Here is a 114,996-nt window from a genome sequence, read left to right as displayed (position 1 = left end):
CGCCCTTGCGTTCGCCGTCCTGGTGGCGGCGACCGGGGTCACCGCTGCTCACGCCCAGCCTCCAAAGTTGGGCGAAGCGGCCGCAACCTTGGCTATCACCGAATATGCCGAGACTAACTGCCCAGGCCTCGCCGTGGACCATGCCAAGCTTGCAGCTTATTTCGCCGCCGGCGGATTCACCGCCGATCAACTTAAGAAAGAAGGGAAATACCGGCATGTAAGGGATATCGACCTCCCTGGCGACGTCGCCAACAGGGGAGCCGCCGCAGTTTGCTACGACATTCAGGCATCCTGGTACGTGCCGAGCGATACCCTTCGCCACAAGATTGTTTTCAAACCATAAGTCCACATCTGCTGAGGAGAGATTTCATGAACAAAGCCATAGGCCTTGGCATTGTAGGCGCTCTGGTCGGGGCCGGCGTCGGGTTTCTGACGGAACCACAACCTGCATTGTCGATGCTGGCGACCGCTGACCCCGACGCCACCTATCAGTCAGCCATAGTGAGCCACATTGCAATTTATGCCGTGGTTGGGCTTGTCGCCGGCGCAGTCTTGGGGGCGCTAACGCTCCTGGCTGGGAAAGCCAGATGAGCCTTATCCGAGTGCGCCAGGAGCGGGAGTTGAATGGTTTTGACCCGCGATGAAGCCAGGGCAGCACTTCTGCGCCAGATAGACGGCTTGCCGGACAAGCAAGCCGCTATCGCTCACAAGCTGGTTCCGATCTTTGACGAGATCGAAGCCGCCGCGTCCTACGTGAACGATGTGAACACGCTCATGGCCGCCCTCCAGTTCGTGGAATACATGGCGACTGGTGTGCGGCCGAGGTCAGATACGGTGCAATAGGGTTGCCATGGGTTTCAGGCATGTAGTGGCGTTCAACGCGGTGACTGGCACCTTCCTGCCGACGCAAGCCAGCGCCCAGGAAGAGCCTTCTCAACCTATCCCAAGCCAGCGATTCAAGCTCGGCCAAAGCGACGGCTGCTTTCGCTACATTGGCGACGCCGTCGAGTTTATCGGCCGCTTCAAGGCCGGGAGCTATGTCGGCGTATCGATGATCACCGTCGGCCGGGACGGCTTGCCGACACCGGCCGCCGATGAGGACCGGTCACCGGCAATGGACCTGCCGGAGTGGAAAAGCGCCTCCCCCTATTTCTGGTTCGGCCCGGCGCCCAGCAGCCGTGACTACTCCATCACGTTCTCGCCTCGTGCCGCATGGGGCAGTTCCGCAATCGTCACGATCTGCGGCCGCCAGTCACCGCCGGAAAGCTGACACAGCCTTCCTCCCGTCTCGCTAAAACAAGCGGCAGCTTTGTGACGGCCCTTCCCGTCGCTGTCGAGCGACGCGTGCCCTCAAAATGCGCACTGAGGCGAACAGCGTTTCCCTTGGGTGGCAAAGAACAGCATCCGATACTTTATCGTCTATATAATTGATAGACATAGTAAACAGCGTAAGTAGGAGCCATTACCAAGATTGGAGCGAGACGATGATGTTAGCTGTGGAGAGATTTTCGAGAAGGAGGTTGGGCGCCCTCGTGACCGCTTTGGCGCTCGCTTTGATCGCTTCATCCGCCCCGTTCGGGGCCAAGGCGGGTAGTCCGGACGCGGGTAAGGCTGCCGACCACAATCCCCGACGGCACGGTGCTTCGCATCGGCGATCCCGAGACGCAAAGGGCGCTGGAACTCTCGGGCCTGATCGACCAACTGCCGTTTAAGGTCGAATGGGCCAATATCAGCGGCGGTCCACAGACAATCGAAGCTTTTCGCGCCAAGGCGCTGGACGTCGGATCGGTCGCCGACATTCCGCCCATCCACGCGACCTGGACGGGGCTCAAGGTCAAGATTATTGCCGCGAAGTTCCGCAAGGATCCGGTTGCGCACCCGATTTATCAACTCGGCATTGCCCCGGGCGTCGAGGTCAAAACGCTCGCGGACTTGCGCGGCAAACGGATTGCGTTCAGCCCCGGCCAGGCGCAAGGCGCATTGGTGTTGAGGGTCCTGCAGGCCGCCGGGCTCAAAAAGGAGGATGTCAATCTCATCGAACTGCCCAGCAAAGGCGACGCCTATCCGGTGGCGCTTGCCGGCAAGCAGGTCGATGTCGCGCCGATCTGGGGCGTCCTCATCAAGCACTATCTGCACCAGTATGGTGCTGACGGCGCCACCACCATCCCGCATGGCTTGCGCGACGATCCAGAGCATCTCTATGCGCCACAGGCGGTGCTTGACGATCCGGCCAAGGCTGCCGCTCTCGGCGAATATGTGCGCTACTGGGCACTTGCGACCCGATGGGTGCAGGAACATCCCAAAGAGTGGATCGAGGGCTACTACGTCGCCACCCAGGGCCTCAACGCAGAAGATGGCCAGTATCTCGTCGACGCCGACGGACAGTTCGACATCCCGTCCGACTGGAACGATGTGATCGCGCGCCAGCAGGCGACGATCGATCTGCTGGCCAAAGAACTGAACAGGCCCACGATCAAGGCCGAAGATCTTTTCGACAGGCGCTTCGAAAAGATTGCCACAAATGCGCTGAACGCGTCCTGACCCCGCTTTCAAGACTGGACGAAGCAGATGAACGCATTCTCCAATACCGCTGCCGTTGCCGCCAACATTGGCTATGCATCTGATGAGAGGGCGTTGATCCCGCCCGCCGTAAAGCCCTGCAAGACCAGGACGAGGCGCCGCCTGGCGCTTGGGCGAGCGATCCCGTTTGGCGCGCTGATTGGGCCCGCACTTCTTCTCGTGATCTGGTCCCTTGGCAGTGTCGCTGGCCTGATCGATCCAAGAACGCTGCCGGCGCCTTGGTCGGTTGTCGGCACGGCCATCGATCTCATCGCCGAAGGCAAGCTTCAGGATCATCTGATGACGTCTGCCTGGCGGGCGGCACAGGGCCTGGTGTTCGGAGTCCTGATCGGGACCGTGCTTGCCCTGGTTTCAGGGTTGTCCCGACTTGGCGAGGCGATCATCGACGGCCCGGTTCAGATCAAGCGGGCGATACCGACGCTCGCCCTGATCCCGCTGCTGATGCTGTGGTTCGGCATTGGCGAGGGCATGAAGGTGACGGCCATCGCGTTGGCTGTGCTGATCCCGATCTATATCCAGACCCATAACAGCTTGCGCAGCATCGACAACCGTTATGTCGAACTGGCCCACACCTTGCGGATGGGCTACGGCGAATTCATCCGGCAGGTCATCCTGCCGGGCGCCCTTCCCGGCTTCTTCCTCGGCCTGCGTTTGGCGGTAACCTACGCCTGGCTGTCTCTGGTGGTGGTCGAGCAGGTCAATGCCACCAGCGGCATCGGCTATATGATCGATCTGGCGCGCAACTACGGCCAGACCGACATTATCATCGTCGGCCTCGTCGTCTACGCCTTGCTCGGTCTCGGCTGCGACGGCATCGTTCGGTTCTTCCAGGAAAGGTCGCTGTCATGGCGTCGCACCTTGGCGGATTGAGCGGTGCGCCCGTGGTGCGGGTCGAGAACCTCGTAAGGAGTTTCGGGCCGCGAACCATCCTCGACGGCCTCAGTCTCGACATCGAAAAGGGCGAGTTCGTTGCCCTTCTCGGCCGCAACGGCTCGGGCAAGAGTACATTGTTGCGCGCGCTCGCCGATCTCGATGACAAAGTCTCTGGCTCTGGCCGCCTCGATACGCCCGACAAGAAATCGGTGGTGTTCCAGGATGCCCGACTGCTGCCGTGGAAACGCGTGCTGGAGAATGTGGTTCTTGGCCTCGATCTGCCTGATGCCGCCGCACGCGGGCGGACGGCTCTCGAAGAGGTTGGCTTGAGCGGGCGCGAGACCGCATGGCCGGTCGAGCTCTCTGGTGGCGAGCAGCAGCGCGTGGCATTGGCGCGCTCGCTGGTTCGTGATCCTGACCTGCTGCTGGCGGACGAGCCGTTCGGCGCACTCGACGCGCTGACCCGCCTGCGCATGCACGATCTGCTGCGCCAGCTCTGCGCCCGTCACCAGCCCGCCGTCCTGCTGGTCACTCATGATGTGGACGAAGCCGTGACGCTGGCGGACCGGGTTTTGGTGCTCGACAATGGCGCGATCGCCGCCGACATCGCAATCGATATCCCCAGGCCACGCGATCATGGCCATCGCCGGTTCGGCGAGATCCGCTCCGAACTTCTGCGTCATCTCGGCGTCGAGACGAGGCCCGTGCTGCCCGTCTAAGCGACCGAAGACTTGTCGCTCAGCGTTACCCCCCAGGAGGCCCCACATATGCCCACTGCATCACGACAGTTGAACCTCAACCTTTTCATCTATCCTGGCGGTCATCATGAAGCCGGCTGGCGCTACAAGGATTCCGCCCCTGAGAGAGCGCTGGATATCGCCTATTATCAGGAACTGGCGAAAAAGGCCGAGGCGAGCAAGTTCGACGCGCTGTTCTTTGCCGATGGACCCGCGCTCGCCGACAACATCCGCTACGCAAGTCGCTTCAGGCTGGAGCCGCTGACATGGATTTCGGCGCTCGCGGCCGTGACGAAAAGCATCGGCTTCATCGCGACCGCCTCGACCACCTACAACGAACCCTACAACCTGGCCAGGCTGTTTGCTTCTGTCGATCATCTGAGCGGCGGGCGCGCCGGTTGGAACATCGTCACCACCGGCGATGCGTCGGCAGCGTTGAATTTCGGCTTTGACCGACATCCAACCCACGCCGACCGCTACGAACGCGCCGGTGAGTTCGTCGATGTGGTGACGAAGCTCTGGGACAGCTGGGAGGACGACGCGCTGGTCTCGGACCGGGCGTCCGGCATTTTTGCCGACACCGACAAGATCCACGCAATCAACCACATCGGCAAATATCATCGGGTGAAGGGCCCGCTCACGCTTCCGCGCTCGCCGCAGGGGCGCCCGGTCTACGTCCAGGCCGGTTCTTCGGAAGACGGACGGTCGTTCGCAAGCCGCTATGCCGAGGCGATCTTCACAGCCCATCAGACACTCGGCAACGCGCAGGAATTTTATGCTGACATCAAGGCGCGCGTGAAGTCGGTTGGCCGCAACCCTGACCACGTCAAGGTCCTGCCCGGCATCAGCCCGTTTATCGGTTCAACCGAGGCGGAAGCCCGCGCTCTGCAAGACGAGTTCAACGAGCTGACGCAGCCGGAATATTCGCTTGACCAGCTACGCCGCATCGTCGACGCCGACCTTTCCGACTACAATCTGGACGGGCCATTTCCGCGCGAGCTCATCAGCGTCGAGGGCGAGCGCGGGGCGAGCAGCCGCTTCCACGTCGTACTCGACATCATCGAGCGCGAGAATCCTACCATCCGCCAGTTGCTGCACCGCCTCGCCGGCGCGCGCGGGCACTGGGTCCAGGCCGGGACGCCCGAACAGATCGCCGACAACATTCAGGAATGGTTCGACAATGGTGCCGCGGACGGCTTCAATGTCATGCCGCCCTATCTGCAGGGCGGTTTCGACGTGTTCGCCGATGAGGTGGTGCCGATCTTGCGGCGGCGCGGACTTTTCCGGCACGATTATGATGGGCCAACGCTGAGGGACCATTTCGGTCTGCCGCGCCCTGACAATACGTTCAGCCAACCGCAAAAGGCGAGCGCCTGACCTATTTTCACAGCAGGAAAGAGCGCGTGGCGGGTAAGGCCGATAAATGACCAGCTTTCAAGACCCAATGGACGGAATTTCCCAGGAGGCCTTGGCCGGATTGGTGGCCCAGGCGGTACAACAGGCATTGATGCAGCACGGCGTCTTGCTGGACACAGAAGCGCTGGTTTTCACCGGCATGATCGCCGGGAGCGTTGCCGCCGCCCTTCCCTTCCTGTCACACGCACAGCGGCTTGCGATCGGCTCTTTCGGAGGTGACTTGCCCGCGCTCACCTCCGAGTTCTTCGGCAAGATTGCGAAACGGATCTCCCGCTACGATTCGGTTGCGTCTGATTGCGCCTGTGAAGGCACCGCACCGACAGATGGGATGCCTGTATCCAGACACATTGCCGATCGCGCCTCCGACCTCCAGGCAGTGCTCATCGAAGACTGGGCCGGAGAGGTTGCCGGGTCGACCTATCTGGAGGAGAAATTCCGCATCCCTCGCTCGACGCTGCATCGCTGGAAGCGGCGGGGCGAAGTCGTGGCGCTGCGCAAGGGCGGTCGCAAACACGTCTTCCCGCTCGCCCAGTTCGTCGACGGCAGGCCAGCCATGGGCATAAGGGAGGTGTTGGCGGCGATTAGCAATCCGAGACTGGCCTGGTTTTGGTTGACCCGGCCCTGTACAGAACTCGACGGCCGCATTCCCATCGAAATGCTCCGCGAGGACTTGATCGAGGACGTGGCGCGAATTGTACGCACCCTTTTCCAACCACACGTTCCGGCACCCGCCTCCACGTTTTCAACGGGGGCAAGACGCACCGGCACCGATCGCTCACTGGCCGACGTTGGCGCCATTTTCCAGATACCTTCCGACTTGGCATGTTCCAGAAATGGGCAGAAATAGCATTTTCTTCATTGGTAAATCTGCCCCTCGACAACCAGGGAAACGGATGCCCGAGCAATCCGTCAGCCTGAAGCCAGCCTGACCGGTTGGCTCTTCGGCTGCCGTGCCGAAAGCAGGGCGGCGAACTGGTCCACGGCCTGCTCGGCCCGCGCCAGGACCAGCGGGTCGACAAGCTTGCCGTCGGCAAAATCGCTGTCGCTGCCATAGACCGCGCTCGGCACCGTCAGCGCCGAGTAGAAACCGAACAGCGGGCGGAGCTGGTGCTCGACCACCAGCGCATGGCGCTGGCCGCCGCCCGTCGCGCCGATCAGGACCGGCCGGTCGACGAGCGCCAGCGGATCGATGAGGTCGAACAGATGCTTGAACAGGCCGGCATAGGAGCCGTTGTAGACCGGCGTCGTGACGATCAGCGCGTCGGCCTGTTCGACGGCGGCCACCACATTCAGCGCCTCCGGTGTCAACTCTTTTCGCATGAACGCAGCACCCAGACCACGGCCGGCATCGACGAGATCGAGGAAATTCACCGTGACCGACAATCTTTCGCGCAGCGCCTCGCCCAGATGATGCGCCAGCGTCCGTGATTTCGACGGCCTGTGGGTGTTGCCGGATAACACGACGATGTTCTGGCGCAGGCGTTCGACATGGAAATTCATGGGCTCTCTCATCTGTCCGAAGCGATTGAAATTCGGGCGGGGCCGCCGGCCCCGCCATCTCGTCGGGGGCTGTCAGGCGGCGCGCAGAGGCCGGGCCAGCGGGATCGGGGCGGCCGGCTCCGAACGCGGCACGCGGCCTTCGACCGGGTGGCTCGGATCGTTGAACCCATGCGTCGACGCATGACCGGCGGTAACAAGGCGGTCGACAAAGGCCTCGTCCTCGGCGGTCAGCCTGAAGTCCAGCGCCTTGGCATAGCTGTCCCACTGTTCCTCGGTCCGCGGGCCGGCGATCGCCGCCGTGATCAGCTGGTTGTTGAGCACCCAGGCCAGCGCGAAATCGGCGGCAGAGACACCGCGCGACTTTGCATGCGCCGCGATCTGCCTGGCGATCTCGATCGATTCCGGGCGCCACTCGGTCTCGGCGATGCGCTTGTCGCCACGGCCGGCCCGCGTGTCGGCGGCCGGCGCCTGGTTCGGCTCGTATTTCCCGGTCAGCACGCCGCGCGCCAGCGGGCTGTAGGAGACGACGCCGAGGCCATAATAGGCGGCTGCCGGCAGTTGCTCCGCTTCGGCGGTGCGGTTGACGATGTTGTAGAGGGGCTGGCTGGCCACCGGCCGGTCGATGCCGAGTTCATCGGCCAGATGCGCGACTTCGGCGATGCGCCAGCCACGGAAGTTCGACACGCCGAAATAGCGCAGCTTGCCCTGGCGGATCAGGTCGGCGATCGCCCGCACCGGCTCTTCCAGCGGCGCATCGAGGACCGCGCGGTGGAAATAGAACAGGTCGATATAGTCTGTCCCCAGCCGCCGCAGGCTGTTCTCGACCGTCTGAATCACCCATTTGCGCGAATGGCCGCCGAGATTAGGCCCCTTGTCATGCGAGTTGACGAATTTGGTCGCCACGACCCAGTGATCGCGCGTCGCCTTGATGCCGCGGCCGACGACTTCCTCGGACTTGCCGTTGTGGTAGACGTCGGCGGTGTCGATGAAGTTGATGCCTTGCTCGCGCGCCTTGTCGATGATGCGGTGTGCAACCGTCTCCTCGGTCGGGCCGCCAAACATCATCGTGCCGAGGCTGAGCTGGGAAACCTTCAGGGCGCTGCGGCCGAGATAGCGGTAGTCGGACATTGGTATGCTCCGTTGGACTTTCAGTTGAGGGTTGGTTCGGCGTAGTGGCAGGCGACGTGATGTCCCGGCGCAATCGCCCGGAACGCCGGCTCCTGCGACCGGCAGAGATCAGTCGCCAGCGGGCAGCGCGTGTGGAAGCGGCAGCCGCTTGGGATGTTCTGCGGGCTCGGCAGATCGCCATGGATGGGTGCTGCCTGACGCCGGCGTGCCGGGTCCGGCACCGCATCCATCAGCGCGCGCGTGTAGGGATGCTTTGGCGAGGTCCACAGCGTGGCGTTGTCGGCGCTTTCGACGATGCGGCCGAGATACATGACCAGCACCCGGTCGGCGAAATAGCGGACCACCGACAGGTCGTGCGAGATGAACAGGTAGGACAGGCCAAGCTGCCGCTTCATGTCGACCAAAAGGTTGAGGATCTGCGCCTGGATGGAGAGATCGAGCGCCGACACAGGTTCGTCGCAGACGACCAGTTCCGGATTGAGGATCAGCGCGCGGGCAATGCCGATGCGCTGGCGCTGACCGCCGGAAAATTCATGTGGGTAGCGGCCAAGCGAATCTCTTGGCAAACCGACACGCTCGATGATGTCCTCGACAACCTTGCGCCGCTCGGCCTTGTTGCCGATGCCATGGACTTTCAACGGCGACGTCAAAATATCGCCGATCGTGTGGCGTGGGTTGAGCGACGCGAACGGATCCTGGAAAATCATCTGGATGTTGCGCCGCGCCGCCTTCAGCCGGCGAGCGTCGAGCGCCGTGATGTCGGTGCCGTTGAACTCGATCTTGCCGCCCGTCGGATCGACCAGCCGCATGATGGTCTTGCCGAGTGTCGACTTTCCGCAACCGCTCTCGCCGACGAGACCAACCGTTTCGCCACGCCCGACCTCGAGGGAAACGCCGTCGACGGCGCGCAATGCACCACCCTGGGCATGAAAATGCGTGGAGAGGTCAGAGACCGAGAGCAGCGCCATGCGCAACCTCCGGAATGAAGCTGTAGGGGCAAGCGACCAACCGGTCTTCGCTGACTTCGACGAGATCGGGCACGAAATGGGCGCAGCTGTCGCGCGCCACCGCGCAGCGCGGTCGGAACGGACAGCCCTTCTCGCCGGCGGCAGAGACGATGCTGCCGGGAATCTCCGTCAGCCTGGCGTCGCGGTAATGGAGATTGGTCTTCAGCCGCGGCGACGCCGCCAGCAGGCCGCGCGTATAGGGGTGAAGCGGGGTTCTGAACAACGCGCCAGGCAGCGCCTGCTCGACCTTGCGGCCGGCATACATGACGACGACCTTGTCTGCCCACTGCGCGACGACGCCGAGATCGTGAGTGATAAGCACGACGGCCATCGACAGTTCGCGGCGCAGCGCGTCGAGCAGGTCGAGCACCTGCGCCTGGATGGTCACATCGAGCGCCGTCGTTGGTTCGTCGGCAATCAGCAGGCGCGGCCGGCAGGCAACGGCGATGGCAATCATGACGCGCTGGCGCATGCCGCCGGAAAGCTGGTGCGGATAGTCGTCGATGCGCCGCTGCGGATCGGGAATGCGCACCAGATTGAGAAGCTCGATGGCACGGTTCCGCGCGGCCTGGCCGCGGATGCCTTCGTGCAGCGTCAGCACCTCGGTGATCTGCCGGCCGATGGTCAGCACCGGATTGAGCGAGGTCATCGGCTCCTGGAAGATCATGGCGATCTCGCGTCCGCGCAAATTGCGCATCGCCTTCTGTTCGAGACCGAGCAGGTCCCTGCCGGCGAATTCGATCCTGCCATTGGGGATTTTCGCCGAGCGCGGCAGAAGCTGCATCAGGGCGAGTGCCGTCAGCGACTTGCCGGATCCCGATTCACCGACGATCGCCAGCGTCTCGCCTTCGCCCACCTCGAAGCTCAGCCGGCTGACCGGCTCGGTGGTTGGAAAACGAACCGTCAGATTGTCGACCCTGAGCAAGGCAGCCATCTTTAGCGCTCCTGTGAGAAGCGCGGATTGAGTGCGTCGTTGAGGCCGTCGCCGATCAGGTTCAACGCCAGCACGGTGAAGACGATCGCAAGTCCTGGCAGTGCGGTCAGATACCAGGCGGTGCGGATCAGCTCCCTGCCCGCTCCAATCATCGAGCCCCAGCTGACGACGTTGGGATCGCCGAGGCCCATGAAGGACAGCGCCGATTCCATCAGGATCGCGGTCGCCACCATCACCGACGAGGTCACGATCAAAGGTGGCAGCGCGTTGGGCAGGATTTCGCGAAAGATGATGCGGGCATGGCCATAGCCGAGGCTGCGGGCGGCTATGACGAAATCCTTCTCGCGGATGGCGCGGAATTCGGCGCGTGTCAGCCGCGCCACCGTTGGCCAGGTGATGACGGCAATCGCTACGGTCACGACAAGCGCGGTCGGCTGCGCGATCGCCACCATGACGACCAGAAGCACGAAGCTCGGTATGGTCTGAAAGATCTCGATCAGGCGCACCAGCAGATCGTCGACCCAGCCACCGAAATAACCGGCGGTGGCACCGACAAGGATGCCGAAGCTCAGACCGAGCGCCGTCGCCACCAGGCCGACGAACAGCGAAATCCGCGCGCCGTGCAGAATGCCGGAAAGCACGTCACGGCCCATGGAATCGGTGCCCAGCGGAAAGGCCGGATTCTGGCCCGGCCAGAGGAAAGGCCGCGCTACCATCGACAGCGGATCGGCCGGATAGAGGACGGGCGCCAGCAGTGCGGCCAGCACGACCAGCGACAGGAACACCACGCCAAACATGGCGTTGGGATTGCGCAGGAAAATCTTCAGCGCGCGCCCAGCTGCGGCAACCGGCACCGACGCCGCCGAAGCGGAGCGTGCGTCGGGCGCGTGCAGATTGCTCCAGCTTTTTGCCTCGGGTTCTGGCGGCGCCGCAAGCTCGCGGGCCTCAGCATAGGCGCGGCGGGAGCGGGCGTCGCCGGCGGCGAAATCGGTGGAAGCCATCAGCGTACTCCGATGCGGGGATCGAGCCAGGCGTGCAGAAGGTCAACGGTCGCGTTGGCGATGATGACCAGCAGCGACGACAGCAGAAGGATGCCAAGCAGCACGGTGAAATCGCGGCCCATTACGGCCTCGAAGGCGAGACGCCCGAGGCCTGGCCAGGAATAGACGGTCTCGACAACCACGGCGCCACCGAGCATGCCGCCGACGTGCATGCCGGCCATGGTGGTGATAGGGATCAGCGCGTTGCGCAGAACGTGGCGGATGGTGATGATAGTCGGCGACAGGCCCTTGGCGGCGGCCGTGCGCACATAGTCCTGTGACTGGACTTCCAGCATCGCCGCCCGGGTCAGCCGCGCATAGATTGCCACGTAGAACAGCGCTAGCGACAACGCCGGCAAGATCATGTAGCGCGCCTTGTCCCAGAAGCCGGCAAGGCCAGTCAGGTTGCTGCCGATGGTTCCCGAACCGCCGCTCGGCAGCCAGCCGAGCTTGACCGAGAACAGCACGATCAGCATCAAACCGATCCAGAAGCCCGGGATGGAATAAAACAGCAGCGAAAGCACCGACAGCAGGCGATCCGGCAGCCGACCGGAAAACGCCGCCATCAGCGAACCGAGCACGAGGCCGAGTGCGATCGCAATGCTCAGCGCCACCGCCATCAGCAGCAGCGTACCCGGCAGCCGCTGGCCGATCAGATCGGCGACCGGCATGCCGTAACGCGGCGAAAAGCCGAGGCTGAAATGCGCCAGATTGTAGAGATAGTTGAACAGCTGGACGAGCAGCGGATTGTCGAGGCCAAAGCGTTCGCGCAGCGCCGCCATCGTCTCTACCGTGGCAGAACCGGCCTCGCCGGCCATGACGTCGGCGGCATCGCCGGGCGCGAGCTGCAGCAGAAAGAAGTTCAGGATCACGATGCCCAGCACGGTTGGCACCGCCTGGATCGCGGTGCGTCGAAACGTTCTGCCAATGCGCGTCAGGGTCGACATCGTTTTCGCTATCCCGGCTGTGGCTGACGTTACCGGCTTGCTGTTTCGCGGAGAGCTCCGTGCTTTTTAGTTGACAAGATTTATAGACGTTGTCAAATCTGAATTCAGAAATTTCATCCTGCAAATGGCAATTTTGCAGAATGGAATTTTATTTCATGCTACGAAATTAGCCGTTCGAAGCATGAAATCTTAAGCATGAGGGCGGGTCGGCCAAATCTTTTCGCAAACAGGCCTGCTCTTGGAACGACGGATTTTTCACCCGGCGGCTGACGACCGGCTGATCGGGGCGGGTAGCAAAAAAGGACTAGGCGCGATGTCTCATTTCCTCATTCCGAACCGCCGCAGGTTCCTCGGCATCTCGGCAGCCGCGCTCGGAGCGACCCTATTGCCGGTATCGCGCCGGGCCTACGCCGCCGAGCCGAAGCAGGGCGGTACGGCGACATTTTTGCTGTCGGCCGAGCCACCGGTGCTGACGACCATCGCGCATACGGCGTTCAATTCCGTCTACGTCTCGGCCAAGACCACAGAGGGTCTGCTGACCTACGATTTCGATCTCACGCCGCGCCCGTCGCTGGCAAAACAATGGTCGGTCAGCGATGACGGCCTGCACTACACTTTCAAGCTGCGCGAAGGCGTGAAGTGGCATGACGGCCAGTCATTCACCGCCGCTGATGTCGCCTACTCGATCGCCACGATCAAGGAGGTTCATCCGCGCGGCCGCAACACCTTCCTCAACCTTGTCGACATCCAGACACCGGACCCGCTGACCGTGGCGCTGGTGCTGTCGAAGCCGGCGCCCTACCTGATCACGGCGCTGGCCGCGGCCGAAACGCCGATCGTGCCGCAACACCTTTATGACGGCAGCAAGGCTGCCGAAAACCCGGTCAACACGGCACCCGTCGGCACCGGCCCCTTCGTCTTCAAGGAATGGGTGCGCGGCAGCCACATCGTCTACGAACGCAATCCCGATTATTGGGACGCGCCGCGGCCCTATCTCGACCGGCTGATCGTCCGCTTCATCCCCGACGCCTCCGCGCGCGCTTTGGCGCTGGAGACCGGCGAGATCGATCTGGCGCCGGCAACGCCGATTCCGTACAGCGACTTGCAGCGCTTCGAAACGCTGCCGCATATCGGTTTCGAGAAGCAGGGCTACCAGTATTCCAACGGCATCAGCCGGGTCGAGTTCAACCTGGAAAAACCCTATTTCCAGGATGTTCGCGTCCGCCGCGCTTTCGCCCATGTCATCGACCGCGACATTATCCGCGACACGATCAACTATGGTTATGGCGCAAGCATTCCCGGCCCGATCAACCCCAATCTGAAGAAGTGGTTCGTCGCGGACCTGAAGACCTATCCGGTCGACATTGCCGCCGCCGAGAAACTGCTCGACGAGGCAGGCTTGCCACGCGACGCCGACGGCACCCGGCTCAAGCTTGTCCACGATTATGTGCCGAGCGGTGAGACCTACAAGCGCGGCGCCGACTACATCAAGCAGGCGCTGTCGGCGGTCGGGATCGCGGTCACCGTGCGCAGCCAAGATTTCGCCACCTACACCAAACGCATCTACACCGATCGCGATTTCGACTTCACCTTCAACGGCATGAGCAATCTGTTCGACCCGACGGTCGGCGTGCAGCGCCTCTACTGGTCGAAGAATTTCAAGCCGGGCGTGCCGTTCTCCAACGGTTCGAAATACAGCAATGCCAAGGTCGATGAACTGCTTGAGGCGGCCGCCGTCGAGGTCGACCACGAAAAGCGCTTCGAACAATGGGCCGCGATCCAGCAGATCCTGGTCGAGGACCTGCCCGACATCGGCATCGTCAGCCAGCCGGAAATCACCCTCTACAACAAGCGCGTCGCCGACCACACGGTGGGCGCCGAGGGCAATGCCGGCTCCCTTGCAACAGCCCATATCGTCGCCTGATCCGCCAACCCATGCGCGGTCCTTCGCGCAGGGTTCTTTCCCCTCCCCGAGAGATCCCAAAATGACGCTCGCCCACAAGCCTGGTTCCATCGTCGGCACACCCTTCTTCAAGGCGCCGACCGACTATCCGGACAGCCCGCTGTCGAAAGCGCTTCAGCAGCCGGTGCTGCTCGGGCTCTTCCTGCCGATCCAGGCCGGCGGCTGGACCAACTCGACCCTGCCGCGCTCGACCGACTGGCGCTTCGACTACAATCGCGACCTGACGCTCAAGGCCGAGGAGCTTGGCTTCGACCTCGTCTTCGCGCTCAGCCAATGGCTGCCCAAGGGCGGCTATGGCGGCGTTTTCAACGGCCAGGCGCTGGACAGTTTCGTGTCCGTGGCGGCGATGGCCGCAATCACCAAGAAGATCATGCTGATCTCGACCATGCATGTTCTCTACGGCCCGTGGCATCCGCTGCATCTGGCGAAATTCGGCGCCACGCTCGACCATATCTCCGGCGGCCGCTGGGGCATCAACGTGGTCACCGGCCATCGCGCGGTAGAACACGAGATGTTCGGCTGGAACCGCATCGAGCATGACCGCCGCTATGAACTCGCGGCCGAGTTCGTCGAGGTGCTGCAGCGGCTGTGGCAGGACGACGAGAATTTCTCCTTCTCCGGAGAATCGAGCTGGAAGCTCAATGGCGGCTTTGTCACGCCGAAGCCGAATTACGGCAGGCCGATCCTGGTCAACGCCACCGGTTCCGATGCCGGCATTTCTTTTGCCGGCCGTTACTCCGACATCGTCTTCGTCACCAGCCCGGCCGGCTCCGACATCGCCAGCGCGCTGGAGGCATTGCCGGCGCATACCAAGAAGGTGAAGGACGCAGCCCTCGGTGTCGGCCGCACCGTGCGCACGCTGCTCAATCCGCTGGTCATCAGCCGACCGACGGAAAAAGAAGCCTGGGCGGTCGCCGATGAGATCGTCGCTCATGCCGACAGCCGCACACCGAAAGGCTTCCAGACCTTCAACAGCGACGCCCAGGCCTGGAAAGGCCGCGAAGGCCGCGACGATCCTTACGCCAAGGTCGGCGGCAACATCTATCTCATCGGCACGCCCGAACAGATCGTCGACCAGTTCGTCAAGCTCAAGGACGCCGGCATAGACGGCCTGCAGCTGTCCTTCTTCGACTTCAAGCCCGACCTTGAATTCTTCGGCGAAAACATCCTGCCGCTGATGAAACAGGCCGGCCTGCGCAACGCCTGAGGAGCAACCATGACCACGACCGCGATCTCCGAAATCTGGTACACGCGCTGCCCGGTGCCGACGCCTGTCGGCCTTGCCGCGCAGCTCGGGCTTCTCGACGAAACCTTCCGCAAGGAGGGTATCGAACTGAAGTCGATCATCGATTCACCCAACCGCGATATCCGCCAGAGCCATTTCAACCACACGCTCGACTGGTCGTTCCGCCACGGCGGCAACGTGCCGCCGATCCGCGCGCGCTCCGAAGGGCGCAAGACGCGTCTCGTCGGTATCACCTGGACCGACGAGTTCCAGGCGATCATCACCTTGCCCGGTACCGGCATCAGGACAACGCAGGACCTGAAAGGCCGCCGCTTCGGCATCGCCCGGCGTCCCGAAGGCATTGTCGACTTCATGCGGGCGACGGCGCTGAAGGGACTGGTCTCGGCGCTCTCGCTCGAAGGGCTCAGCCATGCCGAGGTCGAGATCGTGGACATCGCGCTGGCCGACAGCGTGCTCGACAGCCAGGAAGGGCCATCGCTGTTCGGCCTCAAGCGCAAGCAGGCCTATGGCGAGGAGGTAGCCGCCCTGATCCGCGGCGAGGTCGACGCCATCTATGTCAAAGGTACGGCCGGCATCAATGTCGCCAATCTGATCGCCGCCATCCAGGTCGCCGAATTCGGCTTCCACCCCGACCCGAACATCCGCATCAATTCGGGTTCGCCGCGCGTTTTGACCGTCGACAATTTGCTGGCCGAAGAGCGCCCCGATCTGGTCGCGCGACTGATCGAGACGATCCTGCGCGCCAGCGCCTGGGCCGAGGCGCATCCAGACGAGACGCGCCGCTTCGTCGCCCGCGAATCCGGTGCCACCGAAGAACAGGTGCTGGCCGCCAATGGCCCGGATGTCCACAAACACCTCGGCCTCGGACTGCAGCCTGAGCTCGTCGCGGCGGTTTCCCACTACAAGGATTTCCTGCGTGACTGGGGTGTTCTCGCCAGCGATTTCGACGTCGAGGAATGGGTCGATCGCCGGCCGCTCGATCTGGTGAACATCCGCGCCGCCGCCTGAGTGAAAGCCAGCTTCATGACCTCGACGATCCCCGAGTTTCCGCAACTCCTCGACACGGTGGCGAGCCTTGCCGACGACTTCGCGCTGACCGCGGCGCACTACGACGCGACCGGGGAATTCCCCTTCGCCAATTTTGACCGGCTTCACCAGGCCGGGCTGCTTGGTCTCGTCACAGCGCGCGAGCATGGCGGTTTTGGCGGCGGGCTGACGGAAGCCCAGGCGGTGATCGCCGAGATCGGCCGTGGCGAACCGTCGACCGCGCTTGTCTTGGCCATGCACTACAACAGCCAGTATGCGCTGCGGAAATCCGGAAAATGGCCGCGCCATCTGGTGCAGCGGATTGTCGAGGCCGGCCGTCTCGGACCTGCCCTGATCAACGCCGCGCAGGCCGAGCCGCGGATCGGCTCGCCCGCCCATGGCAAGCCGCCCGAAACCATTGCCCGGCGCGACGGCAATGTCTGGCGGATATCCGGCCACAAGAACTACGTCACCGGCATTCCCATCCTGAAATGGCTGAACTTGCTGGCGCTCACCGACGAGCCGCAACCGCGCCTCGCCTCCTTCCTCGTGCCGACCAATGCGCCGGGATTGCGCGTCGAAAAGACATGGAACGCCGCCGGCATGCGGGCCACCGCCAGCGACGATGTCATTCTCGACAACGTCGCGGTGCCTATCGAAGACATCACCGAGGCGCAGCCGGCGTCCGAACCGCTGCGACGTGAAGAGGGTTCGACAGCGTTCTTCTTTTCGCTGATCGGCGCCGTCTACCACGGTGCGGCCCGCGCTGCCCGCGACCGCCTGGTCTCCTTCGTCACCACGCATGCGCCGGCGAGCCTCGGCGCGCCGCTGTCGACCGTGCCGCACATCCAGGCGGGGCTGGGGGAGATCGAGGTCAGGCTTGCGATCAGCACGCGGCTGTTGCGTTCGCTTGCCGAAGATGTCGATGCCGGCCGGCCGGTCGGCACCGACGGGATGACGGTCCGGCACGTCGTCATCGACAATGCCGTTGCCGTCACCTCGCTGGCGCTGGAGCTTGCCGGCAATCCCGGCCTCAACAGGGATTTCCAGCTCGAGCGTCACACACCGCGATGCGCTGACCGCGCGCTCGCACGCGCCGCAGAACCACATGATCCGCACCATCGCCGCCAAGGCGGCGCTCAGCCGCCAGGCTGCCGGCCAAGTGTCCGAGAAGCCGGCTGTTGCCGTCGTCAGACCCAGGTTCGCGGCGGTCGGGTGAGCAACGTCATGGTATCCGACCATGTCGAAATCGCCATCATAGGCGCAGGTCCTGGCGGCCTGACATTGGCACAGGGCCTGAAGAAGAACGGCATCAGCGTCGCGGTTTTCGAGAAGGATCGCGCCCGCACCGACTATGTCCAGGGTTTCCGGCTGCGCATCCGCCAGCGCGGCATCGATTCGCTGATCGCCAATCTGCCGCCGGACCTCTACGCGGCTTTTGTCGCCACGCTCGGCCAGGCGCCGGACCGCAACATCCTGCTCGACGAGAATTTCGAGACCTTGGGCGAGGATGCCTGGGGCGGCGGCAATGCGCAGGGCGAGGCCGATGACACGCATATCGAAAAGTCGGTGAGCCGCATCACGCTGCGTCAGGTGCTGCTGTCCGGCCTCGACGGCGTCGTGCACTACGGCAAGGTCTTTTCACGCTATGAGGAGCAGCCGGACGGCTCGGTTACGGCGCATTTCGAGGACGGCTCGACAATTGATGCCGATGTTCTGGTCGGTGCCGACGGCGCCCGCTCGCGCGTGCGCCAACAGTTGGTGCCGCATGCGCGAAGCTTCGACACAGGTGTGCGGCGCCTCGCCGGCAAGATGACGCTGCACGCGGCAGCCCTTCACCAGATCTCGCCGCTGCTGCTCGACTACAATGCCGGCATCAGGCCGACGGAAGGTCACGGGCTGATGATCACCAGCCACCGGGTCAATGTCGAGGCCTATCGCAAATATGGGCTGATCGGGCTGGACGACGACACCCACAAGGACATTGCCGGTTTCCATTTCAACAACACCACCAGCTATGTCTGGTGGAACACCGCATACGAGAAGGACGAGCTGGCCACGGATGACGTGCTGGCAAAGCTCTCCGGCTCAGAGTTGCTCGACCTGCTGCTGTCCAAGATCGGCCACTGGCATCCGGAGATCCTCAATCTCATCCGCTACACAGATCCGTCGACGGTCGCCCTGCTTCACGTCCACAGCTCGGAGCCTGTCGAGCCATGGCCGACGAAACGGGTGACACTGCTTGGCGACGCCATCCATGCCATGACCTATTTCCGCGCGCTCGGCGGCAACACCGCAATCTATGACGCCGGGCTGCTGGTGCCGGAACTGGTGGCCGCCAAACGCGGGGGCAAACCGCTGCTCGAAGCCTTGTCGACCTATGAAGCGAAGATGCTGGAGCACGGCGCCGATGCGGTACGATCTTCGCTGACGGCGATGCAGAAGAATGTGCTCTCGGGCCGCCGCCGCCAAAAGGAAGCCGCCGAATAGCGGCTCCCTAAAATCGTCTGACAGTTCTCCTGCCTCTACGCCGCTTCCACCAGACTGGACGACTGGAAGTCATGCAGGAGGATGGCGATCTCGAAGCCGCGGCGCTGCAGCCAGTGCGCCGTCGTCGTCGCGCGGACGCCGAGCAGATCGTCGATCAGCACGACACGGGCGCCGCGCACGGCGATGGTGCGGTAGGCGACGCCGAGCAACTGCCCGCCCTCCGACGCGATCGAACCCGGAATATGCGCTTGGGCGAATTCCTCCGGCGTGCGCACGTCGAGCAGATAGGTCGTCCGCTTTTCGTCCTTCGCCCAGGCTGCGGCCGTCGCCGCATCGATGCGCGGAAAGCTGTCGCCTTCGGCAAGTTTTGCGATGTGCTCCTCCGCGAACCGCTTGGCGTCCTCGCTGGCCGGGCCATAGGCAGCGGTCCCGCCGGTTTCGAGCGCAAGACCGGCCTCGCGCCACGCCTTGGTGCCGTCATGCAGATAGGCGACCCTGTTGGGCACGCCGGCGTCGATCAGCGTCTGCGCGCCGATGATGGCGCGCGGCAGGCCGGCGCAGGAGACGACCACCTGCGTCTCCGGCGACGGCACCAGGTCGGCGAAGCGAAGAACCAGCTCTGCGCCCGGCAAGCTGATGGCGCCCGGCACATGATCCTTGTCGAATTCCGCCACCGTCCGGCTGTCGAGGACGACCGCATCGGCGCCCTGACGCCTGAGCGCCACGAGTTCTTCAGCGGTAATGACCGGCGTCCCCTTCTCGTCGCGGATCGCCAGCGAAAAATCGACGCCGGGCGTGTCGAAGGTCGGCAAGCCTTCCACACCGCCTTTCGTCCATTCCGGAATTCCACCCGCCAGCGCGAACAACTGGCTGCGGCCGCGCTCAGTCAGCCGTTCGACAAGTTGCTCGGCAACGCCGCTGCCATCATCGGCCAGCACGGTGCGCACCGCTTTGCGCGGTATGAAGCGGTCGATCTCCGCTTCGACCTGAGCCGCGGGCAGATTGGTGGCGAACAGCGGCGATGCGTATCCGACGGTCGCGCTGTCGCGGATGTCCAGCACCGCCAGTTCCTCGCCATCCGCCAGCCATTGGCGAAAAATCTTCGAATCGATCGCACTGTCGCTCATGATGCTTTCCTCTCCTGGTGTTCGGCAGCGCCACGGTCCGGACGCGCAAGGCCGAGATTCTCGCGCAACGTGCCGCCTTCATAGGCGGTCCGGAACAGGTGCCGCCGCTGCAGTTCCGGAATGACGAGGTCGACGAAATCGGTGAGGCCGGTCGGCAGGATCGGCGGCATGACGTTGAAGCCGTCCGCCACGCCGCCGGTGAACCACTCTTCCATCATGTCGGCGACATCCTTTGGCGTGCCGACGATCTGGAAATGGCCGCGTGCGCCGGCAACGGCGAGGTACAATTGCCGGATGGTCAGGTTCCGGCTCGCAGCCAATTCGGAAACGACTTTCAGGCGGCTCTTCACCGCATCGGAACTGCCGAGTTCCGGCAGCGGTCCGTCGGGTGGGTGGCCCGAAAGATCGACGCCGCCGAGCAATCCGGAAACCAGCGCCACGCCAACCACCGGATCGACCAGCCGCTGGATCGCGTCGAACTTGTCCTCGGCTTCCGCGCGCGTCGGCGCGACGACCGGGAAGACACCGGGCATGATCTTCAAGCTGTCGGCGGAGCGGCCGAAGGCGCCCAGCCGGCCCTTCAGCTCGCTGTAAAAACCGCGTGCCGATTCGATGGTCGGATGGGCGGTGAAAACCACCTCCGCGGTGCGCGCCGCCAGGTGCTGGCCGGCATCGGATGAACCGGCCTGGACGATGACGGGATGGCCCTGCGGCGGGCGAGCGACATTGAGCGGTCCCTTGACGCGGAAATGCCGGCCGACATGGCTCGGGGCATGAATGCCGTGCCGGTCGATGGCGATCCCCGAAGCCTTGTCGGCGACAAAAGCATCGTCGTCCCAGCTGTCCCACAGCTTCTGCGCCACGGCGACGAACTCCTCCGCGCGGTCGTAACGGTCGGCGTGAACGGGGTGCTGGTCGCGGCTGAAATTCGCCGCCGCCGGCGCATCGGCCGAGGTGACGACATTCCAGCCTGTCCTACCGCCACTCAGATGGTCGATCGAGGCAAACAGCCGCGCCAGATGGAAAGGCTCCCAATAGGTGGTCGACGCCGTGGCGACCAGCCCGATCCTCTGCGTGATGGTCGAGAGCGCCGACAACAGCGTCAGCGGCTCGAAATGCACGACATGGCCGGTGCGCTCGAACGTCTCGATCGGCTGCTCGCCATTGCGCGCGCTGAGGCTGTCGGCGAGGAAGACCATGTCGAAGAGACCGCGCTCGGCGGTACGCGCGGCGTGGGCATAGTGCTGAAAGCTCAGGCCCGGATTGGTGGGCACATCGGGATGGCGCCAGGCGGCGACATGATGGCCGGGTCCGCGGACAAAGGCGCCAAGCCTTATCTTTCGGTCTTCAGTCATCGGCGGCTCTCGGGTTCGTCGCGAAGGGCTTCCTATCTAGCGCTTGGGAACTCCGCTGCGCGAAAGAATGCCTTTCGCCGGCTGGCAATTATTGTTTTTTGACATCGCGGTACGGGAAAGCACGATGACCAGTACCGGGGCGATGGGCTAGAGCCACGCACCGCCGGCGTCGCAAAGGTCCTTGATGCTTCATACCCCCTCCCCGCGTTCGACCCCTCGTTCAATCATTATCATTGGCGGCGGCTTTGCCGGCGCGGTTACCGCGATCAAGCTGCTCGACCGTTCGACCGAGCCGTTGGCGATCGCCATCGTCGAGCGCCGGGCGGAGCTTGGTCGCGGCGTCGCCTACAGCACCGTCGATCCGCAACACCTCGTCAACGGCGCGGCGCGCATCTTCTCGCTGCATCCGGACGACCCCGATCACCTCGTCCGCTGGCTCGTGGCGAATGGGCCGCAGCACGGCTGGACGCCGCCCGAAGATGTCCCGGACTCCAGCCCGCCGCGCTGGCTGTTCGGCAGCTATGTCCAGTCCGAGCTGACGAGAGCGGTTCGAGAAGCGGACCCGCGTTCTTCGCTGCACCACATCAAGGCATCCGCCGTCGACATGCTGACCGGCCCGTCAGGCGTCTGCGTCGGTACCAGCGACGGCCAGCAATTGCTGGCGGACGAGGCCGTGCTGGCGACGGGGGTTTTTCAGAGCGAGCCGTCCGCCACGGAAGCACCTATCGTCAGCGATCCCCGCTATGTCGCAAATCCCTGGAATCCGGCGGCGCTCGACCGGCTCGCCGGCAGCAAGGAATTGCTGCTGATCGGCTCCAGCCTGAGCATGGTCGACGTCGTCGCCAGCTTGGAAGCGCGGGGCTTCAAAGGCAGCTATCGCGTCGTGTCGCGGCGGGGACAGATTGTCGAGCCTCGGCGCAACACGGAAGCGTGGCGCGATTTCCTCGCCGGGCGGGCGCTGCCTAAAACCACCAGGGCGCTTCTTGCTCTGGTGAAGGGGGAACGCCGGGCGATCGAGGCCACCGGGCTCGACTGGCAAGGGCTGCCGCTGACGATCCGGCCGTGGATCCTGGCATTGTGGCAAGGCGCCACCGACAAAGAACGCCTGAAATTCGCACGCCATCTGCGCGCCTTCTGGGACGTCACCGCGCATCGGGCGGCGCCGCCGAGCTTTGAGCGCGTAGCACTGGCGCAAAGCCAGGGTCGCTGGACGGGCGGAGCCGGACGGGTGCTGGCGCTGCATCCGGAAGCCGGCGGCATCGCCGCCGAGATCCGCTGGCGCGATAGCGGTGCAGTCGAACGATTGCATTTCGACGGTGTCGTCAATTGCCGCGGCCATCAGGAGCATGACTGGCGGCGGATCGCGGACCCGTTTGTCCGCAGCGTGCTCGAGAACGGCATCGTCAGGCCGCATGCGACCGGCTTCGGCATCGACGCCACGCATGACGGTCGGGTGATTTCCCGCGACGGCAAAACCCATGGCAATCTGTTTGCCATCGGCCATCCGCTGCGCGGCGTCGCCTGGGAATCGAGCTCCATCGGCGAACAGCTGGCGCAAGCCATCGCCCTGGCCGGCCTTCTGGTCGGCGCCAGCCCAAGGCTGCGTGCCCTAGCCTGAGACGGCACTCCCACAAACGACAGAAACGAAAAAGGGCCGCATCGGAATGCGGCCCTTTTTTCTTCTTGATCACCCGCAGGGTTCAGGCGTTCGGATCGATATAGGCGTCAGCGAAATTGGCCGACAGGCCTTCGGCGCCCGGCGCATAATTCTTGACGGTTTTGCGGGCGATGATGATGGTCGGCGGCGCGATCAGATTGATGATCGGCAGCTCGTCGGCGATGATCTCCTGGAACCTGAAGAACAGCTGCTTGCGCTTGGCCTCGTCGAGCTCCACGGAAGCGGCCTCCAGCAGTTGGTCGACCTCGGGGTTTTGGTAGTGTGCGCCGTTTGAGAACGGCAGTCCGATCTTGATGTTCTTCGACCAGTAGAGCCGTTGCGCGCCGGCGCTGGGGTCAAAAATGTTGCCGCAGGATTCCGTCGACAGGTCCCAGGTGCGGTCGGTGTAGATGGTTTTGACATAGGTGCCGAAGTCGAATTTCTGGATCTCGGCGTCGATACCGATCTTGGCCAGTGCCTGTTTGAGGAAGTCGGCATAGCCCCATGGGTTATAGGGGTTGTTGGTGAGCCTGAGCTTGAAGCGGATGCCGTCCGCGCCGCGCTTGAAGCCGGCTTCGTCGAGGAGTTTCTCCGACAGCGCCGTATCGACGGTCGCGGCTTTCACGTCGGGATCGAAATACTTCTTGTTGACGACGCTGATCGGCGTCGGCGACACCTGGCCATAGCCGTAAAACACGATGGCATTGATCGCATCGAGATCGATCGCATGCGCGATTGCCTGACGGACTTTCTTCTCCTTCAGGATCGGGTTTTCGAGGTTGATGATCAGCTGGTGCAGCGGGCCGCTATAGGCGAAGACCGTGCTGTCGACGACGAATTGCGGCAGCGCCTTGAACCGCTCCAGATCGGCGAAGGCCACCGGGTTGGGCCCGATGTCGACCTCGCCGGTCTCAAGTGCCGCGGCGCGCGCGCCGGGATCGGTGATGAAGCGGAAGATGATCCGGTCGAGATAGGGTTTGGGCGCATTCCAATAGGTCGGATTCTTCTCGACGATGATGTGGCTGCCCTTGACCCATTCCTTGAGCACGAACGGTCCGCTGCCGATGATCTGCTCGAAGGACGGATCGTCCGCCGGCTTCAGCTTCTCATAGATGTGCTTGGGCACGACCGGCGATTCCGTCGCCGCCAGCCCCGAGATCAGCGCGGCGGACGGCTTCGACAGTTTGATCTTCACCACATGCGGATCCGACGTGTCGATGTCGGTGACGTTCTGGAAGGTGATGCGCCCGCGCGGATGCGCTTCGCGCAGCCGCGAGATCGAAAAAGCCACGTCCTGCGATGTCAGGTCGTGGCCGTCGCTGAACTTCACCCCCTGGCGCAGCTTGAAGACATATTCGAGCCCGTCGTCGCTGATCGACCATTCGGTAGCCAGTTGCGGCCTTGGATTGAGGTTGTAGTCATAGGCGAGCAGGCCGTCGAATATCTTCGGGCCGATGGTCGCCGGTCCGCCGGCGCTGGTGTTGATGGAAACGATCTGATTGGGTTCGGGATAGTAGACGAAGTTGAGCGTGCCGCCGGCCACCGGCTTTGCGTCTTCGGCAAAGGCCCCGGCCGGAAGCGCGGTGCTCGCGCCGGCCAGCAGCAGGAACTGATTGAACACGCGTCGGTTGATGGTCATGGTCGCTACTCCGCGTTTGCGCGATTTCTCTTTCATGGATGAAGTTGGATCGGCGGTTTCACGCGCCGATCCCAATCGGAGGGACTTGCAGAACGCTTATGCGTTTGGCGCGAGCCAGATCTGCGCGAAGCTGTTGTTGATCCCTTGAGCGCCGGGCGCGAAATCCCGGACCTTCTTGTTGGCAACGATCTGCGCGCCGGCGGCGACGAGATCGACCGACACCACGTCGTCATGGATGATGTGCTGGAATTTGTACCAGAGCTCGCGCCGCTTGGTCTCGTCGGGCTCGATCGCTGCCGCTTCGAGGATCTGGTCGACCTCGGGGTTCGCATAGTGACTGGCATTGGAGAAGACGAGGCCGATCTTGAAGTTCTTCGACCAGTAGGCGCGCTGGACGCCGAGCGTCGGATCGAAGGTGTTGGACAGCGATTCCACGACGAGATCCCAGGCGCGATCGGTGTAGACGGTCTTCAGGAATGTCGATAGATCGAGCTTCAGGATCTCGGCATCGATGCCGACGGCCGCCAGCGACTGCTTGATGAAGTCGGCATAAGACGCCGGCAGGAACGCGTTGTAGGCGAGCCGCAACTTGAAACGCTTGCCGTCGGCGCCGCGCGGGTAACCGGCATCGTCGAGCAGTTTCTCCGCCAGTTTGGGGTCGGGCTCGCGCGCCTTGATGCTCGGGTCGTACCATTTGGGCAGAGCGGTGCTGATCGGGCTCGGCGAAACCTGCGCGTAACCATAGAGTGCGACGTCGACCAGCTTCTGCAGGTCGATGGCGTGCGCAATGGCCAGGCGCACGTCACGCTTGGTCAGGATTTCGTTTTCGTAGTTGAAGAACAGTTGCTGCTGCGGGCCGGAATAGGCGTAGGTGTTTGTGTCGACGACCAGAGCAGGGTTGCCTTCAGCCGCTCGATATCGGCCAGCGGCACGGGATTGGCGCCGATATCGATCTCCCCGGTTTCAAGCGCCGCCGAGCGCGCGGCCGGGTCGAGGATGACGTGCAGCACCACGCGGTCGAGATAAGGCCTTGGCGCATCCCAATAGTCCGGGTTGCGATCGAAGATCAGATGGCTGCCGGGCACCCATTCCTTGAGAACGAAGGGGCCGGTCCCGATCGTCTGTTCCAGCTTGGGCTGTTCCGCCGGCTTGAACGTTTCGTAGACATGCTTCGGCACGATCGGCGATTCCGAACTGCTCAGCGCCGTGATCAGATAGGGCGCCGGCTTTGAAAGCACGATGATGGCGGTGTGCGGATCGGGCGTCTCGACCGCCGTCACGTTCTGGTAGGTGATGCGGCCGCGCGGATGCGCCTCCTTCAGCCGGAGGATGGTGAAGGCAACGTCTTGCGAGGTGAAATCCTTGCCATCGTGCCATTTGACGCCCTTGCGCAGCTTGAAGGTGTAGCGCAGGCCGTCGTCGCTGATTGACCACTCCGTCGCCAGCAGCGGTTTTGGGCTGAGGTCATAGTCGAAGTCCAGCAAGCCTTCGTTGACCTTGGGGCCGATCGCCTGGCCGGTGCCCGACGAGGTGTTGATGGCGATCAGGGATGTAGGATCGGGATAGAAGGCCCAGTTGAGCGTGCCGCCCTGAACGGGTGTGCCTTCCGCGGCAAAGGAAAAACCGGGCAATGCGAAGCACGCACCGCCGAGCAGCAAGAGCTGGTTGAAATGACGACGATTGACAGACATGGTCTTGAGCTCCGGAAAACGGCTTCGATGGCATCCGGCGGCCGAACGCACTCCGGCGCCTCGACGCGATGATCCCTGCCGCGCCGCAAAACCGGAAGAATGATTTTCTATCGTCTGCCGAAAGCGCCGCTTCGCACGACCGTTTCATTCCAGGATCCGGCGAAGCTGATCGGCGCCCAAATCAGCGCTCCGATCTTATTTCTACAAGAACAGTAGACATTGCAATTTTTTAGATTTCCGTTCCCGCTGGCGCGACGTTGCGGCAAGCGAAATTTTCCGCCGGGCGCTTTGGCGCAAAGGCCGCCCTCGTCGCGCCTGGCCTGAACGTGTTGAATGCGCTCCATGGTCGATCTCATTCGCGCAAAACCGAGGAAGCTGCGACCGACGCTGGCGAGACTTCCGCCGCTGACGTCGCTCCGCGCTTTTGTCGCAACCGCCCGGCACCTGAGCTTTACGCGGGCGGCCGAAGAACTCCATGTGACGCCTGCCGCCATCGGCCAGCAGATCCGCCTGCTCGAGGATCACCTCGGTCAGGCGCTGTTCCAGCGAAACCGCGGCGAGCTTCTGCTGACCTCGGCCGGTCAGACGCTGATGCCCGGCCTCACCGAGGCTTTCGACGTCGTCGTCGAGTCGGTCGCGCGGATTTCCGGCGACGAGGAGGATGCACCGATCAAGGTGTCGGTGGCGCCCTCCTTCGCCAGCAAATGGCTGATACCGCGTCTCGACGCACTGCGCGATGCGGTACCCGGCCTCGAAGTGCTGGTCGATGCATCGACCAGGCTTGCCGACTTTGCCGGCGAAGACGTGGACTGCGTCATCCGCTACGGTTCAGGCGCCTATAGCGGCCTCGTTGCCGAACGGCTGTTTTCGGAAGCGGTTCTGCCTGTCTGCAGTCCGGAATTTGCCCGCACGCACGGCCTCTACCGCGGACCGGAAGGGCTGCGGGACGCGCCGATCCTGCATGAGGACGGACCGGAACGCGATCCAAGCTGCCCGGACTGGAAGGGCTGGCTGAGATCCAACGGCCTGTCTGGCCGTCTTGTCGAGGGCGGCATACGGCTCAGCCAGTCGTCCCTGGTGCTCGACGCCGCTGCTGCCGGCAAAGGCATCGGTCTCGGCAAATTCCGGCTGGCCGAGCCCGACCTTGCCACCGGGCGGCTGGTCAGTCCGTTTGGCTCACCGCAGCCGGTCGAGTTTTCCTATTATTTCGCAACGACACCGCACAAGGCCAAGCTCGCGACGGTCGAGCGCTTCCACGACTGGCTGAAAGCCGAGGCGCGGCGCCTTGGCGCGCTCGACTTCACGCCGCCGGCGGCGCTGCCGGCGCGCATTGCCATTGTCGCCGCCGAATAGCCTCGGTCTCGCAGACAAGCGAGGCTCGGCTATTTCAGCTTGAAGCCCATCCCCTTGAGCGCATCGCCCAGGCGATCACGGCCTTTCAGCGCTGCTGTGCTGCCGATGCGGTTCGAGATCAACTCGGTCCAGTCCATCACGGGCATCGCCTGCTCCTGCTGGAATGTACGAAGCGTCTGGTTGTAGGCTGCAAGATCGTCTGGATCGAGGTCCGACTGATAGCGCTCGCGATGCAGCACCACGGCTTGTGGCAGCCTGGGCTTGATGTCGGTCGCAGCCAGGAGATCGGGATAGCCGACGGTCAGCCCGAACACCGCCACGGTTTCCGGCGGCAGGCTAAGCTCGCGCGCCACCTCCTGCGGATGGTTGCGCATGGCGCCGATGTAGCAGGAGCCGAGCCCGAGCGCATCGATCGCCACCACGGCATTCTGCGCGGCAAGTGCGGCGTCGATCACGGCCAGCAGAAAACTCTCCTGATAGTCGAGCCCCTCGCCCGCCCGGCCGTTTGCCTCGGCAATGGCGCGCAGCCGCGACAGGTCGGCCAGCCAGACCAGCAGCAGCGGCGCCTGCTCGATATGGCGATTGATCGCCGCCAGTTCGGCAAGCCGCACCTTGCGCGCCGGATCCTCGACGGCGATGACGCTCCACGCCTGGAGATTGGACGAGGTCGGCGCCGACTGAGCGGCCGCTACGATCAGTTCGAGCGTCCCTTCGGGCAGAGGCCTGGCGAGATAGTTGCGGACCGAGCGATGCGAAAGGATCGCCTCGAGGGCTTCGATCCAGTTTCCTGTATGCGCGCTTTGCGGCGCTCGATAACGCCGCCGTAGCGCCGCTTCACCACGCAGGTCGGCGTCGGAAGGGCGGATGCTGAAGGCGGCCGGCTGTGACATCGGCTTAGACCCCATTGCGCAAAAGTGGAAGCAACTGATCGCCTTGCCGCTTGATCTCGGAAAGATAAGGCGTGTCCGAGAGTACGAAATGCGTGATGCCCAGATCCCGGTATTTGCTAAGCGAGCGGGCGACGTCGGCGGCCGAGCCGACCAGCCAGGTGGTGCCGGCGCCGCCGCCGCCATATTTGCCCGGCGCAGTATAGAGGTTGTCGTCCAGCACCTCGCCGCGCGCGTGCAGATCGAGCAGACGCTGCTGGCCCACAGCTACCGCCCGACCGTGATCGTTCCAGCCGGCGCCCTGGCCCTTGGCCATCTCCTCGACCTTCGCCTCGGCGTCCGCCCAGGCCTGCCCAGCAGTGTCGCGGACCAGCGTGGTGACTCGCAACCCGAATTCCAGAGGCGGGAGGTTTCGGTCGAGTTCCTTGCTCAAGGCTTTGAGCCGCTCGATCCGCTCCCGGACGCCGTCGAGCGGCTCGCCCCAGAAGAGCTGGACATCCGCCTCGCTGGCCGACACAAGCTCGGCCGCTTCCGACGCGCCGCCGAAGTAGAGCTTGGGATGGCGACGATCGCCACGGACAGGGATGCGGGGCATGACGGTAGACCCGGTGACCTGGAAGTGCTCACCGGCGAAGGTCACGTTCTCTTCGGTCCAAAGCCTGCGAACCAGCCGCATGAACTCTCTGGTGCGGGCATAGCGATGGTTCTGGTCGCCTTCGCTGTCGCCATAGGCAGCGAGATTGTCCTTGCCCGACACGATGTTGATACGCACGCGACCGGCGGTCAGTTGGTCGAGCGTGGCTACGGCGGATGCGAAGTGCGCCGGCCGCCAGTAACCGGGGCGGATCGCGATGAGCGGCTCGAAGGAAGTGGTCCGCGCGGCGAGCGAGGCGGCGACGGTAAACGTGTCGGGCCGACCCCAGCCGGTACCGATCAGCGCACCCTTCCAGCCGTGTTCCTCAAGCGCCTTCGCGTGGCTGGTCAGCGTCTCCAGGCTGTTGTGGTTCTCGACGGCCGGCTCGCCGCGGTGACCGGGATCGACCTGGTTCGGGATGTACCAAAGAAATTCGGTATCAGCGCTCATTATCGGAGCCTTTGGCCGGGCATGGAGGTCAATGGCAGGACCTTCCGCCCCGTTGTCTTTTGATGATCATTCAATGGGTTGACCCGAGCAGCCCTGGTGCCTTGCGCGGCCGTATTGCGAAACGGCTTTCGGGTCGGGCGAGCCCGAGATGATCGCGCAATGTGCGCCCCTCATATTCGCTACGGAACAGCCCCCGCCTGCGTAGGATCGGCACCACCGTATCGACAAAGACTTCGAGTCCCGTCGGCAGAACGTCCGGCATCAGGTTGAAGCCGTCGGCGGCGCCGGCAAGAAACCATTTTTCGATATCGTCGGCGATCTGCTCCGGCGTGCCGACAATGGTGCGGTGGCCGGTGCTGCCGTTCAGCGCCCGGATCAATTGCCGCACGGTGAAATCGTTGCTGCGGGCGAGCGCCAGCGTGGCCTTGAAGAAGGTGTGGCCGCCATTGGGCGGCAGCGGGATGACGTCAGGCAATTTCTCGTCGAGCTTCAGCCGCTCACGATCGATGCCAAGCACGCCGGACAGTCGCGTCAGGCTGTAGTCGAGCGGGATGCGGTCCCACAGCTCTTCCTGCCGCCGCTCCGCTTCCGCCTCGGTGCCGCCGATGATGGTGGCCAGGCCGGCGAGGTTGAGCGGCACGCCGCCGCTCCTGCCATAGGCGACGGCTCGCGCCTTCAATTCCCGCGCATAACCGAGCGCCTCCTCGAAGGATTGCGATGCGGAAAACACGGCTTCGGCGTGGCGGGTGGCGAGCTCCTTGCCGTCATCCGATCCACCGGCCTGGACAACCACCGGGTGGCCTTGCGGCGAACGCGGCACGTTGTGCGGCCCATGCACCGAAAAATGCGTGCCCTTGTGCTCGATGGGGTGAACCTTGGCGGCATCGACGAAGCGCCCGCTGGCGACGTCGCCGACGAAGGCATCGTCCTCCCAGCTGTCCCACAATGCCTTGACGATTTCGGTGAATTCCGCCGCCCGCTCGTAGCGCCGGCCATGATCGATCGCACCGGTGAGGCCGAAATTGCGGGCCGAGGCGGGATCGGCCGTGGTGACGATGTTCCAGCCGATGCGCCCACCGCTGACATGGTCGAGCGTCGCGAAACGACGGGCAATGTTGTACGGCTCGTTGAAGCTGGTCGATGCTGTGGCGATCAGGCCGATGCGCTCGGTCGCGGCGGCTACCGTCGCTAGCACGATGGTCGGCTCCAGCGATGTGATCGGCCGATAGTCGATGCGATCCGAGATTGCCGCCTGGTCGGCAAGGAACACGGCGTCGAGTTTGGCGCGCTCGGCGATCTTCGCCACCTGCACATAGTGTTCCACGGTGAAGGCAGCGTACGGGTCGACGCCGTCCATCCGCCATGCCGCCGGCGAGAAGCCGGCATGCAGGATGTTGACGTTGAGATGGAGCTGCCGGCCACTCATCGAAAGACGCCGGGCTCGGGATAGGCGCCGGTCAGATACCAGGTGCCGACGGTGCGGGTCTTGTATTCGGCCGGGTTGTGCAGCGTGTGAATGCGCGCATTGCGCCAGAAGCGGTCGAAGCCGTATTTGCGCACCGCAGAGCGCGCGCCCATCACCTCGAAGATTTCGGTGGTGACTTCGAGCGCGACATTGCCGGCCAGCACATTGGCGGCAGCGACGGCAACCGCCGCTTCGCCGCGCTCTTGCTCGGTCAACGCCTTGCCGCGCGCGATCGCATGATCGATCGCCGCCGCCGCGCGATCGGCCAGAACTGTCGCTGCCCGCGTCTTGACCCAGAGCTCGCCATACTGCCGCTTAATCCAGGGATCGTCGATATGGCGCTCGACGCCGGAATACATCCACGGCCGCGAACTGTTGAGCGTATAATCGCGCGCCGCCAGCAGCGCGCCTTGGGCGGTGCCGACGAAGACATTGAGCAGCACGCTTTGCTGCTGCAGCGGTCCGAGGGTGCGGATCGGCAGTGACGCATCGACCCAGCCGCGCACCAGTTCGCTGTCATGGATCCTGACGTCCTTGTAGGCGACCTTGCCGCTGCCGGTCTGCGTCTGGCCGATGCCGTCCCAGTCGTCGAGAATGGTGATGCCGTCACGGTCCGCGGGGATGGCCGCGAACTTCCTCTCGCCGCTGACCTCGTCTTCCCACGAGGTCGATAGATAGTCGGCGACATGCGAGCCGGAGGCAAAGGGTTTGAAGCCGTTGACGATCGTCCACTCGCCATCCTTGCGGCCGAACAGCGTCTTGGAAAAACTGTTGCCGGTGTTGCCCCAGAACCAGTCGCCGGCGGCCGAGCGCCGCAGCAGATCGGCCGAGCGCGGTTCGTCCGAATTGAGCCTGGCGGCGATCAGCGCGCTGAAATGGTAGCCGTAGATATGGCCGATCGAGCCATCGACCTTGGCGAACTCGCGGCCGATCTTCAGCGCCGTCGAATAAGGTTCGCCGGCGCCGCCCAATTCCTTGGGGATGACGATGGTGAGCAGGCCGCTTTCCTTGAGCAGACGGATCTGTTCGACGGGCCTGCCGCCAAGCTGGTCGCGCTCGACCGCATCGCGGGCAAAGATGTCGCGCAGCTCGACCGCCTTGGCGATCCATGGATTGGAGGTGTCGGGATCGAAGGTCATCGTGTCACCCATGCAGATGCGGGAAGCCGTGGCGCTCGGCCAGCAGCGCAAGAATGCGCCTGGTGTTATCGGCGAAGGCCTTGCCCTTGGCCGTCGGCAGATCGGCCGGCGGATCGCTGCCGATGATCAGCACCGGCAGCGACTGGTGCCGCTCGCCGAGCGCATCGATCACCTTGCCCCTCGGCCTTGCAAACGGGACGCGTTCGACATCCAGTCTGGCGGCGAGATCGGGAAAGGCAGCGAGCAGCCCTTCGACCTGGTTGCAAAAAGGACAGACGAAGGTCCGGCCCGGATGTTTTGGATCGGAGAAACCCGGCTGGATGAGAAAGAGCTTGTCGCGCGCCATGGTCGATCTATTCCGCAGCCGCAGCGGCATGCCGCGAAAACCGGTTTGCCGGCCGCTTCAGGCCGAGATTGTCGCGCAAGGTGCTGCCCTCATACTCCTGACGGAACAGGCCACGGCGGCGCAGTTCCGGCACCACAAGCTCGATGAAATCCTTCAAGCCACCGGGCATGATCGGCGCCATGATGTTGAAGCCGTCGGCCCCGTAGTTCTGGAACCGCTCTTCCATGGTGTCGGCGATCTGTTGCGGCGTGCCGACCACCTGCCAGTGGCCGCGGGCACCGGCGATGCGCAGATAGAGCTGCCGGATCGTCAGATCCTCGCGCCGTGCCAGATCGATCACCAGCGCCTGCCGGCTCTTGCCGGCATTGGTCTCCGGCAGGTCAGGCACCGGCCCGTCGAGCGGATAGGAACTAAGATCGAAGCCGCCGGCCAGCGCCGACACCAAACCGAGGCCGACTTCCGGCTGGATGAGGTCCTGCAGCTGTTCGAACTTTTCCTGCGCCTCGGCTTCGGTGCGGCCGACGACCGGAAAGATGCCGGGCAGGATTTTCAGATCATCCTGCGAGCGGCCGTATTTGCCGAGCCTGCCCTTGACGTCGGCATAGAAGGCGGTGGCTTCGTTGAGCGTGATCTGCGCCGCAAAGATCGCTTCCGCCGTGCGCGCCGCCAGCTCCTTGCCCGGGCCGGACGCGCCGGCCTGGACGACGACCGGATGGCCTTGCGGCGTGCGCGGCGTGTTCAGCGGACCGCGCACCTTGAAGTGCTGGCCCTTGTGGTTCAGCACATGCAGCTTGTCCTTGTCGAAATAGCGCCCGCTCTCCCTGTCGCGCGGGAAGGCGTCATCCTCCCAGCTGTCCCACAGGCCCAACACGACATCGGCGAATTCCTCGGCGCGATCGTAGCGGTGGCCGTGCTGGATATGCGTGTCGTGGCCGAAATTGAATGCCGCGTCCGTATCGGAAGAGGTAACCAGGTTCCAGCCTGCGCGCCCGCCGCTCAGATGGTCGAGCGATGCAAACTGGCGGGCGAGATTGTAGGGATCGGAATAGCTGGTCGAAGCGGTGGCGATCAGGCCGATGTTGGTGGTCACCGCCGACAGCGCCGACAGCAGCGTGATCGGCTCGAACGGATAGACGCCGCTATGCGCCTTGCGGCTGGCGGCCTCGAGATTGCTCAGCCGCGCCGCCACGCCATCGGCAAAGAAAATCGCGTCGAATTTGGCCGCTTCCGCCAGCCTCGCCAGTTCGACGTAGTCGCCGAGCCTGGTCCCCTCGCCCGCCGCCGGATGGCGCCAGGCCGCCACATGGTGACCGGTGAAGAGCAGAAACGCTCCAAGCTTGAGCTTGTCCTTGCGCCTGGCCATTTCCGCGCCTCCTCAGCGGTACAATCCGCCGACCGGGAATTCCCCGGTCAGCAACCAGGTGCCGATGGTGCGTTTCTTGTATTCGGCCGGATTGTGCAGCGTGTGCGTGCGCACGTTGCGCCAGAACCTGTCATAGCCATTAGCCTTGGTGGCCGAGCGGGCGCCCATCACCTCAAAAACCTCGCTCGACGCATCGAGGCCGATCTGCCCGGCATAGACATTGGCGGTGGCAAGGTCGATCGCCGTCTGCCCGCGCTGCTCCAGGGTCAAGGCCTCGCCTTGGCTGTACGCGGCGTCGAGGCTGCGCGCCGCTATATCGGCGAGTTCGGCCGCGGCCAGCGTTCGGATATAGAGGTCGCCATATTTGCGCTGCACGAACGGATCGTCGGTATGCTTTTCATAGCCGGAATAGACCCAGGGCCGCGATTGCGAGACCGTATAGTCGCGGCCCTCGCTCAGCGCTCCCTGCGCACTGCCGACAAACAAATTGAGCAGCACCGCCTGCTGGAACAGCGACGTCAGCGTCTGGAACGGCGTCAACGGCACGGCGGGCGAGCCGATCAGTTCGTCATCGCCGACATGCACGTCCTTGAACGTGACCTTGCCGCTGCCGGTCTGCCGCTGGCCGACACCATCCCAGTCATCCTCGATGACGATGCCTTCGCGATCCGCCGGGATCGCTGCCGCTAACCGGTCCTGGCCGTCCTCCCAGGCGACCTGGATATAGTCGGCGATGTGGGAACCGGAGGAGAACGGCCTGAAGCCGCTCAGGATCCAGCCCGTACCGTTGCGCCTGGCCGTTGACGTCTTCGACATGGCGTTGCCGGAATTGCCCCAGACCCAGTTCTCGCGGGCCGAGCGTGTCAGCAACCGGTCTTTCTGCGCCTGCGTGCCGCGAAACAGAACGCCGTTGAGCGGCAGATGATGATAGCCGTAGAGATGGGCGAGCGAGCCGTCGGTGCGGGCGAATTCGCGCACGACGCGAAGCACCGACAGCCAGGAAGCGCCCTTGCCGCCATAGCGCTTGGGAATCTGCGCCGATGGCAGGCCGCTTTCCTTCAGCAGCCGGATCTGTTCGAGCGGCCGTCCACCGGCCTTGTCGCGCGCCACCGCATCCCGATCGAAGATGTCGCGCAGGTCGACCGCCGTGGCGACGAAAGGGTCGGAGAGGTCAGGGCTGAAGGTCATCGGCGTTTGTCCATGGAATATCTATTCCGCCGCGATGGTCTGCGCCGGCCGCCAAACGGCAGAGGCATAGGCCTCCTCGCCGAACTCGGCCGGATGGCTGCCGGTGATGCGGTTCTCGTGGCTGTCGAGATCCGCAAGGAAGAGATCACGGCTGATGCGGGCAACAACGGCCGGCACGTCGCGCCTGATCGACGGCACATCGCCGATCGGCAGACCGAAACTGACGAAGCCGCCGGGATTGAAGACATGGATATTCCTCAGGAACGGCGCCTCCCCCGGCGCTTTCTCGAGGAACTCATGGCCGAGGCCGAGATAGGGATGGGCGCCGAAAAATTCGTCCAGTTCGCCTTCCGGCGGCGCGTATTGGTCACGCCACAGCCGGATCGAGGCGGCGAAATCGGCAAACTCAGGCTTGCGGGTCGGGTCGGCGAAGTAGCCGGTGCCGGCAATGACGAAGTCAAAGACAAATGTCTCGCCGGCGATATCGGTGACGACCTTGCCGTCTTCGACCTCCGCATGTGTCCAGGGGGCGCCGAGATGCAGGTGGAAATTCTTGTGCTGCACCACCCGTGCCACCGCATCGGGCGGTGGCGTTGAACCGGCATCGCGAAACCGCAGTGCCTGACGCCAGCGTACAGCATCGGGAAGGCGCGGATAATTGTCATAGGCTCCGGGATAGCCGCGCACGCGGTTGATCGGCACGCTGGCAATGCTGTTGCGGCGGGCGAACAAACGCACCGATTTTGCCCCAGCTTCGAGTGCCGTCGCGGCCCCATCGAATGCCGAAGCGGCCGATCCGACGACGGCGACCGCCTTGTCCTTGAGCGAGGCAAAATCGATTGCTGCCGAACTGTGCGCGACAAAGCCCTGAGGCAGAGCGGCCAGCACCGCAGGAATGGCTGCACCGCCGCTGCCGCCAAATCCATTGGCCAGAATGAGCTTGCGCGCCGTTTCGACCGATGGGGCGCCGCCGGCTTCGAGGTGGAGCCGAAAATGTCCGCCCGCCGGCTCGATACGCACGAGACGCGTGCCATAGCGAATGCCGATGCCGAGAAAGTCGCGATACCATTTCAGGTAACGCGCCCAATCCGTCCGCGCGATGCGATCGAAGCCGGCATAGGCTTCGGCACCATGGCGTGCTTCATACCAGGACTGGAAGCTCAAGCCTGGCAGGCCGAGTTCCGGCCCCGGCAGGCCCTTTGGCGTTCGCAGCCGGTTCATCCGCGCATGGGTAAGCCAGATACCGGCCTTGGTCTCATCCGGCGCCGCGTCGACGACCGCGACCTTGCCGATGCCGGCACGCCTCAGCGCGAAGGCGAAGGTCGCGCCCGTCTGCCCGCCACCGACGATGAAGACATTGTGGTCTATGCCCTCCCGATCCGGCACCCAGTTTTGCGGATCGGCACCGATCAGTCGAAGGGTTTCGCGGGCGTCGTGATCTGGATCGGACGGTGAAGCCATTTGGGTTCCAGCTGGAGTCGAGTGTCATCAAACTCCGCCCCGGTCGACTAACAGTCCAGAAATGTCTGCTTTGCTTGCCCGCTACTTTTTTTCACTTGCATCCCGGAGGGGCAACCTTTCGTACAGAAAATCAATATGTTAGCGGTCCGGCTTACCTAGCTGACCGATATGCCTGTTCGGCTCAGATATACAAGACATTGGCGCTCAAGGCGTGTGACGGACGCACGCGAACACTCTGTCCCTTCGCCAAAGCGCAGTCGCCCCATCGCTTGTGGCACAGCGCTGCCATGAACTTCATCGTTTTCACAAACGCCGAGGCATTGGCTGGCCTCAAGGGGGATACACCGTCTCAACGCGGATCCTCCTGCGGAGACGGGGTTCGTCCAACACTTATAAAGAATTACCTGACATTATCATCACGACGCTGCGTCTCCTCAGAGGGATTCCAATCGAATGCCTGCAGGATATTGGAACGCGGATTGGCGGGTCAACGTGCTGCACCTCCAGAACAATATTCTCGAAATGATCGCCATAGGCGAAACGCTCGAAGCGACGACGGACCGTCTTTGCCGCCGGATCGGGAAATTGTTGCCGGACGTCAGGTGTTCCGTTCTGGGCGTGGACAGCAACGGCTTGTTGCATCCCCTCCAAGGTTCCAGCCTCCCGAATGAATGTATGGCTCTTCTCGAAGGCCTGATGATCGGCCCCGCTGATGGCCTCCTGCGGCAGTGGGCCTATCTCGGAAAGGCCGTGGCTGCCAAGGACATCGCAACCGATACCCGCAAGTGGCGCCAATGCCCGTCAAACCACAACTGAACCCAAGAAAAAGCCCCTTGTGTTCTTTCATTGGAGACAAATATGCGCCTGCCATCCGCGTCACAGCTTATTCGCAAGGCTTTTGGTCGCACCGCGTCCGGGCAATCGCCGGCCGGCCTGGCTACCCGTTCGGACAGTCTTCCGGAGGAAACGAATTTCCGGATGCTCGCCGAAAACAGCGGCGACGTCATCATGCAACTCGGGCCGGACACGAAGGCACGCTACGTCTCACCGTCATGCACCCGACTTCTGGGTTGGCTGCCGGAGGAAATGGTGGGGCATGGTCCGGAGGCGTTCGTACCGCCGGAGCATCTTCAAAACATCGCTGCGGCAGCCGCGCTTTTGCTTGCCGGAGCAGATGAAGGCGAGCCGCTTGCGATCGAGATCCGGCGGAAGGATGGCAAAACTATCTGGGTGGAGAGCAAGGCGCGCATCGTCCGGGATCCGCTAACTGGCGTTCCAGGCGACTTCGTCCTGATCATGAGAGATATAACGGAACGCAAACGGCTCGAAGAACAACTCCGCTCGCTTGCGATGACGGACGGGCTGACCGGTCTGGGCAACCGTCGAGCCTTCGACGAGACCTTGGATAGGGAATGGCGACGCACCGTTCACAGCGCTGGACAGATGTCCCTGCTGTTGATCGATATCGATCGGTTCAAAGGCTTTAACGACAAATATGGCCATCAGGTTGGCGATGATTGTCTTCGTGCCGTCGCTGCCGCTATAAGAGACGTGCTTCATCGTCCTGGAGATATGGCGTTGCGATATGGCGGGGAAGAACTCGCCGTCATCTTGCCTAATACCGATGGCAAGGAAGCACTTGAAATAGCGGAACGGTTGAGGCTCGCAATCGAAAACCTCGGCCTGCCTCATGACGACAACCCGGAAGGCGGCGGACGCGTCACCGTCAGCATTGGTTCAGCGACCGCACTGTCACGATCGGGCGGGACGATTAGGATGCCGGAAGGCCTGCTTCTCGCCGCCGACACCGCCCTTTACAAGGCCAAGCACAACGGCCGAAACCGCGTCGAAGTTGCACTTCTCCTCGCATCGGAACGTCCCGACGCGGTCTGATCAAAGGACCGCTACAGCCTCGTGCACCGACTCAGCCAGAAGGTCCCGATTCTGGTTCGTCTTGACCACAAGGCATGGTTACGCCCGGCAGACCAGACTTCGGCCGGCCCACGACATGTGCCGGCTCGATTAAGCTAGCCTTTTTGCAATCATTATTGATAACAATTTTGCTCTCTTTTTTCTTGCGCTTGGAAAGGAGTTTCCCTTTGTAGCCGCGAACCCGGCTTAACTTTCCGCACGCAAGAACATCGGTCGTGGGGTAGCGTCATCGCTGGTCAAATGGGTATTGCCACCAGCCCAGCTGTTTTGGTCTATGCCGGCGGCTGTTAGGTTTTTCGCTTCCGATCTAATGGCGTTCCGAACGGCGCAGATATTTCTCCAGCCACAGGCTGTAACGCGAGCCGCCGAAGGACAGCACGAAATAGATCAGCGCGGCGAACAGATAGGCCTCGTCGTAGTAACCGAGCCACCGCGGATCGGTCGCCGACGATCGGGCCGCATTGAGCAGATCGAAAATGCCAATGACGGCGAGCAGCGATGTCGCCAGCAGGAAGCCGATTGCCAGATTGACCATGCCGGGAATGACCAGGCGCAGCGCCTGTGGCCGGACAATGAGCTGCATTGTCCGCCAGTAGCCGAGGCCAAGCGCCGTCGCGGCTTCGTGCTGGCCCGCCGGGATCGCCTGGAGGCCGGCGCGAATGACTTCGGCGACATAGGCTGACCAGAACAGCGTGATCATGATCATCGCCCTGACATTCTTGTCGATCAGTTGGCCATTGGGAATGGCCATTGGCAGGATGAGCATCGCCACATAGAGGATGGCCACCATCGGTGTGCCACGCATCAGTTCGATGAAGGCAATCGCAAGCGTGCGCAGGCCACCCATTCTGGAGCGCCGCGCCAGCGCCAGCAGGATCGCCAGCGGGGTCGCAAGGCCGAAACAGACCGACCACACGAACAGCGTCACCGCCAGTCCACCCCACTGGTTCGATGGGACGGTTGGAGGGATAAGCGTGCCGGACATCAGGATCCAGCTAGCGGCGATCACGACAATCCAGGCGACGAGCAATCCCTTGCGCCAGAATCGGGGTTGCGCGGTGATGACGAGCGACCCCAGCAACAGCACCATGACAATCAGTGGACGCCATTGCAGCCCCGGTGGGTAAAAGGCGAACAGGATGAAGCGGAATTTTGCCCCGACGAACGCCCAGCACGCGCCGGACGCCGCAGCGCAGTCGGCCGACGTTCCCGCCCATGTTGCGTCGAGGATGCCCCAGCGCAGCAGCGGCGGTACGATCCAGCCAAGCAACGCCACCGTGACCACCGTGATGACCGTGTTGAGCGGTGTGCTGAAAAGCCCGATCTTCAACGTCTGCAGCGTCGCCGACGATCGCCATGTTGGTGCCTCGAGAGTATCGGAAATGCTCATGACCGCACAGTTCCCCTGAGAGCGACACGCTTGTTGTAGACATTCATAGCCGCCGAGACTGACAGGTTGATGGCTAGGTAGATGGCGATCAGCAGCGTCAGCGCTTCCAGCGACTGACCGGTCGTGTTGGCTGTGGTGTTGACGATGCTGACAAGGTCGGGGTAGCCGATGGCGACGGCAAGGCTGGAATCCTTAATCAGGTCGAGATAGCTGGACGTCGTCAGCGGCGTGATGACACGCAGCGCCTGCGGCAGCACGATGAGGCGCATGATCTGGCCACCGTGCAGACCGAGCGCCCTCGACGCCTCCCATTGGCCGCGGTCAACCGACTGGATGCCGGCCCGCACGATCTCCGCAATGGCCGCCGAGAATTTCACCACCAGACCGGTCAGCAGGGCCGCAAATTCCGGTGTCAGATTGTAGCCGCCACGGATGTTGAAACCGGCCAGCGCCGGTATCTCCCAGCTCGCGCTGGCGCCGGTCAGCGGAAAGGCAAGCACAATGCCACACAGCAGTATTGCAGTTGCCAGCACCAGCCGCCCACCGGACAAGCTGTCCTTGCGTCGCGCCCATACAAGGAAAGCCAGATAGGCAATGGCCAGGCTACCAAGCAGCCAGATCGTCGACGCAGACACATTGTGGAAGCCGAGCCCAGGAACGAAAACGCCACGGTTAGTGAGGAAAAAGCTGTCGAAGGCCGAGAGTGCCTGCCGTGGCGACGGAAACGATTTTGCCAGCGAAATCCAGAAGAACAGCTGAAGCAAGAGCGGCGTGTTGCGAATGATCTCGACGTACCAGCGCACCAGCCCTGCAAGCAACAGATTGCCGGAGAGGCGGGCAACCCCGAGAATGACGCCGAGGATCGTTGCCAGTACGCAGCCAAGTGCGGCCGCCCTCAGTGTGTTCAGAAGACCGGCCAGAATGGCACGCGCGTAGGGATCGCCCGCCTTGAAGGCGATCGGCGCTTCGCCGATCTCGAAATTCGCCGGCCGGCTGAGGAATTCGAACCCTGGCGTGATGCCGATACGCGCCATGGTCTCGACTGTGTTGTGGCCGAGCAGCCAGAACAGGGCTGTGACCGCCGCAATCACGGCGATCTGCGTCATCGGCCAGTCGCCCCACCACAGCGACATCTTCCGCAAGATGCCGGGTCCGTCTGGACCCGGCATGGTATCGTCAGTCAATGACATGGGATGAAGTTTCTTAGCGGAACGGCGGCGAATAGAGCAGACCGCCATTGGTCCACAGGCTGTTGTAGCCACGCTCCCAGCCGAGCGTCTTCAAATTCCGGTCATAGATTTCGCCGTAATTGCCGACGGTCTTGATGATGTTGTAAGCCCATTTCGGATCGAGGCCGATCGCCTGGGCGAGCGACGGGTCGACGCCGAGAAAGCGCTGTATGGCCGGGTCTGGCGACTCGAGGAAGTCGTCGACATTCTTGCTGGTGATGCCCCATTCCTCGGCCTGGATGGTCGCGTTGACCGTCCAGTTGACGATCTCGAGCCAGCGGTCGTCGCCGCCGGCGATCGCCGGTGCGAGCGGCTCCTTCGACAGTCGCTCGGGCAGGATGATATAGTCATCAGGCTTCTTCAGCTGCGTGCGCTTGCCGACGAGATCGGACGAATCCTGCGTGATGGCGTCGACGCGACCTGTCTCCAGCGCATTGATGAATTGACCGGTGTCCTCGATCGTCACCGGCGTGAACTTCTTGCCGGTCTTGCGGAAGAAGTCGGCGATGTTCAGTTCGCCTGTCGTCCCGCTCTGCACGCCAATCGTGGCGCCATCGAGGTCGGCGGCCTTGGTGACGCCGAGGTCCTTGCGAACCAGGATGCCCTGACCGTCATAGAAGACCGTCGGGCCAAAATGGAAACCGAGCTGGAAGGCTCGCGCGATCGTCACGGTGACGCCTGACAGCAGCACGTCGAATTCACCGGCCTGGAGCGCGGGCAGACGCTGCTGCGGCGAGGAATTGGTGAACTCCACCTTGTCCGGATCACCGAAGACGGTGATCGAAAGCGCGCGACCGTAGTCGACGAAGAAACCTTGCCAGCGACCGTTGCTGTCTGGCGAGAAAAAGCCGGGTGTCGTGCCGACGCCCACTTTGATGGAGCCGCGCTCCTTGATCTTGTCGAGTGTCGGGCCGGCAAAGGTCGCGGTCGAGAACAGTCCTGCCGCCACCACCAGCGTCGTCGCCAGTGCCGTCCTCCAACCGGCGCCAGGCCGCATTGCAATCGTCATGTCAGTCAACTCCTGATGTTTATCGTTGTCAGCCGATGGCGGACGTCCCCCGCCCTGTTCGACTGCCTCGAAGTTAACTCTATAATTTTTGTAGACTAAGGAACGGCAATCCAATTTTTTGCCTGTCCGGAAAGCAGATTGCTGCGAAAGTGCACATCGGCGGCGAAGGCAAACCGTGTTGTTTCCGAATGATTGACCCTAGGGAAAACGCGTTCCAGACAGCGCCGAACAAGGAGCCCCGGACAAAAAAGGCCGGGCTCGAATGCGGCCCGGCCAAAAGAAGGGTCAAACCTTCAGAGGGAACACCGTCCGGGGAATGGAAGGAAACCGCCGGACGATTTTGCCTGTTTGATCTTGTTTCACAGCCTTGGCGACGAATGTAGTTCCAAAAAAGCATATAAATGGGCAAAAATTCGTGCGTTGCATTATAGAACCCTCGCGAGCGCGCTGCTCCGGTCTCGAGAGGAGTGGCGGCGTGCCACGTCGGGGTGTGAACGCAGTCGGCTTTTCAGGACATTGGTGACGACATCCACGCGCTGAAGAAGAAGGCAACCCAAATCCGCTCGACGCCGGCAGGCGGCGTCACCACACGATTTAACGTTGGCGCGCAGATAGCCCTCTAGGCGGACTACCCTCCTCCAGCCAACTCATATTTCGTCACCGCATCGATCCAGAATGGCACCGGATCGTGTCGCTGGAAGCAACTGAACCGCTTGCGCAAGCCGGGGCCTGCTTGGCGTGATTGGGCTCCCGATGCTCCGGCAGGCCTTTCGCGGGGAGCACGATCGCCACGGCAGCCGTGTAGGCTCGATGGTCCGCTTCATGGCGGATCTGATCCCCTGCCCACTGAGACTGTACGTAATGACGTTCGCTATTATGCGCGGCGTCCCGCAGGCAGGTGTCGCCTTCGCGGTGACGATGATGCTGGGGGGGTGGCCTTTACGCTCTCCGTCGTTCGTGGATGCGATCACAAGGCTATTCAATGTCTGGGGGGACTTGTCCTGATCATCGTCGCGTGGAATGCGATCGTTTCCGGATGAACGCGAGTGCGGCTTTGCTCAGTCCACGCAGTTCAGGACTTCGGCGTAGAAGACTCTCGGCGGCGGCGTGCTCGGTTCAGACAGGATGGGTGGGGACTTCTCCCCACCCTGTCACCTGAGACGCGCACTCAGTACAAAGCGCACGGTGAAGATGCGGGCTGGGGGTAAAGAAATGGTTAGCCTCTTCGCACCTTGTCCGTCTCGAAGGCAGCTTTCTGACCCTCGAACGCTGGTGGGCCGCGCCGACGTCGGCGCGGTGCCCGGCCTCTCCGGTTATGTCTCGACGGCGCCGATCCTGTTCGAAGGCTTCGTCCGCTCGGGCCTCACCACCGTGCCATTGCCGAGACGGTCGACCGGCGTGCGCCGTCCCAAACGCGACAAGTTGCCAGTAATCACTGGCGCGCTTTGGTGCCGGCGCCGACGGTCTGGTGCGGGCGATAGCGACCAAACCGGCGCTGACGATCATCTTTCCGCCCGACGGCGCGCGTGTCCATCTCGGCACCAATTCGGACGATGCTCCCCCCGCTGGTGCAGCTGCAAGGCGGACGCGCGCCCTTCCGCTGGCTGGCCAACGGCAAGCCGCCGTCGGCATCGGCCGGCGGTGCATCGTGAGTTGGCAGCCGGATGGTGCCGGCTATTGCGCGCGAATGGTGGCACTCCACCCTGGAAGACGAGCCGTTTCCAAAGCAACGCTTCGACTTGCCCGGCACCGCCGGGTGAGCCGCCGGCCGACATCTCCTGCGGGCGCGACCCGCTTAGATAACGTCGAACCGGCGCGGAGTCGGTATTGCTAATATGGGGAAACCATTTCCCAGAGAGGAATAACGATCGGCGAAAAATTGCTCCAGGAGGCCAAAAAAGGCAACATTGAATGCATCTAAATTCTATCAATTCGGTAGAGTTCGGCCGTCATCAACGGAGGCGGAAATGACCAAACCTCATTTCAAGAAACTGCTCGGCGCGCTGGTCGCCACATCTGTCCAGTTCGGCACGCTCGGTTTCGCGTTCGCCGATACCACCATTCTCAACGTGTCCTACGACCCGACACGTGAACTCTACAAAGCCTATGACGAGGCCTTCGCCGCGCACTGGAAGACTGAGACCGGCGAGACCGTGACCATCCAGCAGTCGCATGGCGGCTCGGGCGCCCAGGCTCGCGCCGTGATCGACGGCCTCGACGCCGATGTGGTGACGCTGGCGCTCGAAGGCGACATCAACGCCATCGTGTCCAAGTCGAAGAAGATCAATCCAGACTGGCGCAAGAAATTCGAAAACAATTCAGCGCCCTACACCTCGACCATCATCTTCCTGGTGCGCAAGGGCAACCCCAAGGGCATCCATGACTGGGGCGACCTGGTGAAGGATGGTGTGCAGGTGATCACACCGAACCCCAAGACCTCCGGTGGCGCGCGCTGGAACTACCTGGCCGCCTGGGCCTACGCCAACGCCAACGACGGCGGCGACGAGGCCAAGACCAAGGAATTCGTCAGCAAGCTCTACGCCAATGCTCCGGTGCTCGACACCGGCGCGCGCGGCTCGACTGTGACCTTCGCGCAAAAAGGCCTGGGCGACGTGCTGATCGCCTGGGAAAACGATGCCTACCTGGCGCTCGACGAATTTGGCGCCGACAATTTCGACATCGTCTATCCGCCGACCTCGATCCTGGCCGAGCCGCCGGTGGCCGTGGTCGACGCCAATGTCGACGCCAAGGGCACACGCAAGGTTGCCGAGGCCTATCTGAGCTACCTCTATTCGAAGGAAGGCCAGACCATCATCGCCAAGAACCACTATCGGCCTTCCAAGCCCGAACTGGTTCCGCCCGAGGAGCTCGCCAAGCTGCCGCCGATCAAGCTGATCACCATCGACGATCCACTTTTCGGCGGCTGGAAGAAAGCGCAGCCTTATCATTTCGGCGATGGTGGTATATTCGACCAGATCTACAAGCCGGCCCAGTGAGCTAATCTAGATCAGGACAATACGACCACAGCACCCGCGCAGCGGGGTGGCGGTTCAGGCAGCCGAGTGTCATTCCGGGTTTCGGATTGACGCTCGGCTTCTCGCTTGCCTACCTCACGCTCATCATCCTCATCCCCTTGTCTGGGCTGGTCTGGCGCTCGGCCGCAGCGGTCGACGGGCCTATCGCCTGAAGGATTGAAACTCGCGGACCCGGTCCAGCCACTCACCCACCAGCGATTACGAAGGCCAGCAGCGGGAGCGGAACCGCGACTGGAAACCAACTTACGGCAAGGCCGAGCGAGAGCGTTAGAGCGCTATCCCAGCTATGCGAGCACCGAGCGCTTCCAATCCGTTGTCGTAAATGCGCCTCAGAACGCCTTCGGCAACCTCAGCTCGCTGGAATGTGCAACCGAGGAGATCGCGTCCTCCCAACCTCGCCGGCCTATTGGCGATGCGGTCCCAAACGCCCCACGTTCCACCGGCTTCAATGTGGCAGTAGAATCTGTGTTGGCAATGTTCCATGCAGGTAACCGTGCACATTGGTTTTGGCTCCGCCTTGTCGGCGCAAGTGGTTAATGTCGCCTGCAATGACCGACAGTGACGATCACGCCGAAGTGGAAAAATGCGAGGCTAGCGAAACAGCACGTAGGCGTTCAGGCCCGGCCGGCCCCGGCTTCTCTGCCTTGGTGCGGGCTTTAAGAGGTCGTTTAACAGAGGTCGGATCGTCGGAACTTGTCTTTCAATGATGCCTTTTTTCGCACGAAGCGGCCAAGAGGTCTTGACCTACTCCGCCGACCCATTGTCGCCAAAAGGTGATGCGCTCGGCACGCACTGTAGCGACCACCCGGCCGGCGTTGGCTGCTTCTGATATTCGGTGATGGCGGCAGCGCATTGTTCACGCGTGTCGAAGCTGCTGGGCAGCACGACCAATCCCCCCTGCGGACCGGCGATCACCAGATACCAGATCAACGCTGTGGTCGAAGCCATGGTGACTTCCAGCGCTTTCAGGAGCCGCGATAGTAACCGCGCGGTGTGGTTTTTGGTCCTGGCCAGCTTTCCGACGGGTTTGCGGCCAATTTGGCGGATCGCCGATCTCCTAGCCACAGCGACATCTTTTTTCTTGCTAGGAGTTCGTCGCAAATGCCATCCGCTCCACGCTTGGCGGCAATCGCATAGTCGGCTCTGTTCGTCCGATAGTCTTCTTGTTGCACGGACATCGTTGCTCCTCCCATTGCGGCCTTCTCCCTCCTATTGGCCCGACGCTGAACTAACTGCCGGTGCTTCGGCCGAGTCTACCAATTGGAGATTGTATCAAACTACAGTTCTCGGTCGCGCCATATGTCTCGTGTTTTCGATGATGCAGCTGCAAACCCCTCGGGAATCTTCACCGTTCTCTCCAAATGACCGTGACGATGAGAAGCGCCCTCAAAAGGACGCCGTCGATCCGCTCGCCAAGTCGCGCCAGCACACCGCGCAAGATACGCCCCAACCGAAGTGCCTGCGATGAGAAAGCGCCGTCCTTGACCTCGCGCTGCATGACGTCGACCACTGCTGCCAGCATATCATCCATATTGGCTATACCATTGCGCCGGGCTCTGCCCCATGCCCGGCAAATCGACATAGTGTCGTCGTCATCCAAAGCGCCCCAGCATACATGCACCGCCCGCGCGAGGTGCGCGAGCGGTGCGGTTGCCGGGGATGTGGGTGGATCAAAAGTCCAGGCCACCGCCACCGGCGCCGCCAGCGGGCAGCGCCGGCCTATTCTTGGCCGGAGCGTCGGCGATCAGGGCCTCGGTCGTCACCAACAGGCCAGCGATCGACGCTGCGTCCTGCAGCGCGGTAAGCACGACCTTGGCCGGATCGAGAATGCCTGCCTGCAGCAAGTCGACATAGGTCTCGTTCTGCGCGTCGAAGCCGAATGTCAGCGACTTGTTTTCGAGGATCTTGCCGACGACGATCGATCCTTCGACGCCGGCATTCTCGGCGATCTGGCGGACTGGGGCCTCAAGCGCCTTCAGCACGATGCTGATACCCGCCTGGATGTCCTCGTTGTCGTTCTTTAGCCCATGGACGGCAGTCTTGGCGCGCAAGAGTGCGACACCGCCGCCCGGCACGACGCCCTCCTCGATAGCCGCGCGGGTCGCGTTCAGCGCGTCGTCGACACGGTCCTTCTTTTCCTTCACTTCAACTTCGGTCGCACCGCCGACGCGAATGACGGCAACGCCGCCGGCGAGCTTGGCGAGACGCTCTTGCAGCTTCTCCTTGTCGTAGTCCGACGTGGTTTCTTCGATCTGCGTCTTGCCGGCGCCGTCGACCACAATCGTGTTTTCCTTGTCGATGCGGATCCTCTTGGTGCGACCAAGCTGCGCCAGGGTGACATTTTCCAGCTTGATGCCGAGGTCTTCCGAGATCACTTGCCCGCCAGTGACGATGGCAATGTCCTCAAGGAGTGCCTTGCGGCGATCACCAAAGCCCGGAGCCTTGACCGCGGCGATCTTCAGGCCGCCGCGCAGCTTGTTGACGACGAGCGTGGCCAGCGCCTCGCCGTCGACGTCCTCGGCGATAATGAGGAGCGGCTTGGAGGTTTGCACCACGGCTTCCAGGATCGGCAGCAGCGGTTGCAGCGAGGAGAGTTTCTTTTCGAAGATCAGCACATAGGGATCGTCGAATTCTACGACCAGCTTGTCGGCATTGGTGACGAAATAGGGGCTGAGATACCCACGGTCGAACTGCAGTCCCTCGACCACGTCGAGTTCGGTCTCGAAGCTCTTGGCTTCCTCGACCGTGATGACGCCCTCATTGCCGACCTTCTCGACGGCGGTTGCGATGATCTTGCCGATCTCAGCCTCTCCATTGGCCGAGATCGTTCCGACCTGCGCGACCTCGTCGGACGAAGCGACCTTTCGGGCACGCTTGCGGATGTCCTTGATAGCGGTGGCTACCGCCAGGTCTATGCCGCGCTTGAGATCCTGAGGGTTGAGCCCGGCAGCGACGAACTTCGCCCCTTCCTTGACAATCGCCTGGGCGAGAACCGTTGCAGTGGTGGTGCCATCGCCGGCGAGGTCGTTGGTCTTGGAAGCGACCTCGCGAACGAGCTGGGCGCCGATGTTCTCGAACTTGTCCTCAAGTTCGATCTCCTTGGCCACGGTGACGCCATCCTTGGTGATGCGCGGCGCGCCAAACGACTTGTCGATAACCACGTTGCGGCCCTTTGGGCCAAGCGTCACCTTGACGGCGTTGGCGAGAATGTCGACGCCCCGCAGAAGGCGGTCACGGGCATCGGTGGAGAATTTTACGTCCTTGGCAGCCATGTTGAATGTCCTGTCTTGCGAAGCGGCGCGCATCATTCACGCAGGCGCGGCACGTTCCGGAATTGATGAAAATGGCATACGACCTTCGGAAACCTCTTGGGGTTACCGAAGTGAGGCGTCAGGCGATGATCCCGAGAATGTCGGATTCCTTGACGATCAGCAGGTCCTCGCCGGCGATCTTGACTTCAGTGCCTGACCATTTGCCGAACAGCACCTTGTCGCCCGCCTTGACGTCGAGCGGCACCAACTTGCCCGATTCATCGCGCGCGCCGGGGCCGACAGACACGACCTTACCTTCCTGTGGCTTTTCCTTGGCTGTGTCCGGAATGATGATCCCACCCTTGGTCTTCTCGTCACTCTCAAGCCGGCGGATCACCACCCGATCGTATAACGGTCTGAAACTCATAAAACCTATCTCCTGTGGCGTCATGAATGCTGTTGGCTTCCGCTCAACGTTGCTGGCGCTCGACTTTCCAGAGTGCCAAGCGGACTTTAGCGGATGGACCGACAGGCTCTCAAAGCCGGCAATTTCTTTGATCAAGTCGGGAGTAGGATGTATTTCTGAAAGTCGATTGGTCCGGGATTTTGCGTACCAAATCTCGGGTACTCATTTCTGGCCGCCAACCGACATCGTCGGAAGATGCCGGGATCTTGAGGCTTTGCTCAAGATCCCGCTTTGGCAGCAGGCGCAGGCACCGCCCTCGGCGCCGGTGCGATCGCGTTCACGCCAATGCCGGATAGTCGATGTAACCTCTGGCGCCGCCGCCATAGAAGGTGGCCTTGTCTGGCGTGTTGAGATCGGCTCCTTCCCGGAGCCTGCGGACGAGATCCGGATTGGCAAGGAAGAGCTTGCCGAAGGCCACCAGGTCAGCGCGCCCTTCCGCGATTGCCGCCTCGGCGAGCTTCGCGTCGTAACCATTGTTGACCAGCCAGGCGCCTTTGCCGCCAGCGTCGCGATAGGCGGCCTTGAACGATGCATAATCGAACGGCCGCTCGCCTTGCTGAAAATCCCGTGCTCCGCCCGTCGCACCTTCTATGACGTGGACATAGGCAAGCCCATAGTCGGCAAGCCGCCTGACGACATGCTCGAACAATGGCTGGGGATCGGGATCGAATGCATCGTTACCGGGCGTGACCGGTGAAAGGCGGATGCCGGTCCTGTCCGCACCGACTTGCCTGACGACCGCATCCACCACCTCGAACGGGAAGCGCGCGCGGTTCTCGATCGATCCGCCATACTCGTCGGTGCGGTGATTGCTTCCGGAGCGCAAGAACTGGTCGAGCAGATAACCGTTGGCGCCGTGAATCTCGACACCGTCGAAGCCGGCATCTTCTACCGCCGATTTCGCGGCACGCCGAAAGTCCTCGACAATGCCAGGCAATTCGTCCCGTTCGAGCGCACGCGGCTCAGACGTTTCGGCAAAAACGCCGCTGCCTTCCGGATCGATCAGATAGGTCTTGGATTTGGCGCGGATTGCCGACGGCGCGACCGGCTTGCCGCCGCCGGGCTGCAGCGAATTGTGGGAGATTCGGCCGACATGCCAGAGCTGCACCACGATCTTTCCGCCTGCCGTATGGACGGCGTCCGTCACTTTGCGCCAGCCCGCAAGCTGCTCAGGCGCGTAGAGGCCAGGCACATCAGCATAGCCCTGCCCCTGATGCGTGATCGCCGTCGCTTCCGTGATGAGCAGCCCTGCCGTGGCGCGCTGTGCGTAATAGGTGACGGCCAGGTCTCGCGGCACGGCATTCGGCGAACGGTTGCGCGTCAGCGGCGCCAGGACGACGCGATTGGCAAGGGTCAGGTCACCGACCTTGATAGGATCGAACAGCGTAGTCATGGAAATACCTTTCATGGAGATGGTGGGTACGGCTCTGGTCCAAACCCGCCTTATGGAGTGTTGGAAGCGCTAGGCGATTTTCCGGATTGCTCGATCTTGTCGGCTCCGCCGACAATGCCGGCGAAATCCGTCCAGACACCACGCGCGCTCTCCTCCCATTTCGCCCGTTCCTCAGGCTGGACGACATGGCCACCATGTTCGGCCAGCGGTATAGAGCTCGCCTCATCGACAACGATCAGCTCATTCAATTGCTTCCTTCCTTCCTGTCTGCCGCCGGCAGACGTCACGAAGCGGACGCGGCCACCTTGGGGCGTGTACCGCGCCCGAACTCGACATCCCAGCTGCGCTCCGCAGGTGCACCCTCGCCGCTCAGTCCGAGTTTGGGGAAAAGCAGTTCGGCGACATTGAATGCCTCTTCCAGATGCGGGTAGCCGGACGCGATGATCGTTTCGATGCCGATCTCCTGATACTCGCGAATGCGCGCGGCAACATTTTCGGGATTGCCGACCAGAGCTGTTCCCGCGCCGCCACGCACCAGCCCAGGTCCAGCCCACAGATTCGGACCGACAACCAGCCGGTCGCGCCGGCCCTGATGAAGTGCCGACATGCGCTTCTGCCCAACGGATTCCGAGATGTGGACAAATCCGTTCTGGGCTTCGGCGATCAGGTCGTCGGTGACGTGGCTGATCAGCCGGTCAGCGGCAGCCCAGGCCTCATCCTCCGTTTCGCGTACGACCAGATGAATGCGAAGGCCGAAACGGATCGTGCGGCCTTGTGCAGCCGTTGCTTTCCTCACGCGATCGATCTTCTCGGCAAGCTGGTCCACCGGTTCGCCCCAGCTCAGATAGGCGTCCACATGCTTGGCGGCGATTGCAATGCCGGCGTCGGAAGAGCCTCCGAACCAGAGTGGCGGATGGGGTTGCTGAACCGGCGGGAAGGAAATGTCGGTGCCGTGGGCAGAAAGGTACTTGCCCTCGAAATCCGCCGGCTCACCTGAAAGGATCCGCCGCCAAATGGTCAGGAACTCGTCGGTTTGCGCATAGCGCTCGTCATGGCTGAGCTTGTTGCCGTCGCCGGCGAGGTCGGCTGGATCCGCCCCGGTGACGACGTTGAGCAGGACGCGGCCGCCGGAGATGCGATCCAGGGTGGCGGCATGACGCGCAAACAGGGCCGGTGTTCCGCTGCCTGGCCGAAGCGCCACGAGGAACTTCAGCCGTTCGGTGAGCGGGATCAGCCCGGCCGCCACGATCCAGGCGTCCTCACACCGCGTCCCGGTGGGCAGCAGCACGCCCTTGAAGCCAAGCCGGTCGGCGGCCTGGGCGATCTCCTTGAGATAGCCGAAGGTTGCCGGGCGGTGCCGCTCGTCGGTGCCGAGATACGGTCCATCGCCATGCGTCGGCAGGTACCAGTAGAGGTCGAGCGGCTTGCTGGGCATCGGATTGTTCCTTCAGCGATGTGGACTGTGCGGGCAGGCAATGCGTCAGAGCTTGCCCTTCCAGGGGATGAGACGGTGCTCCAGCCAGCGCATGCCGCTGGTGAAGGCAAAGGCAAGGATGGCGATGACGATGAGGCCGACGAAGACCACGTCGGTGGCGAGGAAATTGGCCGCCGACATGATCATGTAGCCAAGGCCTGACTGGGCCGCGATCAGCTCGGCCGCGACCAGCGTCGACAAGCCGGCACCGATGGCAATCTTCAGGCCGGTCATGATTTCCGGCAGTGCGGACGGCAGGATGATGCTGGTGAACAGTTGCAGCCGGCTGGCGCCGAGCGACAGCGCGGCATAGATGCGTTCAGCCGGCACTGACCGGACACCGGCCTGTGCGGCAAAGCAGATCGGTGCAAAGGTTGACAGCGACAGGAGCACGATCTTGGAAGTCTCGCCGATGCCCAGCCAGATGATCAGCAGCGGCAGGTAGGCCAGCGGCGGCAGGCCCCAATAGAGATCGATCGGCACGCTGAAGATACCCTTGACCCAGCGATTTAGTCCCATCAGCAGGCCGAGCGGAATGCCCAGGAAGATGCCGACGCCGAGCGCTGCGGCGATACGGCCAAGGCTGGCAAGCGTGTGGTCAAGCAGCGTGCCGTTGGCATAGCCATCGGCCCAGACGGCGCTGAATTGGGTCAGCACCTCGGCCGGCGACGGCAGGAACAACGGCGACGCCCATTCGAAATGCGCGGCGAGGAACCACAATGCGATCAGCGCAGCCAGTGTGACCAGGCTAATGCCGAGCGTGCTTGTCGCCGCCGGCCGGCGCGGCTTGGGAGACGGCGCGCGCTGGGCCGCAGAAGACGAAAATGACGTAGGGGAATTGGCGGCGAGCGTCATTGCAAGGTTCCTGTGCGGGCGCCTTCCGGCTGGTGGATGAGCGAGCGGATTTCCTGCCGAAGTTCGATGAAGCGCGGATGGGACTGGATCGGCCCGATGTCGCCGCGCTCCGAAAACTCGCGGACGAAATCGGCATCGAACCGGGCGACGATGCGGCCCGGCCGGGGCGACATCACAACGATGGTCGTGCCGAGCGTGAGGGCTTCCTCGATGGAATGGGTGATGAACAGGATCTGCTTGCCGGTCTTGGCCCATACCGAGGCGAGAAGCTGCTGCATCGTCTCGCGCGTCAGGCTGTCGAGGGCGCCGAACGGCTCGTCCATCAGCAGGATCTTCGGATCGGTGGCCAGCGCCCGCGCGATGCCGACGCGCTGACGCATGCCGCCGGAGAGTTCGTAGGGCGGCTTTTCGGCGAAATCGGCTAGCCCGACCAGTTCCAGCAGGCGCCTTGATCGCCCATGGCGTTCGCCGCGCGGCACGCCCCGGTATTTCAGGCCGAGAGCGACGTTGTCCAGGACATTGGCCCAGGGGAGCAACGTATCCTTCTGGAACACGACACCACGATCGCCACCGGGACCGACGATCTCCTTTCCATCAAGTGTGATCGAGCCTTCGCTGAGCGGCAGGAAGCCGGCGGTCGCGTTGAGCAATGTCGACTTGCCGCATCCGGAGGCACCAACCGCGACGACGATGGAATCCGGAGCGATGTCGAGCGAGACATGATCAAGCGCGTGTACTTCCTGGCCGTCCGAGGCCGGGAAGGTGACGCTGGCGTCGCGAATTCGAAGCATAAGGCCTCCAGGCAGTCCGGCTGACAAGGATGCCAGCCGGACCGAATGTCATTCAGGGATTTCTAGTTCGAGGCCTTGGCAGCTTCCGCATATTGCGGATCAGCGGCCGCTGCGTAACTGTCCTTGATGGCGGTGATCTTCTTCTGGTCCTTCAGGAAGCCCGCGGTGTCCTTGAGGATTTTCGCGACGGCGCTCTTGTCACCACCGCCCAGCCATTTATCGGAAACCTGCTCGTCGAGCGGCGGAACAACCGTCGTCTTCAGCTGCTCCGAATTCTCGGCCGCCGTACCGCCCTGCAATTTGGCGATCGCCTTGGCGCTCTCGGAGTCCGGTCCCCAGGCGGCCGGATTGCTCAAATAGGCAGTGTTGTAGCCATCGATCAGCCGGACATACTGGCCGAGGAAGTCGGGATTGGCCTTGGCGAAATCGCCGGTCACGACAAGTGCGCTGAAGGTCGGAGCGCCACGATCGGCGACCTGGCCGGCTGTGAGCAGAACCTTGCCGTTCTTCTTGAGTTCGGAGAGTGCCGGATCCCAGACGAAGGCGCCATCGATGTCACCGCGCTTCCAGGCCGCGACGATTTCGGGCTGAGGAATGGCGATGACCTGGGTTTCCTTCTCCGTGATACCTTCCTGCTTGAGTACGGCAAGAAGCTGGTAATGGTCGGTCGAGACGGGTGCTGCGGCGAGCTTCTTGCCCCGCAGGTCGGCCGGCGACTTGATCTCGGGCCGCACCACCAGGGCTTCGCCGTCACGAGAGACTGACGAGATGTAGAACGCCTTCACGTCGATGCCCCTGCTGACGGCGGCTGCGAACGGGCTCGATCCGACATCGCCGATCTGGACGTCGCCGGATGCGATGGCGGCGAAGATGTCGGCGCCGGAATTGAAGCGGCGGAATTCGATGTCCCAGCCGGTCTTCTTGGCAAGATCGCCATTGGCGATGCCCAGATTGTAGGGATTGGCGCCGGTCTGGTAGGCGATGACGACTTTCTTGTCGGCGGCAAGCGCTGCGGCGGAGCTGGCCGCCAGGGCAAGCCCGACAAGGGCAGCGGAAATCAGTTTTCGCATGGCATTTAATCCTTTTGAACAGAGGGCAAACCCCTCGATTGCCCGCTCAGGCCAAGAGCGTTGGATTAAAATCCACTTAACTTATAGACTTAGACAGGAATGAAATTCCGAAAACCTGCTCGCGATTGAAAAAGAAACCGGGCTGGGCTGTCGCCCTGCGATATTCACACGCAAAAAATGCGTAGTGCTTACCGCCGCACGGATTGGCTCGAAGAAGCGTCTTTGATTGCTCGAGGTAGGCGGCCGGGGGCATTTCATAATGCCTTGTCCGCCGTTCCACGATACGGAAGCTTGCTGGAGATCGACGGCGCGATGGATATGGTGGACGAGTGTCTGGCCGTGGCCCGTAGAGCGGGGATCTCCGTATAGACATGCCCTGGAAACCGTGACCGCTCCCGCCCGCACTATGCCCGATCAATAGTCCTCGATGGGCCCTGGATCTGGGCGTGCGGCAAGAAAAGCGAGATCGACCGGCGAACCGGGCGCTGCACACGGTCAAGCTGGTCGAGGCGAAGGGGGCACAGCCATGATGCTCAACTGCGTTGCCCCGCAACGCGGCAGGAATTCGGTTCCAGACCCGATTTGGCTGTGGCCGGCGGTCCTCACATCGACGCCGCTGGTCAGGAACCGGGCCGCCACTTGCTGATCACTGCCTTTTTTGCCAATTGCACTACATCCAACGGCCTCGGGACCTGTCACAAGCCCAAGGGAGAAAGCCGGGGCAAAGTATCCCCTCGCCTGTCACTGTGAAGAAGATGCAGGCAATGCTGTTTCAGGCGCATGAACTCGCCCGAGGCGATGATCTCGGTCATGCGCGGCCTCTCGAAAGGCACGGTGATTTCCTGGTGGATCCGGCCGGGCTGTGCCTGCATGACGATGATCCGGTCGGCGAGCAGCAGGGCTTCGTCGATATCATGGGTGACGAATAGGATTGTCTTGCGGAATTGCTCCCAGATATCGAGCAGCAATTCCTGCATTCGAAGCCGTGTGAGGGCGTCAAGCGCCCCGAAGGGCTCATCCATCAGCAGCAGCCGTGGCTGGTTGACGAGAACACGCGCGATCTCGACGCGTTGCTGCATGCCGCCGGACAACTGGCCGGGATAGCGCCCAGCAAAGCCGTTCAGACCGACGAGATCGAGCATTTTCTCCGCCTCGAGGCGCCGCTGCCGGCGCTTGACGCCGCGCATCTTGAGGCCGAAAGCGACGTTGTCGCGCGCATTCTTCCACGGAAAGAGCGTGTGGTGCTGGAAAACGATGCCGCGTTCCGGATGGGGGTCTTTTACGGGCTGTCCGTCGACCGAAAGGACGCCGGCAGCTGGCTTGATATGTCCCGCCAAGGCGCCGAGCAGCGTCGACTTCCCGCAGCCGGATGGCCCCAGAAGACAGACGAATTCGCCTGGGGAGACTTCGAAGCTCGCATCACTGACGGCTTCGAACGCACTGCTGCCGCGACCCAGCCGGATCGAAACATGATTGGCCTCGATACGGCCCGTTGCCGCGCGAAAGCTGCGCTGATGGGTCGTCATTTGGTGTCCTTCGTGTGCCATGGAAGAAGTGCCGCCCCTGCCGCTCGCAAGAGGGCGCTGCTTCCCATGCCGAACAACCCAATCAGGATCATGCCGACGATGATTTCAGGATAGTTTTGCAGCGTGTAGGATTCCCAGGTGTAGTAACCGATACCGAACTGGCCGGCGATCATCTCGGCGGTGACGAGACAAAACCAGGACGTGCCCATGCCGATGACCAGGCCCGTGACGATGTTCGGCGCCGCACCTGGAATAATGACTTCCAACAGCATCGCGGTCCGGGTGCTCCCCAGGCTGCGCGCAGCCGCGATCAGCCTTGGATCGACGCTTTCCACGCCATGGACGGTGTTGAGCAGGATCGGAAACAACGCGCCCGTGAAGGTGATGAAAATCATCGAGAGTTCCGACGACGAAAACATCAGAACCGCAAGCGGAATCCAGGCGACGGCCGGGATCGGCCGCAGGAGCTCGAGCGGGGCTTGCAGGAAATCTCCGAGCCACCGCGAGCGACCGATGACGAGGCCGAGGCCGATACCGATCACGGCGGCGATGCCAAAGCCGGCCAGAACCCTTTCCAGGCTGCTCGAAATATGGGCAAAGAACTTGGGCGAGCGCAGGAAATCCAACGCTGCCGACACGACATCAACCGGCAATGGCACATTCTCGAACGTGACAATACCGAGATTCAGTCTGAGGCTCGATGCCATCTGCCAGAGAATGAGGCAGATGGCGACGGATCCGGCCCGGCGCAACCAGCGCCCAAGGTGGAAACGCGGCATTGCCAGCCTCAATTGCTGGCCATGATCGAGGCCTTGGCGGCAGCGAAATCCAGCACCTTGCCACCATGATCCCTGGCCCATTTCGCGGCGGTTTCCTTCAGCAGGAAGGCGCTGACTTCGCCGCCGTCGGCACGCACGAACCAGGCCTGATTGCCGAGCAGCTTGATACCGCTTTCACGGTCCTGCGCATAAAACACCCGGACCGGCTTGCCCTCACCTTCGATGGCCTTGAGCGCTTTGAATGCGTTCTGCGGCGACGCATAGTGTCGGACGAGCGGCTCACCCTGGACCCAGATCTCAGCAACGCGCTTGGGATCGCTGATCGCTTCACCGGTGGCAGCATCCTTGGCATTCAAAGGCAGCTGGGCATAGTTCTTGAGCGAGGCATCATAGTCGAGCCCAGACGCCTTGAATGCGGCCTTGATGAACCGGTCATCGACAAAGCTGTTCACGTCGAGCGACTGGTCGGTCTTTTTCAGGAGCCTCAAGGTGTCGATCGCAGTGGCGACAGCCTGGCGGTATTCCGGCTTCCACGTGAGATCCCGGGTCTGAAGCCCGAGCGGTCCATGGAATAGGTATTCGACCTCGGCTTCGACGCCCGTCACCTTGGCGATCAGCTCACTGTATTTCTCCGGCTCCTTGGCGATCAACTGATCGGCCTCGATTGCGGCGCGAAGATAGGCAACAACGATCTCGGGATATTTTTCGGCATAGTTGGCATCGACCAGAGCACCGTGGAAAGTAGGCGTCTTTGCCTGCGATCCGTCATAGATCTTGCGGGCGAAGCCGCGCCAGGGGAAGAGCTCGGCAAATGGGACAAAATCGGCATGCGCGTCGATCTGGTTTGCCTGGAGGGCCGAGCCGGCAACTTCAGGCGCCTGGGTGATGATCTTCACGTCGCTTTCGGCGTCCCAGCCCTGCGCCTTGACGGCCCGCAGCAGCATGCCGTGCGAGGTCGATGCGAATGGAACGGAGATGGTCTTGCCCTTGAGCTCCGAGAGCGACTGGATGGGCGAAGCGGTCGGTACCACAATGCCGTTGCCGCTGCCGTTCACGCTGCCCGACAGCACGGTGATGAACAAGCTCCTTCTTCCGGCCTTGATATGGGCGAGACCGTTGAACGAGCCGGGGAAATCCGCCATCACGCCGAAATCAAGCTTTCCGGCGATCTGCTCATTGGTGATCGGCGCGCCGCTCGTGAAGTTCTTCCACTGAATATCATAGGTGACATCCTTATACTTGCCGTCGTGCGGCAGGTATTTGTCGAGCAGCTTCAACTCACGGATCAGCAATCCGCCCGTGGCGGTATTGATTGTGGTGTCCTGCGTGCCGATCGCCACGCGGATGGTTTCGGCATCCGCGGCAGAAGCGAATCCGGCCGCCACAAGGGCAAGGGCAGCCAAGTGTGTGCGAAAATTCATGGGTTTTACCTCGTGACTTGATGCCGGCATTCGGCGGCTGATTTGCTGACCCAGTGGCGATTGCCAAACCGCTGTCCCGCAATTTTATGTGATGGCCGAACTGAAGGCATAAGCAATTACTTGCACGCTTTCGGAGCCAATTTCGATCGCCGGAGTCCGCGGCGATTTCAAATTCCTCTTGCTAAAACAAAAGGTTACGCTGGCGCCGTTCGAAATTGAGACAAGAATCATCTAAGTCAGGCATGAACGGCGCAAATCCATTCCTTTTTTGTCTATAAAATTTATATACTTTTTACGCGTTTTCACGACGTACAAGGAGCCGGGTATGAGCCTCGAAATGCTTTCGACCAATTTCGAAGCTGAGCGTAAGAAACGTCAGCCGGTGCTCGAACTGCCGGAGCAGGTCGTTCTTCCCGGCGATCGTGCGCTTTTTCTCAGCGAAAGCGTGGAAGGGCTCGACGACGGCGCGCATTTTCTCGATACCCTGACATCGGACGAGTGGGCGAAACTTAGGGCCCATGGCCGACGTCTCGCTTTTGCGACCGGTCAGGCGATCTTCACCCAGGGCGATAGGCACGGTGGCATTTCCATCATCGAAAGCGGCCAGGTTCACGTCTTCTACACGGCACCGTCAGGACGCGAAATCACGCTGGCCTACTGGACAGCGGGGCATTTCATTGGTGGTCCCGAAATGACCGGCGGTGGAATCCACATCTGGTCGGGAGAAGCATTGAGTGAATGCCGGATGCTGTTCATACCGGCCAACGCGTTGAGGAAGCTCGTCGTCGAGCTTCCGAATTTCGCCCTCTGCCTTCTGCAGGGGCTTGCCGCGAAAGGCAGATGCTATTCGGCGATGGCTCAGATGCTCGGCACGCGTTCGGTGATCGAACGTCTGGCGCAGTTCCTGATGAATCTCGGTAACCTTCATGGCGTGCGCGACGGACGGGCAATCGTCATCAATGCCAAGGTGACGCATGACCAGATTGCGGCCATGGTCGGCTCCACACGCCAATGGGTGACGATGATGATGAAGCGCTTCCAGAAGGAAGGGCTGGTAACGGTGACGCCGCGCCATATTCGTATCGAGCGCCCTCACAGCCTGATGGAAATGGTTTCGAAGCGCGCGGCGGGGTGAGACGGCGCTTCGGCTTCCACTAATCGAGCCGCGTTAGCGCCCAGCGAACGGTCTTGCGTACGTCCGGATCGGCATCGCCGATATGCGCCATGAGAGCATCCCGCGACAATGGATCGGCGATTTCACCAAGCGCCGCCGCGGACTCCTTGCGCAGCGAAGCCAAGTCGCTCGTCAACAGCTCGGAAATCTGCCGTACCGCCGATTGCGCCTTGAGCTTGCCAAGCGCATTCAGGCATTTTTGCCGAACCTGCCAGTAGTCGTCGGAAAGGCCGGCGATCAGTCCGGCGACCCCCGAGGTCTGGCCGATACGGCCGAGCGATTCCGCCGCCGCGGCCCGCACCTGCCAGGTCTCATCGTCGAGGGCAGCCGTCACGGCGACAGCTGCGGCGGGCTGGCTCGTGAAGGACAAGGCGTTGACCGCAACGGACCGAACGGTGGCATCGGCATCGCGCGTCGCGGCGATGAGGGACGGCAAGGTCTCTTCCAGCTTGAGATAGGCAACGACGCCGAGCGCCTGTGCGCGCACATTGGCATCTTCATCCCGCATCGCCGCCAGAGCGGGGCCGAGTGCCCCACGCGAACGCAACGCTTTCAGCCCGCGAAAACCCGCAGCCCGGACGAAGGCGCGCCCATGACTGACGAGCGGCAGAATGGATTCAGCTGCCGCCGGATCCTTCAGTTCAGCAAGGCTATCGGCTGCCGCCTGCGCCACCGTCAAATCCTCATCCGCCACCAGGCGGGCAAGGCCCGCAGCCGCCTCAACGGCGTCGAACTCGGACAGTGCGATCGCCAGCTGCAAACGCACTGTCGCGTCGGGGTCGGCAACTGCCGCCAGGAGATGCGGCAGCACATCCGCGCTCGCCGTCTCGGCAAGGTCGATCACGGCAAGCCGTCGCACAGCCGCGTCTGCATCGTTCAGACGCTCGCCGATTTCCTCGATGTCGCCAAAATCTTCGAAGGGATCGCATGCAGTCATGTCAGCGCAACAGATAGGGGATGTTGACGGTTACAGCCCCGGTCGGACAATCCTTCTCGCACGGCATGCAGTACCAGCACTCGTCGAATTTCATATAGGCTTTGCCAGTGAGATCGCTGATGCGCAGGACATCCAGTGGGCAGACATCGACGCAGACCGTGCAGCCCTTGTCGGCGATGCATTTTGCCTCGTCCACGACGACGGGAACGGTTGTAGGTGAAAGCGCAAGCGGCATGGTTTTCCCCGTCAGGCTTGATTGGAAACGCGCAGACGGTCATAGGCTGTCCGCTCCTCGTTCTCGATCGGAACGATGTAGGGTTGGATTGGCCGCTTCTCAGAAACCAGGCGGCCGTCGACCTTGCGCAGAAGCGTATGGCAGAACCAGTTGTCGTCATCCTTTTTGGGATAATCGACGCGGTTGTGATAGAGCCCCCAGCGGCTCTCCGTCCGGAAGAGCGAGGCATGCGCCGCCATGTCGGCGCAGTCGAGAATGGACGACACTTCGAGCGAACGCATCAGCTCATGTGCGTCGCGTGCGACAAGGGCGGTTTCGAGATCATCCCTGACCTCGGCGAGCCGCGCCTGGCCGATCTGCATCCTGGCCGTCACCTTGGGCGGCTGCAGATAGTCGTTGACCAGCCGCCTGGTCTTGTATTCCAGCTGGTTGGGCGGGATGCCGTCCTGGCGCCGCGTCGGCGCCAACACGCGTTTGCGCTCCGCCTTGACGAACTCGCTGTCGAAATCCGGAAGGTTGGTTTCCAGCGCGACTTCGGCAGCGTGCTCGCCGGCGACGGCTCCGTTGGTGAAGGCGCCGAGCATATAGTTGTGGGGCACACTCGCCATGTCGCCCGCGGCGTAGAGGCCCGGCACCGTGGTCCGGGCGTATTCATCGACGAAAACGCCCGACGCGCTGTGACCCGAACAGAAGCCGATTTCGGAAATGTGCATTTCGATCATCTTTTCGCGGTAATCGGTGCCCCGCGCCTGATGGAACCTGCCGCGCGACGGGCGCTCGACCTTGTGCAGGATCTCTTCGATCTCGCCGACCGTGTCGGCATGAAGGTGGTTGAGCTTCAGGAACACTGGCCCCTTGCCCGACTGTAGTTCGTTGTAGAATTCCTGCATCATCTGTCCCGACCAGTAGTCGCTTTCGATGAAGCGATTGCCTTCACTGTTGGCGGTATAGGCTCCGAACGGACCGGCTACGTAAGCGCAAGCCGGGCCGTTATAGTCCTTGATCAGCGGATTGATCTGGTAGCATTCGAGATTCGCGAGCGCGGCACCCGCATGATAGGCCATGGCATAACCGTCTCCGGAATTGGTCGGATTCTCATAGGTTCCGAAGAGATAGCCGGAATGCGGCAATCCGAGCCGGCCCGCCGCGCCCATGCACAGGATCACGGTCTTGGCACGCAGCACGAGGAATTCAGCCGTGCGCGTGTTCACAGCGATGGCGCCCGCGATCCTGCCGTCGTTGGCAGTCAACAGGCGCGTTGCCATGAAGCGGTTGGAGACCAATATCCTTTCGCGTCTGATCTGCCGGTAGAGCGCCTTCTTGACGGTATCGCCATTGGGCATCGGCAGCACATAGGTTCCCAGATGGTGGACCTTCTTCAGGTCGAAATCGCCATTGGCGTTCTTCTGGAAACGGATGCCGAAACGGTCAAGTTCCTGGATGATGTCATAGCAGCGCGAGGCATATTTGAAGACCGGCGCCTGATCGACAATGCCGTCATTGGCGATCGTGATCTCCTTGGTGTACTGCTCGGGCGTCGCATATCCCGGGACGACGGCGTTGTTCAGCCCGTCCATGCCCATGCAGATAGCTCCGGAACGCTTCACATTGGCCTTTTCGAGCAGGACGACATTCAGAGCGGGATTTTTCTGCTTCGCTTTGAGCGCCGCCATCGGTCCGGCCGTGCCGCCGCCGATCACCAGCACATCGCAAATGACTTCCGACAGCCCTTCGACAAAATTGTCCATTCTCGTTCCTCACGCCGCAGAATCGGCGATTTCGCGCAAATAGCTCCAGGGATAGATGCCCCGGTCGTGCCCGTCGGAGAAAACCACACGTATGGCATAGGAACCGATCGCGTCTGCACTCGTCACCGTGACGGTGTCGAACGAGCAGTTGTTACCTTCGATGTCCGCCCGCACCTGCAGTGCCGCGCGGCTGCGAGCCCGCAGCGTGGAGGCCGGAATCAGCGAGACCGCACCGTCATCCCATGTAACGGAGAGAAGGCTGCGCGCCGCACTGACCTTGAGTTCAAGAGGTATCACGTCGTTCCCTGATGGTTCGCCCCATCTTAGGGAACAGCGGAACGTGGACACGCAATAAATTGCCTGCCTGCATTTGCTTTTTGACCCGGCGATAGGTCCGGCTTGCTGCCGCCCACGAGCCGATCAGCCTATTTGGCGCACCCTCGTTGGCGAAAAGCCATGTTCCTGCGCCAGATCGGCGTAGCGCTTGCCCTTGAGAAAGCCTTCGACCAGGGCGACGTTCCTGTCGACGGTGGGGCTAAATCCCCCAACAGGCGCGCAGTTTTCCAGTGTCAGCCGTTAGTGCATCCCGATTGTTCGCGCCCCGGCAAACCTTACCAGCCAAGTCGGTGCTTGGAAGACCCCAGCTCAAGTCGTGGTCTTGAACAAAGCGTACATCAGCGGAGAGCGGACGCATGGCCGTGTGCAGCCCGTGCTTAGGGGCGGACACAAGCCACATTTGGTGCCGGACAGCGTTTAACTGTCACTGGCGCGCCTACTTCGCGGTACGAAATCGGCCTCACTCTGGCGGTACCGCCAATGCGGTATTCGCCACTTTCTTCGCAAGTTCATCCATCGTCGCAATCAGATCATTGACCTGGGTCGTGGTCATATCGGGGTCATACCGCGTTTCCAAATATTCGCGGTCGCCCGTCAGTCTAGCCAAATGGTCCGCAGTGCGTTTTCGAAGAACTAGGCCGAAGCTGGCTGCAAGGTGGGCCCGTTGCGCTAAATCGTGGTGTAGCCCGCGTATTCGCTTCAGACTCATTCCTGAAGCGGCGAGATGGGCGTTGAGGTATAGTTCAATTGCATGGATCGCGACGAGGCGGCAAGGTGCGCGAGATGTAGGTTCGCCCTTCCGGCCGAGCTTCAGAAGGTGATGTGCCGCCGCGCGATACTCGCTGGCAAGACGCAGAAGGTCCGAGGCTCTGGCATTTTCGCCCGGGTACGATGATGCATCCATTGTCGTCAGAGTTTTGACCGGCGCCAGCCGGCCGCTCGCGCTTCGGCTTCGCTGCAGAACCACCGCTCGCCCTTGGCCTCCGTGACCTTCGTTACGCCGTAGTATTTCTGCCCGGGCAGATGATAGATGCGCTCGCCTCGGGCCGAGATGTTGCCTTTGATATTGCAACCTGAGCCGAGAAGACCGAACCCTGTCGACTGCTGGCTGACCGTCTCTGCCTTGTCGGCGTTGGCCGCACGCCAGTCCCAAGGCTCGTCAAATCGGCCCTGCCAGAGACCGCGATGTGCGGCCTTTGCGGAGGCTTGCTCGGCTGCGAATGCTCCCTTCGAATAGCGAGGCCAATCCAGAGCGAGGCCCTGGTCGACAAGCCACTTCTGCACACTTTGACGGTCGGCTCGATAACAGTCGCCAACGAGCCGGCCGTACCGGTCACGATCGACAAATTTGCAATAAAGCGGTCGCGATGCAGCCAGGAATTCGTTCAGAGCCTGGGCAGCTTGTCGACCGCAGGGGTATTCGAAACCTTTGGCGTCGTCGCAATATTGCTGGCTCTCAGGCGCATCGATGCCGTTGAAACGAATGCGCTGGCCGGCAATCTCGATAGTGTCACCATCGATGACCGAAGCGCGCCCGCCCATGGGTGGAGGTAAAGGTTCCAACCAGGTCAATATTGGCGACGGCAAGCTTGAGCCGTGCGTAATGAGATACTGAGTGGCGAAAGCGGCGGCAGCGGCGACAGTTACGAAGACAAGCCGCGTAGGCGCATTGAAGCGCCGTTCTGGACACCGTCCAGTGCTTTTGCGCTTGCGCCAGCGGTCAGCCTGGTCGGCACCTATGTTAAGCTGGCCTTTCCCCACGCCCCACTCTCCCCCATCAGTACTATGCCCCCAGCAGAAATTGAGCACAAGCAGGTGGTAATGTGCTTCGCCAAGACGGCCGCGCGGAAAGAAAACTCGGCCGGCCGACCCAAACCCCAAGCCCATGACCCGGCGAGATTGACGACACGACCCCCCGAACGGGACCGGTGGAGGAGTACCGGCGATCACTCCGGGTGCAAAACCGGTGCCAGCATTTTGGTTCAGAAACGAGACAGCGCGCGCTAGGATTTGTCAGATCGTCTTGTCAACGAGTGGTTTCTTTCTCGCTGGCGGCACGTAGCTCGTCACCAGCCGCACCACACCGATGTCCACCGTGACCGGCGGGGACAGGTTCACCGTGACTGTCTTCTCATCGACACGAAGGACGTCGCCGCTCAGTTCGATCGGCTGGCCTTTCTTCACTGTCGGTGTTGTCGCCGCCCGCAGCCCGAAGACGACGATGTGAATAATCCACAGAGCCGTCGCCGCGCTCGCGAGGCTGACGACCGCCAGCGTAAGCGCTGGATACGATTGCTCTAACCCCGCGGTGATTACTATGGCGCTGGACACCAATGCCATGGCTGCAACGAATGATTGGCGCATGCACTTTTGGCATTGACAGAAACCCCATAGGCGGAGCGAGACTGACAGATTGCGGTTGGTGCTTCCTTCTTGTTGCGCCTTTACGCGCTCGTCATAGGCCGAGCGCATAGTCTAATTGGATGCGTCGCGCGGGCGGACAAACTATATTAGCGAAGTCGAACGTGCGCATATCCCAAATAGGGGGTGCCTTCGTCCTGAGATTTTTTCGACATTAGTTAGGCAGCAGAGCCAGCAGGTCTAGCGAGGTGTGCTGCCCTATCTCGGTCCAAGCCGGATAGGGCAGCTGTTCGTCTGCCTGCCGCGCGCGGTGAGCCTTCAGCTCCGCGACGGTGCTGGCCGACAGCGCACTGTTCTGGCCCCGCCGCTCTTCAGCTCCTTAATATCTCACGCCGTCAGTCGGTCTGCGAAATTGTCGTTCCCGTCAGCACCGCGACAAGAGATGCCTTGCGCGTGGCCATGGTGCGACTTCCCGAGGGATGCCCAATCCAGACAAATGGCCGCCTGACCATAACCCAATCTCGCACATGAGGCCGGCGTGAGCAGGGCGACCGCCAACCGTGCCACCGAAATCCTGACCGGCCATCGGGAGGCGATCGCTGCCGAGAGAGTGAGAGGCCGGGCGTTGGAGGCGAGCTTGAAGGGCCTGGAGAGGAGCGGAAATTCGCCCGCGCTCTCCTCGCATTCGCGGCTCTGGCGGCGTTCTGCGCCGCCGCCTCGCAATTGCAGCCTCCTCTGTGCCGCTGCCTGTTTGAAAGGGATCTGAGATCATGAAAACCAAAATTTGGATTGTATCAACTTGCACACCTGAGAGGGGCGAAGGCCCTTGTCTTCCTGAGGCGTTTGGCACGGAAGAAGCTGCCGATGCGCGCCTGGAAGAGGCAATGCGTGATGAATGGCAGATCGCCGGCATCTTTGATGAAGAAGGTACCGGCGAATTGCCCTACCCGGGCGACTGGCGCGAGGCCCAGAGGAGACTGCATTCGTTCCATGAAGATGGATCATGGGGAACCTGGCAAATAACTGCGCATTTGGTCGATATCGGAGACCCGGTACCAGACCACGCCAGCGACACCGTTGACGCTCTCGTCCAGGCGGAAAGCTTCATTCGCGGATTCGAAGACGACGAGTTACAGGAAGGCATAGCCGACATCCTCGCAGGCCTTCGCGCGGCAATTCCGCGTGAGCAGGCGCGGCCCGACATGCTGGCGGCGCTTCATGCCGTCATGCGGTGCGCCAAAGGCGAATTGGAGCGTCCTGTCACGCAACGCGCGCCGTGGGGCGAAGCGCAGAGGCTGGTCGAGGCCGCCATTGCGAAGGCGGAAGCCGCTGGCACCGAGGCGTCGGCGCCAGCCATGCCCGATCACGCCAGCGACTTGCTGACTGCTCTGGTGGAGCTTGATTCGGTGGTTTCTGAAACGCCGCCCAATGGTACAGCCGCAGACTATCACGAATGGACCAATGCTCAAGCCAGCCGGCTCGAGCTAGCTTGGCGCAAGGCACGCGCCGCCATAGCCAAGGCTGAGCGCCAAGGCCCTGCCGTTCGTGTTTCTGATCTGCTGGCGGTGCTGAAGCTCGCCGTGACCGATTGGCCACAATTCGACGCCCCGCCGGCACTAAGGCAGCCCGGATGCCAGCCAGACGGCGAAACGGACGTCAACGGCGGCGATTTGGTCGAATGGTTTGGCAATTGGCGGCGCGCGTTCGTCCTGCCGGCGATCGCCAAGGCGGAGGGCCGGGCCAATGGCTGACACTTCCGAGCGCCTCTACAATTGCTGCACCAACTACGCCGCGCCCGATTGGAAGCGATTCGAACGGCTCGAATTGGCCGGATGCGTCGACGATCCGGACGAGCCAGGCCACACACTCGGCAACCAGCCGGCCAAGGCTGCCGAATTCTTCACGGTCTACGGGCGGTTTCCAGAGCCCGACGGCACGTGCGAGGCCATCACCGACATTGAAGACCCGCGTGACGCGCTGGCGGTCGCTGGTGAACTGGCGCTGATTTCAGGCCTTCGCGTCATTGTATGCGCTACGCTGGGGGATCGCTGATCATGGCCCATCTCATGACCAAGGAACGAGCTTAGTCGGCATGTCGCCATGCTGATCTTGCCCGTGGCCGCCACGCTGATCTTCGCTTGGCTTCTAGGTGCATCCTGATCGCCCGTTTTTCTCAGGATTTAACCTCCCCAATCGTGGAGCTAGATGAAAGGAAAATGCAATGAGCGACTTAATTGACTTCATGAAAGTGCCCAACAATCCCGTGGGGCGGCCCGCGCCGCCGTCAAGGCGCTTCGCTTCGCTCGGGACTGCCTGAAGGTCGCCGGCGCCCCACGCGCAGCCAAAAAGGCACGCCTGGCACTGTCATCGGCCGAGGGTGCTGTGCGCCACGCCGAGAACAAGGCGCTGTGGTCATGACCGACAATTCTAAGCGCAAGAGAGTTCTCCTGCTCCACTTCGGCCACAGCGCGATCAAGGGCATGACCCATGAGGTTCGAGAGGATGGGCTTCTCGGGTTCGCGCTATTCCTTGGTCCCAAGAAGGAGTGCCTTCAATGGATAGCTGACCACCATGCTGAGTGCGTGAACCTGCACCTATGGGGCGATCAGTTGCCCGCACCGCAACGGCTCGCGGTAGGGGGAAGCTGACCATGGCCCGTTTTCTCAACCACTACCGCTGCGAAGAATGCGACCGTTTCATGGTCCGACGAATGGGAGTGCCAGTGTGATGACGAATGCCCGAATTGCGGGATCGATTACACGTGATTGAATGGTGATGGTGCTTGGATTGAGACTCGCCGGATTGGGTTAAGGCTCCTATATCTGGGCTTTCCCCCGAATGGAGGTGACCTTTGGCAAACGCAACTGGCATTATTTACGACCCGCCTCGGGCTGGTTTCCCCTACCTCGCGGCGGTCTTTATGGACGGCAAACTCTTGCACTGCGAACCGGTCGCCTCGGTTGCCGAAGGTGAGGCGATGCTTGCCGAGGTCATGAGAGAGATGCCGGAGATGGTTAAGAAGGCGCAGCAGGGCGAGGACTGACGCTCACCTCCGAGCTTTTTTCTCGCAACTATCGTTGAGGTCGCTTGCGAGATCTTGGCCATCCTCGAATATCGCCGAGCAGCCTCTGAACCTCGACCGTTGTCATCCCGACGGTGGCCCAATTACTGGAGTTTGCCCATTTCTCAAATGAGACTGGTCGATGCGTTTTGCCGTTATAGGCTTGCATTGACACCGGCTGGCCTGGACCCGGATCGCTTTCATCCTTGAAAAATTCATCGAAGAGATAGTCTGGACACTCGACACCACTTTTGATGCCGATGCGCACTTGGTCGAGCTTGCCGGCACGCATTCGCTCGAAGATACGTCGCACATATTCTTCCGCGTCGACAAGCCCGGGCAGCACCGTTGCCAATGTGCTGTCTCGTGGCAGAGTTTCGGCGGTCATTTTGCCCTTATCGCGTCGAGCATGGACGACAAGGCGGCGCAGCCTCATACAACGACGCTTTGATCTAGCATCTCCATATCTGCGATCGCTAGACGTTAGCAGCCCTTGTAACCGGGGAAATCCGGGCGCCGTCATATCCCTCCCTAAGCAGCCTCCTCAGCAAAGACGGCGCCTCGGCTGTCGGCAACGTAAACTTTATGAAAGGGCTGGGCACCTCGGCGTCGCCACGCCGGAACACCGTATTTCCGAAGGTGGTGTTCCTGGCCTCGGCTCAGAGAGTCACAAAGGCTACGTCAAAGAGTAGTGCGGTCCGTCGCTTCTTGAAGTCCATTCGCGCGCGACCTTGTTGGGCTTACCGGGGTGAAAAGTCCTTCTGCGCCGCCAAGTTCGGGTTCCCAGCGTAGGGCACTCCCCCCGCCGCCTCATCGGCTTTTGTTAGCGCGTGCAGCCGGATCGTAACCCAAATGGGTGATGCGGCATGGGGACCCGACAGACAAGCTTGTCCCCCGAAACGCGAGAACAGGCGACAACACGGAAGGTGCCAATGCGAGGGATGCTTATCGCCACACTCAGTCTGAGCCTAGTCTATTTCGGCCCAATCGCTCCGGCCCGGGCCGATACATTCGGGACACTCGCTTACAACACATGCACGAGAGACGCCCGCTTCATGGCCAGCTATAGGCGGATGCCGCCGGGCAAGGCCATGGTGGTAGGATTCACGTCGACTCACAATGGTGGCTGGCGTGCCGAGTGCTATTCGCAAGGTAACCTGAGATCCGGGCAGGCGGCCCTCAATGCCGCTTACCAGGTCTGCAACAGGAACCGATGGGCAGACTGCTGGTCTGTCTTCGTCGGTAACAAGTTTACAAGTTCAGGTCGGAACATTCACCGTCTCGCAGTCGCCGACGCGGCCGCCCCAAGGCCAGCCCAGCGTCGAAATTGGACCAATGGGGACCAACAAGTTGTCGAAGGCGTGATCGGCATCCTCGGCGCCGTCGTCGGCAGCGGTGCGCTAAATAGAGGCGGAGGCGGCGGCAATCGTTCATACAGCCCTCCACGGAGCAACGGTGGAGGCGGCAGCAGCGACGATTGCGATTGGTCGACCGGGGCGTGCTCCGCCAAGTGATAGCCATGGCCGCCTTCCGACGGATAGGCGCAACGGCTTCCGGATCTTTCGCTGATGGTGCAAGAGGTATTGAAACGCGGCACAGGGGTCATGTGTTCTGTAGGCGATGATCCTGATGGACGCCGGTCGCGAAAAGCAATGACGAATGAGCGGGTAGTTTCTGCACTAACGTAGTTCAAGAACGTAATTGTCGTAACGGCACTCGACTATCGCACGCGTATGCTTTTTGAAGTTTGAAGCCTTCCTCGACCTGCCTCGCAGATCAGCGCCCAGGCAACCTTCAGGCTGACATGTTGTCCCTCCAGTTTGCCGAGGCCTCCACATGCGGTCCTGCGCGCGGACCGCGTCTATAATAGTAGGCTAGAGCACATTGAGCATGGCAGCGGCAGATTTCCCGTCTCCCCTTGCCCTCCGGTCAGGTGGAGATCGGTCGGCCGGCCGTTGGCATAATCACGAGCGCGCGGAATTTGGTCGAAAGCCCGCCCCATGCAACCATCCCATCGGCTGGGCGGAAAGCCGATGCGGATCCAGAAACCCTTCTAGCCTTCCTTGCCTTCACGCCCGATGTAGGCGAGGCAGCCGTTCCATTGCAGCAACGGCTGTCCGCGTCCCCCGATATCGGAAATGGCCAAGCGATGGATAGACTGCACGCGGTTCGCCGAGCCGTTACCCGAGAACTCGGGAATAATCTGGCCGCTGGGTCATCTGCATTCCTTAGGTGCCTCTGCGGTCGGCCGGCTCTCCTATTGGCGGCGTTCAGGCCATTCGTCGGCGCCAAGACTGTTGATGTTCCGCTCGACATCGAACGGGCCCTCGACGCGCCAAAATAATTTCCCATTGGCATGATCTCTCAGCCCACGGCCGCCACGGTTCAGTCGGGATTACATGCGAGACACCGCTTGCCAATATTCGGATAGCAAAGGTTCGCAGAAAATGAGTGGGGTGGCTGGATCAAATGAAGATTTGGCTGCACCAACGACCTTTGCGCCGCTCATGCAGCCGACCTTTCGTTCGATCTGGCTCGCCACGCAGGTTTCCAGTCTCGGCTGGCTAATGCAGACTGTTGCCGTCAGCTGGCTGATGGCGACGATCTCAACGTCCGATCTGATGGTGGCGCTGGTCCAGGCTTCATCGAACCTGCCCGCATTCATTTTATCTGTCTTCGCCGGGGTGCTCGCCGACAATTTCAGCCGTCGCAGGGTGATGTTCGCCGGCCGCTGTCTTATGGTGATCGCCTCTGCAATGCTGACCGCGTCTGTTGCGCTGGGCTTTGTCAGTCCGTGGATGATCCTCGGCTTCAGCTTCTTGATCGCATCTGGCGGCGCCCTCAACGATCCGGCCTGGCAGGCCTCGGTTGGCGATATGGTAGACCGACGCGATGTTCCGGCTGCCGTCACTTTGCTTTCCGTCGGCTTCAACACTGTGCGGACCGTGGGCCCGGCGCTCGGCGGCATCGTGGTTGCCTCATTCGGGCTTCTGACCGCTTTTACCGTGACCACCCTCACCTATCTGGTCCCATTGGCGACCATATGGCGCTGCAAGTGGAAGGTGCGCTCCTCGCCTCTGCCGCGTGAGTCGATGAGGACGGCGATCTATGATGGGCTGCGCTTCACGGCGATGTCGTCGGAAATCAAGGCTGCGATCGCACGCGGAACCCTCTTTGGCCTGGCGAGCATCGCCATTCTCGCGCTGTTGCCGCTGGTTGTCCGCGATCAGTTGGGTGGAGGACCGCTGGCCTATGGCACGCTCATGGCCGGCTTCGGGACCGGTGCTGTCTTCGCAGGCCTCTCCAACAGCACATTCAGACGGAGCTTGTCGCAAGAACGGCTTATGACTCTCGCTTGCGTCGCCTGTGCGGCATGCTCACTCTCCTTGGCGCTGACGTCTTCCATCGTAGTGGCGGCAATTGCGCTCGCCTTGGGCGGCGCGGGCTGGGTCACCGCCTGGTCCGGCGTTGGCGTGAGTGTGCAGTTGGCGAGCCCGCGCTGGGTCGTAGGACGCACAATCTCGATCTACTATGCCTTGATCGACGGCGGCATCGCGGCCGGCAGTTGGGTGTGGGGCACGGTGTCCCAGACCTATTCCGTGGCTTGGGCTTTGGAGGGCTCCGCCGGAGCCCTGCTGCTGGTTGCTGCAGCTGGGGTCCTGTTCCCACTTCGTGAGCGCCACGAGTCTGAGCCCGATCCTTTGGAGGCATTCGACGCCCCGGCTGTCGCCCTCAATCTGAAGCCGAGAAGCGGCCCGATCGTGGTCAAGGTCGAATATCTGATAGCCGAGAAAAATCTCGAAGCCTTCCTCGACCTCATGCGGCAGCGGCGTCATGTCCACAGCCGCGTCGGTGCTCGGAATTGGACGCTCCAGCGCAACCTTCAGAAGCCTATGCAATGGACAGAGACATTCCGCACGCCGACCTGGACCGACTACCTTCGGTTAAACCATCGTCTCACGGAAGTAGACAAGGAACTGGACGGGCGTGTCTTCCAGCTACACGCGGGAGAGGAAGCGCCTCAAATGACGATTTCGATTGAGCGGCCGACAAGCTCGGCCCGCAAACCAGAGCTTCACCTTCCTCGGCATTGAAGTCATTGTTCGCACTCGCGAACTGTTGCGGGCGGCGCCATAGGTCCGGCCGCTACGGGAATGGATGCTCATCCAGGACACAACAGAAATCCGACTCTGTCGTCGTGCTTTCGCTGACGCCAATTCGCGGCGCAAATTGTTGTCGGATTCATAAATCCGTTGCGACGATTTCGTACATCAAGGAGGCAGCTTTGTTTTTGCCTCTAGTCTGCAAAAGGATCAAAAAATGTCCAAGTTTCCCGGCAAGACCGAAACGATCGACAACGCCGACTCCCCTACCTTCGAGCCGTCCAAGGCTGCCGAGCAAGTTCGCGCAGTCGCTGAGCTGGGCATTGAACGGTCGAAGGAAGCATTTTCCAAATTGAACTCGGACGCCGAAACGGCTCAAACGGCTTTCGAGTCGACTTTGGAAACGGCCAGGACCACCGGCAACGATGTGGCCCTGAAGATAATTGCCGCTCTGCGAGCCAATGCCGAAGCTGGCTTCGCGCACGTCGAAGCACTGGTTGCCGTGAAGTCGCCATCCGAATTCTTCGAACTGCAGGCCGCCTTCCTGCACAAGCACATCGAACAGTCCGCCGAACAGGCCAAGGCCCTCCAGGCATTGATGATGAGAGCTGCCGAAGACGTGTCCAGGCCGATCAAGGATGGCTTTGAGAAGGCTTTGAAGGACCTCAAGGTCGCCGCCTGATTGCTTCAGCAATCGGGACGTCCCTACCTCGTCGACGAGCCCACGATAGGCAAGCCGGCACCTCGTGCTGGTCCTCTTCCATTTTGTCGGACGGGCATCGTCCTTATGGTCTTCAGGCTTGAAGCGGCCTCACGCTCTCACGCCGCCCTAAGCAACTGGACCAGGGTTTTTCAGCACGATTTTGCGAATGGCCCGCCGTCTTCCGCGCGTCGCGCCGTCAGACTGCTCGCCGATAAGTCCACAGTTGTGCGGGCGGGATATTGCGGACGACGAAATCATAGTGAGACACGACGTAGCGGTCCGGCATTTTGACTACCGGCGACAAAGGTCCGTAGGTGATTTGGATCACCGGTCTGCCAGCGGGGATGCGGGACAGCAAATCCTCGAGCAGGGCAACACGCTGTTCCATCGGAAAGCTCAACAACGGCACCGCACTTATGACGCAGTCGAACTGCTCCCCGCTGCGTTCGGCCAGCACTTCTCCCAGCGCAAACGCATCGCCCAATCGAAAATCCACGCCTGGAAAGGCTCGCGTCAGGCGATGGTAGAAATCCTTGGAATATTCGACCGAAACCAGTTGTTGCGGCTTGATGCCTCTTTCCAGGATAGCCTTGGTGATGACGCCAGTTCCCGCGCCAAGTTCAAGAACCGGCAATCCGGATGCAGGGTGAATGACGCTTGCCATACGGCGCGCGGCATGAACGGACGTTGGCATCAGCGCGCCCACGCGTTTCTTGTCCTTCTGCCAGCCCTTGAAGAATTGCACTTCTTCTTCGAACTTCCTGCCGAGGCGCTCCTTCAATCGAAAGACCATATTCACTCCCTGTTCCGGCCATTTGTTGTCTGGTCATTTTGACGACGCGCCTTTGTACTAGCGTTGCGCCATTCCCAATCATGCGGCGTTGGCTGCCGCGAGCGCCTGGCCTTTGCATTGCCTGGGCAGAACGCCGACGTTATCGATAAGCCGCGTCCCGCCGAGCCAGGCAGCTACGATCAGGCGGGCCGGTCGATCCGCGGCGCCAAGCAGCGACAGGTCATGGTCTGCTCGTAGCTCGAGATACTCGACTTCGTCGTAACCGTCGGCGAGGATCGCTTGCCTGGCCTCGGCAAGCACAAGCTCTGCTGGCGCTCCCGCCGAAAGCCGCCCGGCAGAGGTGAAGAGGACTTCGGCAAGCCTTGGCGCCGTCTGGCGCTGCTCGGCTGAGAGTCTGACATTGCGCGACGACATCGCCAGGCCGTCGGCTTCACGCATCGTTGGACATGCTACAATCTCGATCGGAATGTCGAGATCGCGGACGAGCCGGCGAACGACGTGCAGTTGCTGAAAATCCTTCTCGCCGAAGAACGCGAGATCAGCACGCGTCTGGAGAAAGAGCTTGGCGACGACGGTTGCTACGCCGTCGAAATGACCGGGACGGAACGCGCCGCACAGGCCGTCGCTCACCCCACTTACCGAGATCGTGGTGGCGAACCCTTCCGGGTACATGTCCGCCGCGTTCGGTGCGTAGAGCAGATGGGCGCCAAGCGGCGCGAGCTTGGCGGCGTCGTCATGCTCAGTGCGCGGGTAGGCCGCGAGATCGGCCGCGCTGTTGAACTGTTTCGGGTTGACGAACAGCGTCACGATAACCCGGTCGGCCTTGGCGAGTGCCGCACGCACCAGGCTCAGATGGCCCTCATGCAGGGCACCCATGGTCGGCACGACAGACCCTCAGGCCATTCTGACGCCATGCCGCGACAGCCATGCGCAACTCGGCGACGGTTCGTGCGATCGAAATGCTCATGCACCTTCTCCACCATTGACTGTCCTTGGCGCATCGCCGAAGACATGCTCATCCGCTGGAAAGCTGCGGTCGCGCACGTCCTGCGCGTAAGCCGCGATCGCCGCCTCGGCGATCTCGCCGAGTTCGGCATAGCGCTTGACGAATTTGGGCCGGAAGTCGCCGAAGATGCCCAACATGTCGTCGACGACGAGAATCTGCCCGTCACAGGCCGCCGAGGCGCCAATACCGATGGTCGGGATTGTTATTTCTCCGGTGATGCGGCGGGCGAGCGCGTCGGGGACCTTCTCCAGCACCACCGCGAAGGCACCGGCCTCGGCCACCGCGAGGGCATCGCGCCGGATGCGCTCGGCATCCTCGCCCCTGCCTTGCACCCGGTAACCGCCGAAGCTATTGACCGCCTGCGGCGTCAGGCCGACATGGGCCATCACCGGGATGCCGCGACCGGTGAGGAAGCGGATTGTCTCGGCCATTGCCTCGCCACCCTCGAGCTTGACAGCTGCGCAACCGGTCTCCGCCATGATGCGTGCGGCATTGCGGAAGGCCTGCTCGGGACTTTCCTCATAGGAGCCGAACGGCAAGTCGACGGTCATCAGCGCCCGCTCCAGCCCGCGGCGCACCGCCTGACCGTGGATGACCATCATCTCAAGCGTCACGCCCAGCGTCGACGTCAAGCCGTGGAGCACCATGCCGACGCTGTCGCCGACCAGAACAATGTCACAATGCCGATCAACGAGCTTTGCGATCGGCGTGGTATAGGCCGTCAGGCAGACCAGCGGCGTTCCACCCTTCCGGGTACGAATATCCGGCGGCGTGATCGCCTTGGTGGTAGCAACCGCACTCAAAGAGGGCTCCTTCCCCAACGTTACCAACCGCGGGTGCCGCGTTTGACACATTTTTGTGCAGGTGCGAAGAGCTAAAATCGCCCACGGTCATAATGTTGACGAGCCGACAATATCGTGGAAAACCAATTAAATCGGTTCAGCTGCTTTCGTGGCAGTGTTCTGCGAACCAGCTCAGGGATCATGCGTCACCAGGCGGCGAAGGGAACCAGCAAAGGCGAAGCTGGAGGCAAGGCGAACGACGCTGTCAAAGCGGATCTGATCGCCGTCGTCGTCGCCGTGAACAACAGCGACCCCTGCGTTCTCACCATTCCCCAGGCAAACGCCCTGCCATCGGGTCCGTTCGAACTCGCGCACCGTTCGCTGCAGTCGGGCCTCAGGGGATGGGTCGAACAACAGACCGGCCAGCCGCTCGGCTATATCGAACAGCTCTATACCTTCGCCGATCGCGACCGGATCGGCGCCGAGCAGCGCGTCATCTCGATCAGCTATCTGGCCCTGACCCAGGCCGAACAGGCGAGCGCCTCAGCCAGACGCTTTTGGGCAAGCTGGTACGACTATTTTCCATGGGAGGATCACCGTTCCGGCACGCCGGCGGTAGTACTGGAAAATCTGCGGTCGCGCCTGAGGGAATGGGCCGAGGGCGCTGAAGACACCGCCACCCGGCTCGATCGCCGGCGGCGTGCGGCCGTCGCCTTCGGCTTCGATGACCGATCATGGAACGAAGAGCTCGTACTCCAGCGCTATGAGCTCCTTTTCGAGGCGGCCCTAGTGGAAGAAGCGATGCGCGGCGGATATCCGGTCGCGCCCACCCCGGGGACCGGCAGATCGATGATCGCCGATCATCGTCGCATCCTGGCAACGGCCATGACGCGGCTGCGCTCCAAGATCAAATACCGGCCCGTCGTGTTCGAACTGATGCCGCCGCTCTTCACACTTCTGCAGCTGCAGCGAACCGTAGAGGCGCTCTCAGGCAGGCTCATCAACAAGCCAAACTTCCGCAGGCTCATCGAGCAGCAGGAGCTGGTTGAGAAGACCGGTAAGACGACCGCCGAAACCCGCGGCCGGCCCGCGCAGCTCTACCGCTTCCGCCACGACATTCTCGACGAGAGGCCCGTGGCGGGAACAAAATTGCCGCTGACGCGGGCTTGACATCCTTATAGTCGCAACGATTATAAAGCCATTATAATCACGTGGACTATAATTGGAGGCTCGATGAGCGCCATCCTGCCTTCGAGTGCGTCCCTGTACGACCGCGTTCGGCGCCTGATCCCCCCGATCGAATGGCCGGTATTTGCCAGCGATATCGATGCCATTCATGATCTGAAGCGGCAGCGAAACGCCGTCATCCTGGCGCATAACTACCAGACGCCGGAGATCTTCCATTGCGTCGCCGACATCGTCGGCGACAGCCTGGCGCTGGCCCGTAAGGCGATGTCGACCGAAGCGGATGTCATTGTGCTCGCCGGCGTGCATTTCATGGCCGAGACGGCGAAGCTGCTCAACCCGCAAAAGACGGTGCTCATCCCCGACTTGCGTGCCGGCTGTTCGCTGGCGGATTCGATCAGCGCCGAGGATATCCGCCTGCTGCGACAACGCTATCCGGGCGTGCCGGTCGTCACCTACGTCAACACGTCGGCCGAAGTGAAAGCCGAGTCCGATATCTGCTGTACCTCCGGCAATGCCAAGGCCGTCGTCGAATCCCTTGGCGTTTCCAGGGTGATCATGCTGCCGGACGAATATCTGGCCCAGAACATCGCCGCGCAGACAAAGGTGCAGATCATCGCCTGGAAGGGGCATTGCGAGGTGCATGAGCGCTTTACGCCGGCCGACATCCGCGAGTTGCGCGAAAGCCATCCCGGTGTAACGGTGCTGGCGCATCCCGAATGCCCGCCCGACGTGGTGGCTGAAGCCGACTTTTCCGGTTCGACCGCGGCCATGTCCGACTATGTCGAAAGGCAAAAGCCGACACGCGCCGTGCTGATGACGGAATGCTCGATGAGCGACAATGTCGCGCTCCAGCATCCGGAGTTGGAGTTCATCCGGCCCTGCAATTTGTGCCCGCACATGAAGCGGATCACGCTTGCCAACATCCGCGCCGCGCTCGAGCAGAACCAACATGTGGTAAGCATCGATCCTGAGATCGCCGGCCGAGCACGGCTTGCGGTCGAACGGATGCTGGCACTTTGAGCGCCGATGTCCGCAGCTTCTTCGGGCGGCCCATTGTCATCGGCGGCGGCATCGCCGGACTGATGACCGCGCTTCATCTAGCGCCTGAGCCAGTGCTTGTTTTGTCCAGGACGCTGCTGGGAGCCGACACAGCGAGCACCTGGGCACAGGGCGGTCTGGCCGCGAGCATGGGTAATGACGATAATCCGGCGCTGCACCTCGCCGACACGATTGCCGCCGGGGACGGGCTCTGCGACAGACGCATGGCAAAACGCATCCTCCAGGCCGCGCCCGGCGCGATCGAGGGGCTTGCGCGCCTCCGGATCCCCTTCGACCGTACGGCGAATGGGTCACTGCGCCTCGGACTAGAGGCCGCACATAGCCGGCGTCGCATCGTTCACGCGCATGGCGACGGCAGCGGGCGTGAGATCATGCGCGCCCTGATCGCGGCCGTGCGTTCCACGCCGTCGATTGTGGTTGTGGAGGGCGTGGAAGCACGCCGGCTGGCGGTGAGCGACAATGCGATCCGAGGTGTCTGGGCGAGTTGTTCGCTAGGATCCGTCTTCTTCGCCACACGGCGCATCGTCCTTGCCACTGGGGGAATCGGCGGGCTGTTTCTCGACAGCACCAATCCATCCGGGAATTGCGGACAGGGCCTGGCGCTTGCAGCCCGCGCGGGAGCCGTCCTCTCCGACCTCGAATTCATCCAGTTCCATCCGACCGCGCTTGACGGGTCGGAGCGCCCGATGACGCTGATCAGCGAGGCTGTCCGCGGCGAAGGGGCCGCCCTCATCGACGAAACCGGCCGGCCCTTTCTCGAGTGCGTGCCTGGGGCAGAACTCGCCGCCCGCGATGTCCTGGCACGCGCGGTGTGGAACCATCTTGCGAACGGCCACCGAGTCTTTCTCGACGCGCGGCAACGGCCCGGTTCGGAATTTGCGCGACAGTTCCCGACAATCGCGTCCGCCTGCCGTGGAGCCGGCATCAATCCGGCGCGCGATCTTATTCCCGTTCGCCCCGCTCAACACTACCACATGGGTGGAGTGGCCGTAGATCGGTCCGGACGTACTTCAGTCAACGGGCTGTGGGCCTGTGGCGAAGTCGCCTCGACTGGACTGCACGGCGCCAACAGGCTCGCCAGCAATTCCCTGACCGAGGCGGTCGTGTGCGCGCGCTGGGTCGCTGAAAGCGTGGCCAGAACCCCTGCGCGCAGGACAAAGTCTGCGTGTGGAGACGAGTACCCATCGCCTGATCCCATACCCGTGCGTCCTTCCCTGTCGCCCGCACTCGGCATCGTCCGGAATGGTGCAGGTTTGAAAGCAGCTATACGGGCCTTGATGCCGATAGCCGAAAGCAAGCACGCAGCAGCGGATCCGGCGGCCGTCGGGCTGATGATCGCGATTGCAGCGTTGCGGCGCGAGGAAAGCCGAGGCGCCCACTACCGGACGGATTTTCCCCATCAAGCACCCGAAGCCAGACGGTCCGAAATCACCCTCGAAGCCGCCTTGGAGGCTGCGCGGGAACTGGCGCACTCTCCAGCGCTGGCAGGCCTCACGTCATGAACCTCAGCCCGCTTCCCGCGATCATGCTCGAACCGCTGGTGCGGGCAGCCCTTCTTGAAGACCTCGGCAGAGCCGGTGACGTAACGACGGACGCCATTGTAACACCCTACCACTATGCAAGAACCGTTCTGGCGGCGCGTCAGCGCGGGATTGTCGCGGGGCTCGATCTGGCCATTCTGGCCTTCCGCCTGATCAGTCCCGATGTTGAAATCTCGCTGGAGCGGCCAGACGGCAGTTGTGTCGTGGAAGGCGAGGTCATCGCATCGGTGGTTGGCCCGGCCCGTGCCATTCTCACCGCCGAACGGACCGCGCTCAATTTCCTCAGCCATCTGAGCGGCATCGCCACGGCGACGGCTTCGATTGTCAACGCGATCCGCGGGCACAAGGCGAAAATCGTCTGCACCCGCAAGACGACGCCGGGCCTGCGCGCTGTCGAAAAATACGCCGTGCGTGCTGGGGACGGTGCCAATCACCGTTTCGGCCTCGACGACGCCATCCTGATCAAGGACAACCACATCGCCATCGCCGGCGGGATTCGTTCGGCCATCAAGCGCGCGCGAAATAGTGCAGGTCATCTCGTCAAGATCGAAGTCGAGGTCGATACGCTGACTCAGTTGGAAGAGGCCTTGACGGTCGCTCCCGACGCCATCCTGCTCGACAACATGTCGGTTGACGACTTGCTCCTGGCGGTGTCGATGGTCGCCGGTCGAGCCATCACCGAAGCATCGGGCAGGATTACCGTCTCAACAGCGCCAGCCATCGCTGCCACCGGCGTCGATCTTATCTCCATCGGCTGGCTGACCCATAGCACGCCGATCCTCGATATCGGACTTGATTTTCGAGCGTCCTTATAACCTGCGAGCAAACCCGCATGACTCGCAAGACGAAGATAGAGCTGGGCACGCCGGTCGGCGCCACCGGGTCGCGGCTGTTGTGCGGCAACGCGCCAGAACATGTCGACGAACCCGACATTTCCGCCATGGTCGACGCGCTCTTCGAGGTGATGGGCAAGGCATGACCAAGCGTATCGTCATCACCGGGACAGACACCGGAATTGGCAAGACCGTGTTCGCGGCTGGGCTAGCCGGCATGCTCGACGGCTTCTACTGGAAGCCGGTGCAATCGGGCTTGGACGGCGAAACCGACAGCGAAGTTGTGGGACGGCTCGCCGGCCTGCCGCCGGGGCGCGTACTGCCGGAAGCTTACCGCTTGCAGAGCCCGCTGTCGCTGCATCGTTCGGCCGAAATCGACGGCATCTCGATCGAGACTGCCGATCTTTCATTTCCGGTCCTGCCGACACCGCTCGTCATCGAAGGCGCCGGCGGGCTGATGGCGCCGCTCAACCGACAGACAAGGTTCATCGATATTTTCCGGGAATGGCAACTACCCGTCATCCTTTGCGCGCGCACCGCGCTCAGCACCATCAATCACACTCTGCTATCGATCGAGGCGCTCAAGGCTCGCTCCATCCCAATCATGGGCGTTGCTTTCATCGGCGACGAGGTGGCCGACAGCCAAAGGACGATCGCGAAGTTGGGCAATGTGCCACAACTCGGCAGGCTGCCGCACCTCGATCCACTGACGCCCAAAACGCTGAGGCACGCGATGATTGCCGGCTTCGACCTAGACCTGATTGCCGGCGCCAATGATGTCGCAGTCTCGTCTGTGGCATCCGTTCACGCAGCACGTACTCGAGCCGGCAATCCCCGAGATCGTCCGGACGGAAGTCGCCTACCTCCACAAGGCTGACAGTGCGCGTGCCCTCGATGCCATTTCGTCCTGGTGGGTCGTCACCCACGGCCACCACCATCGCCGTATCATGAAGGCCATCGAGCCGACTTCGGCGTGCCTCAACCAGACGCTGAAGCCCTGGGCTTCCCCACCACCATGTTCACCGTGCTTTTCGCGGTCGCCCGCACCGTCGGCTGGGATCGCGCGGTGAAGGAAGTGATCGAGGATCCGCACCAGAAGATCGGCCGCCAGTTGACGGCGCCGGATCCATTGCCTCGCGTCCTATCAGACCGGGTCCAGAAGGCGGAAAACCTGTAGGAAAATTACCCTCGATGATCCCTGAGTAAGGCTGATCGATCACCCACGCGAAGCGCGCATATGCTCAGCTGTTCGGTTCAAAATTCTCACGCGTCATTTCGACTGTTTTGCGCCCGTACCATTTCATCCTGGGACGACGTTGGAAGATCGGCCCCTGCAGCCGAGATATGAAGAGGAAAATCCTGAGCATCCCAACTTTTTAATCGCTGCGCAGTATCTTTGCTTCGAGCGCAGCTGCAACGAAAGCTCTTCGAGCAACTGGCGGATGAGCCTCACCACGCAACACCTGAAGACAGGCGTCCATCGCTAGCTTCCGTTTCACGGTCTGACGATCAAGATCACGCAGCAAGATAGCGGCCGCGTCATTGACCTCGAACACGATACGCTCTGAGCTGTGGCGGCCAACCCGAACAACGACCGGCCTCTCAAATCTGCTCAAGCCGGTCATCTCTACGCTCCCCCAAGCCGATCACAAGCCAGTTCGCTGCCGGGTCGAGCCGGTTCCGCCGCGAACTTTGAAATGTCGACACAATGCCCCTCGACGTGCCTCGCGCCGGCCCCCACACTCGGCGCCGACCCTACGCCCGCACTCTTCCACCGCCCGACTTGCAGGCAGCAAGCCACTGCATCGCGGAGGTTGCATCTTCCAAGATGGCGGCCCGTTTTGCAAAGCCGAAAAAGGCATTGCGCGCCGCGCATACAGGGTTTCGCCCTTCGTATGCATCATAGCATGCTCTGAGAGCGGTCTGGTACACCCCGTCTCTCCGATCTTCCGGCCATTCATTGAGAAAATCCAAAGCGTCCGCAAGACTGGCGATCTCTTGAACGATGTGCGTGGCAAGGTTCACGAAAATGGGGCTGCTGAAAGCGTCAGCATTCATTCGTTCTTCCCAACCTGGTGAACAGCTAATTTGCGTGAAGAAGCGCTGCATCGGCGGGCCGACCCATTGCAGATTGTGCTGTCAAGGCGATGACGTTTCAAGAGGTGTGATTCCTCTACCGGCCTCATCGGCCGCCAGCATGCCTCTGACAGCGCCAGCCCAGCCAGCCGAGCCCCGTCGCTGCGGCGGCGGTCGCGTCAGGGACCGCGACTGCGAGGTTGAAGACCGCGGCAGGCTGGGCTTCAGTGAGGCCGCAACCCAGTCTCGCAGAGAGACGCCCAGGTTTCAGAGGCCATGCTCTGGATTGCTGATGATCTTCTCACCCTATCGCGCTCCCGACATTCGGATTCACTTCGAACGGGCTTGCCGTCATCGAGGAACTGGGGCTGGTGGTGGCGAGATCCGTGCGCCCCGCGACGGGAAGCTCCCGAAAAGAAGCTTGTTGATGCAGGGTCCGTTAAGAGCCAGCGAGCCTAAAAACGCCTACCACGATCTGCAGGTAGCCACGGCTGACGCATGCTATTCCATTCAGCCAATGGCGAATCTGACCTATGAGGATGCGCTTGCCCCGTTGATCGCGTGGCCCAGGGATGTGGCGGGTTGCGGACGGGTGAAATGCCAGTATTGCCCTGGGTAAAGTTGGTTATGGGCTATGGTGTCAAAAAGAAAGTCAATTGCGCTGCATCTTCATCATCCCGCTACTGGAGTCGGACAGATGGCGCCCCCGATGTGAGGGAGGGTTTGCCATATCGGGTAACCCTTTCTTCCAGGTCCTCCCATCTCGAGAGTACCGGCTAAACTTCATGACGCCTCGGCAGATGTCAGACTGGACAGGTGGAGGTAAGAGCGACGTCAGTGCCGTTGAAGGGTGGTGGCTGCGATAACAAGAGCCGCATGGGACGAGGTTGGCTTGGGCAATCATGCTAATCGCTTGCGCCGTCCGAGAGAGCCAACGGCATGGGACGGCGGTAGCATCCCCTTGAACGAGAAGGTCGACATGAAGATCATGCAAGAAAAGGACATTTCAGCGTTCGTGCAAGCAGTTGTCGATATTGGCTGCGACATACACGCGATTGGCCTTTTGGGATACATCTTTGGTGATGGCGATTTGACGCCTGCGAAGCAGAGGGCCATCGTGCCACAACTGCGTTGGATTACCAAAACCTACGGCGAACGCGATCATCTTATGGATGAGATAATCGCGTATCTGCGGTCGATCGGACGCTATGTCGAGATTGAGCCGCAGACAGGTGTACACTGATGGCGGCTGCCGGTGCCGGACGCACACATTCATTGCGTTCAGCGACAACCGACACTAGAACCGGCACTTCGCCGACTGTGATTCAAGCCGCCGCCCGGAGAGTTCATGACAGAAGAAGCCGACAACAACATCGACACCCTCATCGAGCTCACAGCCGATGTCGTCTCAGCCTATGTCTCGAACAATCCGATCCCGATGGGTGATCTCCCCGCCCTGATTGGCCAGGTGCACGCAGCACTGAAAGGCACGCTTGGCGGCGTTTCCGCAGCAAAGCCGGAGGCTCTCGAGCCTGCAGTGCCCATCAAGAAGTCGGTGACACCGGACTACATCATCTGCCTGGATGACGGGAAGAAATTCAAATCGCTAAAGCGCCATTTGTCGACCGACTATGGACTGACGCCGGATGAATATCGCGCCAGATGGGGTCTGCCGGCGGACTATCCTATGGTCGCGCCGAATTACGCTGCGGCGCGCTCCGCATTGGCCAAGACCATGGGGCTCGGCCGCAAGCCGAAAGAGCCGGAAACGCCGGCGCCCGGCGAGGCGTAGCCGCAAGACGGTCGCAGCGTGATCTAATTATCTAGATTCGTCTTGAAACGCGAAGCCGCCAAAGGCACAAGCTGCCACAGAGCATGAAAAGGCGGGTTACCCAACCCGCCTTCCCTTTCAAAAGCTTCGTTTCCCCAGGAATTCGCGCGGGCGTGCTGCTTCAGCATTCCCGGTCCATTTTCTCGCCTTATTGAGCGTCAGCCCATCCTGCCAACTGCGTCCATCCTGCTGTTGCAGGAGAAAATTCAGCCAGCTTTGCTGAGGCTGCCGGCGGAAGACTTGCCAGTGCGGCGGTCCTGTTCGATCTCATAATTGATCTTCTGGCCGTCAGTGAGGGTGGAGAGGCCCGCGCGTTCGACAGCGGAAATATGGACGAACACATCCTGACCGCCATTGTCGGGCTGGATAAATCCAAATCCCTTGCTGCTGTTGAACCATTTCACGGTTCCAATCGCCATATGCGTATCCCTTGTAAAGTTCGCTACATGTTTTGGTTCGGTGGTCATGCCGGCCAGCTCACAGTATAACGCAGCAAATGCGAAAGAGCGCAAGGCCCGGAGCGACACGCTGGGGTAAGCGCTTCGTGCAGCCAGTTGGACCGGCGGCGACAAAGCGGCAGTCGCGCCACCCATGACATCCGGCATGCTGGGTTGCAGGTCCATCAACAGCATGAATCGGTCGCTTGTGACCGATTCCAACAATGCGTTGGACGTGTCTGACATCCTCGGGAACATGGGAGTATGAACAAGGGCGACGACCATCTTCATTGCGTTCTGCATATTTTGCGGCTTCGCGATGGGCGCAATAAGGGCGACTGCGTGGGCGACATGATCGTCACCAGGGTCAGGCTGACAGCAGGACAAGAGATCCGGAGCCTGGGCCCAAGCGTCGGCGGTGAGCCGCTTCAGTCGTGGCTTGGACGACCGCAAAGTCTTCGAAAACCGTTGGAGAACGCCTGGGAGCGGGTGGACGAAGGCGTGCTATCGGCCTAGACGACATTCGCAACTCCCCCAAATCTGCCGAGAGCACTATGAAGCAGCAGCGACCCTTTGTCGTCGAGATCAAATAGAAGCGTGGGCTCGTGAAGCGGCCACAGTCGATCTGGGGCGGCATCGACCTGGCTGCCATCGCGAACGAAGTCGCGAAAGCGAAGATGGAAAGTGCGATCGCTGAAGCGACGCCGCAGCCTATTCCCGAAGATGTTCGTTCTCAGGCCATGGTCACTAGCAGTGAAGCATTGCCTGACGCCGAGGACGTGCCCGACGTCCCGCTTCCTCAGCCCCCAACGGTTGAGGAAGCGCCGATGCAGGAAACATCGAACGCGCAGACTGGGGGCAGACGGACCCGCAACAAGAAGCGGTGGCGGAAAGATGTTCCTTTGCCGCGAGGTGAACGCTGGAAGCGGCGCCTGCCGTGGCTGCTCCGCCAGAGCCGGGCTTACTGTAGGTCAACTGTGCCGGGTTGAAGCTGCCCTTGTCGAACTGTCCATGACAGGCCAGCAGTGCTTCGAAGTAAGGCTTGAAACCGTGGTGTAAGGTTGCCTATCAGCCCCTGCCGGATTTCGGCGCGAGAATGAAGTCGAAAACGGACTCAGGCTGGCCAGGCGTCGGCTCTCGCAAAACAGCCGGGAAAGTTGTCGCCGCTTCGGCGTCTACTGCGAGGGCGGCAAGTGTCATTCCGAGTGCGGCTTCAAAGAGCCGGCTCGGCAGAAGCGCCACGCGACGAAAAAGCGCTCCAGCCCTTGCCGAATGGCGCGCGGCCGCGCCCTGCTTTCCTTCGCGGATCTTCACCCCGGTCGCCGCCAACAGGATCAATCCCTTGAAGAACAGTCGATGCTGAGCGCTTTGCTTCGCCGCGTGCCATAGAGGCTCCCAGGCCTGAGCTTCCCAGTAATAGCCGTGGTTGAAAAGGTCGATACCCCATCGGAATGCGTTTGAGCTAAGTGCTTCTTCGACGGCAACAACGGTCCCGGCTCGCTTTGGTACCTGTGACCCAACGGGTCGCGCACCGGATGTGGATGTTTGCCAGGCAGGTATGCGTAGCTCGGGAAATTCTTTTCGGGCAGCAGGCGAGGACGTGGCATAGGCCGAGCAATCATGAAAGCGCGTCGATGACAATTGATGTCCGATGGAATCGACGGGATACTCCTTCATTGGCTGTTGGGTCCTGCCATTCCTGAAGATTCCGCTGTACACCAAACTGCCAGAACGGCGTAGCCGAGAACCAACCGCCAAAACGTCCGGGATTTGCGGAATCGCTGGAGTGAACCCCCAGACTGAGACAAGGAAAATCACGGACAGTTTCCCTGCACGGAGAGGAAACTGGGCATGGCCGGACGGCAAAGAGTTATTGATGAGGACCAAAAACTGGAGCTTCTCCAGCGCATGAAGGCAGGCGAAACCGTCAGCAAGTTGGCAGATGAGGTTGGCATCAGTCGCCAACGTCTTTACGAGTGGCGCGATCAGCTCAGGCTTCGTGGAAACCTGAAGTCACGTCGGCGTGGCCGGCCGGCGAGAGTGGCGGGAGGAGTTGACGGGGACTTACAATTGCAGAGCGCAGTCGATCCACCAGCGCCTCAGGAAAAGGCTCTGACTAAGGCCAGGCGCCGGATCAGGGAATTGGAGCAGAAAGTCGGGCAACAGCAGCTCGATCTCGATTTTTTTCGCGAAGCCTTGCGGCACTTCGAGGAAGATCAGCGTCGGAGCAGCGCTCCTGGCGAAACGGGATCTTCAAAGTCATCGAAAAGATGACGACCGGCCTGTCGCAAGGCGAATTCAACATCGATCGAATGTGCTGGCTCGCGGGGGTCAGCCGCGCGAGTTATTACCGTCACTGGCTGGATTCGGCCCCTCGTCGGGCCGAAACAGGTTTGCGAGACCTCATTCAAAAGATGGCTCTCGGCAACGCGCACTACGGTTACCGCCGGATCGGAGCCCTGTTGCGTCGGGAGGGGTGGCAAGTCAACCACAAGTGCATTCTACGCATCATGCGTGAAGACAATCTGTTGTGCCTGCGCGCGCGACCCTTTGTTCCTGCAACGACGAACTCGAGGCATGGTTGGCAAGTCGTGCCGAACCTCGCCAGGGGCATGATCCTCAGTGGGGTCAACCAGCTATGGGTTGCCGATATCACGTTCCTGCATCTCGCTGAGGAGTTTGCTTTCCTTGCCGTTGTGCTTGACGCGTTTAGCCGCCGGGTGGTCGGATGGGCGTTGGATACGCATCTCAGAGCAAGCCTTGCCATCGAGGCTCTCGAGATGGCCATCACCGATCGCCAGCCCACTCCCGGCAGCCTCGTGCATCATTCCGATCGCGGCGTTCAAGGCGCGTGCGGAGCGTACTCCGAACTTCTGCATCGTCGCGGTATCCAGGCGAGCATGAGCCGTGTCGGAAATCCTTATGACAACGCGAAAGCGGAGAGCTTCATGAAGACCCTGAAGCAGGAAGAGGTGCAAGGTCTCGCCTATAGGGATGCAGAGGATGCCCGCAGGCGCATCGGCGCTTTTATCGATACCGTCTACAACACGCAGCGCCTGCATTCGGCGCTCGACTATCTCACGCCAGAGGAATACGAACAGATGCATTCAGGTGGACGACGGATGGAAAAGGCGGCATAGCTGAACACGGGACGGTGTCCGTGATTTTCCTTGTCTCAGTCTGGGGGTTCACTCCATCGCTGTCCGCGAATTCTGAAAATACTGCATACACGTTGATGTCCCGCTCGATGCGGCCGGCTCAGATAAAGATTTTGCTGTGCCAACGACGTTTGGGCCGCTCGGGAATCCAACCTTTCGTTCGGTCTGGCTCGCGACCCAGGTTTCCAGCCTCGGCTGGCTGATGCAGACAATCTCGACGTTCGATCGAGGATTGCAGGCTTCATCGAACCCTGGCCGCCTTCATTTTATCCGTGTTCGCCAGGGCCCTCGCCGACAATTTCAGCCGCGCCGGGTCAAGTTCACCGGCTGGAGGCCGATAGGTTATAGCCTCTGCGTTGCCGTGTACGATCCTCGGCTTCAGCTTCTTGATCGCATCTGGCGGTGCTATCAACGATCTGGCAGGCCTCGGAGATATGGTGGACCGACGCGATGTTCCCGCTGCCGTTACCCCGGTACGGACCGTGGGCCTGGCACTCGGCGGCATTGTGGTTGCCGGTTTGGCCTCCTGGCGGCTTTCGCTGTGACCACCCCTCACGCCATCCGACACCTTCTGTCGGGTTTGTCGGGTCCGCGCCATAGGCTCGCGTAGCTAATCTCGGGTTTTGCGTCAGACTAATTGGCTGAAAAGCAACCTCAATTTTTTCTTCGGCGCTCGATCAGGCAAATTGGCACGAGTTTTGATGCTCTTCGTTGTGAGGCGGTAGCTGCATTCTTGTGAGGGCAATCGCGATGGATAGAACCAAAAAGGGAAAACATCATATAGGTCTCCGTAGTCGGCAGCGAGCCCAAAGCCGATTCCAGCAGCAGCCTCATCCTGAACGCGAGGTGCAGGACACGGTCCTGCGCTTCCGCCGCAAGGAGAACCATCCTTGTTCGAACCTGTAGCTGAGAAGGCCCCATTTTCGCGAGCGTAAAGCACTAGACTAGGATCTGAGGCAGCACGAACAAATCTGATGGGCAAGTCCCGGATAACGCCTGTTTCACCTACTGGTTGAACAAGTAAGTGAGGAATACGTCATGAACGATCATGTGCAAGTGAAGGACGCTTATACCACCTACGGCGAGATATGGAGCGATATCTATGATGACTATGGGGAAGCGCTCAATATGTCGGTCGAGAACGAGCGGACAGTCAGTTTTCTCGCGCTCTTCGCAAAGAACGGAACCGCACTCGAATTGGGCGTTGGAACCGGCCAAATCGCCTTGCCCCTTTCGCAGACCGGAGCTTCGGTTCACGGTCTCGACAACTCGGAGTCCATGCTTGCCTCGCTTCGCGCAAAGAACGGTGGAGATTCGATCACGGCACACCTTGGCGACATGGCAGAGTTCGACCTTGGAACTCAATATGATCTCGTGTACTGTAGTCGTAACACCTTCTCACTTATCACAAGTGTCGACCGGCAGATTAGTTTCTTTGACTCCGCTATGAAGTCTCTCAGTCCGCACGGACGCCTCGTAATACATTTGGACTATCCATATACGTCTGATTTCTCCGACGCGGGCGCCTATGGCGAGCAAAGAACAACGGTTACCCATGTCGATGAGCAGCGCGCGATGGTGCGCTTTGCCAAGCATGACCGCAATCAACAGCTTTTTATTTCTCAAGATCTCTGGATCCCACCCTCCGGAAGCCGGACCCTGCCGCTGAAGATGCGATATGTCTATCCGACCGAGCTCGACTTGCTCGCAAAGATCAGCGGCCTTGAGCTTGTTGAGCGTTACGGAGATTGGCAGAGGCGCCCGTTTGGCAATGCATCTCGGCAATACATATCGGTGTTCGGTAAAACACAATGAGAATCGTGTGTCACGACCAATACTTTAGGGTTCTGTCGCAATCCTGACTATGGTCGCAAGAAGCGCTATGCGCGCGGCTGCTCAGATGGCAAGGACCTCAAATTGCCGGCGATTGAGGTTTTCGGCAAACCTCGCCTGTCGCTAGAATGATTTCGGCGCTTGGCCGCAGGATTATGCGCCCGGATTCGCAATCAAACCCAGCGGCGGCATCGGCGCCCGGTCGTGGTGCCAGCGGTTCTACCCGGCCATGAATCTCAACATCAAAAGCTGGAGACGGCTACTCGACCTCGACCACCCCAACCACGGGCCTGCTGCTGCCGATCCTGATCTACTGCGTCGGCAAAAGGGGAAGCCCCTCCTCGGCAAGCCCAGGCCGGGGCCCGAGACCACGCACTTCATCGAGCTCGAGGCGTACACAGACTTCGCCCTCGTCGTCCCCGCCCTCCGCGAACTCCACTGCGTCACCCGTTATGACGGTCCGGAGTGATCGGCGGCGACGCGCGGACCAACGGCTACTCGACTATACAACACTACTAACGATTTCGGGAAAGGTGGCCTCGGCGCATCGCTTGCATCTGAACCGGCGCGGCGCCAAGATCGAAATCTCACAGCACTCACGCCGTGCTCCTCCCTTGCCGCTTGACAAGGAACTCTACAAATGGCGCCACTTGGTCGAGAACTTCTTCTGCAAACTCAAGGAGTTCAAGCGTATCGCCATGCGAGCCGACAAAACCTATCAGAACTTTGCAGGCATCATAATCTCGCAGCGGCCGTAACTCACGCTGGATCTTAACAAGCCTTAGTCCATCCGAGGGCCGCGTTGGGCCGAGGTAGGCTGCAGTTGGATCACTCCTATGCCATTCTCTATTGCGATTTGCGTGCCAAATGGCTTCGAGAGTTTCTGGAGACGCTCCAGAATAGCCACTGCCTGCGGTGCGGGCGCGAGCCGCGGCACTCCCCGGTTGGCAAATCTATTTGAACGCCTGAGTTCTATTGGGTGGAGCAACAATTGAACGAGCTGGTTCTGCTCAAAGCGGCTGATGGCGACGACACTCTCATAGAAAATCGTGTCAGATTGGGGGCCTGCAAGTCCCTCCGCCGTTGGATACCCTTTTGCTACCTCATTGACAGTGACTTCGGCATCTGTATCGACCCGCGGGTCCATGCCGTAGATAGCGTACGCGTCTGCACCTAGTGGTGTCCGGAGATCCTGACAGAAGAAATTTCCCAAGCTATAAAGAATAGGTCGACCTTTGTAGATCTCGATGCCTCGTAACTGGTGCGGTCCGTGCACGATGTATGCGTCTGCCCCTGCATCAATGAGCTTGCGAGCAAACGATTGTTCGTAATCAGGCGGTTCTTGGCTCCACACCCCAGGCTCGTGCTCGTGGTTCGTGACGATGCAGAAGTCGGACATCTGCTTGCCCCGGCGAACATTGCGCAGAATATCGGCGACGTCACACGAGTTAGGTTCGAAGCTGTAACCTACTTTGTCGCCCGCCTTGAAGATGACCTCGTCGAGAACTACCTGGCCGGGATCTTTGCCAGCCGGGTTGTAGCCTGGCAGCACTTCGCGCACCTGCCTGAGGTTCTCTAGCATTGCCGGTGGAACCACGATACGCTTTGTCAAACGGAGAGGATTGAGCCCTGGTCTGCCTGGTGCCTCACCCGCATGACCGCCGGCACGAGCCATTGCCGCGAACGTCGTCGCAAAGGAGACCAGCGCCACCCTTCCGCGCGGAGTCTCAAGGAAGCGAGCAGCTCCGGCTTGTGCAAGGTTCTCTCCTGCGCCGGCATGGACGATCCCGTTCCTATCAAGCGTGCGGCTAGTCTCGCGCATGCCTTCCACGCCCCAGTCGAGCGTATGGTTGTTCGCGCGACTGACCATATTGAAGCCCAAGGCCTTTAAGTCAGTCCCCAACCCCGGGTCGCTGATGCAATACGCCCCGCCAAAGTCTGCCTCCGGATACCCTTTGGATTGAACCTCCAAGATGTTGGTTTCCAAGTTGCCAAAGGTGACGTCCGCATCGTCAAAAATCCTGAGGACATCCGCCAGGCCGGGATAGTGGCCTCTTGCTACTGGCCGCGCATAGAGAATGTCGCCGACTGCCGCCATGGTAAAGCCATCATCGACGTTTGTGGCAACTGAACCGACGATGTCAAAGCCACCGTCCTGATGAACCCGATGGCGACTGTTCTCCTGCGAATCTCTATCCATAGTTTTGCTCCATGGGCTGACTTCCTAAACCAAATCCGTTCTACTTTGTCGGTTCTTCGTTCCCGCGCTTGAGATGATCTTCATAACGGTGAGGCCAGCGGCCCTGGCCTCAAGCGAATTGAGGATCGCCTAGACGGCGCCCAGTGCCGGCGGCCGCGGCATAAGGATCGGTCGTTGCCCGCGCTTGACGCGGCCAGGCGCGACGAGAAGGCGGGGCCTTGATCTGTGATCTGCGCACATTCGAGATCGAGCCGCTTAAACAAGCGGTAGAGCTCGACGCGGATCTTGTCTGGCAGCCGCGTTTCCTCTGCGGTGCGGAAGGCCATGAGCTTGTCGGCCCGTTCCACAGGCCTAAATGGAAGCTCCGAATGGCGAAACAGGCAAGAATCGGCTTGACGCGGTTGACGAGCCACGACTGCTACCGGCCAAGGGTTGTCGTTCGCGGCCCGGCTACTGCTCGTCCCCCTCTTCGAGCGTCGGGATTGCCGCCATACTACAACTCTCACCGCGTGAGACGGCAACGCTGGCGGGGATGGCAAAGCCTCAATGTCGCGCGCCCACATTTCGATGACCGCGACGATCGTGTTATCCTGTTCGAGAGCGGTAAAGGGACCCGCTCGCGTCAAAAAGCTGCGACATGCGACCTCCTTGTGATGGTGGATCTATCAGAGCCGAAGAACGCCGCACCCTCGCCGCTCGCCCGATAGCATCTAGTTGCCGGGACACGACCCACTGCCAAGGCGCCAGTACCATTGGACGTTGTCCAAATATCCACCATTCAGGGGACCCGGTGCGTATCAACGAGTTCTTTCACCCTCCGTTTGCGGTACATCTCGGCGTGCGCCCAGCGTTCCGATATCTCGGCGCATTTCAGCTCCATATCCCGAAAATGCGTTTTTGCTACGGAAAGCTGGTCATCGGTTGATCGTTTTCCGGGTCCTCCTCCGAACTGCAGGGCATCCCTGCACTCTTCAAGACTCGCCGGGAACACCCCAGCGAGTTGGCTGGCCAACGCGCTTCGGCGCTCCGCAACGGAGCTATCTTGAGACAGGCGCCTGGCGATCTGGCCAATTGTTGCGTGGGCATTCCTGAAAGGGATGCCTCGCGACGCCATCCGTTCGGCGGCGATGGCCGTCATTGATGACCCGTCTTCGAGATGATCGCGCATCGACCTCACGTTGAACGACATGTACTTTACGATGAGCGATGTGAGGCTGATGGCTCTCTGCAGGGCCTCCTCTGAAAGCCTGAGAGGAGAGCAGCCGTAGGTGCTTGCTTCAATCGAGTTGCTGAAAGGCGCTTTGCAGGTAGCCGTTGCCGCAGAAACGTATGCGCCAATTACGGTGCTTGCCGACCCCTTGATGTGTTCAAGTAGGAACGGGTTCTTCTTTTGCGGCAGCATGGACGAGCGGCCGGCAAGATTTCGAGGAACATCGATGAGAGCGAATTCGCGTGTTGTCCAGACCTGCAGATCCTGGGCCACACGACTGAGCAAGGTTGAGATGCTAGCAAAGATTGAAAGCCCGTGCAGGTGATGGTCGCGGCTCGCGACCGCATCAAGGGAGTTGAACGACGGCTCTTGAAATCCTAGAAGACTTGCGGTTTTCGAAGGATCAATCGGCATACTGGTGCCTCCGCCGGCACCAGCTCCCATAGGGCAGTTCCTGATGTCTTCCAGAAGGCTATGGAGGCGCTGGCGCTCGCGCCCCAGAGCGAAAAAGACGCCAAGCAGATAGTGCCCTGGCGATCCGGGGAGTGCGATCTGGTACTGACTGTACAACGGAGCCACAAGGCTCGATGCTTCCTCCACCCGTTGAAGCAGGGCACCTTGTGCAATTCCTATCTGTTGAGAGATGGAAGACGCGGCTTCCCGAAGGACCAGAAGAGAAATGGTCGCGTTCAAGTCGTTACGAGATCTCGCAAGGTGCAACCAGCCGGCCTTTTCCGGGCCAGCTCTGGTGGCAAGTTCGGCCTCATAGGCAAGGTAGAGGCCACGCGGAGCCTCGCGGCCCTCCAAAGACTTAAACCCCTCGTCCTGGAGGTCCAAGATGTGCTTGAGGAGATCGGCAGCGGCTGCCTGGCTGACCAGGCCCTGGTCCGCAAGCATCACCAGATGTGCTTCGTCTATGGCCGCCTGGTGCTGCAGAAGGCGGCCATCGCGCGAGAGTTCTATAGGCGGGGCGAGCAACTTCATCGCTACAGGATGTAGGTGCCACCCGGCTTCGCTTAACCCAGCGACTTGCTTGATGTCCGAATCGCCTGCGGCCGCCTCGATATCGATCACAAGGGAATCAATCATCCGTTCAGCGCCCGCGGCGGCGGCATTGAGTTCATCAGCGACGCCTATGGCGTAGGCTACCCGGTCTCTGAAGTCGCCATTTATTTGAACTTCCTCCCCCTCAGATTTCAGAAGACCTGCTTCAGGCACTGTAGGCTCTGGGTTTCCAGAAAAGCCCAAGCGTTTGAGCTTTCCGGACGTCTGAGCAAGTCGGAAGCGGATGGCCCCCGCCCTTGCGCTCGCCTGTGGAGGCGTGAACCCTTCTCCCGCGTAAAGTCTAATCACCATGTCAAGGATTGACGTTCCTAGGGCGTGGGAAAGCATGACTGGAATCATCCCTCCAGCCAGCCTGGGGTTGACCTCAATGATGACGGGGCCCGACTCCGCTATCACGAACTCCACATGAACCGGTCCGAAATTCAGGCCCAGAGCCGACACCGCGCCTGCGGCAAATGAAGCCAATTCCTTGAGGGATGGCTCCGGTAGCGGGGCGGGGAAGTCGTGCCCTATCTCAACGAAGCAGGGAGGCGGCCCCTTGTGCTTGGCAAGAATTCCAAGGCAATGCAGCGTCCCGTCGCACGCAATTATCTCCGCAGAATATTCCTTACCCTCCACATACTGCTGGATGAGGATGTCTGGGCTGGGCAGATCCACTTGATCGAGCAGTGAACCCCTTGCACTTTCAAACGCCTTGATGGCGGCTGTGGCACTGTCGCACAACCTCACGCCGCTGCTGCCACTGCCGGACACCGGCTTGACGACCACCGGTAGAGTGGCTTGGGCAAGAATATTCTCGACGTCTCTGACGGAAGTGGCCAGTCGTGTTTCAGGGATCGCGATAGATTGCCGCTGCAACTCGGCCGCTTGCTTCCATTTGTTCCGGCATGTGGCTATGGCCTCCGAATTCGCTGCTGGTAGGCCCATCTCCATCGCCGCGCTTGACGCTGCTTCCACAAAATAATCCGACGACGAGTATATACCTGCCAGGCCTCTTAGTTTGGCAGCGATCCTGACGAGTTCGTCCGGACTGCGCGTTTCAGCTTCGATCACCCGGGTCACCGAGTCCTTAAGAAACGGATACCGCGCCGGATTGCGGGTAACGAGGTAGGTCTCAAAGCCCAGGAGTCGGGCCCGCTTCAGCAATAGTTCGCCAGTGCCAGTCGTGTTGCTTTCCACGAAAAGGAAGCTACCTCTGTTCATCATGACGCGTCCTCCGGAGCGTTTAGGACAGCTTCCCGGCTTTTCCGCTTCCAGAGATATCGGTTCCATGGTGGGAGGGCAGTCGAAGGGTGATTTTGGGTTGTCGGCGCGTCCAGCAGAACACCCTCATGTAGACATCCGTTCTGCTTGAGCCACTCGTGGTCGTAAACGGCTTCGACATAGCGGTGGCCCTCATCAGGACATATGACGACTACGGTTTCTCCTGGATACTGCCGAGCGCGCCAACGCCCGACGATGTAGCTCGCTCCCGAGGTCGGACCGGCGAAAATGGCGTGCCGCTCGTGGAGGGTTCGCGTAGCAGCAAATGCGAGCGGAGCCGAGATGAAATGCACCTCGTCGTAGAGTTCATGCTTCACGTTCTTGGGGACAAGACTGTTCCCCAGCCCCCGCAGTTTCCGTTCGCCATCCTGTTGGCCAAAAATGACGCTATTGAAGGTGTCCACTCCAATCAGGCGCGCGCCAGGGGCTTTATGGCGGAGGCGCTCGATCGTTCCGCAAGTTGAGCCGCCTGACCCCACAGAACCGACCAACGTTACGTCGGCATCCAACATCCCCGATATCTGATCGGCGAAGAGCTCATAGGCCGCGGGGTTGTCGGGTGTTTCGTATTGCCGGGGCCAGAAGCAGGAGTGGCCCAACTGTCTCATCCTAGCAGTTAGTGCGTCGAGGCGGCTTCTTTGATAGCCTCCCTGCTTCGCCTTTTCAGTTATTATGAAGACTTCGGCTCCCAAGGAGCTCAGCCTGTTTTCCAGGCCTTTGTCCATCACCGGGTCTGTGAAGATTTCGAGCTGGAATCCGCGTTCCCGGCAAACTACGGCCAAACCCAGCGCGAAGGTTCCGCTCGAGGTCTCGAGAACTTTCATGCCGTGCGTCAACGTCCCTCGAGCCAGCGCTTGCTCAATGATGTACTTCGCAGGGAGAAGCTTCATGAACGCGAACTGCGCAAGATAGAGATTTGCCTCACACCTAATAATGCTGGGAAGAGCATAGGCATCAGAATATCCAGCGAATGGCGGGCGTTTGCGGATAGCGTCCATTTTGCTTACCTCACCGGCAGCCAGTCATGGTCAGATATATTTTTGGCGAGTTGTCGAGCGGCGATACATGGGTGAGCACAGACCGAAGCTTCCGTGGAAAGTCAGCCGCCATTCGATCAAGCAGGATTCCAATCATGGTGCCGCTGTGCGCGACTATGACCCCGAGAGCGTCAGTGGCCTCGGATGCTTTCAGCATCGAGTTCAGATGCTTCTTTGGAGTTCGCTCCTGATGCAGGAGCGAGCTGGCTGTAGCTATTCTGCCTATGGTGGCCGTATCACCGCGCGGAATTGCTATCCGTGCGCGGTCGAGTAATTCGCGATACTCTGCTCTGTGACTGCCGGAGATTTCACCTCGCCGTTGATCATAGTCGACGGTTTCGACGGTCCCTCCTTCATCGATGCCAACGATTGCAAGCGGCGGCATTTGCCCAAGGAAGGAGAGAAGGCTACATGCTCGCTGCTGATATGCGACCACTCCCGGGTACATCACCCCGTCGGATGGCTCGATCTCCGCCATGAACTTCTCAATCAACGATGTCCGAACCCTACGTTTGAAGCAGCAGGCGATTGACCGTGCAGTCGCAACAAGATCCGCAGACGAACTCGCCAGCCCTTTGCCTTCAAGGAGCTCCGATTGTAAAAAGAGGATTCCTCCCGAGGCGCCGAGCGCAATCACGAGATTCTCGGCCAATCGTTTTGCTTTGACTTTATGTGGCGGATAAACGGTTACAGACCGTGTGCCTGCAATCGGCATAAAGTGGGCACGCGCAAACAGTGCGATCGGCATCGTGACCAAGAAGTGAGAGTCCCTTGATGCGGAGTCGACCGGCAACTCGCCTTGCAGCAACTCGCCGAATGTGCCGCAACAAAGAGCGTCGCTGCACTGAACCCTAGGCTGCTGCTCGTCCGCCGCGATAATCTGGACCCCATCTGCGCGATCGAACGTTTGGTAAGACATGTATGGCCGCCAAACTTCATCGGCGGCCGCTTCGAGAAGTTCGCTAGTCGACATGCTCGCCCTGCTTCCTGGAGGGTCGATAGGATACGTGGAATTCTGAATCGCCATATTACTTTCCCCGTCAGGTACATCGAATTGCTACGGGACGAGACCTGGATTCTCGCAAGGGGGCTCGCGTTTCAGTTGGATACTTTCAAGTTCGATGACAGCGTTCGATTGGACCGCTGGATTAGGTCAATCGCTCGAAGATGACGTTGATGTCAGTCATTGCAGCAAGCCGGTATGATCTGCGTTCCATCAGATTGATGATCTTGCCCCTGATGCCCTTTAGATGATGCTCACTTGGCTCGCATTGGATGACAGCAGGTCTGATGCGCTCGTAGTCAATGGCCTTAATGAGATCGTGATCCAGTCCTTCGCAATCAATCGATAAGAAATCGACCTTATTGGCATATGGGGTCAATAGTTCATTGATACCGATCGCGCTCACCTCGATGTGTTCTCGGATACCTCCTATACCGTTGAAATCGCCGAAACTTTCAATATGTGCCTTATCCACAGAGGAAAGCTCATGGGCGTTTCCGATGAAGAGCTTGGCAGACGCTTGCGGAGCGGGCAAGACAACGGATCGCACGAGAACGTCTTCCGGGCGCGCAGTGCGGATCAGCGCTTCCAATTCAGGATTGGGTTCAACCAGAACACCTCGTGCGCCTCTTTGGTACATAAGATAGGTACTTGAGGTAGAGATGGGGTGATTAGCGCCGATCTCGACATAGAACACACTGGCCCAAGATCTTTGGCTCTTACAGAGTTTTGCAGCCAAAATTCCTTCGACAATAACGTCTTCTCCGGCTTGTGCGTAACTAGCCGGCGCGAAGTGCTTGATCCGAGAGTTCGGCAGATTGAGCCTAGCGACCTCCTGGTTTATGGACTGGTTTTCAAACTGGGACAACATAGCTCGCCCTCCAATGTAACCTGCGATCTTTGGGACGGGGCCGTTGCGACTGGTTTGTCCTGGCGGCTCGTGCTCATCATCCCCGCAATCGGCGTGCCACGTGCGGAATGCGGTGCTCCTTCCTTAGCGAGAGTGAAATACGCGCGCGCGCTGCAATGGCCGCGACACTTTGTCGGGTTTGCGACATCGGCGCCACCAACCGTCCGGCGACTTGCCGAAGTGACGTGCAAACAGCGAAACCTGCTGCACGCGCTGGGTATTGAGCGCGAGGTTGCGCACCTCCATGTCCTCGCTCAAGAGGCTGCCGAAGTGGGGGCATGATAAGCTCCAATGAAGGAACTCAAGGTCCCAAGTGCCGTCCTGACGGGCGGATTTCCCTGGCTTCAGTTGCGTTTTGACCGACCCTGCGGCTGGTCGGGTAAATCTTTCCTGAGCGCAGGACGGTCCCGCGGTTCTCGAACCATTTCTCCAATCTGTGACCCTGATGCCGTTGTCTTTCGGCTTCGGTTACATAGTGGCGTTCGGCTCCCGGCTTCCCATTCTCCTTCAGAGCGCGACCGGGCATGCCGGTCCGCTAAGCTTTCATCAGGACAGTCGGGATATCGTGGACGCACACTTCTCCACTCGCTTGCGATCGTCGATAGTTCGCGTGCCATCGCCACGGCTTTGTGCTCATACTGTTCCCGCATCTGCGGATCGGTGGACGATGATCTTCCTCGAGATGCTGCAAGGCTTCTCCAAAAAATCGAAATCGAGCTGCTGTTGACCGACTGGCCTTGGTCAGTGCCAGTGGCACTGGCCAAAAAAATCGTCCGCACCGCCTGGAAAAGGATGGTAACCGGCGAAGCCTATTGAAAAATACTGTGTTGGGGCGTGGCTTATGCCGCATAAGGAATTGCAGCGTCGTCAAAAAAACTTCACGCTTGAACGCACCAACTGCGATTAACTCCATCAGCAAAAACCGGTTTGGCAGTGATTGACCGTCCGCCGCTGCCCGCAGGTACAGGGGGAGCGGCTCGTTTGCGGCGGCGGCCGCCCACCGTCTTCGGTCGTCAAAGCCCCAGTCGGCGACAACGCTGGCATAGGCAGTGTCGCCACTTCGACCCATCGCAGCCCCTGCTCCCAATGGCCTTTTTGATCTGTAGGCGTACGCTGCTCATTCTCATCGCCAGGTGACTGGCCTTCCGCACAATGTGCGTAGTTCCTTGGGATGGAGTGAAGGCCATGTGTCAATTTGAAACGGCCTGGTTGCGCCGTGGCCTTATAGCATCTCAATCCCTTTATGTTCGGTTGTAACGACTTCTAATTTCACTGCTTTTTGCTGTGGCTTGATATCGGTGCCCGTTTCGCGGCTGCCTGCCGGTCGTCGTCCCAGGGATGCCACCAGCGGCCGTTCAGGACCACTCCCCGCGCAACAAGCCTTTTGTCTCCGCACATGACCTCATTCATGCAATCGATATAGTCGAAGGAACCTTCCTCTAGGGTGAGGATCGTGGCGTCCCCTGTGGAGCCCGGCTTGAGCGATCCAAGCTCCGGCCGGCGGAGCGCTGATGCAGCGTTAAGGGTCGAAGCAGTGATAACCTCGTTCAGCGACATCCCCAGACATAGAAACTTTGACAGGGTCGTCGTCTGATCAAAGACCGGTCCGTCAATGCTGGCGGCATGAATATCCGACGAAATCGTATCGGGCTGGAATCCATCGGCCAGCATGGCACGGGCCGTCTTGAAGGCGAACGACCCCTGACCGTGGCCGATATCGAAAAGAACCCCGCGTTCACGTGCTTCCCGCACGGCTGCCCTGATGGAGCCCCGCGAATTGACGGGTGCATTCGGGAAGGGTCGAAAGGCATGGGTGAGGATATCGCCGCGTCTGAGACGGGAGACGACCTCTTCATACGAGGGTGGCGGGAAATCGATATGGGCCATCAACGGTAAGCAGGTTTCATCGGCAACCTGCAAGGCAATGTCGAGCGGGGCGAGACCGGAATTCCCTGAAGCGTACTTTCCGACCCGAACCTTTACTCCCGCGATCACGTCCCGATTTGCTTCGATTACCTCGACGCTGAGCACCGGAGACAGCAACCTTATCTCTTCACTTTCCCCGACCTGAGATCCATAACCATATATCCCCGCAAAGGATACATTGAGCAACGCCAAGATACGGACTTGAGACTTCTCAATGATGTGTTGCCGAAAGCCGGCAAAGTTTCCTGGGCCGGCGCTCCCAGTATCGACAACAGTCGTGACCCCGCTGGCGCGACCGAACGCTTCGGCATCGATGCCCAAGGACGTTCCGCCCCAGTACACATGCGTATGAAGATCGAGAAGACCGGGGGTTACAATAAGGCCTGAGACATCCCGCTCAACTGTCCCCTCTGATTCGAGTTGCGAACCGATAGCGGCCACCTTCCCGTCGAGGAAGGCTACGTCCATAGTCGCGTCCAGCGTTTGAGAGGGGTCAATGACGCGGCCGCTCCTGAGGATCAAATCATAAGCCATTTTTGTTAGACCCGAGTCTCAGCAAGTTTCGGCTTTACGACGCATCGTTCAACAGATACCGGGTCCGGTCCCGGTAGCTTGAGATACTGGCAGAGCTTGCAAACTGTCGCATAGAACTCTCCCTGGGTGCCGGTAGCGCCAGCAATGTCATGCGTTGTACGCTGCCGTGCGCATTCGCAGATCAGCGCATCCAGATTGTCTTTATCGACCTGGATTACCTCAAATTTTGACCCCAAGGTGTCGGGCCACTTGAACGAACGGCAGACCAGAACCCCTATGCCCTTCAAGCATGATGAGTGCTCTCCTTGCCGTTGGCTGTCTCCTACGTAGCGTGCCCTGCGACCGGCAGAAGCATAAATCGGCATCGGCCTGTTCGGCCGTGCCTGATACGTAGCATCGTCAGCGATTTGCAGTTGCAAAGATTCAGTAAATTTGCGTTAAGAATCTGCAACGGGACTATTCAAGCACGCGTCGGATTGGCGAGTTGCTGACGTGGCGGCGCACTTAGCGAACTGGTGCGGACAAGTCACAAGTGGCTGGCGGATGTAGAATTGGCGGCGGTTGATCTATCCATTTTGCGTCTTGAGGCTGCGCAGGATTCCCGATCCGTCATTGGGAAAGATGTCGACGACATGGTTGCGTCGCTTGATCTCACCATTGAACCGCTCGATGCAGACGCTGCGGTTACTTCTCGTCATAGCCGGCGCCAGTGGCGGCTCCTACCTCCAGGTCCATCAGCCACTGCGCAGCGCACAGCCGATCCTCGCACAACGGAGCGGTGTCGAGGGCTTTTCCACAGCGTGCAGGCAGTTCCTCCGCATGGTCCTCGCATTCCTCAAGCGCTACTGCGTCGCAATGGTGCCGAGCAGCTTGCGCATGATTTCTGCCCCCTCCGCCGTGATGACTTTTGGGCGGGTTTGGGGTGGTACCCTGGTCCTGGTTCAGTTCACGGATGCGTTGCATCGTAGGCCTTGTCGGCCAGCACGATGGCGCGCGGGCGAAGATGGTCAAGCAACGTGTCGGCGATCTGCTCATGATGCGCGCCTGATGCTGCGCCGAAGCTCAGCCCCGCCTGCACCTAACCGATTTTCGAGTCGGGCTTTGAGCAACCGAGCCGCCTCAAGTACTCTGAAGGCAACCGGAAGGGTATAGTGACGCCTTAACAGCTTTTGAGACTCACATCTTAATTTGAGCAGACAGCAAATACAATTCGTCAAATACAGTAGCGCTCAGGCCGGTAAGGAAGCGGATTGGTCATCGATACTTCGTTGTTCATAAGTTCGGCAATCACACGCCCGGTTGCAGGTCCCAATGTAAAGCCTTGGTGGCCATGTCCGAAGTGCAACCACAGGCCGCGATGACGCGGCGCAGCGCCTACGACGGGCAACATATCTGGCATACAAGGTCGTGTGCCATACCCGGGCTCCGGCTCGAGAGGCCGGCCCAGCATGATCAATTTACCCGCAGCTTGCTCGGCGTGCGCAAGCTGCGAGAAGTCTGGTTTGGCGCCGGGCGCCGCAAGCTCAGCGCCGGTCGTGATGCGCGCACCCTTCGCCATCGGCGCCAAGACATAGCCATTGGCCGGATCACAGAGCGGTACATCGAGCCGACTCCCGCCCGCATAGTGCCGATAATACCCGCGCTTGCGCACCATGGGAAACCAGTAACCAAAGCGCTTCAACAAATCAGGCGACCATGGTCCAAGGGCAACCACTGCTGCTTCCGCCTCCATTCGCCCATCGTCGGCAATAACCGACCAGCCGCTGCCGGTCTTAGCTAGGCTTTGCGCGTCGCCGCGAACGATGCGTCCGCCCAGTCGCATGAATAGATCGGCGTACGCGGAAACTAGCGCACCGGGGTCCAATGCTGCCCATGGCTCCAGCCAATGCAGAGCGCCAACGCCAGCATCGGCGAGCGCTGGTTCAGCTTTCTTCAGATCCGACGGCGACATAGGGCTGAACTTGACACCATAGGCCTGGCGCAAACTTTCAGCCGCTGCGACTGCCTCCTCAAAAGCCGACTGTTGGCGGTATAAAAACCGAAAGCCGTCACGGCGAATCAAATGGCGCGCGTTAGATTGCCGGATAAAAACCTCATGCTCCCGAGCCGCGCAGCCAATAATTTGCGCGTATGCCTCTGAAGCGCGCGCGTGCCGCACAGGAAATGAATGCCACCAGTAGCCCAACAGCGGGCCAAGGTGACGCGGTAGCGCGGCAAGATGATAGCGCACCTTATTGCAGCGACCGAGCGCAATATTAGCGATTTCGCGCCAGTCATGCGACATTTCATATGGTCGCACGGCTTCACTCTGGATAATCCCCGCATTGACGTAACTCGTTTCACGTCCTGGTTCCTTGCGATCGAGGAGCACAATTGACCAACCCCGCTGCTGCAGATGCAAGGCGGTGGCTACGCCGATCATGCCGGCACCTAGAACAATTGCACTTTTCATATCCTTTGCTTCCCCAGGCATATTTAATACGGATTGTCTCATTCACCGCCGGTTCCGGATAGCCGTACTGACTTGGATTTGCCGACAACGTAATTGGGTCAAGGCCAAGGCACCGGGCAGCTTGCACGTTCCTCAGACCATTATCCCTTACATGGCCTACCGAGATGAGCGCTCTTTTTGCCATCAAATTGCCCTCTTTGCAGGCGTGCCGGATCTAAGGCGAACAGGCATCAGCTCTGTATGCCTGTCTGACCTGTCGCCAGCGCCAAAGGTATCATCGGCTGTGGCCCGCGACCGCAAAGAATATGTGAATTTCTTTGACGGTATTGTTGCGAGGCCGCCGAAACTATAAGTCTCAAAGTTTAATCTATAATATTTGATGCAAAATAGCGCATCCTCTTTTCGGCATTCCCGGCTCCAACGGCATGGCATCCACTCTTGAAAAAAGACAGGTTCGAGTTCTTGGCAGCGGACTACGGATTGGCGCCTTCGGACTTCGAACGCGAGTTCCGCACTGGAAACGAATGGTTCCGGATCACTCTGCGGCGCTTATGTCCTTTAGACGTCGGCACCCACCGAAATTCGCTGAGACGCTCCGTGCGTTGTCGCCAATAATCAAGGAGCAACAAATCCTACAAGTAACTTCACAAACTCTTTGCGATCTAAATTCGCATGACAATGCTACGTTCACCCCACAGTCTGAGGTCGGGGACCTAGGCGCCCTAGGTACACCCTGCCATTCGGTCCGGCCCTCAGGCGCCGCGCGGCAGATCAGGATGGAAGCGCGTATTGCCGCGTGTAGCGTAAGCGGACAGCTTGAGGCCGTTCAGCGCTGGTAATTCCACGGCATGAGGGCGGTCAGGGTGAGCCAGTCGTGCGGATTGACCTGATTCATCTTGGCAGTTTATGCATCGACGATGCGGCCTGGGACCATTCGGTATTCTCCAAAAACCGTGCCCGGCTGGTGAAGGGCGACACCGCGGCGAAGTTCATTGCGGCGGTGCTGGCGCAGCCCGAGTTCAAGCTGCCCTCCACGGATCACCGTAACCGCCCGATTGTCACCGCCTGCCGGATTGACGACGTGGCTTTCGATCCGTTCGGCCTCCAGTACCCGGAGGATCCAGAAGGCCATCAAGACCCGCTTCCTGGATCACGATAATCGGAAAGCATGTCCCGCTTCGCGCCTCAACCCCTCCGTTTGAGCTCGGCGAACCGCGCCAGCAGGCCGGCGACGTCGCCCGCCGTCACCATGTGCTTCGACATCTTCTCTCCGCCACCCGGCAACAGCAACGCGATCAGCCATTTCGAGCTGGTCGATTACAAGGATACGAAAATTGCGCCAAGACCGGTGCGGATACCGGTCGATGTTTCCGGTTGACGAGCGACTGTCATGTTTAGCCTCGAAGGTGAGATGTTTTGGCGACCTCACTTAGCCACTGCGCCGGTCGCCATCCACCTCCTCATAGGATCTGAACAGTTCGCCAGTTCGATCGTCGGCCGCCGCGCACTCGCTATCCTCCGAAATTCGGAGCCAGTGAATCACCGCTGCGCAGGCGGCATGAATATCCTCCTTTATTGCGAGGCGCCTGCCCTCCGCGACGGATCAGATGCCCTCGAAACCAATGGGCGAAAGATCATATGATAGTAATGAGGCGTTTTGAACTGTTGCAAATCAACGGACCGTATTGTCGCGACACTTGCCTGTGACAGGCACCGGTAAATCTCTCCCTCCCGGTTGATCTCTTCCAGATCGAGAGAGCTCGACACATTCCTACACACGCTTCTTGCATTATTCAAAACTTGTATACCGCTTATTTGCAACCATTCGTAGTGCTCCCCGAGGAGCATTTTCACACTGGTGCCGCTTACATACGGCAGTATAATGGAGAAATATCCGTCATGTAGATGGTGCGCTCTAAGCAAGAAGATCTTGGAATCGTGTGTGCTCCCTACCGAGACTTTCAAAGGTGAAAAACGCACATTCATATCTTCTGGGTCTAGATCGATTTGAAGACTTCTTTGTACTAGACCGCTGAATGTGAAATCAAGACCCAAGCTGCGCGTTTCATATGCACCCAGCCGATAAGGTGAGGGCAGGCACCTCACATTTTCCCGAGCACTTTCTAGATGATAGATCGTCTTCTTGCGATCTGGCCCCATAAACTTGTCGTGCTGGAAGTCCTTGAAATATTCCAGCTCCGCTTCAATAGGCATGTAGGCATGACGGAATAGAGCCGCATGGGCGGCCCGCTGCAAAATAGAATACTCGTGCGTCACACCAGCATTGGTAAAAAACGTCCTTGCATCATCGACGAACCGCAAGCATTCAGCTTGAACATTGGCAACTTTCTCGTACTGCCTCTCACTTTGTTTGATCTCCCCAAGGACTGGCTCGCCGTCAAAATCATAGTCCACAACCGCTCCTTCCTTGACAGCGCAGCATTGCTCAAATAAAGTGTAATTCCACCAGGGCGACGTAATGAGTGCTTTGCTGTTCGCCGCACGGTACGGTTCGTCGGACGCGACCAGATAGCGGCCGAGTATGTCGACTTTCAATTCTTCTTTGAAGGTGCGGACCAAATATTCCTGCGTTTTGCCGTTATAGCCTATGTCCGCCAGGATGATGGTATCGCCTTCCTCCAACTCCAATTCCTTTGACATATAGCGCATCAAGCGGGCACGCAAAGCAAAGGAGTTCTTGAATATCAACTCCAACACATCGTCGTCGTGCAGCAACTGATGGAACGCCGTTTTTGGATCGTCAGATTGATGGGCGATCCGTATTAACAATTCCGTCACTTCAGCCGGAAGCAAAAGCTGTTTTGCAGTGGCATGAAGATTGTCATATGCGGGCTCGATCCCGCTGATGTAATAATCGACATCGGCGCGGGTTTTGAAAGAGGCCGCAACAGCAAAGAATTTGCGGATTCGCACCAGCTTGCCGACCGGCTTGCGCGCATAGGCTTCACACGCAGCTGAAAGAAGATAAGCATCACGCAACAGAAAGAAGACTTTTACTCGCCTGCCCTGCTGTTGCAGTGCCTCCACCTCGTCCATAAGAAAACGGGCATAGGCATATAGCACCGGACCAAACGACATGTAGCCGATCACCGTCTCAGGCGCGTACGGCTGCAGGTTTGCTACAGCAAAAATTGGTCGAAATGGACTATAGCATGGCAAAATGCCTGCTTCAGGTGCTGCTTGTTCGAGTAAAATCAACGAAGATGCTGCGTGCTGTAGGCGCAAAAAGTCTGCGACTTCATGATCGAACTGCAGGAAATGCAGCGCACGTACCCCCAATTTCCGCGGCGCTTGCGCATCGGCTACGTCATTATCTCCGATGTGAAGTAGTTGCGATGCAGGCACGCCACACTCTTTGATTACAATTTCAAAAAGGGCGTGGCTCTTCGACGTCCCATAATCGACAGAGCAGTAAATCTTGCTGATTGCCTGCATAACGTCTGCAGGCAAATGCCGAGCCAAGAGGCGCCTTAACTCGTCTTCGCGCAAATACGTATCGCTCACGACGATAATTTTGATACCACGGGCGTGCGCCAGCCTGATCAGTTCTACGTACGGTGAGAATGCAAAGCAAACGCTAATTTCGGTTCGGATTTCCGCCTCGGCCAATAGCTCCCGTTCCTCACCAGAAAGCGATGTAAAAGGCCGATAAATATCACCGATATCGATCTCCCTGGATCCGTTCTCTAAAGGCTTCGCTCGACGGGCACGTGCAGCAGCGCTAATGCGTTGGTGAGGAGTTATCCCTAACCTTCGCGCGACGGGATTATCGGCCAGCACGGCGAAAACGTCTCTAGGTGTCGCTGTCTTACGCCATAGCAACGTATCGAAACAGTCAAGTGAGAGTACCTTTATCGAATCCCCAAATTCGTCCAGAACAGTGGGAATATCCTCGGCCTTTATTTGCGCCTTATGGTGAGCATCCCGCACGTCTCTCCGGAGCAGGCGATCATCTGGTTTGTGCAGTTTGTTGACCGTTTCTGTCAGTCCGCCCCCGTCTGGAAACATTGCATCACAATGACCGATAAACCGATAGACGTCGTCTCCAGGAGGACGCTGCAAGATCTCTCCATGAGAGTCACGGTCCAACAGACGGTCAATACGGAACCGTTCGGAAGACTGCAGATCAATATCGGCTTGCGTTATTCTGGCGGCCAGGCGCTCCAGCATAAGTTGCATATATTTTCTCCTTGAGAGTGGTTCTCGCGCAAGCGCAATCTGTTCTGGCTGTGAACTTCTCGCCTGTTGTCCACCTTGGGTCTAGGCCCTCCGCATCGCCAAAGTGGCGAGGTCAGCAGCAAGCGCTTTCGCTACGGAGCTCCCCAACCAGCCGGCAATCAAACTTGAAATGTCCTGAAGGTTAAGGGACTTGGGTTGGAACCCTGGGTCTGCGGAGCAAAACTCCGCAGTTCTACTGGCGGACAATCCCCATCTCATCGTTTACCCATGCTCGTTCAGAAACGAAAGGCGGGGTAACTGCAAAATAGATCCGAACATTGGCTGACCCTCTGCGTCTCACGAAACTGTTGACCAAACCCTATCATTTATAGATTTCCCGTCAACGCGGCGACGCGAGTGCCAAACGTGTTGCCAAGTGTTTGATTATATTGAGAACAACTGGCTGTGTGCGTACCGGGACTGTATGATGTTTTGATGAAGAAGTGTTAAAATTAATTCAGGTTAGGGTAAGGATGCCCATCATTTGCTGCGGCATGAGGCGGGAACGGACGTGGCCTTGATTCCCGGGCCAGACGGACTGACCAAAAATTGCGAGCTACCCGGTGTCGTCGACACTACCGGAGTCGGGATGCATTCAACGGGGCACTCGCTGCAGGGCTGGCCAGCGGATTGACCCGCGCGGAAGCCGTTCGCTGCGACACCGCACCGGGCGTCGAGAATGATGATCCCGGCCATCGTCGGTGTCACGGCCATCTGCCTCACCGCCGAGCAGTCGACGCCTTCAGCGCGCCAGAGTTGCAGTGCCTCGTCACACCGAATTTGGCCGGTAGTTTGCATCTGCCGCCGAGACGCGCAGCTCCGATAGCCTGATTAGAGCCATAGCCGTCATTTCGGAAGGCAAACCCCGACCCCAGCAGGGAACTTCGCAGGTGGGCATCATCTGCTCCGTCCGATTAATTGACGTGGTTGAGCGATCGAGGCGCTTTTGCGCTCGATCCAGCCTGTGTAAATGTAGCGATCGGCCCGGAAGGACGAGGACGAAAAGTAAATAACCCGATCGATCGTATCGAAGGCGGTACGGTCGATTTGCAGCACAGCAGTGCCGCTCGACACGTCGAGTGCTTTTGCCAGTTTGGCACGTGCGGTGCCGGCCCTTATCTCCTGCCTGGCTCGCGCAAGAGTCACGCCAAGCTGCCGCTCGAGAATCTCGGTGAGAGAGGTGTCGGCAAGGTCGAGCTTTTCGATCTGACGCCCGATCGCCGCGGCAAGAGAGACCGTCTCAACCGCAACGACTTCGTCGTCGATCGTGCGCAGACGCTCGATGGTCAGCACGCTTTCATCGGTAGGCACGTTGAGTGCGGCTGCCACGGCGTCAGCGGGGCGCCAGTCGGCCGTCACGCGCCTAGTACCCGGCCGGAAGCCGCGCGCTACGGCTTCTTCCGAAAAGCCTGAAAAAGTGAGCAGGTCCTGATCGATGTGACACTTGGCAACGAACGTCCCCTTGCCAGCGCGTCGATAAAGTAAGCCTTCACCGACAAGGGCAAGCACCGCCTGTCGCACCGTGCTGCTGCTGAGTTGGTGCTGCTTCATCAACTCCATCTCGGTGGGGAGCTGATCGCCAGCATTGAAGACGCCGCTCTCGATCTGAGACCGAATGATATCGGCGAGCTGAATATGAAGTGGAGTTCTACCGGGCAGGATCATGCAGCCTTCTCAAGCCGAGTCACTGCTATCATCTAGCGTGCGCTTTGAAGGAACATCGTTAGAGTCTCTTGCTTCTGTTGCGAACACCGAGGCCGAAGCGGTAAGAAGGCAAGTTACTGTTGCAATGGTGCGGGTCATGGGTCTTTCTCCATTCTTGAGGGGCGAGATGTGCTTGTTATCTTTTTATAAAATTATCATATAAATCGGCATTATTTGGGATTCTGTGTGCGCATGAAAAAACTCTGTTTCAGTGAACGTCACGCGACGCGCAGCAAAAGGCATGCCAGACGCAGTCAGGGCTTAAATTTCAAGCGGTTAGGAATGAATTCGGCCAGGCAGTGTCGCTTTTTTGTCGAATTCCTTACAGGAGTTTGAAGGGAACCGGTCGAGAGTTCCTTCATCTATTGGTCGTCAAGTTTGGCAGGCCGAAACCGCGAGACTCCTCGTTGCGCGTCCGAGACGCCGGAGGTCCACGATGGCGACAGGTGGCAATAATCACAATCAGCATGGTGGCAGACGTGGACTGAAGTTCATAGAAAGATAGTCAACGGACGATCATGCCGCGCGTGAACATTCCGAACCTTAACCCGGCCTACGACCACGAGACCTCGAAAGTGGGCCGCCGCTGGCCGCTTTCCCGCACCTGGGCTGCTCCCTCGAGTATTTGACGGCGAAGCGAACACCGGCCATGGATCAAGGTTGCAAAGCCTTGGGAAGGGAGGGGTTGATCCTCCTCTGGAGAGAGTGCTCACGGTCGCTCCCGTTTGCCACAAGCCGCCGCCTTGATTGAAGGACTGTCCGACCATCTACGCCAAGCCATCGGCGCCAAGGATGCGATCGCTGCCATGCCCGCGCTGTCGTCACACTCGCGGCAATCGTCCTGTGGCTGCGCTAGATACTTTGCGAAGACGGCGTCCGCCGTTTTTCGGGACGCGGAGCTACGACACCTGGTATCGCGTTTGTCGCGTCCGCGACACGATGTTCGTACTCAGCTTCACTCTCATGCTCTTAATGTCCTTAAATATCATTCGAGATTATTTCTGCTTAGTTGGCACGATTTTTGCGCGCATCCTTTGGAACCGGACGGATATTCTCGCCGACATTCGGGTGGTAGGCAGATTATTCATTTTGCTTCATCAGAGACTGCGACTGCCCGATAGGGATATCTCCCATGCATGCGACCCTGAAAACGTTATCTCATTTTGATCGAGTCCGCGTCGCGCACTTAAAGCTTGAGCCCGAGCAAGAACAGTTTGTCGACCCGTTGGATTTGGTGTTCTCTGAGCTTCAAGGTAACGGGCGCCCCGACCTGGAGCACCCATTTTCAATCGTAGTCCGCCATCAGATCGTTGGCTTCTTCGTCCTGCGTGAAAAAGCGGCCTTGCCGGAATGGGCCCCGCCAGGCGTGATTACCTTGCACAGCTTTCGCGTTGGCCGAGGATACCAAGGTAACGGATATGGAAGAGCGGCGACTGGACTTGTCTCTCAATGGATTTCAACAAACCGCCCATTTGTCAGGCGCCTCATGCTTGCCGTTGAAGAAGATAACGTAACGGCTAGACATTTTTATTTAGCGTCCGGGTTTTTTGACACCGGCGCCACTTACTACGACAAAAACTTTGGATTGCAAAATGTACTTGAACGTGAGATAAATGTCGCCTGAATCTGCGACCATCAATGGCTTCCTTTGCCGGCGATTGCCTGATCATCGCAGCGGTCAAATCGTTCATACATTACCTGTTCACACTCTCCATCTGACTCAGTAGCGTAAGCACGGAGCGGCGAACCTGAAGTCGAGGCGCCGAATAGTGATTGCTAGAGCAGGACTGGGCCAGCGGCCTTGACTTTTTCCATCGTGATGCAAGTTCGGAAGCTCTTGACGTTTCCTTCTTTGAGAAATAAATGGCGCGTAAGAGACGTATACTCGCCCATTTCGCTAATATTTATGATGAGAATGAAGTCAGCTTCGCCAGTAACGCAGTAGCATTGCTGCACCTGGGGGCAGTTCAGGAACCGTATTTTCATCTCGTCGAGCAGATCCATTTTTTGGTTTTCAGCCGTCACCTCGACGATGACCGTCAGTGGACGCCCAACCGCTCTCTCGTTTAAGATGGAGATGTCCTTTCTGATTGTTCCTGCAGAACGAAGCCATTTAAGACGTCGAGCTACCGCCGCTGCCGGGAGGCCCACACGGTCGGCAGTTTCGCGCTGCTGCATGAGGTTGTCGAACTGCACCAACTGCAGGATTTTTAGATCGAAATCGTCGAGCTGTGTTTTGCGAGCCTGCATCTTGTAGGCATTCTCCTGTTATACATAGCTTTGAATGCAAATTCTGCGCCATGATCGCCTTGGAACGTCTGGTCGGCACGCTGGCGGCACGAATAGGAGTTTCTAAAGGGACACAAAAAGAAGCGAACGCGGGTCTAGAGGGGGAGCGCGTCCGTCATTGTCGGCCACCTCGGTGTCAGCGTGGCAGAAGGAATCGCATCCGGCTTTGATCGGAATGCTGTCCGGTAAATCGTCGGAATCTGGAGGGTTATGTGAGGTCGCCTCTGACGGTCCACGCATTCGCGGCGACCCCACATAAGCCGGATTGAAGTAAGGCGCGGGTTGTTTGGCGCCGTTATGGAGATAGTAGAGCACGCCGTTTGACGACGATAGCGAATTCGCCGGGTGCGGTCGCATTACCGAATTTTGGCTTGATCTGGCGACCTTCGCGAGCAGCTTGCCGGACGATCGGCGGCGATTTTTGCGCTCTCAATGCACACTGTAGGTCTTTCGGTGTGGCCAGGGCCAAGCGGTGTCGCGCGCCGGCGGGGCGCTTGGTTTTGCGAGCATATCGGGGGTGCGGATTGTCGGAGTTCATGATGTATCGCACCAGAAAGATGATGGCCGGGGCGGCGAAGGCCTGCGGCTGCCGATGGCTGGTCGAGGAGCTGCCTACAGAGACCGATACGATCCCGTCGCTGGCTATTGGCGAGAAAGCCGAAGTGACGCATGCGGTGGAAGCCGGCGGTGACCTGCCACGGGTAATTTCCTCCATCTGAGATTAGAGTCCGGCCTCGATTGAAGGACGGACGGACTGATGAAGAGAAAGCGGTTTACGGAAGAGCAGATCATCGCGGTTCTGCGTGAGCACGAAGCGGGGGCAAAGGCGGGCGACCTGGCGCGCAAGCATGGGATCTCCGAGGCGACGCTGTATAACTGGAAGGCGAAGTATGGCGGGATGGACGTCTGCGATGCCAAACGGCTGAAGGCCCTGGAAGACGAGAACGCGAAGCTGAAGAAGCTGCTCGCCGACCAGATGCTGGAAGCGTCGGCGCTGCGCGAGCTTCTTTCAAAAAAATGGTAGGGCCCGCCGCCAAGCGCGAAGCCGTCGCGCATCTGCAGGCCACGATGGCCCTGTCGGAGCGGCGGGCCTGTTCCTTTGTGGGCGCCGATCGCAAGATGATCCGGTATCGTTCTTGTCGCCCACCTGAGGCGGCACTGCGCGGCCGGCTACGCGACCTGGCCAACGAGCGCCGGCGCTTCGGCTATCGGCGGCTGTTCATTCTGCTCAGGCGCGAAGGCGAGGCATCGGGTATCAACCGCATCTACCGGCTATACCGCGAAGAAGGACTGGCCGTGCGCAAGCGACGCTCCAGGCGCCGAGCGGTAGGGACGCGGGCACCGATCCTGGTCCAGGCGAAGCCGAACGCGCGCTGGTCGCTGGATTTTGTCCATGACCAGTTCGCCTGCGGCCGGCGCTTCCGCGTGCTCAACATCGTCGACGACGTGACGCGCGAATGCCTGGCGGCGATCCCGGACACCTCGATCTCCGGCCGCCGGGTGGCGCGTGAACTGACGGAACTGATCGCCCGGCGCGGCAAGCCGGGCATGATCGTCTCTGACCACGGCACCGAGTTCACCTCGAACGCGATCCTCGCCTGGTCGAAGGATCATCAGGTGGAATGGCACTTCATCGCGCCGGGCAAGCCGATGCAGAACGGCTTCTGCGAAAGCTTCAACGGGCGGATGCGGGACGAGTTGCTGAACGAAACCCTGTTCTTCGGCCTCGACCATGCCCGAACAACCATCGCCGAATGGGCAGACGACTACAACCGATCGCGCCCACATTCGGCGCTCGGATACATCACGCCTGCGGCCTATGCCGCCAATCTCACCGCAACGGACGATCGGCTGCGCAACCCCGACCAGCTCCGCCGATCACCCGTTGCTCAACCCGCGCCATACGGCGTAAAACCCGCCGAGGCTCTAACTGCAGCCGGATGAAAATTCAGTGGCAGGTCAGCGGGAAGCGTGTGAAGCAGAAAACGCCGGATGAACTCGCGCGGGTCAAGGCGCATGATCTTCTCGCGGTCGCGACCATTGCCACGGTAATCCTTCCATCGGAAGGCAACATGGCCGTCATCGACCTCGACGATACGGCTGGACGATGGCAACACGATGGGTGTAACGGCCAAGATAGGCGAGCACCTGGTCAGGGCCGCCGAACGGTGGCTTCTAATAAACGACCCATTCGACACGGCGAGCACGCGCGAGATGGCGGGTGAACGCCTCGTCGTCGTTGAGATGGCTGAGTTCGTTGAAGAAGCGGAGTTCACCGTGAGCGAAGGCGTCGGCAGGGGCAGTCAGAAAGAGCCGCCGACACAGGCGCGACAGCAAGCGCACGGGCAGAAAGAAGCCCGGCCGGCATGCGACCCCACCTTGACCTGTCGGGCGAGAGACCGCCGCCGGGCACGACGCAATGGACGTGGGGAAGATGGGTCATGGCCTGGCCGCAGGTGTGAAGCACGGCGACGATGCCGATCTCGGCGCCCAACCGCTTGGGATCGGCGCCAACGGTCTGCAGCGTCTGGGCTGCGCTCCGCATCAGCAATGCATAGACGTCCGCCTTGTTGTGAAAGGCGATCTCGGCGATGCCAGTTGGTAGCGTGAAGACCACATGAAAGTACGGGACCGGCAACAGATCGACGACGCGTGCATCGACCCACTCCTTGCGGGCCGAGCCGTGGCACTTTGGGCAATGGTGATTGCGGGAGGAATTATAGGAGATGCGGGTCCTGCTGCAATCGTCGCAGGCATCGACGTGACCGCTTTCGGCAGGCTTCGATCGCGCCCATGACGCGTCGCTCGCCGCGGCCAAGATGACCGGCGTTCTCACGCCTGTAGGAACTCCTATGTCGTCGAAAGATGTCCGCGACTTCGAAGGTGGGGCGCAACCGATTACGATTCCGGCGTTGTCACCTCCAGTCGTAATCGATCGAGCGGACTGGCCGTCGACCGGATCGTGGAGACCTACGTATAGCGCGCCGTCGTTCGAGAGGTGGGCGTGGCCGAGCAGGACCTGGATGATGCGGATATCGGTCCCGTTCTCGAGCAGGTGAGGGGCAAAGGAATGGCGCAGCGTATGGACGGTGATGTGCTTGGAAAGACCCGCCGCCGCAACCGCCGAACGGCAGGCGGAATGCAGCACCCATGGCTCGATAGGCTTGTCAGGATCGCGCCCAGGAAACAGACCAATGGTGGATTGTCGAATGATCGACGCCGATGTCACGCTCGGCCATCATCTCCATCAGATCGCGCAGGCTCAGCTCGTAGGCTAGGTACCAACGAATGCAAAGCAGGATGACGGATCGATCGAAATGGCGGCCCTTGAACATCTGAAACCTACGAAAATCATCGAAGGGCCCTGCCAGACAAGCGGTAACCAAAAGTCGCAGCACAGCGTCCACCGCGCTGCGGCGGAGCGTTCCGATCCGACCCTTCTCCGACGGGGAGGTTCTGCAATTCTGGCCCCTCCCTGGCCTCAAGCAAAGTGGCAACAGAACCAACTAGACAACCCTGGCAAGTCCCCATGCCGCAATATATAGTCCGCGACGACGTAGCTCTTCTCGTCGACCAGAAAGCACTGTACCTCGCCTTGCCTGTTTGAGGTCAGAGGCGATGCTGGAATCTTTTAGCTTGCCTGGCGACGATCGGGCTGACCTTTTCCTCGTGCTGGCTACGTGACGGCTCTCAGGATGGCATCAGC

Annotated in this window: 97 protein-coding genes and 17 pseudogenes (2 of these 114 running past the window's edge); 45 read left to right on the top strand and 69 right to left on the bottom strand. The window is 60.6% G+C overall.

Annotated elements, in window-relative coordinates:
* The 9 genes and pseudogenes from JG746_RS34950 to JG746_RS34910 all read left to right on the top strand — a co-directional run.
* A protein-coding gene (locus tag JG746_RS34950; RefSeq protein WP_199202323.1) for a hypothetical protein crosses the window boundary here: on the top strand, positions 1-343 show its 3' portion. Its footprint begins 26 nt before the window's first position; the window shows 343 of its 369 coding nt (coding positions 27-369); its start codon lies beyond the left edge, outside the window; its stop codon occupies positions 341-343.
* A gap of 26 nt (positions 344-369) precedes the next feature.
* Positions 370-591 carry a hypothetical protein gene (locus JG746_RS34945; protein WP_199202322.1) on the top strand — a complete coding sequence of 74 codons (222 nt, stop codon included), beginning with the start codon at positions 370-372 and terminating at the stop codon, positions 589-591.
* 33 nt (positions 592-624) lie between these two features.
* Positions 625-843: a hypothetical protein gene (locus JG746_RS34940; protein ID WP_199202321.1), complete on the top strand. Its 219-nt coding sequence runs from the start codon at positions 625-627 to the stop codon at positions 841-843.
* A 7-nt stretch (positions 844-850) separates the two neighbouring features.
* Entirely contained in the window at positions 851-1,270 is a 420-nt protein-coding gene (locus tag JG746_RS34935) for a hypothetical protein (protein ID WP_199202320.1), read from the top strand.
* Positions 1,271-1,487: 217 nt separating this feature from the next.
* Positions 1,488-2,541, top strand: a pseudogene (locus tag JG746_RS34930) (ABC transporter substrate-binding protein).
* Positions 2,542-2,568: 27 nt separating this feature from the next.
* The gene (locus tag JG746_RS34925) at positions 2,569-3,450 is read left to right on the top strand and encodes an ABC transporter permease (RefSeq protein ID WP_199202077.1); all 882 of its coding nucleotides are present in this window, start codon (positions 2,569-2,571) and stop codon (positions 3,448-3,450) included.
* The gene (locus JG746_RS34920; RefSeq protein WP_199202078.1) at positions 3,426-4,172 is read left to right on the top strand and encodes an ABC transporter ATP-binding protein; all 747 of its coding nucleotides are present in this window, start codon (positions 3,426-3,428) and stop codon (positions 4,170-4,172) included. The genes JG746_RS34925 and JG746_RS34920 overlap by 25 nt, the downstream gene beginning before the upstream one ends.
* A 48-nt stretch (positions 4,173-4,220) precedes the next feature.
* Positions 4,221-5,567, top strand: a complete 1,347-nt coding sequence (locus tag JG746_RS34915; protein ID WP_199202079.1) for an LLM class flavin-dependent oxidoreductase — start codon at positions 4,221-4,223, stop codon at positions 5,565-5,567.
* A 46-nt stretch (positions 5,568-5,613) separates the two neighbouring features.
* Complete coding sequence (locus JG746_RS34910) at positions 5,614-6,453, top strand: antitoxin Xre/MbcA/ParS-like domain-containing protein (protein WP_199202319.1); 840 nt, start codon at positions 5,614-5,616, stop codon at positions 6,451-6,453.
* 62 nt (positions 6,454-6,515) lie between these two features.
* On the opposite strand, the gene msuE is transcribed toward JG746_RS34910, so the two are convergent.
* The 6 genes from msuE to JG746_RS34880 all read right to left on the bottom strand — a co-directional run bounded on the left by msuE (position 6,516) and on the right by JG746_RS34880 (position 12,162).
* Positions 6,516-7,106: an FMN reductase gene (gene msuE / locus JG746_RS34905; RefSeq protein ID WP_199202318.1), complete on the bottom strand. Its 591-nt coding sequence runs from the start codon at positions 7,104-7,106 to the stop codon at positions 6,516-6,518.
* A 72-nt stretch (positions 7,107-7,178) separates the two neighbouring features.
* The gene (locus JG746_RS34900; protein WP_199202317.1) at positions 7,179-8,234 is read right to left on the bottom strand and encodes an aldo/keto reductase; all 1,056 of its coding nucleotides are present in this window, start codon (positions 8,232-8,234) and stop codon (positions 7,179-7,181) included.
* 20 nt (positions 8,235-8,254) lie between these two features.
* Positions 8,255-9,202: an ABC transporter ATP-binding protein gene (locus tag JG746_RS34895; RefSeq protein ID WP_199202316.1), complete on the bottom strand. Its 948-nt coding sequence runs from the start codon at positions 9,200-9,202 to the stop codon at positions 8,255-8,257.
* The gene (locus JG746_RS34890) at positions 9,180-10,175 is read right to left on the bottom strand and encodes an ABC transporter ATP-binding protein (RefSeq protein ID WP_199202315.1); all 996 of its coding nucleotides are present in this window, start codon (positions 10,173-10,175) and stop codon (positions 9,180-9,182) included. The genes JG746_RS34895 and JG746_RS34890 overlap by 23 nt, the downstream gene beginning before the upstream one ends.
* A gap of 2 nt (positions 10,176-10,177) precedes the next feature.
* Positions 10,178-11,176, bottom strand: coding sequence for an ABC transporter permease (locus tag JG746_RS34885; RefSeq protein WP_199202314.1), 999 nt, complete (start codon positions 11,174-11,176; stop codon positions 10,178-10,180).
* A complete protein-coding gene (locus JG746_RS34880; RefSeq protein ID WP_199202313.1) occupies positions 11,176-12,162 on the bottom strand; it encodes an ABC transporter permease in 987 nt (328 codons plus the stop codon). Before JG746_RS34880 ends, JG746_RS34885 begins: the two co-directional genes overlap by 1 nt.
* 313 nt (positions 12,163-12,475) lie before the next feature.
* Here JG746_RS34880 and JG746_RS34875 point away from each other — a divergent pair, with 313 nt between their 5' ends.
* The 5 genes and pseudogenes from JG746_RS34875 to JG746_RS34855 all read left to right on the top strand — a co-directional run bounded on the left by JG746_RS34875 (position 12,476) and on the right by JG746_RS34855 (position 18,887).
* On the top strand, positions 12,476-14,086 hold the full coding sequence (locus JG746_RS34875; RefSeq protein ID WP_199202350.1) for an ABC transporter substrate-binding protein: 1,611 nt from the start codon (positions 12,476-12,478) through the stop codon (positions 14,084-14,086).
* 61 nt (positions 14,087-14,147) lie between these two features.
* Entirely contained in the window at positions 14,148-15,332 is a 1,185-nt protein-coding gene (locus JG746_RS34870; protein ID WP_199202312.1) for an LLM class flavin-dependent oxidoreductase, read from the top strand.
* Between the two features lie 9 nt (positions 15,333-15,341).
* Entirely contained in the window at positions 15,342-16,379 is a 1,038-nt protein-coding gene (locus JG746_RS34865; RefSeq protein ID WP_199202311.1) for an ABC transporter substrate-binding protein, read from the top strand.
* Positions 16,380-16,394: 15 nt separating this feature from the next.
* Positions 16,395-17,616, top strand: a pseudogene (locus JG746_RS34860) (acyl-CoA dehydrogenase family protein).
* A gap of 8 nt (positions 17,617-17,624) precedes the next feature.
* Positions 17,625-18,887 (top strand): FAD-dependent oxidoreductase, encoded by a 1,263-nt coding sequence (locus tag JG746_RS34855; RefSeq protein WP_199202310.1) that lies wholly within the window; start codon positions 17,625-17,627, stop codon positions 18,885-18,887.
* Between the two features lie 35 nt (positions 18,888-18,922).
* Here the strand turns inward: JG746_RS34855 and JG746_RS34850 are convergent, their stop codons facing one another.
* Both JG746_RS34850 and JG746_RS34845 read right to left on the bottom strand, forming a co-directional pair.
* On the bottom strand, positions 18,923-20,014 hold the full coding sequence (locus tag JG746_RS34850) for a rhodanese-like domain-containing protein (RefSeq protein WP_199202309.1): 1,092 nt from the start codon (positions 20,012-20,014) through the stop codon (positions 18,923-18,925).
* Positions 20,011-21,369, bottom strand: coding sequence for an LLM class flavin-dependent oxidoreductase (locus JG746_RS34845; RefSeq protein WP_199202308.1), 1,359 nt, complete (start codon positions 21,367-21,369; stop codon positions 20,011-20,013). Before JG746_RS34845 ends, JG746_RS34850 begins: the two co-directional genes overlap by 4 nt.
* A 184-nt stretch (positions 21,370-21,553) precedes the next feature.
* On the opposite strand from JG746_RS34845, the gene JG746_RS34840 reads away from it, so the two are divergent.
* Complete coding sequence (locus JG746_RS34840) at positions 21,554-22,987, top strand: FAD/NAD(P)-binding protein (RefSeq protein WP_199202349.1); 1,434 nt, start codon at positions 21,554-21,556, stop codon at positions 22,985-22,987.
* An 82-nt stretch (positions 22,988-23,069) separates the two neighbouring features.
* Here the strand turns inward: JG746_RS34840 and JG746_RS34835 are convergent, their stop codons facing one another.
* Positions 23,070-24,665: an ABC transporter substrate-binding protein gene (locus JG746_RS34835; RefSeq protein ID WP_199202307.1), complete on the bottom strand. Its 1,596-nt coding sequence runs from the start codon at positions 24,663-24,665 to the stop codon at positions 23,070-23,072.
* 96 nt (positions 24,666-24,761) lie between these two features.
* Positions 24,762-26,356, bottom strand: a pseudogene (locus JG746_RS34830) (ABC transporter substrate-binding protein).
* A gap of 342 nt (positions 26,357-26,698) precedes the next feature.
* Here JG746_RS34830 and gcvA point away from each other — a divergent pair.
* A complete protein-coding gene (gcvA, locus tag JG746_RS34825; RefSeq protein WP_199202348.1) occupies positions 26,699-27,709 on the top strand; it encodes a transcriptional regulator GcvA in 1,011 nt (336 codons plus the stop codon).
* A gap of 29 nt (positions 27,710-27,738) precedes the next feature.
* Here the strand turns inward: gcvA and JG746_RS34820 are convergent, their stop codons facing one another.
* From JG746_RS34820 to JG746_RS34785, 8 genes are all read right to left on the bottom strand, one after another.
* Positions 27,739-28,599 carry an NADPH-dependent oxidoreductase gene (locus JG746_RS34820; protein ID WP_199202306.1) on the bottom strand — a complete coding sequence of 287 codons (861 nt, stop codon included), beginning with the start codon at positions 28,597-28,599 and terminating at the stop codon, positions 27,739-27,741.
* A 4-nt stretch (positions 28,600-28,603) separates the two neighbouring features.
* Positions 28,604-29,680 carry an LLM class flavin-dependent oxidoreductase gene (locus JG746_RS34815; protein WP_199202305.1) on the bottom strand — a complete coding sequence of 359 codons (1,077 nt, stop codon included), beginning with the start codon at positions 29,678-29,680 and terminating at the stop codon, positions 28,604-28,606.
* A 70-nt stretch (positions 29,681-29,750) separates the two neighbouring features.
* Positions 29,751-31,106, bottom strand: coding sequence for an LLM class flavin-dependent oxidoreductase (locus JG746_RS34810; RefSeq protein ID WP_199202304.1), 1,356 nt, complete (start codon positions 31,104-31,106; stop codon positions 29,751-29,753).
* Positions 31,103-32,284: an acyl-CoA dehydrogenase family protein gene (locus JG746_RS34805; protein WP_199202347.1), complete on the bottom strand. Its 1,182-nt coding sequence runs from the start codon at positions 32,282-32,284 to the stop codon at positions 31,103-31,105. Before JG746_RS34805 ends, JG746_RS34810 begins: the two co-directional genes overlap by 4 nt.
* Before the next feature lie 4 nt (positions 32,285-32,288).
* Positions 32,289-32,630: a DUF3088 domain-containing protein gene (locus JG746_RS34800; protein WP_199202346.1), complete on the bottom strand. Its 342-nt coding sequence runs from the start codon at positions 32,628-32,630 to the stop codon at positions 32,289-32,291.
* Positions 32,631-32,637: 7 nt separating this feature from the next.
* Positions 32,638-33,993 carry an LLM class flavin-dependent oxidoreductase gene (locus tag JG746_RS34795; RefSeq protein WP_199202303.1) on the bottom strand — a complete coding sequence of 452 codons (1,356 nt, stop codon included), beginning with the start codon at positions 33,991-33,993 and terminating at the stop codon, positions 32,638-32,640.
* A gap of 12 nt (positions 33,994-34,005) precedes the next feature.
* Positions 34,006-35,181, bottom strand: a complete 1,176-nt coding sequence (locus JG746_RS34790; protein ID WP_199202302.1) for an acyl-CoA dehydrogenase family protein — start codon at positions 35,179-35,181, stop codon at positions 34,006-34,008.
* Positions 35,182-35,202: 21 nt separating this feature from the next.
* Positions 35,203-36,642 carry an NAD(P)-binding domain-containing protein gene (locus JG746_RS34785; protein ID WP_199202301.1) on the bottom strand — a complete coding sequence of 480 codons (1,440 nt, stop codon included), beginning with the start codon at positions 36,640-36,642 and terminating at the stop codon, positions 35,203-35,205.
* Positions 36,643-37,095: 453 nt separating this feature from the next.
* Here JG746_RS34785 and JG746_RS34780 point away from each other — a divergent pair, with 453 nt between their 5' ends.
* Positions 37,096-37,458, top strand: coding sequence for a hypothetical protein (locus JG746_RS34780; protein ID WP_199202300.1), 363 nt, complete (start codon positions 37,096-37,098; stop codon positions 37,456-37,458).
* Between the two features lie 42 nt (positions 37,459-37,500).
* On the top strand, positions 37,501-38,535 hold the full coding sequence (locus JG746_RS34775; RefSeq protein WP_199202299.1) for a sensor domain-containing diguanylate cyclase: 1,035 nt from the start codon (positions 37,501-37,503) through the stop codon (positions 38,533-38,535).
* A 346-nt stretch (positions 38,536-38,881) separates the two neighbouring features.
* Here the strand turns inward: JG746_RS34775 and JG746_RS34770 are convergent, their stop codons facing one another.
* The 4 genes and pseudogenes from JG746_RS34770 to JG746_RS37955 all read right to left on the bottom strand — a co-directional run.
* The gene (locus JG746_RS34770; RefSeq protein ID WP_199202298.1) at positions 38,882-39,964 is read right to left on the bottom strand and encodes an amino acid ABC transporter permease; all 1,083 of its coding nucleotides are present in this window, start codon (positions 39,962-39,964) and stop codon (positions 38,882-38,884) included.
* Positions 39,961-41,154, bottom strand: coding sequence for an amino acid ABC transporter permease (locus tag JG746_RS34765; protein ID WP_244731039.1), 1,194 nt, complete (start codon positions 41,152-41,154; stop codon positions 39,961-39,963). The genes JG746_RS34770 and JG746_RS34765 overlap by 4 nt, the downstream gene beginning before the upstream one ends.
* A 13-nt stretch (positions 41,155-41,167) precedes the next feature.
* Complete coding sequence (locus JG746_RS34760; protein ID WP_199202344.1) at positions 41,168-42,190, bottom strand: amino acid ABC transporter substrate-binding protein; 1,023 nt, start codon at positions 42,188-42,190, stop codon at positions 41,168-41,170.
* A gap of 437 nt (positions 42,191-42,627) precedes the next feature.
* A pseudogene (locus JG746_RS37955) lies at positions 42,628-42,819 on the bottom strand (hypothetical protein); the annotation flags it as partial.
* A 1,350-nt stretch (positions 42,820-44,169) separates the two neighbouring features.
* On the opposite strand from JG746_RS37955, the gene JG746_RS34755 reads away from it, so the two are divergent.
* Both JG746_RS34755 and JG746_RS37425 read left to right on the top strand, forming a co-directional pair.
* Positions 44,170-45,198 (top strand): sulfate ABC transporter substrate-binding protein, encoded by a 1,029-nt coding sequence (locus JG746_RS34755; RefSeq protein WP_199202297.1) that lies wholly within the window; start codon positions 44,170-44,172, stop codon positions 45,196-45,198.
* A gap of 47 nt (positions 45,199-45,245) precedes the next feature.
* Positions 45,246-45,365, top strand: a pseudogene (locus tag JG746_RS37425) (molybdate ABC transporter permease subunit); the annotation flags it as partial.
* 616 nt (positions 45,366-45,981) lie between these two features.
* Here JG746_RS37425 and JG746_RS34750 read toward each other — a convergent pair.
* The 13 genes from JG746_RS34750 to JG746_RS34690 form a co-directional block, all read right to left on the bottom strand.
* The gene (locus JG746_RS34750; protein ID WP_199202343.1) at positions 45,982-46,185 is read right to left on the bottom strand and encodes a hypothetical protein; all 204 of its coding nucleotides are present in this window, start codon (positions 46,183-46,185) and stop codon (positions 45,982-45,984) included.
* A gap of 397 nt (positions 46,186-46,582) precedes the next feature.
* Positions 46,583-46,768: a hypothetical protein gene (locus JG746_RS34745; protein WP_199202296.1), complete on the bottom strand. Its 186-nt coding sequence runs from the start codon at positions 46,766-46,768 to the stop codon at positions 46,583-46,585.
* Positions 46,769-46,907: 139 nt separating this feature from the next.
* Positions 46,908-48,509, bottom strand: coding sequence for a chaperonin GroEL (gene groL, locus JG746_RS34740; protein WP_199202342.1), 1,602 nt, complete (start codon positions 48,507-48,509; stop codon positions 46,908-46,910).
* A gap of 118 nt (positions 48,510-48,627) precedes the next feature.
* The gene (gene groES, locus JG746_RS34735; RefSeq protein WP_199202341.1) at positions 48,628-48,915 is read right to left on the bottom strand and encodes a co-chaperone GroES; all 288 of its coding nucleotides are present in this window, start codon (positions 48,913-48,915) and stop codon (positions 48,628-48,630) included.
* A gap of 316 nt (positions 48,916-49,231) precedes the next feature.
* Positions 49,232-50,347, bottom strand: coding sequence for an alkene reductase (locus JG746_RS34730; RefSeq protein WP_199202340.1), 1,116 nt, complete (start codon positions 50,345-50,347; stop codon positions 49,232-49,234).
* A gap of 50 nt (positions 50,348-50,397) precedes the next feature.
* Positions 50,398-50,595 (bottom strand): hypothetical protein, encoded by a 198-nt coding sequence (locus JG746_RS34725; RefSeq protein ID WP_199202295.1) that lies wholly within the window; start codon positions 50,593-50,595, stop codon positions 50,398-50,400.
* Between the two features lie 35 nt (positions 50,596-50,630).
* On the bottom strand, positions 50,631-51,782 hold the full coding sequence (ssuD, locus tag JG746_RS34720; protein WP_199202294.1) for an FMNH2-dependent alkanesulfonate monooxygenase: 1,152 nt from the start codon (positions 51,780-51,782) through the stop codon (positions 50,631-50,633).
* A gap of 45 nt (positions 51,783-51,827) precedes the next feature.
* Positions 51,828-52,676 (bottom strand): ABC transporter permease subunit, encoded by an 849-nt coding sequence (locus JG746_RS34715; protein WP_199202293.1) that lies wholly within the window; start codon positions 52,674-52,676, stop codon positions 51,828-51,830.
* Complete coding sequence (locus tag JG746_RS34710) at positions 52,673-53,467, bottom strand: taurine ABC transporter ATP-binding protein (RefSeq protein ID WP_199202292.1); 795 nt, start codon at positions 53,465-53,467, stop codon at positions 52,673-52,675. Before JG746_RS34710 ends, JG746_RS34715 begins: the two co-directional genes overlap by 4 nt.
* Positions 53,468-53,529: 62 nt before the next feature.
* Positions 53,530-54,537, bottom strand: coding sequence for a taurine ABC transporter substrate-binding protein (gene tauA / locus JG746_RS34705; RefSeq protein WP_199202291.1), 1,008 nt, complete (start codon positions 54,535-54,537; stop codon positions 53,530-53,532).
* 695 nt (positions 54,538-55,232) lie between these two features.
* A complete protein-coding gene (locus JG746_RS34700; protein WP_199202290.1) occupies positions 55,233-56,063 on the bottom strand; it encodes an ABC transporter ATP-binding protein in 831 nt (276 codons plus the stop codon).
* Positions 56,060-56,842, bottom strand: coding sequence for an ABC transporter permease (locus JG746_RS34695; RefSeq protein WP_199202289.1), 783 nt, complete (start codon positions 56,840-56,842; stop codon positions 56,060-56,062). Before JG746_RS34695 ends, JG746_RS34700 begins: the two co-directional genes overlap by 4 nt.
* 8 nt (positions 56,843-56,850) lie before the next feature.
* Positions 56,851-58,263 carry an ABC transporter substrate-binding protein gene (locus JG746_RS34690; RefSeq protein ID WP_199202288.1) on the bottom strand — a complete coding sequence of 471 codons (1,413 nt, stop codon included), beginning with the start codon at positions 58,261-58,263 and terminating at the stop codon, positions 56,851-56,853.
* Between the two features lie 325 nt (positions 58,264-58,588).
* Here JG746_RS34690 and JG746_RS34685 point away from each other — a divergent pair, with 325 nt between their 5' ends.
* The gene (locus JG746_RS34685; protein ID WP_244731036.1) at positions 58,589-59,398 is read left to right on the top strand and encodes a Crp/Fnr family transcriptional regulator; all 810 of its coding nucleotides are present in this window, start codon (positions 58,589-58,591) and stop codon (positions 59,396-59,398) included.
* A 19-nt stretch (positions 59,399-59,417) separates the two neighbouring features.
* Here the strand turns inward: JG746_RS34685 and JG746_RS34680 are convergent, their stop codons facing one another.
* The 7 genes from JG746_RS34680 to JG746_RS34650 all read right to left on the bottom strand — a co-directional run bounded on the left by JG746_RS34680 (position 59,418) and on the right by JG746_RS34650 (position 65,033).
* On the bottom strand, positions 59,418-60,374 hold the full coding sequence (locus JG746_RS34680) for a HEAT repeat domain-containing protein (protein ID WP_199202287.1): 957 nt from the start codon (positions 60,372-60,374) through the stop codon (positions 59,418-59,420).
* Position 60,375: 1 nt separating this feature from the next.
* Positions 60,376-60,609 carry a 4Fe-4S dicluster domain-containing protein gene (locus tag JG746_RS34675; RefSeq protein WP_031256548.1) on the bottom strand — a complete coding sequence of 78 codons (234 nt, stop codon included), beginning with the start codon at positions 60,607-60,609 and terminating at the stop codon, positions 60,376-60,378.
* 11 nt (positions 60,610-60,620) lie between these two features.
* Positions 60,621-62,357 carry a fumarate reductase/succinate dehydrogenase flavoprotein subunit gene (locus tag JG746_RS34670; RefSeq protein ID WP_199202286.1) on the bottom strand — a complete coding sequence of 579 codons (1,737 nt, stop codon included), beginning with the start codon at positions 62,355-62,357 and terminating at the stop codon, positions 60,621-60,623.
* Positions 62,358-62,366: 9 nt separating this feature from the next.
* Entirely contained in the window at positions 62,367-62,654 is a 288-nt protein-coding gene (locus JG746_RS34665; RefSeq protein WP_244731035.1) for a gamma-butyrobetaine hydroxylase-like domain-containing protein, read from the bottom strand.
* Positions 62,655-63,153: 499 nt separating this feature from the next.
* Positions 63,154-63,597 (bottom strand): hypothetical protein, encoded by a 444-nt coding sequence (locus tag JG746_RS34660; RefSeq protein ID WP_199202284.1) that lies wholly within the window; start codon positions 63,595-63,597, stop codon positions 63,154-63,156.
* A gap of 5 nt (positions 63,598-63,602) precedes the next feature.
* Positions 63,603-64,454: a thermonuclease family protein gene (locus tag JG746_RS34655; RefSeq protein ID WP_244731034.1), complete on the bottom strand. Its 852-nt coding sequence runs from the start codon at positions 64,452-64,454 to the stop codon at positions 63,603-63,605.
* Between the two features lie 252 nt (positions 64,455-64,706).
* Positions 64,707-65,033, bottom strand: coding sequence for a hypothetical protein (locus tag JG746_RS34650; RefSeq protein WP_199202369.1), 327 nt, complete (start codon positions 65,031-65,033; stop codon positions 64,707-64,709).
* A gap of 791 nt (positions 65,034-65,824) precedes the next feature.
* On the opposite strand from JG746_RS34650, the gene JG746_RS34645 reads away from it, so the two are divergent.
* The 3 genes from JG746_RS34645 to JG746_RS34635 all read left to right on the top strand — a co-directional run bounded on the left by JG746_RS34645 (position 65,825) and on the right by JG746_RS34635 (position 68,097).
* Positions 65,825-66,805: a hypothetical protein gene (locus tag JG746_RS34645; protein WP_199202282.1), complete on the top strand. Its 981-nt coding sequence runs from the start codon at positions 65,825-65,827 to the stop codon at positions 66,803-66,805.
* Complete coding sequence (locus tag JG746_RS34640) at positions 66,798-67,106, top strand: hypothetical protein (protein ID WP_199202281.1); 309 nt, start codon at positions 66,798-66,800, stop codon at positions 67,104-67,106. The genes JG746_RS34645 and JG746_RS34640 overlap by 8 nt, the downstream gene beginning before the upstream one ends.
* A gap of 799 nt (positions 67,107-67,905) precedes the next feature.
* Positions 67,906-68,097 (top strand): hypothetical protein, encoded by a 192-nt coding sequence (locus tag JG746_RS34635; protein ID WP_199201871.1) that lies wholly within the window; start codon positions 67,906-67,908, stop codon positions 68,095-68,097.
* Positions 68,098-68,125: 28 nt separating this feature from the next.
* On the opposite strand, the gene JG746_RS34630 is transcribed toward JG746_RS34635, so the two are convergent.
* A complete protein-coding gene (locus tag JG746_RS34630) occupies positions 68,126-68,503 on the bottom strand; it encodes a hypothetical protein (protein WP_202359582.1) in 378 nt (125 codons plus the stop codon).
* Between the two features lie 2,059 nt (positions 68,504-70,562).
* Between JG746_RS34630 and JG746_RS34625 the strand changes: the two genes are divergently transcribed.
* A complete protein-coding gene (locus JG746_RS34625; RefSeq protein ID WP_199202278.1) occupies positions 70,563-72,209 on the top strand; it encodes an MFS transporter in 1,647 nt (548 codons plus the stop codon).
* 226 nt (positions 72,210-72,435) lie between these two features.
* Positions 72,436-72,900, top strand: a complete 465-nt coding sequence (locus JG746_RS34620; protein WP_199202277.1) for a phasin — start codon at positions 72,436-72,438, stop codon at positions 72,898-72,900.
* 217 nt (positions 72,901-73,117) lie between these two features.
* Here the strand turns inward: JG746_RS34620 and pmtA are convergent, their stop codons facing one another.
* The 3 genes and pseudogenes from pmtA to panB all read right to left on the bottom strand — a co-directional run bounded on the left by pmtA (position 73,118) and on the right by panB (position 75,523).
* Positions 73,118-73,714 (bottom strand): phospholipid N-methyltransferase PmtA, encoded by a 597-nt coding sequence (gene pmtA, locus JG746_RS34615; protein WP_199202276.1) that lies wholly within the window; start codon positions 73,712-73,714, stop codon positions 73,118-73,120.
* A gap of 78 nt (positions 73,715-73,792) precedes the next feature.
* Positions 73,793-74,681, bottom strand: a pseudogene (panC, locus tag JG746_RS34610) (pantoate--beta-alanine ligase).
* The gene (panB, locus tag JG746_RS34605; protein ID WP_199202275.1) at positions 74,678-75,523 is read right to left on the bottom strand and encodes a 3-methyl-2-oxobutanoate hydroxymethyltransferase; all 846 of its coding nucleotides are present in this window, start codon (positions 75,521-75,523) and stop codon (positions 74,678-74,680) included. Before panB ends, panC begins: the two are co-directional and overlap by 4 nt.
* A 180-nt stretch (positions 75,524-75,703) precedes the next feature.
* Here panB and JG746_RS34600 point away from each other — a divergent pair, with 180 nt between their 5' ends.
* From JG746_RS34600 to JG746_RS34565, 7 genes and pseudogenes are all read left to right on the top strand, one after another.
* Positions 75,704-76,672 (top strand): NUDIX hydrolase, encoded by a 969-nt coding sequence (locus JG746_RS34600; protein WP_199202274.1) that lies wholly within the window; start codon positions 75,704-75,706, stop codon positions 76,670-76,672.
* Positions 76,673-76,735: 63 nt separating this feature from the next.
* Positions 76,736-77,710, top strand: a complete 975-nt coding sequence (gene nadA / locus JG746_RS34595; RefSeq protein WP_199202273.1) for a quinolinate synthase NadA — start codon at positions 76,736-76,738, stop codon at positions 77,708-77,710.
* Entirely contained in the window at positions 77,707-79,251 is a 1,545-nt protein-coding gene (locus JG746_RS34590; RefSeq protein ID WP_199202272.1) for an L-aspartate oxidase, read from the top strand. The genes nadA and JG746_RS34590 overlap by 4 nt, the downstream gene beginning before the upstream one ends.
* Positions 79,248-80,105 (top strand): carboxylating nicotinate-nucleotide diphosphorylase, encoded by an 858-nt coding sequence (gene nadC, locus JG746_RS34585; protein ID WP_199202271.1) that lies wholly within the window; start codon positions 79,248-79,250, stop codon positions 80,103-80,105. The genes JG746_RS34590 and nadC overlap by 4 nt, the downstream gene beginning before the upstream one ends.
* Positions 80,106-80,122: 17 nt before the next feature.
* Positions 80,123-80,269, top strand: a complete 147-nt coding sequence (locus JG746_RS34580; protein WP_199202368.1) for a hypothetical protein — start codon at positions 80,123-80,125, stop codon at positions 80,267-80,269.
* Positions 80,266-80,892 (top strand): annotated as a pseudogene (bioD, locus tag JG746_RS34575) (dethiobiotin synthase); the annotation flags it as partial. The gene JG746_RS34580 and the pseudogene bioD, both read left to right, overlap by 4 nt.
* A gap of 222 nt (positions 80,893-81,114) precedes the next feature.
* Positions 81,115-81,300, top strand: a pseudogene (locus JG746_RS34565) (citrate/2-methylcitrate synthase); the annotation flags it as partial.
* A 199-nt stretch (positions 81,301-81,499) separates the two neighbouring features.
* Here JG746_RS34565 and JG746_RS34560 read toward each other — a convergent pair.
* Together JG746_RS34560 and JG746_RS34555 are read right to left on the bottom strand one after the other, a co-directional pair.
* The gene (locus JG746_RS34560; RefSeq protein WP_199202270.1) at positions 81,500-81,748 is read right to left on the bottom strand and encodes a DUF982 domain-containing protein; all 249 of its coding nucleotides are present in this window, start codon (positions 81,746-81,748) and stop codon (positions 81,500-81,502) included.
* 130 nt (positions 81,749-81,878) lie between these two features.
* Positions 81,879-82,181, bottom strand: a complete 303-nt coding sequence (locus tag JG746_RS34555) for a DUF982 domain-containing protein (protein WP_199202269.1) — start codon at positions 82,179-82,181, stop codon at positions 81,879-81,881.
* Positions 82,182-83,178: 997 nt separating this feature from the next.
* Between JG746_RS34555 and JG746_RS34550 the strand changes: the two genes are divergently transcribed.
* Positions 83,179-83,442: a hypothetical protein gene (locus JG746_RS34550; protein WP_199202268.1), complete on the top strand. Its 264-nt coding sequence runs from the start codon at positions 83,179-83,181 to the stop codon at positions 83,440-83,442.
* Between the two features lie 105 nt (positions 83,443-83,547).
* A pseudogene (locus tag JG746_RS34545) lies at positions 83,548-84,013 on the top strand (MucR family transcriptional regulator).
* 223 nt (positions 84,014-84,236) lie between these two features.
* On the opposite strand, the gene JG746_RS34540 reads toward JG746_RS34545, so the two are convergent.
* Complete coding sequence (locus tag JG746_RS34540; RefSeq protein WP_199202337.1) at positions 84,237-84,449, bottom strand: cold-shock protein; 213 nt, start codon at positions 84,447-84,449, stop codon at positions 84,237-84,239.
* A gap of 623 nt (positions 84,450-85,072) precedes the next feature.
* Here JG746_RS34540 and JG746_RS34535 point away from each other — a divergent pair.
* Positions 85,073-85,456, top strand: coding sequence for a hypothetical protein (locus JG746_RS34535; protein ID WP_199202266.1), 384 nt, complete (start codon positions 85,073-85,075; stop codon positions 85,454-85,456).
* A gap of 79 nt (positions 85,457-85,535) precedes the next feature.
* On the opposite strand, the gene JG746_RS34530 is transcribed toward JG746_RS34535, so the two are convergent.
* On the bottom strand, positions 85,536-86,144 hold the full coding sequence (locus tag JG746_RS34530; protein ID WP_244731033.1) for a DUF309 domain-containing protein: 609 nt from the start codon (positions 86,142-86,144) through the stop codon (positions 85,536-85,538).
* A 174-nt stretch (positions 86,145-86,318) separates the two neighbouring features.
* Between JG746_RS34530 and JG746_RS34525 the strand changes: the two genes are divergently transcribed.
* The 5 genes from JG746_RS34525 (at position 86,319) to JG746_RS34500 (ending at position 90,216) form a co-directional block, all read left to right on the top strand.
* Entirely contained in the window at positions 86,319-86,741 is a 423-nt protein-coding gene (locus JG746_RS34525) for a helix-turn-helix domain-containing protein (protein ID WP_199202265.1), read from the top strand.
* Positions 86,738-87,607 carry an IS3 family transposase gene (locus JG746_RS34520; protein WP_199202264.1) on the top strand — a complete coding sequence of 290 codons (870 nt, stop codon included), beginning with the start codon at positions 86,738-86,740 and terminating at the stop codon, positions 87,605-87,607. The genes JG746_RS34525 and JG746_RS34520 overlap by 4 nt, the downstream gene beginning before the upstream one ends.
* 1,056 nt (positions 87,608-88,663) lie before the next feature.
* Positions 88,664-89,440: a class I SAM-dependent methyltransferase gene (locus tag JG746_RS34510; protein ID WP_199202263.1), complete on the top strand. Its 777-nt coding sequence runs from the start codon at positions 88,664-88,666 to the stop codon at positions 89,438-89,440.
* Between the two features lie 247 nt (positions 89,441-89,687).
* Entirely contained in the window at positions 89,688-89,927 is a 240-nt protein-coding gene (locus tag JG746_RS34505; protein WP_244731032.1) for a hypothetical protein, read from the top strand.
* Positions 89,928-89,991: 64 nt separating this feature from the next.
* Positions 89,992-90,216 carry a hypothetical protein gene (locus JG746_RS34500; protein WP_244731044.1) on the top strand — a complete coding sequence of 75 codons (225 nt, stop codon included), beginning with the start codon at positions 89,992-89,994 and terminating at the stop codon, positions 90,214-90,216.
* Between the two features lie 23 nt (positions 90,217-90,239).
* On the opposite strand, the gene JG746_RS34495 is transcribed toward JG746_RS34500, so the two are convergent.
* From JG746_RS34495 to JG746_RS34470, 6 genes and pseudogenes are all read right to left on the bottom strand, one after another.
* Positions 90,240-91,658 carry a CapA family protein gene (locus JG746_RS34495; RefSeq protein WP_199202262.1) on the bottom strand — a complete coding sequence of 473 codons (1,419 nt, stop codon included), beginning with the start codon at positions 91,656-91,658 and terminating at the stop codon, positions 90,240-90,242.
* A 778-nt stretch (positions 91,659-92,436) separates the two neighbouring features.
* Positions 92,437-95,139 carry a lyase family protein gene (locus JG746_RS34490; protein WP_244731031.1) on the bottom strand — a complete coding sequence of 901 codons (2,703 nt, stop codon included), beginning with the start codon at positions 95,137-95,139 and terminating at the stop codon, positions 92,437-92,439.
* Positions 95,136-96,194, bottom strand: coding sequence for a cysteine synthase family protein (locus JG746_RS34485; protein ID WP_199202261.1), 1,059 nt, complete (start codon positions 96,192-96,194; stop codon positions 95,136-95,138). The genes JG746_RS34490 and JG746_RS34485 overlap by 4 nt, the downstream gene beginning before the upstream one ends.
* Positions 96,195-96,204: 10 nt before the next feature.
* Entirely contained in the window at positions 96,205-97,206 is a 1,002-nt protein-coding gene (locus JG746_RS34480; protein ID WP_244731030.1) for a GHMP family kinase ATP-binding protein, read from the bottom strand.
* Between the two features lie 175 nt (positions 97,207-97,381).
* Entirely contained in the window at positions 97,382-98,107 is a 726-nt protein-coding gene (locus tag JG746_RS34475) for an FkbM family methyltransferase (protein ID WP_199202259.1), read from the bottom strand.
* Between the two features lie 201 nt (positions 98,108-98,308).
* Positions 98,309-98,426: pseudogene (locus JG746_RS34470) on the bottom strand (integrase); the annotation flags it as partial.
* A gap of 380 nt (positions 98,427-98,806) precedes the next feature.
* Between JG746_RS34470 and JG746_RS34465 the strand changes: the two are divergent.
* On the top strand, positions 98,807-98,962 hold the full coding sequence (locus JG746_RS34465) for a hypothetical protein (protein ID WP_199202256.1): 156 nt from the start codon (positions 98,807-98,809) through the stop codon (positions 98,960-98,962).
* Positions 98,963-99,415: 453 nt separating this feature from the next.
* Here JG746_RS34465 and JG746_RS34460 read toward each other — a convergent pair whose 3' ends face one another.
* The 4 genes and pseudogenes from JG746_RS34460 to JG746_RS34445 all read right to left on the bottom strand — a co-directional run bounded on the left by JG746_RS34460 (position 99,416) and on the right by JG746_RS34445 (position 103,058).
* Positions 99,416-100,606, bottom strand: a complete 1,191-nt coding sequence (locus JG746_RS34460) for an amidohydrolase/deacetylase family metallohydrolase (protein ID WP_199202255.1) — start codon at positions 100,604-100,606, stop codon at positions 99,416-99,418.
* Between the two features lie 566 nt (positions 100,607-101,172).
* Positions 101,173-101,304: a transposase gene (locus tag JG746_RS34455; RefSeq protein ID WP_199202254.1), complete on the bottom strand. Its 132-nt coding sequence runs from the start codon at positions 101,302-101,304 to the stop codon at positions 101,173-101,175.
* A 202-nt stretch (positions 101,305-101,506) separates the two neighbouring features.
* Positions 101,507-101,648: pseudogene (locus JG746_RS34450) on the bottom strand (IS5/IS1182 family transposase); the annotation flags it as partial.
* A gap of 171 nt (positions 101,649-101,819) precedes the next feature.
* Positions 101,820-103,058, bottom strand: a complete 1,239-nt coding sequence (locus JG746_RS34445) for an NAD(P)/FAD-dependent oxidoreductase (protein ID WP_199202334.1) — start codon at positions 103,056-103,058, stop codon at positions 101,820-101,822.
* Between the two features lie 910 nt (positions 103,059-103,968).
* Here JG746_RS34445 and JG746_RS34440 point away from each other — a divergent pair.
* Positions 103,969-104,100, top strand: a pseudogene (locus JG746_RS34440) (IS5/IS1182 family transposase); the annotation flags it as partial.
* A gap of 24 nt (positions 104,101-104,124) precedes the next feature.
* Here the strand turns inward: JG746_RS34440 and JG746_RS37420 are convergent.
* From JG746_RS37420 to JG746_RS34425, 3 genes and pseudogenes are all read right to left on the bottom strand, one after another.
* Positions 104,125-104,450, bottom strand: a pseudogene (locus JG746_RS37420) (IS110 family transposase); the annotation flags it as partial.
* A 180-nt stretch (positions 104,451-104,630) separates the two neighbouring features.
* A complete protein-coding gene (locus tag JG746_RS34430; protein WP_199202253.1) occupies positions 104,631-107,258 on the bottom strand; it encodes an HAD family hydrolase in 2,628 nt (875 codons plus the stop codon).
* A 936-nt stretch (positions 107,259-108,194) separates the two neighbouring features.
* Positions 108,195-108,962 (bottom strand): GntR family transcriptional regulator, encoded by a 768-nt coding sequence (locus tag JG746_RS34425; RefSeq protein ID WP_199202252.1) that lies wholly within the window; start codon positions 108,960-108,962, stop codon positions 108,195-108,197.
* 1,171 nt (positions 108,963-110,133) lie between these two features.
* Here JG746_RS34425 and JG746_RS34420 point away from each other — a divergent pair.
* Complete coding sequence (locus tag JG746_RS34420; RefSeq protein ID WP_199202251.1) at positions 110,134-110,625, top strand: GNAT family N-acetyltransferase; 492 nt, start codon at positions 110,134-110,136, stop codon at positions 110,623-110,625.
* Between the two features lie 152 nt (positions 110,626-110,777).
* Here JG746_RS34420 and JG746_RS34415 read toward each other — a convergent pair whose 3' ends face one another.
* On the bottom strand, positions 110,778-111,251 hold the full coding sequence (locus tag JG746_RS34415; protein ID WP_199202250.1) for an Lrp/AsnC family transcriptional regulator: 474 nt from the start codon (positions 111,249-111,251) through the stop codon (positions 110,778-110,780).
* A 573-nt stretch (positions 111,252-111,824) separates the two neighbouring features.
* Positions 111,825-111,973: pseudogene (locus JG746_RS37950) on the bottom strand (IS91 family transposase); the annotation flags it as partial.
* A gap of 74 nt (positions 111,974-112,047) precedes the next feature.
* Here JG746_RS37950 and JG746_RS34405 point away from each other — a divergent pair.
* Positions 112,048-113,234 (top strand): IS3 family transposase gene (locus JG746_RS34405; RefSeq protein ID WP_199202207.1). Its coding sequence is split into 2 segments (ribosomal slippage): positions 112,048-112,300 and positions 112,300-113,234, totalling 1,188 coding nucleotides; the frame shifts between segments, so codons are not numbered across the junction.
* Positions 113,235-113,254: 20 nt separating this feature from the next.
* Here the strand turns inward: JG746_RS34405 and JG746_RS37415 are convergent.
* The 4 genes and pseudogenes from JG746_RS37415 to JG746_RS34385 form a co-directional block, all read right to left on the bottom strand.
* Positions 113,255-114,184: pseudogene (locus JG746_RS37415) on the bottom strand (IS91 family transposase); the annotation flags it as partial.
* A gap of 4 nt (positions 114,185-114,188) precedes the next feature.
* Positions 114,189-114,480, bottom strand: a pseudogene (locus tag JG746_RS37410) (tyrosine-type recombinase/integrase); the annotation flags it as partial.
* Positions 114,467-114,625 (bottom strand): annotated as a pseudogene (locus tag JG746_RS34390) (IS6 family transposase); the annotation flags it as partial. The pseudogenes JG746_RS37410 and JG746_RS34390, both read right to left, overlap by 14 nt.
* 366 nt (positions 114,626-114,991) lie before the next feature.
* Positions 114,992-114,996 carry the 3' end of an aldolase gene (locus JG746_RS34385; RefSeq protein ID WP_199202246.1) on the bottom strand. Its footprint extends 772 nt past the window's final position, so 5 of the gene's 777 nt are visible here — the last part of the coding sequence; its start codon lies off the right edge, out of view — the gene reads right to left on this strand; the stop codon is at positions 114,992-114,994.

Origin of the sequence: Mesorhizobium sp. 113-3-3 (genome assembly GCF_016756495.1) — a bacterium.
Classification (GTDB): Bacteria; Pseudomonadota; Alphaproteobacteria; order Rhizobiales; family Rhizobiaceae; genus Mesorhizobium.
Note: the sequence above shows the minus strand (reverse complement) of the source record. Positions and strands in the feature narration are given on the sequence as shown.

Excerpts from the sequence above, each read along its gene's own strand:
- JG746_RS34555 (WP_199202269.1), bottom strand. The coding sequence starts at position 82,181 with ATGAATGCTGACGCTTTCAGCAGCCCCATTTTCGTGAACCTTGCCACG.
- JG746_RS34695 (WP_199202289.1), bottom strand. The coding sequence starts at position 56,842 with ATGCCGCGTTTCCACCTTGGGCGCTGGTTGCGCCGGGCCGGATCCGTC.
- JG746_RS34460 (WP_199202255.1), bottom strand. The coding sequence starts at position 100,606 with ATGGCTTATGATTTGATCCTCAGGAGCGGCCGCGTCATTGACCCCTCT.
- JG746_RS34480 (WP_244731030.1), bottom strand. The coding sequence starts at position 97,206 with ATGTCGACTAGCGAACTTCTCGAAGCGGCCGCCGATGAAGTTTGGCGG.
- JG746_RS34840 (WP_199202349.1), top strand. The coding sequence starts at position 21,554 with ATGCTTCATACCCCCTCCCCGCGTTCGACCCCTCGTTCAATCATTATC.
- JG746_RS34845 (WP_199202308.1), bottom strand. The coding sequence starts at position 21,369 with ATGACTGAAGACCGAAAGATAAGGCTTGGCGCCTTTGTCCGCGGACCC.
- JG746_RS34835 (WP_199202307.1), bottom strand. The coding sequence starts at position 24,665 with ATGACCATCAACCGACGCGTGTTCAATCAGTTCCTGCTGCTGGCCGGC.
- JG746_RS34745 (WP_199202296.1), bottom strand. The coding sequence starts at position 46,768 with ATGGATGATATGCTGGCAGCAGTGGTCGACGTCATGCAGCGCGAGGTC.
- JG746_RS34910 (WP_199202319.1), top strand. The coding sequence starts at position 5,614 with ATGACCAGCTTTCAAGACCCAATGGACGGAATTTCCCAGGAGGCCTTG.
- JG746_RS34520 (WP_199202264.1), top strand. The coding sequence starts at position 86,738 with ATGACGACCGGCCTGTCGCAAGGCGAATTCAACATCGATCGAATGTGC.
- JG746_RS34880 (WP_199202313.1), bottom strand. The coding sequence starts at position 12,162 with ATGTCGACCCTGACGCGCATTGGCAGAACGTTTCGACGCACCGCGATC.
- JG746_RS34875 (WP_199202350.1), top strand. The coding sequence starts at position 12,476 with ATGTCTCATTTCCTCATTCCGAACCGCCGCAGGTTCCTCGGCATCTCG.
- JG746_RS34775 (WP_199202299.1), top strand. The coding sequence starts at position 37,501 with ATGCGCCTGCCATCCGCGTCACAGCTTATTCGCAAGGCTTTTGGTCGC.
- JG746_RS34940 (WP_199202321.1), top strand. The coding sequence starts at position 625 with ATGGTTTTGACCCGCGATGAAGCCAGGGCAGCACTTCTGCGCCAGATA.
- JG746_RS34550 (WP_199202268.1), top strand. The coding sequence starts at position 83,179 with ATGAAGATCATGCAAGAAAAGGACATTTCAGCGTTCGTGCAAGCAGTT.
- JG746_RS34415 (WP_199202250.1), bottom strand. The coding sequence starts at position 111,251 with ATGCAGGCTCGCAAAACACAGCTCGACGATTTCGATCTAAAAATCCTG.
- JG746_RS34495 (WP_199202262.1), bottom strand. The coding sequence starts at position 91,658 with ATGGATAGAGATTCGCAGGAGAACAGTCGCCATCGGGTTCATCAGGAC.
- nadA (WP_199202273.1), top strand. The coding sequence starts at position 76,736 with ATGAGCGCCATCCTGCCTTCGAGTGCGTCCCTGTACGACCGCGTTCGG.
- JG746_RS34430 (WP_199202253.1), bottom strand. The coding sequence starts at position 107,258 with ATGCAACTTATGCTGGAGCGCCTGGCCGCCAGAATAACGCAAGCCGAT.
- nadC (WP_199202271.1), top strand. The coding sequence starts at position 79,248 with ATGAACCTCAGCCCGCTTCCCGCGATCATGCTCGAACCGCTGGTGCGG.
- JG746_RS34525 (WP_199202265.1), top strand. The coding sequence starts at position 86,319 with ATGGCCGGACGGCAAAGAGTTATTGATGAGGACCAAAAACTGGAGCTT.
- JG746_RS34640 (WP_199202281.1), top strand. The coding sequence starts at position 66,798 with ATGGCTGACACTTCCGAGCGCCTCTACAATTGCTGCACCAACTACGCC.
- JG746_RS34650 (WP_199202369.1), bottom strand. The coding sequence starts at position 65,033 with ATGGCATTGGTGTCCAGCGCCATAGTAATCACCGCGGGGTTAGAGCAA.
- JG746_RS34560 (WP_199202270.1), bottom strand. The coding sequence starts at position 81,748 with ATGACCGGCTTGAGCAGATTTGAGAGGCCGGTCGTTGTTCGGGTTGGC.
- JG746_RS34700 (WP_199202290.1), bottom strand. The coding sequence starts at position 56,063 with ATGACGACCCATCAGCGCAGCTTTCGCGCGGCAACGGGCCGTATCGAG.
- JG746_RS34445 (WP_199202334.1), bottom strand. The coding sequence starts at position 103,058 with ATGAAAAGTGCAATTGTTCTAGGTGCCGGCATGATCGGCGTAGCCACC.
- JG746_RS34490 (WP_244731031.1), bottom strand. The coding sequence starts at position 95,139 with ATGATGAACAGAGGTAGCTTCCTTTTCGTGGAAAGCAACACGACTGGC.
- JG746_RS34865 (WP_199202311.1), top strand. The coding sequence starts at position 15,342 with ATGACCACGACCGCGATCTCCGAAATCTGGTACACGCGCTGCCCGGTG.
- JG746_RS34685 (WP_244731036.1), top strand. The coding sequence starts at position 58,589 with ATGAGCCTCGAAATGCTTTCGACCAATTTCGAAGCTGAGCGTAAGAAA.
- msuE (WP_199202318.1), bottom strand. The coding sequence starts at position 7,106 with ATGAATTTCCATGTCGAACGCCTGCGCCAGAACATCGTCGTGTTATCC.
- JG746_RS34505 (WP_244731032.1), top strand. The coding sequence starts at position 89,688 with ATGAATCTCAACATCAAAAGCTGGAGACGGCTACTCGACCTCGACCAC.
- JG746_RS34820 (WP_199202306.1), bottom strand. The coding sequence starts at position 28,599 with ATGTCACAGCCGGCCGCCTTCAGCATCCGCCCTTCCGACGCCGACCTG.
- JG746_RS34945 (WP_199202322.1), top strand. The coding sequence starts at position 370 with ATGAACAAAGCCATAGGCCTTGGCATTGTAGGCGCTCTGGTCGGGGCC.
- JG746_RS34690 (WP_199202288.1), bottom strand. The coding sequence starts at position 58,263 with ATGAATTTTCGCACACACTTGGCTGCCCTTGCCCTTGTGGCGGCCGGA.
- JG746_RS34530 (WP_244731033.1), bottom strand. The coding sequence starts at position 86,144 with ATGAAGGAGTATCCCGTCGATTCCATCGGACATCAATTGTCATCGACG.
- JG746_RS34770 (WP_199202298.1), bottom strand. The coding sequence starts at position 39,964 with ATGAGCATTTCCGATACTCTCGAGGCACCAACATGGCGATCGTCGGCG.
- JG746_RS34915 (WP_199202079.1), top strand. The coding sequence starts at position 4,221 with ATGCCCACTGCATCACGACAGTTGAACCTCAACCTTTTCATCTATCCT.
- JG746_RS34675 (WP_031256548.1), bottom strand. The coding sequence starts at position 60,609 with ATGCCGCTTGCGCTTTCACCTACAACCGTTCCCGTCGTCGTGGACGAG.
- JG746_RS34850 (WP_199202309.1), bottom strand. The coding sequence starts at position 20,014 with ATGAGCGACAGTGCGATCGATTCGAAGATTTTTCGCCAATGGCTGGCG.
- groL (WP_199202342.1), bottom strand. The coding sequence starts at position 48,509 with ATGGCTGCCAAGGACGTAAAATTCTCCACCGATGCCCGTGACCGCCTT.
- JG746_RS34630 (WP_202359582.1), bottom strand. The coding sequence starts at position 68,503 with ATGACCGCCGAAACTCTGCCACGAGACAGCACATTGGCAACGGTGCTG.
- JG746_RS34855 (WP_199202310.1), top strand. The coding sequence starts at position 17,625 with ATGGTATCCGACCATGTCGAAATCGCCATCATAGGCGCAGGTCCTGGC.
- JG746_RS34620 (WP_199202277.1), top strand. The coding sequence starts at position 72,436 with ATGTCCAAGTTTCCCGGCAAGACCGAAACGATCGACAACGCCGACTCC.
- JG746_RS34815 (WP_199202305.1), bottom strand. The coding sequence starts at position 29,680 with ATGAGCGCTGATACCGAATTTCTTTGGTACATCCCGAACCAGGTCGAT.
- JG746_RS34580 (WP_199202368.1), top strand. The coding sequence starts at position 80,123 with ATGACTCGCAAGACGAAGATAGAGCTGGGCACGCCGGTCGGCGCCACC.
- JG746_RS34805 (WP_199202347.1), bottom strand. The coding sequence starts at position 32,284 with ATGACCTTCGATCCCGACACCTCCAATCCATGGATCGCCAAGGCGGTC.
- JG746_RS34900 (WP_199202317.1), bottom strand. The coding sequence starts at position 8,234 with ATGTCCGACTACCGCTATCTCGGCCGCAGCGCCCTGAAGGTTTCCCAG.
- JG746_RS34715 (WP_199202293.1), bottom strand. The coding sequence starts at position 52,676 with ATGACGCTCGCCGCCAATTCCCCTACGTCATTTTCGTCTTCTGCGGCC.
- JG746_RS34510 (WP_199202263.1), top strand. The coding sequence starts at position 88,664 with ATGAACGATCATGTGCAAGTGAAGGACGCTTATACCACCTACGGCGAG.
- JG746_RS34475 (WP_199202259.1), bottom strand. The coding sequence starts at position 98,107 with ATGTTGTCCCAGTTTGAAAACCAGTCCATAAACCAGGAGGTCGCTAGG.
- JG746_RS34540 (WP_199202337.1), bottom strand. The coding sequence starts at position 84,449 with ATGGCGATTGGAACCGTGAAATGGTTCAACAGCAGCAAGGGATTTGGA.
- pmtA (WP_199202276.1), bottom strand. The coding sequence starts at position 73,714 with ATGGTCTTTCGATTGAAGGAGCGCCTCGGCAGGAAGTTCGAAGAAGAA.
- JG746_RS34680 (WP_199202287.1), bottom strand. The coding sequence starts at position 60,374 with ATGACTGCATGCGATCCCTTCGAAGATTTTGGCGACATCGAGGAAATC.
- JG746_RS34760 (WP_199202344.1), bottom strand. The coding sequence starts at position 42,190 with ATGCGGCCTGGCGCCGGTTGGAGGACGGCACTGGCGACGACGCTGGTG.
- tauA (WP_199202291.1), bottom strand. The coding sequence starts at position 54,537 with ATGCGAAAACTGATTTCCGCTGCCCTTGTCGGGCTTGCCCTGGCGGCC.
- JG746_RS34870 (WP_199202312.1), top strand. The coding sequence starts at position 14,148 with ATGACGCTCGCCCACAAGCCTGGTTCCATCGTCGGCACACCCTTCTTC.
- JG746_RS34755 (WP_199202297.1), top strand. The coding sequence starts at position 44,170 with ATGACCAAACCTCATTTCAAGAAACTGCTCGGCGCGCTGGTCGCCACA.
- JG746_RS34750 (WP_199202343.1), bottom strand. The coding sequence starts at position 46,185 with ATGGCTTCGACCACAGCGTTGATCTGGTATCTGGTGATCGCCGGTCCG.
- JG746_RS34425 (WP_199202252.1), bottom strand. The coding sequence starts at position 108,962 with ATGATCCTGCCCGGTAGAACTCCACTTCATATTCAGCTCGCCGATATC.
- JG746_RS34920 (WP_199202078.1), top strand. The coding sequence starts at position 3,426 with ATGGCGTCGCACCTTGGCGGATTGAGCGGTGCGCCCGTGGTGCGGGTC.
- JG746_RS34420 (WP_199202251.1), top strand. The coding sequence starts at position 110,134 with ATGCATGCGACCCTGAAAACGTTATCTCATTTTGATCGAGTCCGCGTC.
- gcvA (WP_199202348.1), top strand. The coding sequence starts at position 26,699 with ATGGTCGATCTCATTCGCGCAAAACCGAGGAAGCTGCGACCGACGCTG.
- JG746_RS34895 (WP_199202316.1), bottom strand. The coding sequence starts at position 9,202 with ATGGCGCTGCTCTCGGTCTCTGACCTCTCCACGCATTTTCATGCCCAG.
- JG746_RS34625 (WP_199202278.1), top strand. The coding sequence starts at position 70,563 with ATGAGTGGGGTGGCTGGATCAAATGAAGATTTGGCTGCACCAACGACC.
- JG746_RS34730 (WP_199202340.1), bottom strand. The coding sequence starts at position 50,347 with ATGACTACGCTGTTCGATCCTATCAAGGTCGGTGACCTGACCCTTGCC.
- JG746_RS34925 (WP_199202077.1), top strand. The coding sequence starts at position 2,569 with ATGAACGCATTCTCCAATACCGCTGCCGTTGCCGCCAACATTGGCTAT.
- JG746_RS34485 (WP_199202261.1), bottom strand. The coding sequence starts at position 96,194 with ATGGACGCTATCCGCAAACGCCCGCCATTCGCTGGATATTCTGATGCC.
- JG746_RS34785 (WP_199202301.1), bottom strand. The coding sequence starts at position 36,642 with ATGGCTTCACCGTCCGATCCAGATCACGACGCCCGCGAAACCCTTCGA.
- JG746_RS34890 (WP_199202315.1), bottom strand. The coding sequence starts at position 10,175 with ATGGCTGCCTTGCTCAGGGTCGACAATCTGACGGTTCGTTTTCCAACC.
- JG746_RS34885 (WP_199202314.1), bottom strand. The coding sequence starts at position 11,176 with ATGGCTTCCACCGATTTCGCCGCCGGCGACGCCCGCTCCCGCCGCGCC.
- JG746_RS34935 (WP_199202320.1), top strand. The coding sequence starts at position 851 with ATGGGTTTCAGGCATGTAGTGGCGTTCAACGCGGTGACTGGCACCTTC.
- JG746_RS34600 (WP_199202274.1), top strand. The coding sequence starts at position 75,704 with ATGCGTCACCAGGCGGCGAAGGGAACCAGCAAAGGCGAAGCTGGAGGC.
- JG746_RS34660 (WP_199202284.1), bottom strand. The coding sequence starts at position 63,597 with ATGGATGCATCATCGTACCCGGGCGAAAATGCCAGAGCCTCGGACCTT.
- JG746_RS34765 (WP_244731039.1), bottom strand. The coding sequence starts at position 41,154 with ATGTCATTGACTGACGATACCATGCCGGGTCCAGACGGACCCGGCATC.
- JG746_RS34810 (WP_199202304.1), bottom strand. The coding sequence starts at position 31,106 with ATGAGTGGCCGGCAGCTCCATCTCAACGTCAACATCCTGCATGCCGGC.
- JG746_RS34670 (WP_199202286.1), bottom strand. The coding sequence starts at position 62,357 with ATGGACAATTTTGTCGAAGGGCTGTCGGAAGTCATTTGCGATGTGCTG.
- JG746_RS34795 (WP_199202303.1), bottom strand. The coding sequence starts at position 33,993 with ATGGCCAGGCGCAAGGACAAGCTCAAGCTTGGAGCGTTTCTGCTCTTC.
- JG746_RS34645 (WP_199202282.1), top strand. The coding sequence starts at position 65,825 with ATGAAAACCAAAATTTGGATTGTATCAACTTGCACACCTGAGAGGGGC.
- JG746_RS34790 (WP_199202302.1), bottom strand. The coding sequence starts at position 35,181 with ATGACCTTCAGCCCTGACCTCTCCGACCCTTTCGTCGCCACGGCGGTC.
- JG746_RS34710 (WP_199202292.1), bottom strand. The coding sequence starts at position 53,467 with ATGCTTCGAATTCGCGACGCCAGCGTCACCTTCCCGGCCTCGGACGGC.
- groES (WP_199202341.1), bottom strand. The coding sequence starts at position 48,915 with ATGAGTTTCAGACCGTTATACGATCGGGTGGTGATCCGCCGGCTTGAG.
- JG746_RS34780 (WP_199202300.1), top strand. The coding sequence starts at position 37,096 with ATGCCTGCAGGATATTGGAACGCGGATTGGCGGGTCAACGTGCTGCAC.
- JG746_RS34455 (WP_199202254.1), bottom strand. The coding sequence starts at position 101,304 with ATGACGAGAAGTAACCGCAGCGTCTGCATCGAGCGGTTCAATGGTGAG.
- ssuD (WP_199202294.1), bottom strand. The coding sequence starts at position 51,782 with ATGCCCAGCAAGCCGCTCGACCTCTACTGGTACCTGCCGACGCATGGC.
- JG746_RS34800 (WP_199202346.1), bottom strand. The coding sequence starts at position 32,630 with ATGGCGCGCGACAAGCTCTTTCTCATCCAGCCGGGTTTCTCCGATCCA.